At 60.8% G+C, this 113,558-nt stretch carries 105 protein-coding genes and 3 tRNA genes (1 of these 108 cut by a window edge); 61 read left to right on the top strand and 47 right to left on the bottom strand.

Going from position 1 to position 113,558, the window contains the following annotated elements:
- The 6 genes in view from ACO07C_RS07500 to ACO07C_RS07475 are tightly spaced (each overlapping or abutting the next) and all read right to left on the bottom strand, a layout consistent with a single transcriptional unit that may run on beyond the window.
- A protein-coding gene (locus ACO07C_RS07500; RefSeq protein ID WP_421913552.1) for an RDD family protein crosses the window boundary here: on the bottom strand, positions 1 to 277 show its start. 605 nt of this gene lie to the left of the window's left edge; 277 of the gene's 882 nt are visible here — the first part of the coding sequence; it begins with the start codon at positions 275 to 277; its stop codon lies beyond the left edge, outside the window.
- The gene (locus ACO07C_RS07495) at positions 264 to 1,280 is read right to left on the bottom strand and encodes a stage II sporulation protein M (protein ID WP_421913551.1); all 1,017 of its coding nucleotides are present in this window, start codon (positions 1,278 to 1,280) and stop codon (positions 264 to 266) included. The genes ACO07C_RS07500 and ACO07C_RS07495 overlap by 14 nt, the downstream gene beginning before the upstream one ends.
- Positions 1,277 to 2,584: a DUF58 domain-containing protein gene (locus ACO07C_RS07490; RefSeq protein WP_421913550.1), complete on the bottom strand. Its 1,308-nt coding sequence runs from the start codon at positions 2,582 to 2,584 to the stop codon at positions 1,277 to 1,279. Before ACO07C_RS07490 ends, ACO07C_RS07495 begins: the two co-directional genes overlap by 4 nt.
- A complete protein-coding gene (locus ACO07C_RS07485; protein ID WP_421913549.1) occupies positions 2,581 to 3,537 on the bottom strand; it encodes an AAA family ATPase in 957 nt (318 codons plus the stop codon). The genes ACO07C_RS07490 and ACO07C_RS07485 overlap by 4 nt, the downstream gene beginning before the upstream one ends.
- Positions 3,524 to 4,726 (bottom strand): DUF4350 domain-containing protein, encoded by a 1,203-nt coding sequence (locus tag ACO07C_RS07480; protein ID WP_421913548.1) that lies wholly within the window; start codon positions 4,724 to 4,726, stop codon positions 3,524 to 3,526. The genes ACO07C_RS07485 and ACO07C_RS07480 overlap by 14 nt, the downstream gene beginning before the upstream one ends.
- Positions 4,723 to 5,346, bottom strand: coding sequence for a DUF4129 domain-containing protein (locus tag ACO07C_RS07475; RefSeq protein WP_421913547.1), 624 nt, complete (start codon positions 5,344 to 5,346; stop codon positions 4,723 to 4,725). The genes ACO07C_RS07480 and ACO07C_RS07475 overlap by 4 nt, the downstream gene beginning before the upstream one ends.
- A gap of 46 nt (positions 5,347 to 5,392) precedes the next feature.
- On the opposite strand from ACO07C_RS07475, the gene ACO07C_RS07470 reads away from it, so the two are divergent.
- Entirely contained in the window at positions 5,393 to 6,283 is an 891-nt protein-coding gene (locus tag ACO07C_RS07470) for a hypothetical protein (protein ID WP_421913546.1), read from the top strand.
- A gap of 141 nt (positions 6,284 to 6,424) precedes the next feature.
- Here ACO07C_RS07470 and ACO07C_RS07465 read toward each other — a convergent pair whose 3' ends face one another.
- The 4 genes from ACO07C_RS07465 to ACO07C_RS07450 are packed head-to-tail and all read right to left on the bottom strand — an operon-like array spanning position 6,425 to position 10,093.
- Positions 6,425 to 7,192, bottom strand: coding sequence for an N-formylglutamate amidohydrolase (locus tag ACO07C_RS07465; protein ID WP_421913545.1), 768 nt, complete (start codon positions 7,190 to 7,192; stop codon positions 6,425 to 6,427).
- Positions 7,192 to 8,514 (bottom strand): glutamine synthetase, encoded by a 1,323-nt coding sequence (locus ACO07C_RS07460; RefSeq protein ID WP_421913544.1) that lies wholly within the window; start codon positions 8,512 to 8,514, stop codon positions 7,192 to 7,194. Before ACO07C_RS07460 ends, ACO07C_RS07465 begins: the two co-directional genes overlap by 1 nt.
- Positions 8,511 to 9,158 (bottom strand): cysteine hydrolase family protein, encoded by a 648-nt coding sequence (locus tag ACO07C_RS07455; RefSeq protein WP_421913543.1) that lies wholly within the window; start codon positions 9,156 to 9,158, stop codon positions 8,511 to 8,513. Before ACO07C_RS07455 ends, ACO07C_RS07460 begins: the two co-directional genes overlap by 4 nt.
- Positions 9,155 to 10,093: a MurR/RpiR family transcriptional regulator gene (locus ACO07C_RS07450; RefSeq protein WP_421913542.1), complete on the bottom strand. Its 939-nt coding sequence runs from the start codon at positions 10,091 to 10,093 to the stop codon at positions 9,155 to 9,157. Before ACO07C_RS07450 ends, ACO07C_RS07455 begins: the two co-directional genes overlap by 4 nt.
- A 146-nt stretch (positions 10,094 to 10,239) precedes the next feature.
- Here ACO07C_RS07450 and ACO07C_RS07445 point away from each other — a divergent pair, with 146 nt between their 5' ends.
- Positions 10,240 to 10,479 carry an FAD-dependent oxidoreductase gene (locus tag ACO07C_RS07445; protein ID WP_421913541.1) on the top strand — a complete coding sequence of 80 codons (240 nt, stop codon included), beginning with the start codon at positions 10,240 to 10,242 and terminating at the stop codon, positions 10,477 to 10,479.
- 9 nt (positions 10,480 to 10,488) lie between these two features.
- Here ACO07C_RS07445 and ACO07C_RS07440 read toward each other — a convergent pair whose 3' ends face one another.
- The 5 genes from ACO07C_RS07440 to ACO07C_RS07420 all read right to left on the bottom strand — a co-directional run bounded on the left by ACO07C_RS07440 (position 10,489) and on the right by ACO07C_RS07420 (position 14,732).
- Positions 10,489 to 11,223, bottom strand: a complete 735-nt coding sequence (locus ACO07C_RS07440) for a hypothetical protein (protein ID WP_421913540.1) — start codon at positions 11,221 to 11,223, stop codon at positions 10,489 to 10,491.
- Between the two features lie 206 nt (positions 11,224 to 11,429).
- Positions 11,430 to 13,115 carry a hypothetical protein gene (locus tag ACO07C_RS07435; protein ID WP_421913539.1) on the bottom strand — a complete coding sequence of 562 codons (1,686 nt, stop codon included), beginning with the start codon at positions 13,113 to 13,115 and terminating at the stop codon, positions 11,430 to 11,432.
- A gap of 189 nt (positions 13,116 to 13,304) precedes the next feature.
- Positions 13,305 to 13,378 (bottom strand) — tRNA-Cys (locus tag ACO07C_RS07430).
- 101 nt (positions 13,379 to 13,479) lie between these two features.
- Positions 13,480 to 14,112 (bottom strand): hypothetical protein, encoded by a 633-nt coding sequence (locus ACO07C_RS07425; RefSeq protein ID WP_421913538.1) that lies wholly within the window; start codon positions 14,110 to 14,112, stop codon positions 13,480 to 13,482.
- A 125-nt stretch (positions 14,113 to 14,237) separates the two neighbouring features.
- Complete coding sequence (locus ACO07C_RS07420) at positions 14,238 to 14,732, bottom strand: hypothetical protein (protein WP_421913537.1); 495 nt, start codon at positions 14,730 to 14,732, stop codon at positions 14,238 to 14,240.
- Between the two features lie 607 nt (positions 14,733 to 15,339).
- On the opposite strand from ACO07C_RS07420, the gene ACO07C_RS07415 reads away from it, so the two are divergent.
- Complete coding sequence (locus ACO07C_RS07415; protein WP_421913536.1) at positions 15,340 to 17,706, top strand: hypothetical protein; 2,367 nt, start codon at positions 15,340 to 15,342, stop codon at positions 17,704 to 17,706.
- Between the two features lie 221 nt (positions 17,707 to 17,927).
- The gene (locus ACO07C_RS07410; protein ID WP_421913535.1) at positions 17,928 to 18,083 is read left to right on the top strand and encodes a hypothetical protein; all 156 of its coding nucleotides are present in this window, start codon (positions 17,928 to 17,930) and stop codon (positions 18,081 to 18,083) included.
- A gap of 21 nt (positions 18,084 to 18,104) precedes the next feature.
- Here ACO07C_RS07410 and ACO07C_RS07405 read toward each other — a convergent pair whose 3' ends face one another.
- Positions 18,105 to 19,043 carry a GIY-YIG nuclease family protein gene (locus tag ACO07C_RS07405; RefSeq protein WP_421913534.1) on the bottom strand — a complete coding sequence of 313 codons (939 nt, stop codon included), beginning with the start codon at positions 19,041 to 19,043 and terminating at the stop codon, positions 18,105 to 18,107.
- A gap of 125 nt (positions 19,044 to 19,168) precedes the next feature.
- Between ACO07C_RS07405 and ACO07C_RS07400 the strand changes: the two genes are divergently transcribed.
- The 6 genes from ACO07C_RS07400 to ACO07C_RS07375 are packed head-to-tail and all read left to right on the top strand — an operon-like array spanning position 19,169 to position 27,723.
- Positions 19,169 to 19,372 carry a type II toxin-antitoxin system Phd/YefM family antitoxin gene (locus ACO07C_RS07400; protein WP_421913533.1) on the top strand — a complete coding sequence of 68 codons (204 nt, stop codon included), beginning with the start codon at positions 19,169 to 19,171 and terminating at the stop codon, positions 19,370 to 19,372.
- 45 nt (positions 19,373 to 19,417) lie between these two features.
- Entirely contained in the window at positions 19,418 to 21,421 is a 2,004-nt protein-coding gene (locus ACO07C_RS07395) for a type I restriction-modification system subunit M (protein WP_421913532.1), read from the top strand.
- Positions 21,418 to 22,716 (top strand): restriction endonuclease subunit S, encoded by a 1,299-nt coding sequence (locus tag ACO07C_RS07390; RefSeq protein WP_421913531.1) that lies wholly within the window; start codon positions 21,418 to 21,420, stop codon positions 22,714 to 22,716. Before ACO07C_RS07395 ends, ACO07C_RS07390 begins: the two co-directional genes overlap by 4 nt.
- A complete protein-coding gene (locus tag ACO07C_RS07385; protein WP_421913530.1) occupies positions 22,713 to 24,032 on the top strand; it encodes an AAA family ATPase in 1,320 nt (439 codons plus the stop codon). The genes ACO07C_RS07390 and ACO07C_RS07385 overlap by 4 nt, the downstream gene beginning before the upstream one ends.
- 2 nt (positions 24,033 to 24,034) lie before the next feature.
- Positions 24,035 to 24,658 (top strand): retron system putative HNH endonuclease, encoded by a 624-nt coding sequence (locus ACO07C_RS07380; RefSeq protein WP_421913529.1) that lies wholly within the window; start codon positions 24,035 to 24,037, stop codon positions 24,656 to 24,658.
- The gene (locus ACO07C_RS07375; protein WP_421913528.1) at positions 24,655 to 27,723 is read left to right on the top strand and encodes a type I restriction endonuclease subunit R; all 3,069 of its coding nucleotides are present in this window, start codon (positions 24,655 to 24,657) and stop codon (positions 27,721 to 27,723) included. The genes ACO07C_RS07380 and ACO07C_RS07375 overlap by 4 nt, the downstream gene beginning before the upstream one ends.
- 322 nt (positions 27,724 to 28,045) lie before the next feature.
- Here the strand turns inward: ACO07C_RS07375 and ACO07C_RS07370 are convergent, their stop codons facing one another.
- Both ACO07C_RS07370 and ACO07C_RS07365 read right to left on the bottom strand, forming a co-directional pair.
- Positions 28,046 to 28,333, bottom strand: a complete 288-nt coding sequence (locus tag ACO07C_RS07370) for a conjugal transfer protein TraD (protein WP_421913527.1) — start codon at positions 28,331 to 28,333, stop codon at positions 28,046 to 28,048.
- Between the two features lies 1 nt (position 28,334).
- On the bottom strand, positions 28,335 to 28,661 hold the full coding sequence (locus ACO07C_RS07365; RefSeq protein WP_023711029.1) for a conjugal transfer protein TraD: 327 nt from the start codon (positions 28,659 to 28,661) through the stop codon (positions 28,335 to 28,337).
- Positions 28,662 to 28,834: 173 nt separating this feature from the next.
- On the opposite strand from ACO07C_RS07365, the gene traA reads away from it, so the two are divergent.
- The 6 genes from traA to ACO07C_RS07335 all read left to right on the top strand — a co-directional run bounded on the left by traA (position 28,835) and on the right by ACO07C_RS07335 (position 40,455).
- Entirely contained in the window at positions 28,835 to 31,882 is a 3,048-nt protein-coding gene (traA, locus tag ACO07C_RS07360; RefSeq protein ID WP_421913526.1) for a Ti-type conjugative transfer relaxase TraA, read from the top strand.
- 127 nt (positions 31,883 to 32,009) lie between these two features.
- The gene (locus tag ACO07C_RS07355; RefSeq protein ID WP_421913525.1) at positions 32,010 to 32,219 is read left to right on the top strand and encodes a helix-turn-helix transcriptional regulator; all 210 of its coding nucleotides are present in this window, start codon (positions 32,010 to 32,012) and stop codon (positions 32,217 to 32,219) included.
- Between the two features lie 333 nt (positions 32,220 to 32,552).
- Positions 32,553 to 33,989, top strand: a complete 1,437-nt coding sequence (locus ACO07C_RS07350) for an SIR2 family protein (protein WP_421913524.1) — start codon at positions 32,553 to 32,555, stop codon at positions 33,987 to 33,989.
- Positions 33,986 to 36,196 carry an ATP-binding protein gene (locus ACO07C_RS07345; protein ID WP_421913523.1) on the top strand — a complete coding sequence of 737 codons (2,211 nt, stop codon included), beginning with the start codon at positions 33,986 to 33,988 and terminating at the stop codon, positions 36,194 to 36,196. The genes ACO07C_RS07350 and ACO07C_RS07345 overlap by 4 nt, the downstream gene beginning before the upstream one ends.
- Before the next feature lie 378 nt (positions 36,197 to 36,574).
- Positions 36,575 to 39,751 carry a hypothetical protein gene (locus ACO07C_RS07340; protein ID WP_421913522.1) on the top strand — a complete coding sequence of 1,059 codons (3,177 nt, stop codon included), beginning with the start codon at positions 36,575 to 36,577 and terminating at the stop codon, positions 39,749 to 39,751.
- Positions 39,752 to 39,768: 17 nt separating this feature from the next.
- Positions 39,769 to 40,455 (top strand): hypothetical protein, encoded by a 687-nt coding sequence (locus ACO07C_RS07335; protein WP_421913521.1) that lies wholly within the window; start codon positions 39,769 to 39,771, stop codon positions 40,453 to 40,455.
- Positions 40,456 to 40,543: 88 nt separating this feature from the next.
- Here ACO07C_RS07335 and ACO07C_RS07330 read toward each other — a convergent pair whose 3' ends face one another.
- Complete coding sequence (locus ACO07C_RS07330) at positions 40,544 to 40,795, bottom strand: helix-turn-helix domain-containing protein (protein WP_421917454.1); 252 nt, start codon at positions 40,793 to 40,795, stop codon at positions 40,544 to 40,546.
- A 118-nt stretch (positions 40,796 to 40,913) separates the two neighbouring features.
- On the opposite strand from ACO07C_RS07330, the gene ACO07C_RS07325 reads away from it, so the two are divergent.
- From ACO07C_RS07325 to ACO07C_RS07315, 3 genes are all read left to right on the top strand, one after another.
- Entirely contained in the window at positions 40,914 to 41,558 is a 645-nt protein-coding gene (locus tag ACO07C_RS07325; RefSeq protein ID WP_421913520.1) for a hypothetical protein, read from the top strand.
- Positions 41,559 to 41,636: 78 nt separating this feature from the next.
- Positions 41,637 to 42,161: a helix-turn-helix domain-containing protein gene (locus ACO07C_RS07320; protein WP_421913519.1), complete on the top strand. Its 525-nt coding sequence runs from the start codon at positions 41,637 to 41,639 to the stop codon at positions 42,159 to 42,161.
- Between the two features lie 571 nt (positions 42,162 to 42,732).
- Complete coding sequence (locus ACO07C_RS07315; RefSeq protein WP_421913518.1) at positions 42,733 to 44,331, top strand: recombinase family protein; 1,599 nt, start codon at positions 42,733 to 42,735, stop codon at positions 44,329 to 44,331.
- Here the strand turns inward: ACO07C_RS07315 and ACO07C_RS07310 are convergent.
- Positions 44,299 to 44,372 (bottom strand) — tRNA-Gln (locus ACO07C_RS07310). The two genes, ACO07C_RS07315 and ACO07C_RS07310, sit on opposite strands and share 33 nt — an antisense overlap.
- 133 nt (positions 44,373 to 44,505) lie before the next feature.
- Complete coding sequence (locus tag ACO07C_RS07305; protein ID WP_421913517.1) at positions 44,506 to 45,438, bottom strand: lysylphosphatidylglycerol synthase domain-containing protein; 933 nt, start codon at positions 45,436 to 45,438, stop codon at positions 44,506 to 44,508.
- A 341-nt stretch (positions 45,439 to 45,779) separates the two neighbouring features.
- Here ACO07C_RS07305 and ACO07C_RS07300 point away from each other — a divergent pair, with 341 nt between their 5' ends.
- Together ACO07C_RS07300 and ACO07C_RS07295 are read left to right on the top strand one after the other, a co-directional pair.
- The gene (locus ACO07C_RS07300) at positions 45,780 to 47,159 is read left to right on the top strand and encodes a Ppx/GppA phosphatase family protein (protein WP_421913516.1); all 1,380 of its coding nucleotides are present in this window, start codon (positions 45,780 to 45,782) and stop codon (positions 47,157 to 47,159) included.
- 79 nt (positions 47,160 to 47,238) lie between these two features.
- A complete protein-coding gene (locus tag ACO07C_RS07295) occupies positions 47,239 to 48,036 on the top strand; it encodes an RlmE family RNA methyltransferase (protein WP_421913515.1) in 798 nt (265 codons plus the stop codon).
- Positions 48,037 to 48,382: 346 nt separating this feature from the next.
- Here the strand turns inward: ACO07C_RS07295 and ACO07C_RS07290 are convergent, their stop codons facing one another.
- Entirely contained in the window at positions 48,383 to 49,804 is a 1,422-nt protein-coding gene (locus ACO07C_RS07290) for a DHA2 family efflux MFS transporter permease subunit (protein ID WP_421913514.1), read from the bottom strand.
- Positions 49,805 to 50,087: 283 nt separating this feature from the next.
- Between ACO07C_RS07290 and guaB the strand changes: the two genes are divergently transcribed.
- The 3 genes from guaB to ACO07C_RS07275 are packed head-to-tail and all read left to right on the top strand — an operon-like array spanning position 50,088 to position 52,617.
- Complete coding sequence (guaB, locus tag ACO07C_RS07285; RefSeq protein ID WP_421913513.1) at positions 50,088 to 51,590, top strand: IMP dehydrogenase; 1,503 nt, start codon at positions 50,088 to 50,090, stop codon at positions 51,588 to 51,590.
- Entirely contained in the window at positions 51,514 to 52,167 is a 654-nt protein-coding gene (locus ACO07C_RS07280; protein WP_421913512.1) for a hypothetical protein, read from the top strand. Before guaB ends, ACO07C_RS07280 begins: the two co-directional genes overlap by 77 nt.
- A gap of 30 nt (positions 52,168 to 52,197) precedes the next feature.
- Entirely contained in the window at positions 52,198 to 52,617 is a 420-nt protein-coding gene (locus tag ACO07C_RS07275) for an MAPEG family protein (protein ID WP_421913511.1), read from the top strand.
- Between the two features lie 54 nt (positions 52,618 to 52,671).
- On the opposite strand, the gene rnd is transcribed toward ACO07C_RS07275, so the two are convergent.
- Positions 52,672 to 53,823: a ribonuclease D gene (gene rnd / locus ACO07C_RS07270; protein WP_421913510.1), complete on the bottom strand. Its 1,152-nt coding sequence runs from the start codon at positions 53,821 to 53,823 to the stop codon at positions 52,672 to 52,674.
- A 442-nt stretch (positions 53,824 to 54,265) separates the two neighbouring features.
- On the opposite strand from rnd, the gene aspS reads away from it, so the two are divergent.
- Positions 54,266 to 56,056, top strand: a complete 1,791-nt coding sequence (gene aspS, locus ACO07C_RS07265) for an aspartate--tRNA ligase (RefSeq protein WP_421917453.1) — start codon at positions 54,266 to 54,268, stop codon at positions 56,054 to 56,056.
- A 118-nt stretch (positions 56,057 to 56,174) separates the two neighbouring features.
- Here aspS and ACO07C_RS07260 read toward each other — a convergent pair whose 3' ends face one another.
- Positions 56,175 to 57,365: a hypothetical protein gene (locus ACO07C_RS07260; RefSeq protein ID WP_421913509.1), complete on the bottom strand. Its 1,191-nt coding sequence runs from the start codon at positions 57,363 to 57,365 to the stop codon at positions 56,175 to 56,177.
- A 334-nt stretch (positions 57,366 to 57,699) separates the two neighbouring features.
- On the opposite strand from ACO07C_RS07260, the gene parC reads away from it, so the two are divergent.
- Positions 57,700 to 59,952 carry a DNA topoisomerase IV subunit A gene (parC, locus tag ACO07C_RS07255; protein WP_421913508.1) on the top strand — a complete coding sequence of 751 codons (2,253 nt, stop codon included), beginning with the start codon at positions 57,700 to 57,702 and terminating at the stop codon, positions 59,950 to 59,952.
- 275 nt (positions 59,953 to 60,227) lie between these two features.
- Positions 60,228 to 61,433, top strand: a complete 1,206-nt coding sequence (locus ACO07C_RS07250; protein ID WP_421913507.1) for an AI-2E family transporter — start codon at positions 60,228 to 60,230, stop codon at positions 61,431 to 61,433.
- 84 nt (positions 61,434 to 61,517) lie between these two features.
- Here the strand turns inward: ACO07C_RS07250 and ACO07C_RS07245 are convergent, their stop codons facing one another.
- The 3 genes from ACO07C_RS07245 to ACO07C_RS07235 form a co-directional block, all read right to left on the bottom strand.
- Positions 61,518 to 62,414, bottom strand: coding sequence for a DMT family transporter (locus ACO07C_RS07245; RefSeq protein WP_421913506.1), 897 nt, complete (start codon positions 62,412 to 62,414; stop codon positions 61,518 to 61,520).
- A 130-nt stretch (positions 62,415 to 62,544) separates the two neighbouring features.
- On the bottom strand, positions 62,545 to 63,309 hold the full coding sequence (locus ACO07C_RS07240; RefSeq protein WP_421913505.1) for an arginyltransferase: 765 nt from the start codon (positions 63,307 to 63,309) through the stop codon (positions 62,545 to 62,547).
- A gap of 140 nt (positions 63,310 to 63,449) precedes the next feature.
- Positions 63,450 to 63,920, bottom strand: coding sequence for an RDD family protein (locus tag ACO07C_RS07235; protein ID WP_421913504.1), 471 nt, complete (start codon positions 63,918 to 63,920; stop codon positions 63,450 to 63,452).
- Between the two features lie 210 nt (positions 63,921 to 64,130).
- On the opposite strand from ACO07C_RS07235, the gene sthA reads away from it, so the two are divergent.
- Positions 64,131 to 65,519 (top strand): Si-specific NAD(P)(+) transhydrogenase, encoded by a 1,389-nt coding sequence (sthA, locus tag ACO07C_RS07230; RefSeq protein ID WP_421913503.1) that lies wholly within the window; start codon positions 64,131 to 64,133, stop codon positions 65,517 to 65,519.
- A gap of 273 nt (positions 65,520 to 65,792) precedes the next feature.
- Here sthA and ACO07C_RS07225 read toward each other — a convergent pair whose 3' ends face one another.
- On the bottom strand, positions 65,793 to 66,458 hold the full coding sequence (locus ACO07C_RS07225) for an alpha/beta hydrolase (RefSeq protein WP_421913502.1): 666 nt from the start codon (positions 66,456 to 66,458) through the stop codon (positions 65,793 to 65,795).
- A gap of 205 nt (positions 66,459 to 66,663) precedes the next feature.
- Between ACO07C_RS07225 and ACO07C_RS07220 the strand changes: the two genes are divergently transcribed.
- Complete coding sequence (locus tag ACO07C_RS07220) at positions 66,664 to 67,836, top strand: OpgC family protein (RefSeq protein ID WP_421913501.1); 1,173 nt, start codon at positions 66,664 to 66,666, stop codon at positions 67,834 to 67,836.
- Positions 67,837 to 67,851: 15 nt separating this feature from the next.
- Here the strand turns inward: ACO07C_RS07220 and ACO07C_RS07215 are convergent, their stop codons facing one another.
- The 3 genes from ACO07C_RS07215 to ACO07C_RS07205 all read right to left on the bottom strand — a co-directional run bounded on the left by ACO07C_RS07215 (position 67,852) and on the right by ACO07C_RS07205 (position 70,982).
- Positions 67,852 to 68,928, bottom strand: a complete 1,077-nt coding sequence (locus ACO07C_RS07215; protein WP_421913500.1) for a LacI family DNA-binding transcriptional regulator — start codon at positions 68,926 to 68,928, stop codon at positions 67,852 to 67,854.
- Positions 68,929 to 69,314: 386 nt separating this feature from the next.
- On the bottom strand, positions 69,315 to 69,689 hold the full coding sequence (locus ACO07C_RS07210) for a DUF423 domain-containing protein (RefSeq protein WP_421913499.1): 375 nt from the start codon (positions 69,687 to 69,689) through the stop codon (positions 69,315 to 69,317).
- Positions 69,690 to 69,725: 36 nt separating this feature from the next.
- Positions 69,726 to 70,982: a multidrug efflux MFS transporter gene (locus tag ACO07C_RS07205; protein WP_421913498.1), complete on the bottom strand. Its 1,257-nt coding sequence runs from the start codon at positions 70,980 to 70,982 to the stop codon at positions 69,726 to 69,728.
- 163 nt (positions 70,983 to 71,145) lie between these two features.
- On the opposite strand from ACO07C_RS07205, the gene ACO07C_RS07200 reads away from it, so the two are divergent.
- Together ACO07C_RS07200 and ACO07C_RS07195 are read left to right on the top strand one after the other, a co-directional pair.
- A complete protein-coding gene (locus ACO07C_RS07200; RefSeq protein WP_421913497.1) occupies positions 71,146 to 71,811 on the top strand; it encodes a GntR family transcriptional regulator in 666 nt (221 codons plus the stop codon).
- A 104-nt stretch (positions 71,812 to 71,915) separates the two neighbouring features.
- Positions 71,916 to 72,176, top strand: a complete 261-nt coding sequence (locus ACO07C_RS07195; protein ID WP_227348026.1) for a DUF982 domain-containing protein — start codon at positions 71,916 to 71,918, stop codon at positions 72,174 to 72,176.
- A gap of 46 nt (positions 72,177 to 72,222) precedes the next feature.
- Here ACO07C_RS07195 and ACO07C_RS07190 read toward each other — a convergent pair whose 3' ends face one another.
- Positions 72,223 to 72,375, bottom strand: coding sequence for a hypothetical protein (locus ACO07C_RS07190; RefSeq protein ID WP_421913496.1), 153 nt, complete (start codon positions 72,373 to 72,375; stop codon positions 72,223 to 72,225).
- Positions 72,376 to 72,573: 198 nt separating this feature from the next.
- Here ACO07C_RS07190 and ACO07C_RS07185 point away from each other — a divergent pair, with 198 nt between their 5' ends.
- Positions 72,574 to 73,545 (top strand): glycosyl transferase family 90, encoded by a 972-nt coding sequence (locus ACO07C_RS07185; protein ID WP_421913495.1) that lies wholly within the window; start codon positions 72,574 to 72,576, stop codon positions 73,543 to 73,545.
- Positions 73,546 to 73,573: 28 nt separating this feature from the next.
- On the opposite strand, the gene ACO07C_RS07180 is transcribed toward ACO07C_RS07185, so the two are convergent.
- Positions 73,574 to 74,617: an aldo/keto reductase gene (locus ACO07C_RS07180; protein WP_421913494.1), complete on the bottom strand. Its 1,044-nt coding sequence runs from the start codon at positions 74,615 to 74,617 to the stop codon at positions 73,574 to 73,576.
- A 252-nt stretch (positions 74,618 to 74,869) separates the two neighbouring features.
- On the opposite strand from ACO07C_RS07180, the gene ppk2 reads away from it, so the two are divergent.
- Positions 74,870 to 75,790, top strand: coding sequence for a polyphosphate kinase 2 (gene ppk2 / locus ACO07C_RS07175; RefSeq protein ID WP_421913493.1), 921 nt, complete (start codon positions 74,870 to 74,872; stop codon positions 75,788 to 75,790).
- Positions 75,791 to 75,851: 61 nt separating this feature from the next.
- Here the strand turns inward: ppk2 and ACO07C_RS07170 are convergent, their stop codons facing one another.
- The 3 genes from ACO07C_RS07170 to ACO07C_RS07160 all read right to left on the bottom strand — a co-directional run bounded on the left by ACO07C_RS07170 (position 75,852) and on the right by ACO07C_RS07160 (position 78,598).
- Complete coding sequence (locus ACO07C_RS07170; RefSeq protein ID WP_421913492.1) at positions 75,852 to 76,394, bottom strand: glyoxalase superfamily protein; 543 nt, start codon at positions 76,392 to 76,394, stop codon at positions 75,852 to 75,854.
- Positions 76,395 to 76,630: 236 nt separating this feature from the next.
- Complete coding sequence (gene hemB, locus ACO07C_RS07165; protein WP_421913491.1) at positions 76,631 to 77,662, bottom strand: porphobilinogen synthase; 1,032 nt, start codon at positions 77,660 to 77,662, stop codon at positions 76,631 to 76,633.
- A 108-nt stretch (positions 77,663 to 77,770) separates the two neighbouring features.
- Positions 77,771 to 78,598, bottom strand: coding sequence for a DUF2066 domain-containing protein (locus ACO07C_RS07160; protein WP_421913490.1), 828 nt, complete (start codon positions 78,596 to 78,598; stop codon positions 77,771 to 77,773).
- 178 nt (positions 78,599 to 78,776) lie between these two features.
- Between ACO07C_RS07160 and ACO07C_RS07155 the strand changes: the two genes are divergently transcribed.
- From ACO07C_RS07155 to ldtR, 3 genes are all read left to right on the top strand, one after another.
- Positions 78,777 to 79,820 carry an enoyl-CoA hydratase/isomerase family protein gene (locus tag ACO07C_RS07155; RefSeq protein WP_421913489.1) on the top strand — a complete coding sequence of 348 codons (1,044 nt, stop codon included), beginning with the start codon at positions 78,777 to 78,779 and terminating at the stop codon, positions 79,818 to 79,820.
- Positions 79,817 to 80,239, top strand: a complete 423-nt coding sequence (locus ACO07C_RS07150; protein ID WP_421913488.1) for a DUF6163 family protein — start codon at positions 79,817 to 79,819, stop codon at positions 80,237 to 80,239. The genes ACO07C_RS07155 and ACO07C_RS07150 overlap by 4 nt, the downstream gene beginning before the upstream one ends.
- Positions 80,240 to 80,466: 227 nt before the next feature.
- Positions 80,467 to 80,982: a transcriptional regulator LdtR gene (ldtR, locus tag ACO07C_RS07145; protein WP_008875359.1), complete on the top strand. Its 516-nt coding sequence runs from the start codon at positions 80,467 to 80,469 to the stop codon at positions 80,980 to 80,982.
- 17 nt (positions 80,983 to 80,999) lie between these two features.
- Here the strand turns inward: ldtR and ACO07C_RS07140 are convergent, their stop codons facing one another.
- Positions 81,000 to 81,179 (bottom strand): hypothetical protein, encoded by a 180-nt coding sequence (locus ACO07C_RS07140; RefSeq protein ID WP_421913487.1) that lies wholly within the window; start codon positions 81,177 to 81,179, stop codon positions 81,000 to 81,002.
- Positions 81,180 to 81,326: 147 nt separating this feature from the next.
- Here ACO07C_RS07140 and ACO07C_RS07135 point away from each other — a divergent pair, with 147 nt between their 5' ends.
- From ACO07C_RS07135 to ACO07C_RS07060, 16 genes are all read left to right on the top strand, one after another.
- A complete protein-coding gene (locus tag ACO07C_RS07135) occupies positions 81,327 to 82,580 on the top strand; it encodes a L,D-transpeptidase family protein (protein ID WP_421913486.1) in 1,254 nt (417 codons plus the stop codon).
- A 111-nt stretch (positions 82,581 to 82,691) separates the two neighbouring features.
- Positions 82,692 to 84,338 (top strand): Na+/H+ antiporter, encoded by a 1,647-nt coding sequence (locus ACO07C_RS07130; RefSeq protein ID WP_421913485.1) that lies wholly within the window; start codon positions 82,692 to 82,694, stop codon positions 84,336 to 84,338.
- 202 nt (positions 84,339 to 84,540) lie between these two features.
- A complete protein-coding gene (gene glyA, locus ACO07C_RS07125; RefSeq protein ID WP_421913484.1) occupies positions 84,541 to 85,854 on the top strand; it encodes a serine hydroxymethyltransferase in 1,314 nt (437 codons plus the stop codon).
- 106 nt (positions 85,855 to 85,960) lie between these two features.
- A complete protein-coding gene (locus ACO07C_RS07120) occupies positions 85,961 to 86,527 on the top strand; it encodes a hypothetical protein (protein WP_421913483.1) in 567 nt (188 codons plus the stop codon).
- 52 nt (positions 86,528 to 86,579) lie between these two features.
- Positions 86,580 to 86,909: a GlpM family protein gene (locus ACO07C_RS07115; protein WP_421913482.1), complete on the top strand. Its 330-nt coding sequence runs from the start codon at positions 86,580 to 86,582 to the stop codon at positions 86,907 to 86,909.
- A 90-nt stretch (positions 86,910 to 86,999) separates the two neighbouring features.
- The gene (gene nrdR, locus ACO07C_RS07110; protein WP_421913481.1) at positions 87,000 to 87,479 is read left to right on the top strand and encodes a transcriptional regulator NrdR; all 480 of its coding nucleotides are present in this window, start codon (positions 87,000 to 87,002) and stop codon (positions 87,477 to 87,479) included.
- A gap of 2 nt (positions 87,480 to 87,481) precedes the next feature.
- Positions 87,482 to 88,612 (top strand): bifunctional diaminohydroxyphosphoribosylaminopyrimidine deaminase/5-amino-6-(5-phosphoribosylamino)uracil reductase RibD, encoded by a 1,131-nt coding sequence (gene ribD / locus ACO07C_RS07105; RefSeq protein ID WP_421913480.1) that lies wholly within the window; start codon positions 87,482 to 87,484, stop codon positions 88,610 to 88,612.
- A gap of 5 nt (positions 88,613 to 88,617) precedes the next feature.
- Positions 88,618 to 89,235: a riboflavin synthase gene (locus ACO07C_RS07100; protein WP_421913479.1), complete on the top strand. Its 618-nt coding sequence runs from the start codon at positions 88,618 to 88,620 to the stop codon at positions 89,233 to 89,235.
- A 100-nt stretch (positions 89,236 to 89,335) separates the two neighbouring features.
- Complete coding sequence (locus ACO07C_RS07095) at positions 89,336 to 89,791, top strand: 6,7-dimethyl-8-ribityllumazine synthase (RefSeq protein ID WP_421913478.1); 456 nt, start codon at positions 89,336 to 89,338, stop codon at positions 89,789 to 89,791.
- A gap of 2 nt (positions 89,792 to 89,793) precedes the next feature.
- Entirely contained in the window at positions 89,794 to 90,294 is a 501-nt protein-coding gene (gene nusB, locus ACO07C_RS07090; protein ID WP_421913477.1) for a transcription antitermination factor NusB, read from the top strand.
- On the top strand, positions 90,291 to 91,505 hold the full coding sequence (locus tag ACO07C_RS07085; RefSeq protein ID WP_421913476.1) for an MFS transporter: 1,215 nt from the start codon (positions 90,291 to 90,293) through the stop codon (positions 91,503 to 91,505). The genes nusB and ACO07C_RS07085 overlap by 4 nt, the downstream gene beginning before the upstream one ends.
- A gap of 220 nt (positions 91,506 to 91,725) precedes the next feature.
- A complete protein-coding gene (gene osmF / locus ACO07C_RS07080; RefSeq protein ID WP_421913475.1) occupies positions 91,726 to 92,637 on the top strand; it encodes a glycine betaine ABC transporter substrate-binding protein OsmF in 912 nt (303 codons plus the stop codon).
- 55 nt (positions 92,638 to 92,692) lie between these two features.
- Positions 92,693 to 93,856: an ABC transporter permease gene (locus tag ACO07C_RS07075; RefSeq protein WP_421913474.1), complete on the top strand. Its 1,164-nt coding sequence runs from the start codon at positions 92,693 to 92,695 to the stop codon at positions 93,854 to 93,856.
- Positions 93,853 to 94,791 (top strand): ABC transporter ATP-binding protein, encoded by a 939-nt coding sequence (locus ACO07C_RS07070; RefSeq protein ID WP_421913473.1) that lies wholly within the window; start codon positions 93,853 to 93,855, stop codon positions 94,789 to 94,791. The genes ACO07C_RS07075 and ACO07C_RS07070 overlap by 4 nt, the downstream gene beginning before the upstream one ends.
- The gene (locus ACO07C_RS07065; protein ID WP_421913472.1) at positions 94,788 to 95,537 is read left to right on the top strand and encodes an ABC transporter permease; all 750 of its coding nucleotides are present in this window, start codon (positions 94,788 to 94,790) and stop codon (positions 95,535 to 95,537) included. Before ACO07C_RS07070 ends, ACO07C_RS07065 begins: the two co-directional genes overlap by 4 nt.
- Before the next feature lie 311 nt (positions 95,538 to 95,848).
- On the top strand, positions 95,849 to 97,993 hold the full coding sequence (locus ACO07C_RS07060; RefSeq protein ID WP_421913471.1) for a sodium-translocating pyrophosphatase: 2,145 nt from the start codon (positions 95,849 to 95,851) through the stop codon (positions 97,991 to 97,993).
- A gap of 111 nt (positions 97,994 to 98,104) precedes the next feature.
- On the opposite strand, the gene ACO07C_RS07055 is transcribed toward ACO07C_RS07060, so the two are convergent.
- From ACO07C_RS07055 to ACO07C_RS07045, 3 genes are all read right to left on the bottom strand, one after another.
- Complete coding sequence (locus tag ACO07C_RS07055) at positions 98,105 to 99,055, bottom strand: glycosyltransferase family 2 protein (protein ID WP_421913470.1); 951 nt, start codon at positions 99,053 to 99,055, stop codon at positions 98,105 to 98,107.
- Positions 99,056 to 99,106: 51 nt separating this feature from the next.
- A complete protein-coding gene (locus tag ACO07C_RS07050; RefSeq protein ID WP_421913469.1) occupies positions 99,107 to 99,652 on the bottom strand; it encodes a dTDP-4-dehydrorhamnose 3,5-epimerase in 546 nt (181 codons plus the stop codon).
- Positions 99,653 to 99,816: 164 nt separating this feature from the next.
- Positions 99,817 to 100,344 carry an outer membrane protein assembly factor BamE gene (locus tag ACO07C_RS07045; protein WP_421917452.1) on the bottom strand — a complete coding sequence of 176 codons (528 nt, stop codon included), beginning with the start codon at positions 100,342 to 100,344 and terminating at the stop codon, positions 99,817 to 99,819.
- A gap of 113 nt (positions 100,345 to 100,457) precedes the next feature.
- On the opposite strand from ACO07C_RS07045, the gene ACO07C_RS07040 reads away from it, so the two are divergent.
- From ACO07C_RS07040 to ACO07C_RS07010, 7 genes are all read left to right on the top strand, one after another.
- Positions 100,458 to 101,000 carry a ubiquinol-cytochrome C chaperone family protein gene (locus ACO07C_RS07040; RefSeq protein ID WP_421913468.1) on the top strand — a complete coding sequence of 181 codons (543 nt, stop codon included), beginning with the start codon at positions 100,458 to 100,460 and terminating at the stop codon, positions 100,998 to 101,000.
- A gap of 11 nt (positions 101,001 to 101,011) precedes the next feature.
- Entirely contained in the window at positions 101,012 to 101,560 is a 549-nt protein-coding gene (locus ACO07C_RS07035; protein WP_421913467.1) for a YceD family protein, read from the top strand.
- 101 nt (positions 101,561 to 101,661) lie between these two features.
- The gene (plsX, locus tag ACO07C_RS07030; protein ID WP_421913466.1) at positions 101,662 to 102,732 is read left to right on the top strand and encodes a phosphate acyltransferase PlsX; all 1,071 of its coding nucleotides are present in this window, start codon (positions 101,662 to 101,664) and stop codon (positions 102,730 to 102,732) included.
- 9 nt (positions 102,733 to 102,741) lie between these two features.
- A complete protein-coding gene (locus tag ACO07C_RS07025; protein WP_421913465.1) occupies positions 102,742 to 103,713 on the top strand; it encodes a beta-ketoacyl-ACP synthase III in 972 nt (323 codons plus the stop codon).
- 101 nt (positions 103,714 to 103,814) lie between these two features.
- Complete coding sequence (locus tag ACO07C_RS07020) at positions 103,815 to 104,138, top strand: integration host factor subunit alpha (protein WP_227347996.1); 324 nt, start codon at positions 103,815 to 103,817, stop codon at positions 104,136 to 104,138.
- A gap of 126 nt (positions 104,139 to 104,264) precedes the next feature.
- Positions 104,265 to 104,807 carry a MerR family transcriptional regulator gene (locus ACO07C_RS07015; RefSeq protein ID WP_421913464.1) on the top strand — a complete coding sequence of 181 codons (543 nt, stop codon included), beginning with the start codon at positions 104,265 to 104,267 and terminating at the stop codon, positions 104,805 to 104,807.
- Between the two features lie 103 nt (positions 104,808 to 104,910).
- Positions 104,911 to 105,213, top strand: coding sequence for a hypothetical protein (locus ACO07C_RS07010; RefSeq protein WP_421913463.1), 303 nt, complete (start codon positions 104,911 to 104,913; stop codon positions 105,211 to 105,213).
- A gap of 65 nt (positions 105,214 to 105,278) precedes the next feature.
- Here ACO07C_RS07010 and ACO07C_RS07005 read toward each other — a convergent pair whose 3' ends face one another.
- Complete coding sequence (locus ACO07C_RS07005; RefSeq protein ID WP_421913462.1) at positions 105,279 to 106,253, bottom strand: ATP-grasp fold amidoligase family protein; 975 nt, start codon at positions 106,251 to 106,253, stop codon at positions 105,279 to 105,281.
- 289 nt (positions 106,254 to 106,542) lie between these two features.
- On the bottom strand, positions 106,543 to 106,728 hold the full coding sequence (locus tag ACO07C_RS07000) for a hypothetical protein (protein WP_421913461.1): 186 nt from the start codon (positions 106,726 to 106,728) through the stop codon (positions 106,543 to 106,545).
- 444 nt (positions 106,729 to 107,172) lie between these two features.
- Here ACO07C_RS07000 and ACO07C_RS06995 point away from each other — a divergent pair, with 444 nt between their 5' ends.
- On the top strand, positions 107,173 to 107,349 hold the full coding sequence (locus ACO07C_RS06995; protein ID WP_421913460.1) for a DUF3311 domain-containing protein: 177 nt from the start codon (positions 107,173 to 107,175) through the stop codon (positions 107,347 to 107,349).
- Positions 107,346 to 108,860 (top strand): monocarboxylate uptake permease MctP, encoded by a 1,515-nt coding sequence (gene mctP, locus ACO07C_RS06990; RefSeq protein WP_421913459.1) that lies wholly within the window; start codon positions 107,346 to 107,348, stop codon positions 108,858 to 108,860. Before ACO07C_RS06995 ends, mctP begins: the two co-directional genes overlap by 4 nt.
- A 35-nt stretch (positions 108,861 to 108,895) precedes the next feature.
- On the opposite strand, the gene ACO07C_RS06985 is transcribed toward mctP, so the two are convergent.
- The 5 genes from ACO07C_RS06985 to ACO07C_RS06965 form a co-directional block, all read right to left on the bottom strand.
- The gene (locus tag ACO07C_RS06985) at positions 108,896 to 109,570 is read right to left on the bottom strand and encodes a DUF2161 domain-containing phosphodiesterase (RefSeq protein ID WP_421917451.1); all 675 of its coding nucleotides are present in this window, start codon (positions 109,568 to 109,570) and stop codon (positions 108,896 to 108,898) included.
- A gap of 109 nt (positions 109,571 to 109,679) precedes the next feature.
- Positions 109,680 to 110,291 carry a hypothetical protein gene (locus tag ACO07C_RS06980; RefSeq protein WP_421917450.1) on the bottom strand — a complete coding sequence of 204 codons (612 nt, stop codon included), beginning with the start codon at positions 110,289 to 110,291 and terminating at the stop codon, positions 109,680 to 109,682.
- A 205-nt stretch (positions 110,292 to 110,496) separates the two neighbouring features.
- A tRNA-Pro gene (locus ACO07C_RS06975) sits at positions 110,497 to 110,573 on the bottom strand.
- A 149-nt stretch (positions 110,574 to 110,722) separates the two neighbouring features.
- Positions 110,723 to 112,000: an O-antigen ligase family protein gene (locus tag ACO07C_RS06970; RefSeq protein WP_421913458.1), complete on the bottom strand. Its 1,278-nt coding sequence runs from the start codon at positions 111,998 to 112,000 to the stop codon at positions 110,723 to 110,725.
- Entirely contained in the window at positions 111,997 to 113,532 is a 1,536-nt protein-coding gene (locus tag ACO07C_RS06965; protein WP_421913456.1) for an undecaprenyl-phosphate glucose phosphotransferase, read from the bottom strand. Before ACO07C_RS06965 ends, ACO07C_RS06970 begins: the two co-directional genes overlap by 4 nt.
- Between the last annotated feature and the right edge of the window lie 26 nt (positions 113,533 to 113,558).

The raw sequence follows: 113,558 nt of genomic DNA, 5'->3' as shown, positions 1-113,558 counted from the left end.
CGAGGAAATAGGCGTTGCGAAGCAGGAAGACCAGGATGATCCAGACGACGAACAATGGCTGCAACTGATCGCGGCCGAGGCCTCTCAGCCCGAAGATGGCGACGATGGTGATGATGATGCCGGCCGTGGACAGGAACACGACATCGAGCAGGAACGCGGAAGCCCGGGTCCCCGCGTCGGCCAGCTTCACCCGCAGATCAACGCCCTCGGGAGTGATCAGCGGCCGGATCCTGGCGGTTTCCGTCTCACGGATCCTGGCGCGTTTAGCTGTCGCCATGCCGCACCATCCGGAACAGATAGAAATAGGCGATCCACAAGCTCAGCATGGCACCGCCTATGGCATATCGCGCTGTATCACTGGTGATTGTCTGCCTGCCGATGCCTTCGAGCAGGCCGGCAAACAGCAGCATCACCACCACGCCGACCATGGCGGTCGCCGCGATCCGCCCGGCATGGGCCGCAGCCGCCATGCGGGGCAGTTCACCGGGAAAGGCGATGCTGGTGCCGATGCGCATGCCCGCGGCTCCAGCCAGTATGATCGCGAAGATTTCCGTGGTGCCGTGGATGGCGAGCCACCCGCCCAACTCGAAACCGAGCCCCTTGGCCGCATAGATCTGGAACATGGCGCCCAGCACACAACCGTTCATCAGGATCAGCAACACGCTGGGCAGCGCGAAGGCAAAGCCAAGCGCGAATGCGAGGATGGCGACCTGGACATTGTGGGTGAAAAGGTAGGCGGCGAAGCCCGACAGGAAATGGTTGCCGCCACCGTAGAGCACGCTGCGCAGCATCTCCGCCGAGGCATCCGGGTTGCGGCCGCCCGCCAGGCTTGCGGGAATGATGGCGTCGTACCAGCCCTTGTCGGCGGCCACCAGCCAGAAGCCGGCAAGTGTCCCGACTGCCGTCAGGCCAACCGACACCCATGTCTCGCGCCACAGATCACGAATGGCATGCGGCCAGTCATGCAGGAAGAAATCTCCGATGCGCTGCCTCAGGCCGCGGCGCGCGCCGTAGAGGTAGAAGTAGCCGCGCAGGCAAAGCGCTTCGAGATAAGCAACAAGCGCATTGTCGAGCGACGTCGCTCGTGCGACCGACAACGAGGACAGCGCTGACCGGTAAAGCAGCGGCAGAGAGAGCAGCTCATCTTCCGAAAGCAAGTGCGGTGGCCGTTTTTCCGCGCGTGTCAGAAGCGTCTCGAAATTCGTCCAATCAGCCTCCCGCTCCAGCCGGAAACTGGCCAGCGACTGGCGCACCACATCGTTGCCGGCCGAAACGCTCATAGCAGGTCCTGCTGCTTGAGTTCGAGATAGCGCTCGACAAGCGCCGGGCCGAGGCGGTGATGGTCGGCCTCGATGACATGTGCGCCGAGCAGGCGTAGCCGGCCAATGACGATCTGCCTTTCGCGCAACAGACCGCCGGCGGTGACGGCGCGAGCGACATCCTCGCCCGAGAGCGGCTGCATGTCGGTCAGCGTCTCCAGTTCGACATCCTTCATCATCATGAACAGCACCAGATGCCGCTCCGTGAGACGGCCTACCGTACGCAGCATCAGCTCGGCGCTGATCGGGTCGACGAAATCCGTGAAGATGATTACCAGCGAGCGTCGGTCAAGCCGCGCCGCGAGCGTGATCAGGGCGAGGGTGAAATTGGTCTCTTCGTTGGAATAGTCGATCTCGGCCGCCCGCTTCTGGATCATGGCGAAGCTGGCGGAGCCGCGCACCGCACCACTCGAAACGCGCGGCTTGGCATCGAAACCGAACAGGCTGACCAGGTCGCCGCCCTTCAGGGCGATGAATGCCGTCAACAGGGCTGCCGTGACCGCCCGATCCACCTTCGGCACGCCATCGACCGGCTCGCACATCAGCCGCCCGCTATCGATAGCCAGTACGATGTTGTTGTTCTCTTCGATACGGAACTCGCGCGCCAGAAGCTTGCCGTGGCGGGCGCTGCGCTTCCAGTCGATCATCCGCCGGCCCATGCCCGGCTGGTAGTCCTTGAGCGCCTCGAACTCCCGGCCCTGGCCGGCCCGGCGTTGCGCGTGGCCGTCCGGCAATGCGGCGCGCTGCAGCAGCGTGATCGCTTCATCGCGCGCGCGGCTGACGTCGGGCAGCACCGCCACCTTGCTCTCCATTGGCAAGCTGACCTGGTTCCAGACCAGTCCGAAAGGGCCTCGCCAACGCACCCACAGGCGGTCCAACCGGGCCACGCCACGCCTCAAAGCCTGAAATCGCAGGTCCAGTGATCCGCCGCCCGCGGAGGGAACCAGTTGACCTCCGGCACGATCCACCGGCACCACGCGGGCGTCATGACCCACCCGCGCTTCCAAAGCGCGCGGGCCGGCAAAGCGGGCGTTGACATGGACGGTGAATTCTCCGCCAACGCCGACCTGGGCAGGCGCCTGCACGCTCGCGGTCAGCGATGCACGCCCACGCCCCGCCGCGGCATCCACCGCCAGGAAGGAAAGCAGAACGCAGATCCACAGCAGTCCCAGATACCAGAAGGAGGGCAGGGCGAGCGCGACCAGAAAGGCCGGGACCGCGCCCGCCGCCGCTGCCCATACTGCTCGGCCGCTCGGATAGATCAACGCGGCACTTCCGTCTGGTCGACGAGGTCTGAAACGATCTGCTCCACCAGGCGTCCGTCGATCTGCGCGGCTGGGGAAAGGATGACACGATGGCGCAGCGCCGGCACCGCCAGAGCCTTCACGTCGTCGGGTATGACATAGGCGCGGCCGTCCAGCGCAGCGCGCGCCCGTGCCGCCCTTGCCAGCATGGCGCCGGCGCGCGGACTTGCCCCGACTTCGAGCTCGGCGCTTTCGCGGGTCGCGCGCACCAGGGCCGCGATATAATTGACGACGTCGTCGACAAGCGTGACCGAGCCGACAGTCGCAAGCGCCTCTTCAAGGGTCTTGCGATCCGTCTGCGCCTTGATGCCGTATTGCGCGATGTCATGCGAGGCGGTGCCGCCGCCATGATGGATGATGATGGCGCGTTCTTCTTCCAGGCCGGGATAGCTGACCCGGTGCTTGAACAGAAAGCGGTCGAGCTGCGCTTCCGGCAGCGGATAGACGCCCTGATGCTCGATCGGGTTCTGTGTGGCGACCACCATGAAGTTCTCACTCAGCGTGTGCGTCGTGCCGTCAAAGGTGACGGCATGTTCCTGCATCGCTTCCAGAAGCGCGGCCTGCGTCTTGGGCGGGGTGCGGTTGATCTCGTCCGCCAGCAGCACATCACAGAAGATCGGGCCGCGAGTCAGGGTGAACTGGCCGGTCTGGAAATTGTAGATGTTCGAGCCGACAATGTCGCCGGGCATCAGGTCCGGCGTGAACTGGATGCGCCCGTAGGCGACGCCCAGGGCCTGTGCGAAGCAGCGCGCCGTCATTGTCTTGGCCGTCCCCGGAGGACCTTCCAGCAGGATGTGGCCTCCGGCGAACAATGCTGTAAGCATCAGGTCGACCGTATCATGCTGCCCGGTAATGGCCTTGGCCACTTCTTCCCTGATCCGTGTCGCCAGGGCCTTCACATCATCGACGTTCACCGAGCCTCCTTGCTGTCCAGTCGTGCAGCCGTTCGGCCGCCTCATGCATTTCCGACAGATTTTTCGCCTCGCCCGCGGCCTGCGCCCGCGAGGTGAATGCGTTGCGTTCTTTCTTGTCTCGGGAATCAAGCCAGCGGTCGAGTGCTTCGCCCTGCAGTCCCGTGGGAGCACCAAGCAGCGCGCCGGCGCGCTGCCGCGCCAGTGCCGCGTAGCGTCCACCCAACTCGTCCAGCCTGCCGGCGCGCCGCAACAGCATGGCCGTCGTGTCGACCAGCGCACGCTTGCCGAAGGGGATGGCACGCTCCTCGGCGCGCGGCGGACCAAAACGGCCCAACCCGTGCAGGAATGCGAGTGCCGCCGTGGCGAGGACCGACAGCGTCAGCGCCAGGAACGGCGGCTCCACCAGCAGTTTGGCGAGATCATATTTTCGTCCGGCGCCATGCAGGGTCAGATCGAACATCACCGGGCCCTCGTCGGGTTGCAGGAATTCGATCAGCCTCAGCACCGCTGCCGCCTTGTCGGGGTCCCTTAGTCCGGCATTGTTAATCAGGTCGGGGTCGGTCAGGATGTAGATCGGCCTGTCTTTGATCTCGGTCAGTACGGCCTTGCCATCGCCGGCGGCAACGAGCGGGGCGTCGTCGGTCACCCACTGCAACTGATCAGGAATGCCGACCGTCTGGCCCGCGATGTCGAGCTGCTTTGCCATAATCTCGCCGACACCGATCTTCGCGTTTGCGATCTTGCCGAGCCAGTCATTGACCACGGACGAAGGCAGTCGCCCGAACTTGATCTCCCATCCCTCGTGGTCCGGTTGCGAATAGGTCTGCCATTTCGGCAGGACAAAAAGCGTGTCGAGATTCTCGCGAACCTTGAGGATGTGCTCCAGTGCCTGCGGATCGCTATCGGGCGAGATGGTCACGATCAACAGCATGTCGGTTTCCAGGTCCCGCTCGGTTCGCGCCATCAGCGGCGTCTCGCCGTTCAGCCGCAACCACTCCGCAAGGCCAGCATAGCCAGAGCCGCCTTTCGACATCGGCGTCGCGCCTTCGCCGGACAGGCGGAAGTCGGGCGCATAGGTCGACAGGAGGAAGAACCCAGCCGCCGCGAACAGGCTCGCGAAAATACCCCAGAACAGCGTCTTGCGGCTGAACGGTTCCTGCGCAGTGGAATCGACAGGTACAGCACTCACGCCCAGGCATCCCGGAACGCGAACTGCTCGTAGGCAGCGCGCGCCTCGCGCCAGCCTTCGGCGCCGACCGGCCGGCGTGCGAACAGCGCGGCCTCGACGATGCGCGCGATCTGGGTGAATGCGTTGCGCGCGCGGGTCGGGATCGAAGGCGCACCGGCAATGTCGCGCGCTGTTAGTGACGGGCGCAGGAAGTCGGGCAGCCGCCCGGCGATGTCTGCCACGCTGCGGCGAAGCAGCAAGTGCACGGCTTCGTCATAGTCGCCTCGGGCCGCCAGTGCATCGGCTTCCGACAACAGGATTTGCGCGGTGGCGATGTCAGGGCGCCATTTCTCTTCCGCCTCGGCCTCGCCAGGTTTGCCCCGCCAGGGCAGGCGCCAAGCGATGCCGCTCGTTTCGAGGAAGACCATGACTAGGATGACGAGTGCGCCGGCGATGACAGCGCCCCAGAAAAGGTAGATCATGTAGGGGCCCAGCCACGACATCACATCGACCAGCCAATCCGGTGGCTTGGGTGGCACATAGCTTGGCAGGTCGAACTGGATGGAACTGTCTCCAAGCAGTTGCTTGTGAAGTTGCGCCAGCTGCTCGGCCCCCGCTGTTTCCGGCTGTGCCGCTGCCACTCCGCTCGCTCCCCATGCAACCTATGGTCCTGGGCCGACACTGGCAATGCATCAAGAAAATTGCAAGTGGGCTGGACGCTGGTCGTCAATATTGGCAGACTTGGATTGTCGTCAGGTCAAGCTGATCAGTGATGGGGCAGGGGGAGGACACGCTTTGACTTCGATGGCGATGGAACGGCCCGAAAAATTTCAAATCGGCAGGGTGTTCAACAACTGCTTTGCAGTCATCGGTCGCAATATTGGCCTGTTCCTTGGGCTTGCGCTGCTGTTTTCAGGCTTGCCGGCGCTTATTTTTCGACTTTGGTCAGAATCGCGCATAGCCGCGATGTTGAAGGTTGATCCCAAAGCTCTGACTGACGGCAGCATGGTGTTTCGCAATTCCACCTTCTCAATTGTTGCGGTATTGGTAATCGTAGTCTTGGCATTTTTGCTTCAATCGTCCCTTGTACGGGCAACGATCGAGGACATGAACGGCAAGCGGCCGTCCTTTGGCGACTGCATCCAGATAGCCATCCGCTATCTGCTGCCGACTGTAGGTGTCGGCCTGCTTGTAGCGCTCGGCGCTGGTATCGCTTCAATAGCGCTGCTGGTGCCTGGCATCATCCTTTGGCTTGGCTGGTCGGTGGCCGTGCCCGTCCTGATCCAGGAGCGGCTCGGCGTTTTCGGTTCCATGTCGCGCAGCCGCGCCCTCACCAAGGGCAGCCGCTGGTCGCTGTTCGGGCTGTTCGTGATACTGTTTATCGTCGCGATCGCCATACAATCCGCCATGACACTGATAGTTTTCCTGTTCCACGGAATTGTTGCCGGTATCGTCGCATCCCTGGTGCAGACGGTGGTGTCGATGGTTGTGTCGGTAGCCACGGCAGTCAGTTACGTCGAACTGCGTCAAGTCAAGGAAGGCACCGGCGTCAGCGAACTCGCTGAAATCTTCTCGTAGAGACGGCAAGGCGGGGCGAACATGGTGTCGGCGCCGCTGCTGGAGCGGGTTGACCGATTCCGAATCGGCCGGGTGTTGGAGGACAGCCTCGCGGTTATTCGCCGATGGTCGCGGCATCGCGCTCGCGCAGGCTGAGATTGCTCACGAGACAGTCGCCGTTTGCCGTGCGGGAATTGCTCCCGCCAGCCGGTTCGCCCACTCCTCGATGCCGGAGCGGTTCGACAGCAGGTCCTGCCTGATCTCGATGAGAACAGCCTGTATGCCGCGATCGTCGCCATGGACGGGCACGGCATAATCGGCGTCGCGGCTGATCACATAGGGCACGTTGGCCGCGACGTGGAGCGTCGTGTCGACGCGCAGACCCGAGAGAATCGCTTCAGCGAGATCGTTCGCACGGCCATGAAGCACGCCGGCATGCCAAGGCCGCGCAACACCGAGGAAGACCGGCGTGAAGGAATGGATCGTCACGATTCGCGTTGGCGTGCCATTTCTCTCCCGCCGATCGAGATGCGCGGCCACCCTGTCATGAAACGGCGTGAACATGATTTCGGCGCGTCGGTTTCGTTCAGCCGCACCGAGCCCGACATTGCCGGGGATGCCGGTATCCTCCGACAAAACGGGAATGCTGCCCTGTGTGCCCAGTGGCCGGTTGAGGTCGATTAGCAGTCGCGAATAGCCGCTCAGGAAGGCTGGCGCATCGAGCCGTGCCGACAGCAGGCGGGTCACCTCGGCGGCGCCGATATCCCACGCGATGTGGCGTTGCAGATGAGCGGCATCGAGGCCCAGGCTGCCATATTCGGCCGGCATGTGGTTGGATGCGTGTTCGCACAACAGGACGATATCGGAATGCCCGTGCTCGTTGAGGACCTCGACGGCTTCGGGCCAATCGTTTTCAGGCTTCGCGATCATCAATAAAGCGTCCGATACAGATCGCAGATCGAAGCCGGATCGAGACCAGCAAGGCGCTCGGCCTCGTGTCGCTTGAGCCCGACGAAGGTTTCGATGAAGACTGGCGCGAACCATCCTGTGACGGTGCTGTCGGCCAAAAGCGCGTCCAGTGCAGCCGGCAGGGTTTCCGGCAAGCGCACGAGGCCGAGCTTTGCCCGTTCCGCTTCGCTCATCAGCGTCGGGTCGCCGGTGACCAGCGGCGGCGACGGCAGCCTTGCCTTCAGTCCTTCCAGCCCGGCGCGTATGATGGCCGCCAGTGACAGATAGGGGTTGCCGGTGGCGTCGGCGGCCCGGTATTCGACATTGTATTGCCGAGCCGGGTCGCGTCCGCCGATCGTCACGGTCGGACAGATGCGCAAGGACGCTTCGCGGTCGCGATCCGCCAGCCAGGTATAGGACGAACTCCAGCTATGCGGCTTCAGCCGGTAGAAGGAAGACACGCTCGACGCCGTCATGGCGGTAATCGCCGGCAGGTGACGCAGCACGCCGGCGCAGAAGGCCCCGGCTTGAGCCGAGAGCCCGCCAGCTTGTCCTGAATCGAAAGTCACCGGCTTGCCGGCCCCATCGACGAAACTGAAATGGATGTGAACGCCGTTGCCAACCGCATCCGGCGCGATCTTGGGCGCGAAGCTCGCGCGCCAGCCCGCATTGCGCGCCAGTTCACGCGTGATTTCGCGGATCGCGACGGCACGGTCCGCGGCTGTCAGCGCATCAGCCGGCTCGTTCGTCACCTCGAACTGTTCGCTGCCGAATTCGGCGATGACCACCTCGGGTCCGATGCCCGCTTCCTCCAGCGCCGCCATCAGATTGGGGGCGAACGGGTCGGCGCGGCGCAGCGCGGCGAAAGACATCGAATGCGCTGGGGCGAAGCCGGCATCGGCGATGTGGAACTCGTGCTCGAAAGCGGCGACGACGGAAAGACCGGTGGCCGCCTTGAGATCCGCCAGCGCGTCCTTCAGCATGGTCCGTGTGCAGCCAAGCCACGGGCTCCCGTCGAGTTCGACGATGTTGCCAGCGACCATGTCGAACGGTGTCGTCGATCCGGTTCGCGTCGTTCGAAACCGCGCGCCGAGATCGGGTATCAGCCGCAGGTCGCCCGACGAACCCCAGGGATTGGGGTCGACGATGGAATTGAACGGCGTCATCGACAGATTGGCCTGCAACCAGCCGACACCGGTCGCGGCGGTCTTCTGCAATTTGCTTTCGGCGATGAAGCGGCCCCGCGTCACAGCGGAGAGATCCGTGGTGACGACGGCAACAAGAGATTCGACAGTCGACGTCATGCGACTTTACCCAGGCCTTCGAAACGGGTGACGACGGTGTCGGTATCGGTGACCCAGCAATAACCGCCAAAAGCCTTGAGCGCGATGTCGTGACGCTCCTGCGTGATGGTGGCGCAGGCGTCTGACACGCAGGTCACGAGATAGCCACGGTCGGCTCCGTCGCGCACCGTCATGTCGACGCATTGGTCGGTGAGCACGCCGACGACGACGAGATAGCGAATGCCGAGGTTCTTCAGCAAATAGTCGACGTTGGTCGAATTGAAGATGCCGGACGACGTCTTCGGCAGCATGATCTCGTCGCCGACCGGCGCCAGCGACGGCACTGGCAGGCCTTCGGGAAGGCTGGGCGCGACATGGATCGGCGTCAGCTTGTGATCGAGCGAGCGGTCGCGGCCGTCTTCGGTCAGGCTCTGGATGATGGTGTGGATGACCTCGACGCCGTTGGCCCGCGCGGCCGCCAGCAGGCGTTCCTGATTGGGGATCGTCCGCGACGATGTCTGCCGGTAGAAATAGTGGTCCGGCCCGCGCTCGGGATGCGACGGATCTGCGCCCGGCTCCAGCCAGATGCGCTGCATGTCGACCAGCAGCAGCGCCGTTTCGCCGGGACGGAAGGCTTCGTTTCGTTCAGGCAATGATTTGGTCATGCTTTGTCGTCCTGTTTTGGCAATTTGGATCGGGCCGGTTTGGGGCCAGGTATCTTGCGCGCACTGCTTTCCTCGGGGCCTTCGCTGTCCAGCGTCACGGCATTGGCATGCCGCACTTTCTCCAGCCGCTCGATGCGGGCGCGGGCGTCGTCATCCAGCGTCGAGACAATGTGGGCGGTCAGGGCTTCCATCTGCGCGATCGCCGGCGCCAGCGTATCATAGGGGGAGGCAACCTCGAGCGGGCTGACGATCGTGACTTCCGCGAGATCGGCGATCGGCGACAGCCACTGGTCGGTGAAAAGCAGAATGCGCACTTCGAGCGCCGCGGCCTGCTTCGCATAGGCCACCACGTCGAGCTGGTAACGGCGATAGTCGAAGACTACAAGCACGTCGCGGCGGTCGAGGTCGGCCAACGTGTCGAAGCTTTGCGGAGAGAGCACGCCGAGATCGCGGACCCCCGGGCGAAACTGCACCAGGTATCCAGCCAACATTCCCGCGATGTGACGGCTGAAGCGGCCGCCAACCAGCACAATCTCGCCCTTCGCCTCCATCAACAGGCGCGCGGCGCGCTCATAGGTCTGGACCGGTGTCGCGGCAGTGGCCTTCTGCAGGGCCTCGCTTACGGAGTCGAGATAGGCAAGCACGGCGCTGTCGTTGGAACTGCCTTGGCGTTTCGCCTCCATCATCAGCAGAGGCGAATGCAGCCTGGCCTCGACTTCAGCCAGGAGCTTCGCCTGGAAGTCCGGAAAGCCTTCGTAGCCGAGCTTGACCACCAGCCTGACAACTGTCGGATCGCTGACTCCGGCGCGCCGCGCCAGTGAAGAGGCGGTCCCCAGGCCGGAGGTCGGATAGTCCGTCAAAAGCAGCCGGACGATCTTCTCTTCCGATGGCGTCAGAGCCAGGTCTCCGCGCATCAGAACATCGCGTATCGCCATTGGCCTCCCCGAAATCCGTGTTCTTTTCTTGTGTTGAGTTTATTACAGAGATTTAAATATCGGTCAACAATGAAGAGATATTGACATTCCGAGATCGCTGGCCTTACCCTGACCGAAAGCAGCCAAAGAGACTGTGGGGAACAATCATGCGAAACGGACGCGACGTCATCGTCGTTGGTGCGGGAACTGTCGGTTCGAGCGCTGCCTATCATCTGGCCAAGTCCGGCGTGAATGTCACGCTGGTCGAGCAGACCCATCCCGCCGGCGGCCTGTCCGGCAAATCATCAGCGCTGCTCCATGCCTTCTACCTGATGCCGGAACTGTCACAACTCTCGAATCGTGGCCTGCTCAGGGCAGCGGTGCGAGCAAATGCAGCTGGCGAGTGACGCTCCTGCTTATTTCTTCAGATTCTTCTGGCGAAACTGCTTGGCTTTTTTATCGAAGATATAGTCCGTCGCATATCCCGCGCCGCCATTGCGGAAATTCACCGAGATGACGTCCGAACCTTTCTTCGAGAACGTCTGAACATTCAGGTAGATGGGCGTCATCAGCATGCCAGCGTTGCAATCACCCTTGTCGAAAGTTATCTCCTGATCAACCTTCTTGCTGGTCTTGTTGATGATCTGCATTTTCGCCATGCACATGCCCGAGCCTGTCTTGGTATAGATTCCTGAAAACATGCTGGTGGCCGTCTGCGCCCAGAAGGGAATGGCGAAAGCTCCGTCGATCTTGCCGTCGCCGGTATCGTCCAGGGTCGCGACCTTCTTGAGCGTAACCGGATATTTCGTTGCGTGCTGGCTCCAGGTTCCCGTCGCCCCGCTTTCGTTGAGGTCGATGGAAAACGAGCATCCGGTGCTGCCGATGGGGGTCTTGGTTCCTACTATTATGACCCGATTGAATTCGTTGTTGTCGGCAATCTCGCAAAGCACGAGCTTGGTGCCATTGGCCTTGCCATACAGTGCGATGGGACTTTGCTTGGCATCGTAGAAGTAACTCCCCTCGACCGTTATTCCGCTGCCGAAGCCTTTGTAGGTCTGTATGGAAAGGTGGATGGGAAATGGCCCGAGGGACCCTTCGTAGTTTTCTACATGATACCAGCCTGCCGCGGCTTTTTGGACCAGCAGCAACAAGCAGACAACCGTGAGGCCAAAACGCGCTCTCATCCCGATGTGCCCCGAGAAGACAATTTGTCACCTCCGCCCGCAAGACAGCTGTCCCCATTCCGGCAGCCGTCAACTCGCAATCAAGGACAGCATCATAATTCATCTTTCGCTAAATTGCGCAGCGGTTTTGATACAATTTGCGAGCAAAGCGAGCCTTCCGGCGATGGCGGATATCAATGACAGCAGCTGTGGACCGGTCCCGCGTTGGTCCGGCACAGGCACGAAGAACTGATCGGCACGTCCGCCTTGGCCAACGCCGCGGTGAGCCTAGTCTGCAGTGCGGACAATTCTTCGGTGTCGCCGCGCAGTTTCAAGCATTCCACCAGACCATGCAGAGCCCACACATTGTTCGGGTGCTGGGCACAGCGCTGTACCCGGCCGCTCAGGCCCAGATCGTCGCGATAGACCTGTTCGGCCTCCTGCGCATGACCCTGGTCGAGAAGCAGCGCGGCCAGCGCGTGGCGCGGCGGGTGCATCCACGCCCACGGCTCCGTGTAGGACAGATTGTCATCAAGCTCGACCGCCTGCCGCAACTGGGCGTAGGCTTCTTCATGCCGGCCTTGGTGATAGGCAAGTTCACCATCGAGCAGGGCAGCACCCACGCCAAGCGATGCGCGCGTCGGGTTGCTGAGAAAACGCCGCTCCGGCGGGATGCCAGCGATGTGCCGGTGGAAACGTTCGCGATCCTGTTCAGCCGCATCGAAGTTCCTCAACGTCGCATGCGCGACGCCCTTGGCGTAGTGTTGCATGGCTGCCGTCAGCACGTAGAGGTCGGGCTCTTCGACAACCGGTTCGTCGATGATCTCCTGCCAGCGGCCGAAGCGCACATGCACATGCGATTTCATGGCGTGGTAGCCTTCCACCGTCTGGGTGAGTTTGGGCCGGTCGGCAAGGCTGACCACATCGCGCGTCACCAGGCTGCGCACCCTGTCGGCGGCCCACAGCGCCGGCTTGTACTGGCCGAGGAACATGCAGGTGAACATCATCAAGTGCAGGTCATGGCAGCAGCCAAGCAGATAGTAGGTCGGCTCTTCCGCATAGGCGAGATAGAGGTCGTTGGCCCGAACCGCCTTTTCGCTGGCAAGCCTTGCCTTCTCATATTCGCCGCACAGCACATAGATATGGCCGGGCATGTGGTTCATGTGGCCGGCATCCGGGCACATTTCGCCGAGCAGGTCCGCCGAGCGCAGGCCACGTTCGGGCATGACAGACATTTCCAGCAGGTGGATGTGCAGATGGACGATCGCCGGGTGTTGCGCGATGCCGGCCGCGTCGGCGAGCCGGATTGACCGTTCGCACACCTCCAGGGCCTCGACGACATCGGAATTGGGGGCCGGCTCGCCGGTCTTGAGGTTCCACAGGCGCCGCACGGTGCGCATCATCAACGCCTCGACCAGCAGCGCCATCACGTCATGATCGTCCGGAAAGGTCTGATAGACGCCTCGCATCGTGGCGGCGTAGGCATCGTCCCACCGCTCGAATTCCTGCGGGCTCACCCGATACGGCTTCTGGAAACGACAGGCCAATGCCTCGATCAATCGCCTTTCGACGTCGCTGGCGCGAGCGGCGTTGGCGCGTGCAAGCCGGACATGCTCGAAACAACGCTTGGTCGCGATGTTGGCCTCGGCCTCGCCATGTTCCTTCCAGGTCAGATTGTAGAAGGGACCGGCGGCATAGGCGATGCCCCAGTGCGCCATGGCACAGGCTGGATCGGTCTCCAGCGCCTTCTCGAAGCACTTGATGCCTTCCTCATGGTTGAAGCCGTAGCACCAGTTCAGGCCAATATCGAACCAGCGCTGGGTTTCAACTGATTGGGTAGAGATGGGGCGGCGGTAGGTGCCGAGGTTGAAGTGGTCCATGGTGTCTCATGCAATGTCTTGTCAGCCGCGAGCGAAGCTTCAGCCAGATTCCTCGCCATCAATCTGAGCTGAAATCTGTGGGCATGGCAAACGCCAAGAGTGCCGACATCACTGTTGAGAGGGCAAAGGCTGGTGTCGCCTCGAAAGCAAAGCCGCCCCGCTTATTCAAGCACGGGCGGCTCTTGAAAATGGAGGTCTGAATGGGAATTGAACCCATTATGTCGGTTTTGCAGACTGATGCGTCACCGTCCCGCCCTCGGACCGCGGGGCTCTCATGCCGTCAGGCCGATGCTGGTCAACCTCGCCCTCGGAAGCCTCTTTTCATTGATCAGATGAGTTTCCTTCGGCTTGGCTGCTCTTTTTTTCAGCGAGTCCCCCGGACCGGCGCCTCATTCTGCCAGCCTGCCAACTCTGGCAGGTCGTCGAGCCAGCTTTTCTCGGTCCTGAGGGCATCGTCGGCCTGCGGTGCAGCCTCGGCGGAGTTTTGAATGAGCCAGTCGATCCACTTCCGATAGGCGGCCGGGTCCAGTTGGGGCGGCAGCACCTTGGCCTTGGCCAGCATGCGTTTGCGGAAACTGACTTGCCTGCGGAGTTTGGTCGTCGTGAATTTGATGACCTTGCCCTGGTATTCGACCTTCCAGCGCCCGTCCCCGTGTCTGAAGAGCCGGTCGATGGAGAAACCGGTATCGACCGGTCTATCTCGCCACGGAAGCTCAACGGCGTTCCTCCTCAGGTCGATAACCCATCGCCTGTAGCTAGCCCCGGCAAGCTGGGGTGGCAACACACCAGCCTCTTCGAGCATCTTCCTGCGGAAAGCGGGCTGCCTCTTGAGCTGGCCTGTCGTCAACTCGATGCGGTGCCCATGGAACTCGACATGCCATCGGATCCTCCCATTGCCGAAATACTTCACCAGCCTGTCGATGACGAACTCGCCATCTGAAAGCACCACGCAGCCTTGGCTGATGCTTTCGAGAATGTACTGGCTATCGGTTGGCATGATGCGGCCTCGGTCGGGAATCCTCTTCAGGAAGCTTAGCCAGTGGCACCCATCAACGGCCACCGATCTTTTTGGCTCGGGTTTTCTCACGCGCGCGCCACCGCTTGCGCAACGCGGGCGAGGGATTACGGCTGACATCCAATCGGATTGTTCGGTGTGAGGCACGGTTCCGGACGGCCAACGTCGAATGGCCCGTCAACAGGCATGATTCCCAACCCTTGCTTCCGCTTTAATCGCCCATGATCGTATGGATCCGGAAAGATTGTGCCGTCTGGCATTTGTTGAACGGTTTCGATCCACTGCCTGCCTTGTTCGGGCAGGCTGGTGACCCAAAGGTAGGAGCCAATTACAGTGCCAAGAACAAGCGTCACGCCGACTACAAAGCCGGTTAGCTTGCGACTCTCCCAGGCGCTGTAAAGGAAATGCCCGCCAAAGACGAGATTTCCTCCGATGCCGATCATCTTAAGCCAGGTGCTGTTATCCGTAATTTCAAGATGGTGTCCTGCGAACCACTCATAGGCTCGCAGCAACCCTTCAGCGACCACGTAGAAGGCGAATATAGCGCCGATCGTGATAAAGGGTTCCTTGGCGGTCTCTTGGGCTCCTGCCTCGGTGTTCATCTCGATACACCCTTATTTTTCGCGATCGGGCCAGGATGCTGCATCGCCTTGCTCATGGCAATGACACAGCAGGGTGTCTCGATCGCGCCCGATGGCGGTTTTCGGGTACCGGCGGTCCCGGTTTGCGCACATGGCAACCAATCTGAACATGGGGGGGTAAAATGCCCGGAGACCGTATGACTGGCGGCCCGATGTGCAACGACGGCGTAGCGTGACATGGTGCAAAGGCTGCCATGGCCAAAAAGTGTTCCGGCCACAGGCTTTGAGTTTCGCTTAACTTGCTGTTTTGTTACGAGAAAGAAACTTGGCTGGGGTTCTTGGAAGCTTTTCGAACTTTCTGCCGTACTGCACCAACCGAATTGCGCGAGCTCGCAAGCGAGGCCGGAGCATGAAAAGCTGCCGCGACGGGTTCTGATCCTTCCACTGCGGGTTTGAGTCGGAAGTGGGTCCGGCGTGGCGCCCTTTAGCTCCAGCTTGTGCTCATATAACGCTTTTGCGACATTTCTGTCAGATACATGCGCTTTGGTCCTCCCAAGCGACAAGAATCGCGTATGTGCGCGCGCACTCCTCCACTCACCGTCGCTGACGAACCCCATCGCTTGCTCACATGACTGAAACTTCGCATACCAGACTGCTCTCCCGCAAAATCTCTGATTTTTGCCGTATCCGTCTCGACCCACTGTTTCCCCCTCAAGAAAGTGCCCGCATCAGAGCGTTTCTGCTCAACCTGATCTCCTGTGCTAAAACACCGCCGCGAAAACTGCGCGGCTATGATTGGCAAGAAATCGGCATTTGTTGCGACCTCGACAGTGAAACGCTGCGATCTGCCCGGACCGCAATCGAACCAGCATTGGATGCAATTGCTCGAAATACGAAGGCTGCGCCGAAGCGGGCGACCATCGCCGGCCGTCGCAACACGAAACCGCAGCGTCATGAGCGGGAACGCCCGCAACCGCCGGCAGGGAAGGCGCCAGTTCCAAGTCGTCAAAAAAAGCTCGAGCGGTCAGAGCGGGAGCCCGCAGTAGCGGTCGACCGGCAAAAGTCCGGCATGAAACCGCGCGCTATCGAGGAGTTCCCACCACCACTTTTCGAGGAAGCGTCCGATCACCCGAGCTTCCAGGCGGCGCTGGAGTTCCAGATGCGCCGCCATGGCGACAGCTATTGGCATCTTCATCGTGCCGTCGTGCGAGACGACGAAAGTCTAGACCGCTCGACAATTCGTCACTGGCTCCAGGGATTAAAATCGCCGCGCAGCGTGGCGAGCATGGAAGTGCTAGCGCGGATCGAGCGTCGTTATCGTCTTTCAGCAGGGTATTTTAAAGCGAGACTCCCGCTTCAGACGCGCTCCGCCTCCGGCCACATTCTCGATGATATCGGCCCAGCTGAACGCCGTCGGCTTGCGTGGCACCTGCCTGACGACTTCAACACGCGTCGTTCCGAGGAGCAGGAAGAGATTTTGGAATGGGTTCGGCGCGTAATTATCAGCGGATCAACTGACTACCGGAAATTCCAGGCGGCTGCGTTGAAACAGCGTTACGCCATCCGTTTCCCGGGTATCACCTATGGCCAGTCGGATGTTGCAAATGACGGCTATCGAGTTCAGCGCGAGCAACAGGACGATCATGGCGCCCAATTCACGGACCCGGACCTGATGTCCGGCGTCATCGACGCTCCACCTGCGCTTGCCATGGAAATGGCGGATCTGATCCGCTTCAAGACTGCGACACTTACTGCGTTCGGTCTGCAGCGCAACGGTGTTTGGGGCGAGGAGACGGCATCGCAGAAGGTTGAGCATCTCGGTTTGATGTTCGGTGCCTTGGCCGCGCATCCGCGCGGACCAGTACGCGGCTATGGCATGCCGACGCAACATTTGACATTTGGCCTGCTCGTCTTCCCCTCGGTCTGGGATTGGTATGTCCAATGGCGCGAGAGGCGGCGCGGGTTCTACACTGCGTGGGAGGTGGACATGCTGCGAATTTCTCTTGCGCTCACCCGCAAAGACACGGGCTGGCTCAGGCAGCAACCTCATCTGGCGTCGCGGATCCGTCCCATCAATGGACTGGTTTCACAGACCGACATTGATCGCGCGAGCGGGGACTGGGGCGACGCCTGCGATGTCTACTTTAAGCACGCCACCTCTCGCGTGAAGGAAATTCAGCGTGTCGCGCGTGTGCATCGTGATCCCTTTGAACCAATCATGCCTGTGCTGGAGGCCGATAGCCCAGTCGGCGAGTATCGAAAGATCACTGAAGAGGTTCTTCGGCTCATGCCTGATGAGCGCTTCCATCGCCGTCCTGCCGCCGAAGCAGTGCGCTCGTTCCTGATGCTTCGGTTCGGGCTGCATCTTGGGTTGCGACAGAAGAACCTGCGTCAACTGATGGTCAGTGAACGTGGGAGACTGCCGAGATCTGAGCGCCAGCTTGCCGACATGAAGCGCGGTGAACTCCGCTGGACCGAACGTGAAAATGGCTGGGAGGTGCTTATTCCTTCAGTCGCGTTCAAGAACGCGAACTCATCCTTTTTCGGGAGCAAACCATTTCGGCTCGTCCTGCCAAACCTGGGTGGCTTATACGAGCACATCGAAGCGTATATCGAACGGCACCGCCGAGTGCTGCTTGGAGGAACGGAAGACCCCGGCACCTTCTTTATCAAAACGGTGAAGGCGACCAGCAAGGACGCCTCATACGATCGAAATACATTTTATGAGGCGTGGCGCCTGACCATCCAGCGATATGGCATTTACAATCCATATACTCAACGCGGCGCAATCTCCGGTCTTCTCCCTCATGGCCCGCACAATGTTCGTGACGTGCTGGCGACGCACATCCTGAAACAGACCGGCTCATATGAACAGGCAAGTTACGCGATCCAGGACACGCCCGACATGGTGGCGCACCACTACGGTCGCTTTTTGCCGCAGGACAAAGCTGCACTTGCTGCGCGGATATTGAATCAAGTCTGGCAGGCAGCTTAAGAGGGGTTAGGCGAAAGACTTATTCACACTGACGAGTTCGAAGGACTTTTGACACCTCGCTTCGCTTTGGTAGCTTTGCGCCCCCAAGTCAGACATACAGTTGAAAGTGATGAATTCCCAAAAGCTGCCATATTGTAGTTGTCAAACAGGCGGCTTTCCTGTTCATCTCAAGGCGCGTGCCGCCGGGACCAGCTTTCGAATATAGGAGTGGATGCTCGGAGGTGCTTTCGCGACGGCAGCTTCTGGGCCAGCGGTCGTTGCGCGCGGTGTGGCTTTACGACCGTGCCTTCCATGCACGACCTGCCGATGAAATCAAACGCCTGCCGCCCCGCGCGGCGCCGGAACGGGCGATGCTGGACACCTGGCTGCGCGATTAGGAGCGCGCATATCCAAAATAGTTACGCCGAAACTTGCGCTGCTTCGGCCGCTTGGGCCTTGTCTTCCTGCCACTGATGGTAGGTCTGTTTTGATCCGACCACCTTCCACTCCAAGCGACCGTTCGAATTACGGTCAAGGACCACCGCTGCGGCTGCCGATGGACTCTTGAATGCATAGGGTCGACTGAACCGGTAAAACTTATCGTCAGCAGACGCACCGAGCACGCCCTGCGCTATCAATTCCTGCTTTAGCTCGCCGTAGGAGTTTGCGCCCTGATACCCTGCATCTTTGAGTGCTTCGCTGCCTTCGAGTACGATAAATTCCCCTTCCTCCTCCACGCCTGTTGCCTTGACCCCGCTCTTGTGACGGATCTCGAAACGCAATTGACCGATGTCCGACACGTTTCCAGCTGGCTTGGTTGCTGCAACCGGACGCGGCTTCAGTAGGTCGAGGCCTACGACTGGCAGCACCACTTTCAAGTTTGCGAGAAAAGCCTCCATGTTTGCGCGATCGGCTTCTGGCATTCTCCGCTTGTCCGCGCTCGGTGCTTGGCCGTTATCGAGACTCACTCGACCGGCACCGGTCGCCATTTCGATCAAGCGTGCTTCAAGGTAGCGAACATGACCCTTCGTTAGAGCTTCATCGCTGGTCGTGATCACGACTGCGGTCTCCCAGAAACCGCGACTTGCTGCACTTTGTGCGATCCGCTCACGTACGCTGTCCGCTTCTCCGATATAGGCTCGCATCGACAGTGCATCCGAGGGGTCCGGACCGAATAGGATATATATGCCGGTCCGGTCGACCTCGGGTCGGGCGAGGAGTTTGGCAAAGGTTGATTGCGCAGCAACCAGAACGGACCCGGTCCAGCCGTGGATCGACGCGATCGCGAGTCCGTTCGGCGTCCCGTCAACCAAGAAGAGCTGGATGGTTCGGCCAAAAGCCTCAACGGGTTCTGCCACGAGCTGCCTCTTTCGGTCACGGATGGCGGATGTGCCAACTTTCGACAGGCTATCGCCAAATCTCCCATTGATAAATGGGCCAAAATGGCCAAAAAGTGAATTTCGATTTGGTTAGGGGCCGCGACATGCACAGCCTGTCAGCGAAAGACGCCAAGTATGGTTTTGGACGCCTGATCGATCTTGCTCGATCGGAGCCCGTGGTTGTGGAGAAGCACGGGCGGCCAGTGGTGGTGGTAATGGCGGTCGAAGAATACGAACGCCTTCTAGGTCTAGCAAAAGAACAGCGCTCCACGGCAGCGTCCGCAAAGGGCAAAGGGCCGAAGATGTGATGACGACGAATAGAGTAGCGGCAACAACCCGGAAGGCAGCATAGCATGGCCAGCCATTCCGACCTAGCGAACCTGATCTGGCAGATTGCCGACCTGCTGCGCGGGCCCTACCGGCCGCCTCAATATGAGCGCGTAATGTTACCGCTGGTCGTTCTGCGCCGCTTCGATTGCGTGCTCGCCGACACCAAGCCGAAAGTGTTGGCGGAATTCGAGCGCCGCAAGGGTGGCAAGCTCGAGGACGATGCGCTCGACCGCATCTTGAACAGGGCTTCAGGTCACCGTTTCCACAACTGCTCGCCGCTCGACTTTCAGCGGCTAAAGGGCGATCCCGACAACATCCACAGCCATTTGACGAGCTACATCAACGGGTTTTCTCCCAACGTGCGCCGAATCTTCGATTACTTTGAGTTCGGCAACGAAATCGAGCGGATGCGCGAAGCTAACATCCTCTATCTCGTCATCAAGGAATTCTGCGATGTCGATCTGCACCCGAAGGTGGTGCCGAATGAACAGATGGGCCTCGTTTTCGAGAACCTGATCCGACGGTTCAATGAGTTGGCCAACGAGACAGCTGGTGATCACTTCACGCCGCGTGAAGTCATTACATTGATGATCGATCTGCTTTTTCTCGATGCAGACGATCTTCTCAGCAAGCCGGGTATTGCGATGCGGATGCTTGATCCAGCCTGCGGCACAGGCGGAATGCTCGCCGGCGCGCAGAAGTACATGCGCGATCATCACGCTGATGCAAATCTCTATGTTTATGGGCAGGACTATAACAAGCGGGCCTTCGCCACTGCTGCGTCAGACATGCTCATGAAGGAGGTCGACCACAACGGCGGCGGTGAAAACGTCCAATTCGGGGATAGTTTTCTAGACGACAAATTTGAAGGGCAGGCTTTCGACTATTTCATCGCAAACCCTCCCTTCGGCGTTGATTGGAAAAAGCAGCAGAAGGAAATCGTCCGCCGACACGAGAAAGCCCCAAAGGAGAACCCTTGGAGTGCCGGGTTGCCGAGGGTCAACGATGGATCGCTGCTCTTCCTGCAGCACATGATGTCGAAGTTTGAAAGGGTCGCTCCGAAAGAGCTGAAGTTCGGCTCGCGCGCTGCGATTGTTTTTTCGGGTTCGCCGCTCTTCACCGGCGGCGCGGGTGGCGGCGAGAGCGAAATCCGTCGCTGGATTATCGAACGCGACAGGCTTGAAGCCATCGTCGCCTTGCCGGAGCAGATGTTCTACAACACCGGCATCGGCACCTATATCTGGATCGTCACCAACCGGAAGGCGGCCGAGCGCAAGGGCAGAATCCAGCTCGTCGATGCGCGCGACACCTTCATTCCCATGCGCCGCAGCCAGGGCGACAAGCGCCGCAAGATCGGCGAAGGCAAGGCCGAGCCGGGTGATGACCGCGCCGACGAGCCCGACCAGATCGCCGATATCGTCCGGCTCTATGGCCGGTTCGAAGCGAATGAGAAATCGAAGGTATTTGACAATGCTGACTTCGGCTATACCCGCGTCACCGTCGAGCGGCCCCTGAAGCTGCGTTACCAGATGACGCTGGAGGACAAGGCGCGCTTCCTCGATACCGCCCCGCACCTGCTGGACCACATTCAGGCCATCGACAAGACGCTTGGCCGCGAGCCGCAACTCGACTGGAACGCCGCCTGGGCGAGCATCGAAAAGCTACTGAAGAAGGCAGGCTCGCGCTGGAAGTCGCCGGAGGAAAAGCTGTTCCGCATGGTCTTCACCGTGAAGGACGCGAAGGGCGCGGCTGTGAAGAAAGGCTCAGGCTTCGAGGCCGATGCAGACCTGCGCGATTTCGAGAACGTACCACTGAAGGAGGATATCGACGCCTATTTCAAGCGCGAGGTGATGCCCCATGTGCCCGATGCCTGGATGGACCGCAGCAAGGACAAGGTCGGCTACGAGATCAACTTCAACCGCCACTTCTACAAGTTCACACCGCCGCGCAAGCTGGCCGAGATCGATGCGGACCTCAAGAAGGCGGAAGACGAAATCCTCCGGCTGCTGCGGGAGGTGACGGAATGAGCGGCATTGATGGTTGGCAAACAGCGATCCCTCGGAGTTGGACTGTTCGTCCGCTTCGATCGGTTGCTGAGTATGCCGTCAGCAACGTCGACAAGATTCCATCGGATGACGAATTGCCGGTTCGTCTCTGCAACTACACAGACGTCTATAACAACGAGACGATCCACCTCGGCATGGAGTTCATGGCGGGCACCGCAACACAAGCGGAGATCGACAAGTTTCACCTGCTCACTGACGATGTCGTAATCACGAAGGACTCCGAGTCTTGGGACGACATCGCCATTCCCGCTTTGGTGACTGAGACCGCAGATGACTTTGTGTGCGGCTACCATCTGGCCATGATTCGACCCGATCCTGAAAAGCTGGTTGGCGCGTTCCTTTTTCGGTGCCTGCAATCAAAGACATTGCGAATTCAGTTGGAACTAGCCGCCAACGGTATCACGCGATTTGGCATACCAAAGAATGCCATCGGTTCGATGGCGCTTCCCGTGCCGCCGACACCCATTCAACGTGCAATTGCTCGCTTCCTCGACCGAGAAACCGCCGACATCGATGCCCTGATCGCTGCCAAGCAGCTTCTGCTCGAACTGTTGGCCGAAAAGCGACGGGCGATTGTCGCCGAGGCTGTCATGCGCGGTCTCAACCCCGCCGCCCGCCTGCGCCCCTCCGGCATCGAATGGCTCGGCGACATCCCCGTGCATTGGGAAATGAAGCGGAGCAAATGGCTATTTCATGAGCGCGACGAGCGGAGCACAGATGGCTCTGAGGTTCTGCTTTCGCTCCGCATGGAACGAGGTTTGGTGCCGCACAACGATGTGTCTGATAAACTAACTCGCCCTGAGGAACTGATCGGCTACAAGAAAACGTCAGTCGGACAATTGGTTGTAAACCGCATGCGGGCTGCCACCGGGCTAATTGCGATTACGACCCAAGATGGCCTTGTCAGCCCGGACTATGCTGTATTCTGGCCATCTCTTGAAATCTCCGCAGACTACTACGTTCATATGTTCAAGACACCGTTGTTGCAGGCCGTTTTCCGTTCGGAATCGACTGGGCTTGGCACCGGTTCACAGGGCTTCCTGAGGCTTTATTCGGAAAATTTCCTGGCGCTCTGGTTCCCTTACCCGCCACTCGACGAACAACGCAGGATCGTCCGCCATATCGCAACCGAAACAGCCAAGATCGACCGCCTTCGCGCCACCACCGAGCATTCCATCTCGCTGCTAAAGGAACGCCGCGGCGCGCTTATAGCTGCCGCTGTCACTGGCGAGATCGATATTCCGGAGGCGGCATGAAGGTCACGCGGCTATCGCTCGACAATGTGCGGGCCTTTGACGAGGCCGAGTTCAGCTTCAATCCCGGCTTCAATCTGATCATCGGCATCAATGGCGCCGGCAAGAGCACGGCACTGGACGCTATCCGCTTTTGCGGTTCGCATCTCCTGTCCGTCCTTCAGAAAATGCCTTTCAAACCCCTTGGCTTTGGCATCGACGACATTCATGGCAACGCGCTTTTTGCCGAAGCCGCGTTGCATCTCAGTTTCGGTGATGAGGCAGAGGCGTTTGTCCGCCTGCGCGAATGGCGGGAAAAGGTCGCCGCTGAAACAACAGAGAACGTTGAGCGCCTGCGTCGTGAAATCCTCGAAACAGCACGCCCCAGGGATCGCCTGCGCAACCAGCTACGCGATTTACAGGAAACGGTGTCGCCTGCAGAACCCGTATTCTTCTACCCCTCAAAGAACGACCTGAAGGCTCGGGCGAGCAGAGAGCCCAGCGCCCCTTTGATTATTCACTACTCCACCGCCCGGTCGATCATGAACGAACAGGCGGAACGGAAATCTGCCGCCGGCACCAGCCAGCTCGCCTATGTGAACGCGCTCCAATCCAACGCCCTCAGCCTTCGCCAGTTCGCCGACTGGATGCGTGCCCAAATCGAACTCGCGTCAGAGCGCCTTGCCTCGCGGCATTTGGTCGATGGGATCAGCACCGCGCTTGAACGCTTCCTGCCTGGCTATTCGAACTTGCGGCCATCTGCGGAAAGCGCTTCAAGAGTCGAGATCGACATCAACGGCACGACCCTTGATGTGCGCCAGCTGTCGGACGGCGAGCGCAGCGTCCTGGCACTTATATTGGATATCGCGAAACGTCTCGCGCAGGCCAATCCACGCCTGGATGATCCTTTGACGAGCGCCCACGCCGTAATTCTCATCGACGAGATCGACCTGCATCTTCATCCGCGATGGCAGCGGAAGATCGCGGGAAATCTCGAAACGACCTTTCCGAGCTGCCAGTTCATCGCCACCACCCATTCTCCGCAGATCGTCGGAGAAGTGCCTCACGAAAAAATCCAGATGATCAAGAACGGGCGAATCTATTCGCCTAGTAGGTCTTTCGGGATCGACTCGAGCCGCGTGCTTGAAGAGGTGATGGAAACGGACTCACGGAACCCGACAGTCGAGAAAGCAATCAGCCGTATCGGTAGGCTCATTAGTGACAGGAGGATCGACGAAGCCAAGGCGGCGATCAAGATGTTGTCCAAGAAGATCGGAGAGGACGACCCCGAGATCACCCGTGCGCGAACGCTCCTCGACTTCATGGAGGGGGATGCGTGAGGATGATCACCAAAGGCGCCGAGCCGAACAGTCTCACGCAGCACCGGGCACAAGCGCACAGCAACTACGACAACTATGCGCACAAGGATGCGCTGCGCACTGCCCTCGTTGGCGAGCAGAGGGGCATATGCTGTTACTGCACCGGACGTATTGGGGCGGTGTCGACCGAGATGAAGATCGAGCATTGGCAATGCCAGGCGAACTATCCTCAGCAGCAACTTGCCTATGGAAATCTGCTAGGTGCGTGCCTGGGCGGCGAGGGGAAATCACCGGCCGAGCAACATTGCGACACCAGAAAGGCCAACCGCGATCTGAATTGGAACCCGGCAACCCCTGCCCATGTCATCGAAAGCAGACTGCGCTATCGCGCCGATGGCACAGTTGAAAGCGCCGATGGCGATTTTAATACGCAGCTGAACGACGTTCTGGGTTTGAATCTAAATTATCTGAAGAACAGCCGAAAAGCGGTTTTGGACTCCGTGCTGAACTGGTGGCGCTCGACACCGAATGCGCGCCAAAGAGTTCAGCAACAGATCGATCACCGCATGAACGCGGCGGAGCATCAGCCATTCAGTCCAGTGGCGGTCTGGTTCCTCAGGCAAAAGCTAGGAGGCGCAGCGGCATGAACCACGCCCGGCATTCGGAAGGCGCTTTCGAAACCCTCATTGAATCGACAATGCTGGCCAATGGCGCCGTGCCGGAACCTGCGACAGGTTTTGACCGTGACCGAGCGATCTATCCGGAGACGGTGCTTGCATTCATCCGCGCCACCCAGCCCAAGGAATGGAGGGCGCTGGAAGCGCTGCACGGCGAAAAGACCGGCGCACTGATACTGACCGACCTCACCAAATGGATGGATCGAGAAGGCTCGCTCGCCACCCTACGCCACGGCTTCAAATGCTACGGCAAGACGCTGCGCGTCGCCTTCTTCAAGGCAGCGCATGGGCTCAATCCCGAGCTTGAGGCGCGCTACGCGGCCAACCGCGTCGGCATAACCCGGCAGCTGCGGTTCTCGAAGGTGTCGGCGAAGTCGCTGGATGTGGCGCTCAGCATCAACGGCATTCCGGTCGCCTCGGTCGAACTCAAGAATCCTATGACCGGACAGACCGTCCAGCATGCCTTGCACCAATATCGCAACGATCGCGATCCACGTGAGCCGATCTTCGAGTTCAAGCGGCGCATGCTGGTCCACTTCGCGGCCGATCCCGACACTGTGTTCATGACCACGCGGCTTGCGGGATCAGCCACCCATTTCCTGCCCTTTAACAAGGGTAACAACGGCGGTGCTGGCAATGCACCCGACCCGAACGGGCGCAGCTATCGCACGGCCTATCTCTGGGAAGAGGTGTTGCAGCGGGACAGCCTGCTCGATCTGCTCGCACGTTTCATCCATCTGCAAATCGAGGAAAAGCGCGACGATCAGGGCCGGAAGGTCAAGAAAGAAACGATGATCTTTCCGCGCTACCACCAGCTTGAGGCGGTTCGTGCGCTGGTTGAGCAGGCCCAGCGCGAGGGTGTCGGCCATAACTATTTGATCGAACACTCGGCCGGCAGCGGCAAGAGCAACACTATCGGCTGGCTCACACACCGGTTGGCGTCGCTGCATGACGACAAGAACAACCGCATTTTTGACAGCGTGATCGTGATTACCGATCGGGTAGTGCTGGACAAGCAGCTCCAGGACACGATCTACCAGTTCGAGCACAAGCATGGCGTCGTGCAGAAGATCGACGAGAGTTCACGCCAGCTAGCCGAAGCGCTCGAAAGCGCCGTGCCGATCATCATCACCACCTTGCAGAAGTTCCCCTTCGTCTCGCGCCAGCTCGCCAAGATAGCGGAAGAGCGCGGGGAGGCGGATGGCGGCACGCTGAAGTCGCGGCACTGCGCTGTGATCATTGACGAGGCCCACAGTTCGCAGGGCGGCGAAACAGCGACCGACCTCAAGGAGGTTCTCGGCGGCCAGGGCCTTCGCGAGGAAGCCGCGAAATACATGGCGGAAAATGACGAAGAGGATGTCGAAGAACTCTACCGCTCGATGGCGAAGCGCGGACGGCAGGCGAATTTGAGCTTCTTCGCCTTCACCGCGACGCCGAAGCACAAGACCTTCAAGGTGTTCGGACGCGACGATAAGCCCGCCCACCGGTACACGATGCGGCAGGCGATCGAGGAAGGTTTCATCCTCGACGTGTTGAAGCATTACACGACCTACGCCACCTATTTCCGACTTCTCAAGGCGAGCGAGGGTGATCCTAACGTCGAGCGAAAAAAGGCAGCACGGGCGCTTGCGCGGTTCCTCAAGCTGCATCCACACAATATCGGCCAAAAGACCGAGGTGATGATCGAGCATTTCCACGCCGCGACCCAGCATAAGATCGGCGGCCGGGCCAAGGCGATGGTGATCACGGGCTCCCGCCTCGAAGCGGTGCGCTACAAGCAGAGCTTTGACCGCTACATCAAGGAGAAGAGTTACGCAATCAAGTCGCTGGTGGCCTTCTCGGGCGTCGTCACGGACGACAAGCTGAAGGATGTCATCTACACCGAGGAAGGCATGAATCTCGGCGTCCGTGAAAAGGAATTGCCGGAAGTCTTCGCCACCCAGGAATATCAGGTACTGCTCGTCGCCGAAAAATACCAGACGGGTTTCGATCAACCCTTGCTGCACACGATGTATGTCGACCGGCGGCTTGCGGGAATCCAAGCTGTTCAAACCCTATCACGCTTGAACCGCATCCACCCTTTGAAGGAAGACACCTTCGTCCTGGATTTCGTCAACGAGCGAGATGAAATCCGAGAGGCGTTCAAGACCTATTTCGAAGGCGCGGAGATCGGCGAGGAAGTCGACCCGGCCCGAATGTACGAAATCAAGAGCGAACTCGATGCCGACGGAATCTATGTGACTGCCGACGTTGAACGCTTCAGCGCCGTTTATTTCAAGCCACGCCAGCGCCAGAGCCCGAACGATCATCAGTTGATGAATGCTGCGCTTGACCCGTGTGTGGCGCGCTTCAAAGAGCTTCAGCATGAAGAGCCCGACGAGGCCGAGCTGTGGCGGGGCAAGCTGATGGCCTTCTGCAGCCTCTATGGCTTCCTAAGCCAAATCATCCCCTACCAGGATACAGACCTCGAACGCCTATATGTTTTCCTGCGGCACCTCGCGACCAAGCTGCCGAAGCGCGGAGCGGGGCCGTCCTACCAGTTCGATGACGAAGTGCGGCTCGAATACTACCGCTTGCAGAAGATCAGCGAAGGCTCCATCAGCCTGAGCGATGGCCAAGCCAACCGGCTCGATGGCCCGTCCGAAGTTGGAACCGGCGTCCTTCATGAGGAGGCGGTTCCGCTTTCGCGGCTCATCGATGTCGTGAACGACCGCTTCGGCACTGACTTCAATCAGGCCGATCAGCTGTTCTTCGATCAGATCGTGGAGGCAGCAATCTCCGACATGGCGCTGAAGCAGGCGGCAGCCGTCAATCCAGGCGACAAGTTCGAACTGGTATTCAAGAACTTGCTTGAGGCGCTGTTTGTCGAACGCATGGACCAGAACGAGGAGATTTTCGCGCGGTTCATGAACGATAAGTCGTTCCAGAAAGTCGTAACCGGCTGGCTTTCTTCGGAGGCATACCAAAAGCTCCGCAACACCCCTGGCGACGGCCCCCCAGCAAACCCAAGGGCTGATACCCAGGAAGAATCATAATTGGTCAGTTCGGCATCGGACGGCCGGGTCAGGGGACGTCGCGACGGCGTCTGAATGGCCCAAGACTGACACAAGCAAAGCCTCGCGGGCAAGTACAAGCCGGGCTTTGCATAGCTGTTGAACTGGCTGTGGTATCTGGATTACGGGGACAGGGTTGGAACCTGTGACCTTAAGTTATGAGACCTGATCGGCGGAAACTGCCGTCGATTCTGAGAAACCCGACAGTCTGCTCCCGGCCCAAACGGCCTCAAAACAGCCAACGCGAACCTGACATCAGTGTAAATTCCGATTTCACACTGGCATGTTTGTTGGCCGGGTTTGACTAAACGGGCGGCTTTGCATCGGCCGCTCGCCGACCACCGCTGTTTGGCTGGCTCTTTTGGTCTTTATGCCATTCCGCAGCAAACGCCAACTTCCCCTTCGCCTTCCACAGGTCGCGCGCATGCTCACCTTCATTGCTCTGCAGTTTGGCGGCGATCCAGAGCAGTGCGCCGTAGATCGCAGCGCGATCGTCATTGGTGAGCTCGACGATGCCTGCCTTGACGACGAGACCGCCAAGTTCGATGAGCTCCCGTGTGCGCTTGCGACGCTCGACCTGCCAGGTGCGCATGTCACTGCGAGCCTGTGCCGCCTGCCGGCGATTGTGGGCTGCCCGGTTGTGCTGGAGCGCCGCGAGGGTTGCGCTGAGATGCCGGAGCAATTCGCCGGGACCTGTTTTCGAAAAACATCACCCCACGCTTGGCCCACGCCTCACGCCTTGAGGTGTCTTTCGTCTCGGCAATTGCGACCAGTGCGCCGGCCAGTTCGTCGCTGCTGAGTTGATCGGCGCCGGTGGCGATGACCAGGTCGCCAAGCTGCTGCACCTTACGGGTTTTCAGTTCTTTGGCTTTGTCCTCCAGCGCCTTTAGTTCCGCGTCAAAGTCCCGTGGTTTGCGCATGTGCTTTCTCCATCGGTTGTCGATCGGATGATCATAGGGGAGCGTCCGCCGGAAGGCTTCAGGGTTGCCGAGACAGCCCGGGACGGGCTGGTCCATCCCGAGAATTTTTCGAGGGAGGGCGCGCTTATACGTCGTGCCGACGTGCGCTTTGATGTGCAAATGATTTCGTCGCGATGGCGATCTATCATCTTCACGTCAAGGTCATTGGCCGCAAGGCTGGGAGCAGTGCTGTTGCGTCGGCCGCCTACCGCTCGGCCTCGCGGTTGCGCGACGAGCGCATCGAACGCAGCCATGATTTTTCAGCCAAACGCGGTGTCGTCCATTCCGAGGTGATGCTGCCTGAGGATGCTCCGGAGGCTTGGCGCGACCGCGAACGACTGTGGAACGATGTCGAGGCGTTCGAGGTACGCAGGGATGCGCAGCTTGCCCGCGAGGTCGAGTTTGCGCTCCCGCGTGAACTCAGCGAGGCGCAAGGCATCGAACTGGCGCGCGACTTTGTACAAGTCGAGTTTGTCAGCAAGGGCATGATCGCTGATCTCAATGTGCACTGGGACCGGGCGGAGGATGGCAGTCCCAAGCCGCATGCTCATGTCATGCTGACCATGCGGTCGGTGGGCGAGAGCGGCTTTGGCGCGAAGGTCCGAGACTGGAATGCTACCCAACTGGTCGAGCGCTGGCGCGAGCGGTGGGCGGAGCTTGCCAATGAACGCCTGGCCGAACTCGACATCGATGCCCGCATCGACCATCGCAGTCTGGAAGCGCAGGGCATTGCCCTGGAGCCGCAGACGCAGATTGGTGCACCGGCTCAACGCATTGAGGTCGGTGGCCTGGACGCTGGCGGCATTGAAGCAGATCGCGCCGAACTGCATCGCGAGATCGCGCGCAACAATGGTGCGCGCATCATTGCCGATCCTCACCTGGCGCTCGATGCCATCACCCATCAGCAATCGACATTCACCCGAAAGGACATTGCGAAGTTTGCGCATCGCCACAGCGACGGAATGGAGCAGTTCAACGAGGTGGTGGCAGCCGTCAGCAATGCACCTGATCTGGTCGAACTCGGCAAGGACGGACGCGGCGAAGACCGTTTAACCACCCGGCAGATGATCGAGACCGAACAGCGCCTTCACCACGCTGCAGAGCGTATCGATTTGGACGGGCGCCTCGCGGTGAGTGACGCGCATCGCGAGGCAGCGCTGGCGCGGGCTGCGCATCGCGGACTTGTCCTGTCAGGCGAGCAAACCGATGCGCTTGCGCATATCACCGAAGGCCGCGGTCTTGGTGTCGTTGTCGGCTTTGCCGGAACGGGCAAGAGCGCCATGCTGGGCGTTGCGCGCCAGGCATGGGCAGCGGCGGGCTACGAGGTTCGAGGCGCGGCACTTTCCGGCATAGCCGCCGAGAGTCTGGAAGGCGGATCAGGCATCCCGTCACGCACCATCGCCAGTATGGAGCACAGCTGGGGACAGGGCCGGAATCTGCTCACCACGCGTGATGTCCTGGTGATCGATGAGGCCGGCATGGTCGGCACGCGCCAGTTGGAGCGCGTGCTTTCCCATGCGGCGGATGTTGGCGCAAAAGTCGTCCTCGTCGGCGATCCGCAGCAGTTGCAGGCAATCGAAGCGGGTGCTGCATTCCGCTCGATTCATGAGCGACATGGCGGCGTCGAAATCGGCCAGGTGCGTCGGCAGCGCGAGGACTGGCAGCGCGATGCCACGCGCGATCTGGCAACCGGCAGGATCGGTGCCGCAATCAGCGCTTACGACGCGAGAGGCATGGTGCATCAGGCTGCAACGCGCGATGAAGCGCGAGGTGAACTCGTCGAGCGCTGGGATCGCGACAGACAGGCGCATCCAGAGGCGAGCCGGATCATCCTCACCCATACAAACGACGAGGTGCGCGCGCTGAACCAGGCAGCGCGCGAGCGCATGCGCGCTGCTGGAGAACTCAGCGACGATGTCCAGGTGAATGTGGAGCGCGGTGCAAGAGAGTTCGCCAGCGGCGACCGTGTCATGTTCCTGCGCAACGAGCGCGGGCTCGGCGTCAAGAATGGAACGCTTGGGATTGTGGAGGAGCTCAGCAAACAAAGCATGACCGTGCGCACCGATGACGACAGATTGGTTCGCTTCGACCTGAAAGACTATGCCCACATTGACCACGGCTATGCCGCGACCGTTCACAAGGCGCAGGGCATGACCGTCGACCGGACCCATGTACTCGCCACGCTGGGCATGGATGCGCATGGCAGCTACGTCGCACTGTCGCGGCATCGAGACGGGATGGACCTGCATTACGGCAGCGATGACTTCGCGACCCGCGAACGGCTGGAGCGCACGCTGTCACGGGACCGCGCCAAGGACATGGCGTCGGATTACGAGCAGGTCGACCCGGCGCGGAGCTATGCCGAGCAGCGAGGTATCACCTTCCGCGAGCGCCTGGTCGAGATCGTGCGCCGGATCGTTCCTGAGAAGCTGCGCGACGGGATCGGTGGGCTGGTCGACGGATTGCGCTCGCTCGGAGACAGCGAGCTCATGCAGGAACGTGGCCGAAGACCGGAAAGGGAAGATGTTGGGGCGCAGATCGGAGATGTTGGCCCGACGCCCGGCAGAGGAAATCTAGCCACCGGAGTGCCTCGCGACACAAATGTGCCGGTGGACGCGGAAGCGGCGTTGCGCGGCGCTCGCACGAAGGCGCTTGTGCGTCACGCGCGTGCGCTCGACGCGATCCTCAGGACTGGAAATCCGGACGGGCAGGGCAGTCCCGAGCAGATGCGCGAACTGAGGGACGCCCGTAGCGCTTTCGAGAAGGTGCGACCGCATGGCTGGCGCGATGCCGAAGCGGCCTATGTGAAAAACCCCGAGCTGGTTCGTGAAGCGAGCGCCGGCCGCGTCAGCCGCATCGTGCTTGCTCTCCAGCTTGAGACGGAAATCCGCACCGGACTGGACATCGATGCCGGCCGCCGTGCCGACCGGTTCGTGGAACGCTGGCAAAAGCTCGATCGGACAGGACGGGAGCAATATCAGGCCGGCGACATGTCCGGCTACAAGTCAACGCGCTCGGCGATGTCCGATATGGCCAAGAGCCTCCAACGCGATCCTCAACTTGAATCGCTGCTTGCCAATCATAAGAAGGCGCTTGGCATCCAGGTCGAATCCGGCCGCCGCCTGGGTGTCGAAATCGCGTTCAACCACGGCATCGGTAAGGGGCGGGGCCTTGGGCTCTGACACCCCTCCGATTTGCCGCCGTTTTCACGCCGCAGACGGCGGAGGCGACAAACTTGATTGCCTCCGGCATGGGTTGGTCCTCTCTGTCCCAGCAGAATCAGCAAGAACCAGTGAGGTGCAGGCAGTTATGTCCGAGCCGGATCGTATCATACGCCTCAAAACCGTCCTTGCCCGGACCAGCCTGTCCCGTTCAACAGTCTATCGCAAGATCGCCGAAGGCACATTCCCGGCTCAGATTAAGATTAGCGTCAATGGTGCCGGCTGGCGCGAATCCGATATCAATCGGTGGATCGCAGACCCTATCTCGTGGTGCCCAAGAGCGGGGGCGGAAGGATAGCGACTAGCGGCAATCGGTCGGGAGGCACATCGCGGCCATCGATAAAGGTTCACCGATTCAGACCGAGTAGGAGCCGATTGCTGACATTCCGGTATCGGCTGAGTGATTCGAGAAGCGGCTATTCTTGCAACCGAACCTCTCAGATTTTCTGAGGTCATTGACACGGCCTCGAAGGCCGCTGTTAAGCGCGCGATCGTTCGGCGTGAGCCAGAGGCCAAGTTAGGTCCCCCAAATGCCAACAACTCACCCCAATGGAAGTACGAGGAGCTTGCGATAGCGGCAATTAAGCAGAATAATTGCCGACCTTATTCCTTTCGCCGACAGGTAACAAAAATGACTGAAGGAAATAATCCTGTCACCGGCGCACCTCCTTCGGCGACTAAAAACAGTTTTAGGTTCCTGCAGGGCAAAGAGAACATAATTCCCCCGGCGGAGCGAAATTTAGGCACTGCCGGCGACGCTCCTCAGACTGACCCTGAGGCCGAGTGGCAGCGGCAGGCTGGTTTTGCACGTGGAAAGTTGGCGCAAGCCCTAAATGGCCGGAACATCGCGTTTCTATTCGGATCGGGAACTTCGTCTTTCTCCGTAAAAAAGTCCGCCGAAGATGGTTGGGTCGAGCACGGCATCCCGACGATGAAATATCTCGCCGAAGAATTCATGGAATTGGCCGCCGAGGATGGGGCGACAACGGAGCAGCGCCAGAAATTGGTCGCGGCGTTCGGATTGGATATCGCTGACGCTGCCTATGCTGGCAACCTTGAACGCCTAATGGAGAAGCTGATTGCACTCCAATTCGGTTTCGCAAAACCAGTATCAGCAAGTCAGCAAGAAAATGAGCCAAGCCCTAATCTGGCAGCAAGTCCTGGAGCCATCGCGCCGGTCGGAAACGCTCTCGCCGCGACAGATGAAGTCGAAAGCGTAATCCTGAAACTTCGCAACTTCCTGGTAAAAAAGATGTCGACCGGTCTGTTTTCCGAAGGCGACACAAAGGTTCGCGATACGTATGAGCGCTTTTATCGCCGCCTCGTTTTTCGTGAGCGCAGCCTTCCACGCCCTTGGATTTTCACAACCAACTATGACCTTTTCAGTGAACAGTCGCTCGACCGAATGGGCGTCTCTTATTCGAATGGATTTAGCGGAACTATAGATCGGCGCTTCAATCCCGCCGTCTACCGATATGCCCTCGCAGAGGAAATTGATGTCGGCGCAAGAAAATGGTCCGCCGTCGATGGCTACCTTTATCTCTGCAAGCTGCACGGTTCGATCAACTGGGTTGCTGCAAAGGACGGTCTGTATCCGGTAAGGGAGTTGCCTGGCCCGCCAAAGGCTGGCGAGGGCGATCCGATCATAATCTATCCAACTCCGGCGAAGCAGGGCTTCACACTTGGGACGCCGTACGCTGAGTTGTTCCGGCAGTTTCAAGAGCGCGTGGTTCGCGAGCAAAGCGTGCTTTTCGTAATTGGCTACAGCTTCAGCGATGATCACGTAAATAACATCATTTATCAGGCCCTCTCCATCCCAACTTTCCGTCTGGTCATATTTTCCGACCCCGACACGGACGGTGAGATTGGCAGGCTGAGAGACCTCGACGATCCCCGTATTTGGATTGTGGGCGGCAAGCGACCTGATGGTCAGCAGGCACATTACTTCGCGCCGATGGTCGACGACCTTCTGCCTTACCTTCCAAGCGACCGTATTGATGTCGCCTTAGAAAAAGTTCTCGCCATGGTCGGCCGTCAACCGCGTCAAGGACAGGGTGAGACTGAGTGATCAGCGACGAGCGCGCCCGCACCATTGGAAAGGTTGTTTCTGTCACCTCCGATCGCTTTGTCGTGGAGATGCAAGGACGCACGGACAATTTTACCGTCGTCGGCTTTGATGGCATCCACTACGTCGCGCGCATTGGGAGCTTCGTAATCATCCCTGTCCAATCCGAAAAAGTGGTGGCCGAAGTTGTTGGGTTGAGAGAGCGGGACCCAGGAGCATCCGACCACGCGGGAGAATTGGATAAGGCCGCATCGGCAAAGTTTCTGGATCTCACGCCGGTCGGCAACATTGTTGAGAAAAAATCAGACGAAACCCGAAACGGTCTGGTTCAGCGGCAGTTTGAGTTCCGGTTCGGCGTGACAACCTTCCCCTCACTATACGCGGATGCGCTATATGCTCTGCCCAGCGAACTCGATCTGGTATTCGATACGGCGGACACGGTCGTCGCCGACGAGCCAGGGAGCTCAGCTACAGAAGCAGAAGGGCCAACTGCCGGCTCTGATGGTCAAATCACTTCGCCGATAGCCGTAGCAGGGACGAGGTTAGAAGCGCTCAAAATTGGCAAGTCCAGCGTATTTCAGGACTATGACGTAAAGGTTCGCATCGACGCCTTTTTTGGCGGCCACGTCGCAATCCTTGGAAATACCGGGAGCGGAAAATCCTGTACGGTCGCTTCGGTTATGCAGTCGCTGTTTGAGCGACCGGATGAGCATCACGCACGCGGGGCGACGTTTGTGGTGTTTGATGTGAATGGTGAGTACGAAGCGGCATTGGGTGCACTACCGCACGGGATTCAGACGACCGTTCTCACTCTCGATGGGTCTGCGGACGAGGGCAAACTAACCCTTCCGCACTGGATGCTCGATTTCAGTGAATGGGAGCTACTGCTAAAGGCCAGCGAACGGGCGCAGCTGCCGGTCTTGCGGAATGCTCTGGGGATTGCAACGTTCATGGCACCTGCAGCAACCGGAGCCGACGCGATAAAATTGCGCCGCCACATCATCGCGTCTGCCGCGAAGGGAGCATTTCAGAATGATGTAGGGGGAGGCGCTGGTGGGAAAGGCCAGCTTATTTACGGCGTGCTTGAGCGATTTGCAGATAGTCAACTGAATACCGACTTGCTTACAAGCAATAACTTCAACTCGCAATATGGGACATTCAATCCATCAGGTGCTGCTAGCGCGGCTCAAAATCAAAAGAATTTTCTGGACGCCATCGACCGGTTTATTTTGCCCGACGCGAAAATGCCGACCTACAAAAATGTGCCTTTTGAATTCCCGGAGCTAGAAACCGCTTTCGAACTTGCGATCCTTTATGCAGAGGCGCACGGCAATCGCCAAATCCGCGACTACTGCTCATCGATGCTAACGCGTCATTCAGCTCTAAGCGACCGGGCGGACTATCGATTCATGCGGGCTCCTTTGCTGGGCGGCCAAACGGCGCGGAGCCGTGTTTCGGATTACTATAAGAATCTGCTTGGCCTTGAATCGAACAACGGCAGTTTCATCAAAAAAGCCAACGTCATTGTTATTGACCTCAGCCAGGTCGATGACGAAATCGTTGAGCTCGTCACCTCGTTTGTAGGACGCACGCTTTTCAAGCTGCTTCGCGCGTCAAAAAACCGGAACAAGTTTCCGATCCATCTCGTGCTGGAGGAGGCACATCGGTATATTTCGGAGAAACCCTCGCGCTTTGCCGTCGATGCGGGTGTGGTTTTTGAACGCATCGCCAAGGAAGGTCGGAAATATGGCCTTCTACTCATCCTGGCGTCGCAACGGCCCAGTGAGTTGTCCAAAACCGTGCTTTCTCAGTGTGCCAATTTCTTGGTGCATCGGATTCAAAATCCAGATGATCTGCTGCAAATTAGACAGATGACGCCTTCAATATCGGATGCCATTTTGAAGCGGCTGCCCACTCTGCCAAAGCAGCACGCGTTGGCATTCGGGAGCGCAGTAGCACTACCGGCGACGTTTCGGGTTCGAACGGCGCATCCGCGTCCTGACAGTCACGACGCTGAGATTTCAAAATTGTGGTATCGAGGCGCCACCAATCCGCTGAAGATCGATCTGTCGTCGATTATAGCAGCGGATGATCCACCCGCGCCTGGTGACGCGAGCTCTAGCCCATATCCTGCCCCAAGTCCCGGCTCGCCAACTGCCCCAACTACCATCACAACGGCAGAGATGCTTGACGACGAAATCCCGTTTTGATTTCGGTTTTCGGCGCGACCAAGACCGCGTTGAGGAAAACTGGTGAACAAGCAACTGCCTGAAAATGGCGAGCGCAGTGAGATAGCCGCCATGAACTTCAATGCTGGGCGAGGCCCTGGCGGCTCCGCCTCAGCGTTGCTAGCGACGACTCGATGCTACGTAGTGCTTCCCTCTGTAGATATGCTCCCAAATGCCAAAACCAATAGAATCGCGAACATAGGCGGGGCGTCGGACAGCTGATAAAATTAACTTAAAGTTCCCACGTTCCCTGCGGGATGGTCGTCGGATTTCTTTGAAGTTGACAGAAAGCATGGGCCTCGATGAGGAAGTACCATCCGCCGCTAGACAAAAATTGCTTCTTCGCTAACGATCAACCTCATGACGATGTCTAAAGATTCTCACCATAGCATCTCCGCGCCGATACTTACGCAGTTGGACAGCCGGGACATCGCGCTGTGGTTAGCCGGCAGTGACGATGCTTTGGAGGCAGGTGCCGCCATCGGCATGTGTCAGCTGCCCTGGAGTGTCGTGCTCTCGGAGCGCTCAGACGAGGCCTTCGTGCGGGGGCTTGAGGCAGCCGAGCCGGTCGACCACCCGTTAGTCCGTCGCCGCGGCCTCATACACGTCGTGGATACGGATCCTGCCGATGTGCTAATGCCGCCGCGCCATCTGGCGGTTCTCCTGCTGAACGGAAGGGGTACCCAGCGCCGCACAGGCCTCGCAGCGCTGACGCGGCGTCTAACGATGTTGCAGGAATTGCGTACGCGATCGGTCCGGCAGCTGATCGTTGCAGTGGCGGGCACCTTTGCCGTGCCGGATGAACTGGGCGAGCTGTGGGACGATGGCTTCCGCACAGTACTGACCTTTGTTTCCGACCACCCTAGTGCGGACGAGGCACTCAGACTTTGGCGGAATGAACGATCCGCGCCCTTCGTCACTCTAATCCGAGCAGCGCCGTCAAGCTTCGCAGAGGCACTGAGGACAGAGTTTCTGCGCGGGCGCGATGGCTCGCGCGTCGTCCGCATTAGGGACGACAGGGGAGGGACGCGAAACGTTGACGCGGCCCACATCGACGATCCTCAACGGCCTGTATTAGCCGGATACGAACTAATCGGTGTTGAAGAGCTCACGCCCATACAGCCAACAGACCTCACCGCGTCGGAGGTCGACGGCTTCTTCTCTGATCCTGCGACTTCCTGGCGGCCCTACGCCGCTGGCTTGGCATGGCAACGTGAAGCGGCCGCCTGGGAGACCCTCCGTTCCCGGTTGCGGTTGCTCGATAGAAATGGGGTGGAAGCTAATCGCATTCTCTATGTCACCGCCGAATCTGGGGCTGGCGCAACTACCTTCCTGCGTGACTTGGCTTGGCAGGCTGCGTCGGCGGGTTATCCAACGCTGGTCGCAAAGCGTGGCCCGTCGTCGGCTACGGGTCTTGAGCTGTCTGGTCTGCTCACAAGGTTAATAGGCGCGGACAGGGACCATAATGGCGGCGGTCGGCTGTATGAGGCGCCATGCGTCCTGATCTTCGACCAGAGCCACTGGTACGCAAGGCACGGCGAGTTGCTGAATTTTGCTCGCGAGATCGCACGTAGCGGGCGTCGCGTGTGCATCGTAATGGCGACTGGTCCGATCGTCGGGCTGGAGGTCCTGGGCGATTCAAGATTCGTCCCGCTCGCAAGCTTGTCGCACCGGGTCAAGGCAAGCGACGCGCTGCTCTTGGGGAGACACCTGAATCGGTTTCTGGCTCCGCACAACACCGCTCGGACTGACGCCGAGTGGCGCGCTTTCTTTGATTCCACGGCAGTTGGGGCTTCTCGGGGCGTTACCGCTTTCTGGATCGTGCTCGCCTTCTGGCTGCAGCGACAGGTCGACCTTGGCGAGACGGTGCAGTCGCGAGTGTATCGAGCCTTTCGTGATCAAGTTGCCGATGGCGAGATAAGGGTGGCATTGCTGAGAGTCGCTGCATTCAGCACAGAACGCGAGCCGCTTCCCGATGCGCTGCTTCCCGAGACAACCGGCTGGCCTCTCGCGGAGCGTATAGAGGATGCGCGTAAGGAACTTGGGATTCTCGGGCTCACAAGGGTGCATGGTGAGACCGAGCGCTATTGGTCGCTAGCCCATAATCTTCTTGGGCGCTACCTGCTAGGCGGGCTGTTTAATGACTACAGCGCACGGGAGGCGCTTGGCTACGTCGAGGCAAGGAATCCCGAGCATCTTCGCTTCCTGCTGCTTAGGCAGATTTCTTCGCTACCTGTCCTCCAGCAGTCTCACCTTAGAGAGGTTGCCGACGCCTTCGCGATATCGATCTTTAAGATCGATCCAGATCATGGCCATGCCGCTTTCGTTCCGTTTTGGCGCGAGGTTCTGGCGGCTCTTGACGAAATGCCGCGGTCGCTGCGTGCCACGAGCAGGACGTTCCTTCACCACTGTTCAATTTCCCGGCGTCGCATCGCCTCCGACCCTGACGGCTTCATGGTCTCGGATCTCGAGCGCGTTGAACTGCTGAGCCGGGCGGCTGCGGATTTGGAGGTAGCTCTTCGCCTCGATCCCACAACCGGGGGAGAGTCGGACATCAACCTGTACAATTCGCTGGCTCATGCGCTTCACGATCTTGCAGAGGCGCAAGTTTCTGCGGGCTGTAGTGACACGGTTGTTCAGGCTTCCCGAGCGGCTGCCCAGGAGGCAACGCGTCGGGCCTATTCGCTCAATCCAGACAACTCATTCGTGGTGGAAACCTACGGCCGCGCACTTCTTGCCGAAGGGGCGGCAGACGAGCACGTCGCGGCCGGCCGGGCGCTGGAGGTGCTCGCGCTCGTATATGGCTTGATGGATCGTCCTGGGTCTGAGGCGCGCCGAAACGCGCTCGGGCGGCTCGCAGAGCGCGCCTTTGCGCTCCTGATGAACAGCAGCGGTACGGACAAGGCCGATCCAGAGACGGAGCTTGGAGCAGTCGCGATCGCCCTCGCCCAATTGGGCGCGGGCGTAGTACGCCTCCAAGGAGCGTCGCTTGCTGACTTGCCACCCACCAACCGTGCCTCGGCTGCCGCTGTTCTCGCCCAGCCGGTGCTGTCAGGTAACGTCCAAGCTGTTAAACTCCGCTACCTCTTGCTCTCGATTGATCGCCCACTCGACTTTGCAGTGCAGCTCGAACTCCTGCAATCACTGAATGGGAGCGGCCCCGCGTTCACGCCCCAGATGCAGCTGGAAATGGCCTTGCTGATGTTCCAGCAGAATCGGGCGCACGAAGGCAATATCCAGTTTCGGCGTCTCAGGTCGATGTGGCGGCGTGGTGAGCACTTCGTGGAGGTACCGGCGAGACTGCATTGGCTGCTGGACACATCTGGCTCAGAACGACGCCAAGTTAGAGCGCGGGTGGTTTCCAACGACGACGGTCGAGCATTTGCGAAGATCGAAGTGTTCGGAGGTGTCGAGGTACCCTTCCGACCTGCCGAGTTTGGCCAGGTTAGGCTTGCCCCGGGCTCTGAATTGGCAGGCTACATTTCCTTTGGGCACAATGGGCCTCTCCTGAGGCCCCTAACGGCGGCGTGGCGGTGACTGGGGTTGTCGAGCAGATGGCAGCTCAGATGGGCTGGAACTTGGCGCGCAATAACGTGATCGTGGAAGGAACGTCCGACGTCGCCTATTTCACCCGTGCCTCAGACCTCCATGCGATTGAACACGGCCGGCCCTTGCTAGATGCCGATTTGGCAGTTGTCGCGGCCGGTCGTAGTGATGACGGGGGCGTCGATGGTGTGAATCGTCGCCTCAGCTTCTTCCGACAACTTGCCGAAAATGACGCGGAGGCAGCGGGCGTGGTGCTGCACCGCTTCGTCGGTCTTTTTGACAACGACATGGCTGGCAGAGGCGCTTTTGTTGTCGCTTCCCGCTTCGATCGTCGGGTCGAGCCCTATGTGGATGTTTTTCTGCTGCATCCGGTGATGCCTATGTTTCCTCCAGCGTTGGACCGCGCGATGGAGGTTGCTCGAGTGAACCGGCCGTTCGGACGTATTGATTGGGAGATCGAGGACCTTTGTTCCGAGCGCGTCCTGTCAATTCTCAAAGCGCAGCACCCGAGCGGCGTTTTGGCTGAGGTCGAGCGTGGCGGGCGGACGCACCGCGAAATCCATCCCCAAGCAAAGCCCAGATTGAAGCAAATCTTCGTGGAGCAAGCTAAACTTGGTGACGCTGCTGGTTTCGTCGAACTTCTCAGGATGCTGAGAATTTACTTGAATCTTGATCACGATTTCATTAAATCGTAAGAATATCCAGTCGCTGCGACAGGTTATTCCCTCAGGATAATCATCTCAGAGTGTTTCAGTCAGCGCTAGATGTACTCCCGGGTTCTGGTCATTTCCCATCCACTCGACGGGCAAGCCGAACACCGGGTCCGCCTCCATTCTGTGAAATGAATTCGATTCCTGCGGCCTCAAGTGCCTTGGCCAACGCTTCAAGCGTTGTTTGTCTGGGGGCAGTTTGAGAACTCTCGATTCTGGCAAGCGTCCGAACTGTCAAACCGGATGCGTTTGCCAAGTCGTCTCTTGTCCAATCGATCAATGCCCGTGCTGCGCGAATCTGCTGGGGCAATATGTCCTTTTTCATGACATTCAACTTGCTAAAAGTCACAAAAAGTGACATTAATAATTACAGGACACGGCCGCACAGGTGCTGGTAACACCGGTGCGGCCTGACCACGCCTAAGCTTCTGGGAGCTCGGATCATGGCTGATTCCGACAATAACACGACTTTGCCTTTCGTCACGCGCAGGAAGGTGCTTGCGGGAACAGCAATCGCAATGGCGGCAACGCAGGCTACATCGTTTGCTCGCAGCGAATTGGAGGGTGATGACGCCATTGATCCAGCGGTGGTGGTGTGGAAACGATGGCAGGCGGCTTGGGAAGAGACTGAACGGCTTTGCAATCAGCAGCAGCAGTTGGAGAGGGTACTTATCGAGACCGTCGGTTTCCCTTGTACGACAGTGAAGTTTTCCGACGGCGAGAGCGTGACCGTTCACTCTCTTGAAGCCCTCCAAGAATTGCTCGATGTTCGTTCGGCGAACACAGCGGCTGTCACTCAGGCCGAAGCCGAAATCGTAGCCCATCAGGCGCGCTGGGATGCGGCCGACAGAGCGATTGGTTACTCAACGGGCTTGCTTGCGGAGCGCGAAGCTGCCGAGAAAGTGCGGGAATTGCTGGAAGCCTTTTCCCAAGTCCCTGCTACGTCGCTTGCTGGTATAGCCGCTAAGCTGGATGCAGTGCTTAGGGAAGGGGAGTATTCGCTGCACGACAGTGAACCACCATGGCCACAAATCCGCTCGGCCTTAGACGATATAGCTCGGATTAGAGAGCAGAAAGTCTCGAGCTGATGATCGCGATTTCGGTACCAGGTTTGGTGATTTTCGCGGGGGCTTACCGAGACAAACTCTCTACACATGGAGCGACTGATGCAGTTCCGAAAAGCATTTGCGGAGCCAGGGCGCCGCAGCGTCTTCAACGCACCGGTAAGCCGTGGAATCGAGAGTGGCCCGCACCCTGCTGATCAATATGTCGGCAGGCAGATCGCTGCGGTTCGCGTGCAGTCGGACGTATCGCAGGCCCAGCTTGCCCGATCTATAGGGATCAGTTTTCAGCAGCTGCAAAAATATGAGAACGCTAGAAACCGCGTGAGCGCCTCCATGCTCTTCGAGATCGGCAGTTCATTGGCCGTCCCAGTCAGCCGTTTTTTCGAAGGCCTGCCGGGCAATGAGACTGACCGTGACGTTCCTACGCTACCGGTAGACGAGCGCATCGATTTTATTGCCAGCGCGGAAGGACGACGCCTGATTGAAGGGCTGGTGCAACTTCATCCACGGGTGCGCGGCCGTGTGTCGGCCTTGATCTCCGCATTGGGGGAGGAACTGGCGGCCGTCGACAAGGAGAGCGGAACGTCCGCCGAACCCATTTCGGTCGCGGGCAGGTTGCTTAGGTGATTCCTGTCGGAAGCTCGCGAGTGCTCCTTACACCACGCTCCTCATTGATTGACAGGCGCTGGGAATTCCAGAGCCCGGAATGACTATCGGAAGCGAAGCGGAGTAGAAAAGGCAACGGTAGCGTACATAACGGGCATGCGAGATTACGCAGATTTCAACGATCCTTGCTCTGACCGCGCAATCGCGCGTTCGAAACCGGGCAAGTGCGATGAAGGCAACACGCAGAGATGCCAGTCGGCAGGTCGAGGCCGTCCCATATTCTCGGCCGCGCGCTGTCGACGACGCCTTGCTGGAACGAACGGTTCAACTCTTCGAGGCACGCACCGGTCGTTCGCTTTCCAAGGAAGAAGCGCGCCAGATCGTAGAGAATGTCAGCGGGTTCTTTCGGATCCTTGCCGAGTGGCACAAGATCGATTGAGTCGGACCCACCTGATATCGCGTTATGGCTCTTGGCCGCCTCAGATGGCACGAGGAAAGACGGTTCCGCCGACTGCAGGTCCGCACGTTGTGCCAGTCCTGACCGCCGACATGTTAATCACATGTGCGGTTTCGTGACCGCGAAGGAGCTGAGATGAAGCCGATTGACAAACGGGAAGCACCGAAGGCGAAGCCCGGCAGCTTCGTGAAAGCACTGCTTTATGCGCGCGTGTCCTCGAAAGAGCAGGAGAAAGAAGGCTTTTCGATCCCGGCGCAATGCAAGCTGTTGAGAGAATATGCTCTTCAGCGGCAGTTTGGCATTGTCGAGGAATATGTTGATGTCGAGACCGCCAAGAACACCGGGCGGACCAACTTCGGCGAGATGGTCAAATATCTGCGCAAGCATCCTGGCGTACGCGTCATCCTGGTCGAGAAGACCGATCGCCTCTACCGCAACCTCAAGGATTGGGTGACGCTCGACGAACTCGATGTCGAAATCCACCTCGCCAAGGAAGGCGTGGTGTTGTCGCGAGACTCGCGATCCTCGGAAAAGTTCATGCATGGCATCAAGGTGCTGATGGCCAAAAACTACATCGACAACCTTTCTGAGGAAGCTCGGAAAGGGCAGATGGAAAAGGCGGAACAGGGGATTTGGCCGTCCAAGGCGCCGCTCGGCTATCTCAATGTCACGGCCAAGGACGGTAAGAAGGTCATCGAGCCGGACCCTGTGGTAGCGTCGGTTATCACCAAGCTATTCGAGCGCTACGCGACCGGCCAGTATTCACTCAAGGCACTCACGAAGGCCGCGCATTCCCACGGCCTCATCCATCCAAAGAGCGGCAATCCGGTACCGGTCAGTACCGTGCACACGATTTTGCGCAATCGGCTCTACACGGGCCTGTTTCAATGGAATGGCAGGCTGCACCACGGCAAGCACGAGCCGCTGGTATCGATCGACCTCTGGGAACGGGTCCAGGGCGTCCTGGCAGGCCGGCACGCGACCCCTATCCATTCCTATGGTTATGAGTTCGCCTTCTCGGGCCTCATGACCTGCGCTGAGTGCGGCTGTGCGGTCGTGGCGGAGGTCAAGAAGGGGAAATACATCTACTACCACTGCACGGGACATGCCGACAAAGGCCGGGGCGGCTATGCGGACTGTCGCCGCAAATATGTTCGCGAGGAGGTGCTGGATAAGACCTTTGCCGGCCTCCTGGACCAACTTCATTTCGATGAGGAGGTTCTGGAATGGGTACGCGACGCGCTGAAGGCGAGCCATGCAGATGAGCGGCGGGAGCAGGAACAGGCGATTGAGCGGTGTCAGACTCAGTACAAGCGTCTCGAAGACCGCCTCAACGCCATGTACCTGGACAAGCTCGACGGTCGCATCGACAATGCCTTCTACGACCGCATGTCGGCGCAATGGCGCGTCGAACAAACGCGCCTGCTGCGTGAGATAGAGCGCCATGGCGAGGCGCAAGAATCATACATGGACGATGGAATCCAACTGCTTGAGCTAGCCCGCAACGCCAGCCAAATGTTCACTCGTCAGGCCCCAAATGAGAAAAAACGACTTTTGAATCTGGTGCTGTCGAACTGCGAATGGAGTGGCGGAGAGGTCCGCGCCGTTTTCAGGCAACCGTTTGATTTACTTGCGGAAGCGGCCGCGTCTGCCGCAGCTGAACAAGCTCGTGGGGATGTGTCGTTGACGAGGCATCCAATTTGGCTGGGGAACCTGGATTCGAACCAGGACTAACGGAGTCAGAGTCCGTGGGTCTACCGTTAACCTATTCCCCAGCAGGCGTGGTCATGAACCGCGCGGGCTGAGCGGCCGAGCCGCTGTGAGCGCTGCCTTGTAGCCGCCAGCGGAAAATAGTCAAGCCTGCTTTATCTTTCAAATCACAACGTTCCGCGATTTGACGCGCGGCGCCTACTTGCCGGGCCGGCTGAACTGCGAGCGCTCGAAAAACAGCACAACGCCCAGTCCAATGATCAGCGGGATGATCAGGTAGAACAGCCGGAATACCAGCAACGCAGCCAGCACGCTGACCGGGTCCATGTCCGACAGCCCAGCCAGGAACACCACTTCGAACACGCCAAGCCCACCCGGCGCGTGCGAGATCTGCGCTACCGAGAACGAAATGAGGAAGACGCCGAGCACAACGAAGTAACCGGGATTGTTTGCCTCGGGCAGGGCAAAGAAGATGATCGCCGCCGCCGCCAGAAGTTCGATCGGGCCGACGATCAACTGCCGGGCGACGATCGGCAGCGCCGGATAGTGCAACTGGAAGCTGGCGATCTTGAGCGGGCGCAGATGCAACCAACTGCCGAACACATAGGCGGCGACGATCAGCAGCATGGCGATCCCCGCCGCCTCCGAGAGGCCGTGATGGGCAATGCCGGAGAATCGGTCGAGGATCTGCGGCTCGAACACCAGCACCAGGCCGCAGGCTAGAATCGTCGACAGCACGAAGGTGATCCAGCAGATCGCCACGAGCACGCCGACCTCCTGTCCAGTCAGCCCCCTTGTGCCATAGGCGCGGTAGCGGATCACGGCGCCGGAAAACACCGAACCGCCGATGTTGTGCGACAGCGCATAGGTGGTGAAGGAGCAGAGCGTGACGAACAGCCATGAAACGCGCTTGCCTATGTGCAGGAGCGCGATGTGGTCGTAACCGGCAAGCGACGCATAGGCGATGACCGAACTGACAGCGGCGAGGATCCAGCCGCGGGCGGGAATGGCGGATATGCCGTCCCAGACATCATCGAGGGAGACGCCGCGCAGTTCGTGCCAGAGCAGGAAGAGCGAAAAGACAACCGCCGCAATGCCGACAACCGGCCAGAAGTAGCGTTTCCAGTTCATTGCTTGCCTGCCATGCGTTCGGGCCTGTTCCTCTTTCTGGTTCGCGGTGGCGGATCGACGACGATTCCCGATCCTTCAGCCCCATATTGAGAAATGCCTCATCAAAGCCGGCTATTCAACCAGTATGACGTTACCCACACATTACGTGACTGGAGTTGCGTGCTCATTCCATCTGTCACGAATGGGGCCTCGCCATGTGCCCGCATTCGTCCCGCCCGGCAAAATTTCGGCATGCGCTCTTGGTGATCCGGCCGGGCGCTGTTAGTCTTGCGACAACTTGAAACATGGAAAGCGCCTGCTGCGTCCGTTCAACGGTTCGCGCGGCGCCGGAAGGAACGACAGTGGAAGACCGCGACACCGGCGCAGGCGCGCCGGAGGTAGGCGCGTCCAGCGCTTCCCCACCGCAAGGCTCGGGAAGGCCATCCACCGGTCGGCAACATCGCCGTCCGGGGGAGCATCGGTCAGCCAGCAGGCATGCGGGCGCCGGGCAGGTTGATGACGCGAACCAGAATCAGAAGGGCAAGCCCAAGAAGCGGCGCAAGCGTCGGCGTGGGCGCAAGGTTTTTGCTCGCGACGAAGCCAAGGCCTCGGTGAATGGATCGCCGGCGCCTCGCGACCACGCGGCTCCGGCAGCCCCATCGCGTGGCGAACCGGCCGCGGTCCTGGCCACGATCGCGGCCATACGCTCGGATCCGGCCGTGCGCAGGCCGCCCATGCCGGAACTCCCGGTATTTGCCGCGCTCGATCTCGGCACCAACAATTGCCGGCTGCTGGTCGCTGTGCCCACGCGTCACGGCCAGTTCCGTGTTATCGACGCATTCTCACGCATCGTCAGGCTGGGCGAGGGGCTCACCGCCAATGGTCGGCTTGGGCAGCCCGCCATGGACCGCGCGGTCGAGGCGTTGAAGATCTGTGGCGACAAATTGCGCAACCGCAAGATCCGAAAAGCCCGTCTGATTGCGACGGAAGCCTGCCGCACGGCTGAAAACGGCGTGGAATTCCTCGATCGCGTGGAGCGCGAAGCGGGGCTGAAGCTTGAAATCATCGATCGCCAGACCGAGGCGCGGCTGGCGGTTTCGGGCTGCGGATCGCTTGTCGAGCGCGAAACAGAGGGCGTCGTGCTGTTCGATATTGGCGGCGGCTCGTCGGAGATAGCGTTGATCGATCTCGCCGGCCGTCGGTCGCCACGGCTCGCCAACCATATTGTCTCCTGGACATCATTGCCCGTCGGCGTGGTGTCGCTGGCCGAGCGTTTCGGTGGCCGCACCGTGACGCGCGAGATTTTCGCTGCCATGGTCGATGATGTCGCGGGCCGGCTGGCCTGCTTCGACGGACGCGACCGGCTGAATCATCTCAGGGCCAGTCCGAATTTTCATCTGCTCGGCACGTCGGGGACGGTGACGACTTTGGCCGGCGTCCATCTCGATCTGGAGCGCTACGATCGCCGCTGTGTCGATGGATTGTGGATGGACCGTGATAGCGTTGACCGCATGATCGAGAAACTGGTTGGGTGGGATTTCCAGCAGCGCGTCGCCAACCCCTGCATTGGCGCCGACCGTGCCGACCTTGTGCTGGCCGGCTGTGCCATCCTTGAGGCGATCCGCGCCGTCTGGCCTTCGGAGCGGCTTCGTGTCGCCGATCGCGGCCTGCGCGAGGGCATATTGAGCGAATTGATGGCCGACGATGGCGTCTGGCGCAACAATGGGCGTGGCAGAGCATGATCCAGAAAAGTGGCGCCCGGTTTTCGCGGACAAACGGTTCCGTTTGTCCAGAAATCATGCTGAAACAAGAAGTCAAGCAATGACGAAGAAACCCGAAAAGCCAGGCTCCGCCAGCATTCGCGTGCTGAAGACGCGGATCAAGAAGAAGAGCGGCCTCAAGGAATCGTCGCGCCGGTGGCTGCAGCGCCACATCAACGACCCCTATGTCCAGCGCTCGAAGGCTGACGGCTATCGCTCCCGCGCGGCCTACAAGCTGATCGAGATCGACGACAAGCATCATCTGCTCAAGCCAGGCATGAAGGTCATCGACCTCGGTGCGGCCCCCGGTGGCTGGTGCCAGGTCGCCGCTCAGCGGACGAAGTCGACCGCGGAAAAGCCGCATGTCATCGGCATCGATTACCTTGAAATGGACGCGGTTCCCGGCGCTCCGGTGCTGCTGATGGATTTCCTCGACCCGCAGGCACCGGAAAAACTCGCCGAGGCCTTGGGCGGCGATCCCGATATCGTGCTGTCCGACATGGCGGCGCCGACGACCGGGCATAAAAGGACCGACCACATCCGAACCATGCATCTGTGCGAGGTCGCGGCCGATTTCGCCTTGTCGGTTCTGAGGCCCGGCGGCCATTTCCTGGCCAAGACGTTCCAGGGCGGCGCGGAAAACGAACTGCTTGCCCTGCTCAAGAAGAATTTTCGCTCCGTCCATCACGTCAAGCCGCCGGCGTCGCGCGATGAATCTGTCGAACTCTACCTGCTGGCAAAAGACTTCAAGGGGCGAGAAGCCGGTCCGCCCTTGGGCGGATCGGAACGTCCAGTGGACGTTCCGAAGGCTTCGAGCGCCCGTAGCGACAGCGAAGGGCAGGGGGACGCCGAGGACTGATCGACCCGCCGACCGCCGGTCCGCCCTTGGGCGGATCGGAATGTCCAGTGGACGTTCCGAAGGCTTCGAGCGCCCGTAGCGACAGCGAAGGGCAGGGGGAAGCCGAGGACTGATCGACCCGCCGACCGCCGGTCCGCCCTTGGGCGGATCGGAACGTCCAATGGACGTTCCGAAGGCTTCGAGCGCCCGTAGCGACAGCGAAGGGCAGGGGGACGCCGAGGACTGATCGACCCGCCGACCGCCGGTCCGCCCTTGGGCGGATCGGAACGTCCAGTGGACGTTCCGAAGGCTTGAGTGACCGTAGCGACAGCGAAGGGCGGAGCCCGCGGACGTTGAGCCGCCCTGCTTAGGATCCCGGCGGGATCACCGGTTCAAGCGTCTTGGGCGCTGTCAGCCGACCATGGCCGGAGACCGCGTTGCCTGCGTCAGGCGCCAGCCGGATGAAGGATAGCGCTGCCGCCGCGGAAATCGCGGCGACGATGAAAAACGCTTTGTGGAAATCCGTGAGCGTCAGCGGGCCGCCATGAACGCTCGTCGACACTTCCAATATGCCGCCGGCAACCGCGACGCCGAGCGCGATCGACAGTTGCTGGAAAACAGCCGTGATCGGCGTCGCCTTGCTGGTGTCCTCCGTCGAAACTTCGGCGTAGGAGAGCGCATTGACACCTGTGAAGAACATCGAGCGGATGAAGCCGCCGATCAAAAGCGCTGCCAACATTACCAGATAAGGTGTGTCAGGCGTAAACAGGCCATTGATGCCGATGGACGCCGCCGCGACAAGCGAGCCGATGATCAGCACGCGGCGGAACCCGGCGACGCGAAAGATCAGCGCGGTGACGAATTTCATGCCGATCGCGCCGATCGCGGAGACGAAGGTGATCATGCCGGACTGAAAGGGCGTCAGGCCGAAACCGATCTGGAACATCAGTGGCAGCAGGAATGGCACTGCGCCGATGCCGATGCGAAACAGCGAGCCGCCAAGCACGGACGAGCGGAACACCTGGTTTCGGAACAATTCGAGCGCTAGCAGCGGATTTTTTGCACGGCGCGCGTGAGCCAGGTAGAGCGCGCCCGAGACCAGACCGACCATCACCGTCATGAAACCGGCCATTGGCGGCAAGGCTGGCAAGGAGACTACAGACAGGCCGAACACCACGCCCGATGCCGCCAGTCCGCTCAGCACGAAGCCGACGACGTCGAGCGGCGGGTTCTCCATCGGTTCGGTTTCAGGCAGGAACCGCGTCGCCAGCCAGATACCGATCAGGCCGATTGGCACGTTGATCAGGAAGATCCAGTGCCAGGTGAAGTAGGTGGTGATGAAGCCGCCGATGGGCGGCCCGACCAATGGCCCGACCAGTGCGGGGACGGTAAGCCAGGACATGGCGGAGACAAGTTCGCTCTTGGGGGTGGCGCGCACCAGCACGAGGCGCCCGACCGGCGTCATCATGGCGCCCCCAATGCCCTGCAGGAAGCGCGAAATCACGAAGGCCAGCAGCGAATCGGAGATAGCGCAGGCGATCGAACCGGCCACGAACACCGCGATCGCCGCGCGGAAGATGTTCTTGGCGCCGAAACGGTCCGCCATCCAGCCGCTGATGGGAATGAAGATGGCGAGCGAGACGAGATACGCCGTCAGCGCCAGCTTGAGTGCGATCGGGCTCGTCTGGATGTCGACCGCGATCGCCGGCAGCGACGTCGCGATGACAGTCGAATCCATGTTCTCCATGAAAAGTGCGACCGCCAGGATGAGCGGAATAGTGCGATTCACGAGCGTGCCCGTTTTCAGTTTCCTTTTGCGGCTGGGGGCGAGCCGATATTTGGGGCGGTTATCATGGCTGGCCATCGATGTCGTGTTAATTTGCTGTCACTTTTGTGCGACCGCAACCATTGGTGGCGGCCCAGGCCGTTCGATGAAGCTTTTGTGCAATGCAACGATCTGCTTTTCATCCGCGACGGGACGTGTTACCAGCCAGCGCCAATCCTGAAAGGGAAGAACGAGTCGGCGCTGTCCATACGGGTCCAGCGCCTTTCATGCATTCTAAGGGCTGGCCATGGCAAAAATCATTGAAACGTCCACCGGCGCGCTGGCGCTGACCTTTGACGACGTGCTGTTGCAGCCCGGTCATTCCGAGGTCATGCCTGGCGAAACCGACATCCGCACCCGCATCGCCGGTGACATCGACCTCAACGTGCCGATCATGTCCGCGGCCATGGATACGGTCACCGAAGCACGCCTCGCCATCGCCATGGCGCAGGCCGGCGGCATCGGCGTCATCCACCGCAATTTCTCACCCGCCGAACAGGCCGAGCAGGTGCGCCAGGTGAAGAAGTTCGAATCCGGGATGGTTGTGAACCCGGTCACCATTGGGCCGGACGCCACCCTTGCCGATGCGCTGTCGCTGATGCGCACCTACTCGATCTCGGGCATTCCGGTGGTCGAAAATGGCGGTGCTGGCGGCCACACGGTCGGAAGGCTGGTTGGCATCCTGACCAACCGCGACGTGCGCTTTGCCTCCGACCCATCGCAAAAAGTCTACGAATTGATGACCCGTGAGAACCTCATCACGGTCAAGGAGAATGTCGATCAGGACGAGGCCAAGCGTCTCCTGCACCAGCACCGCATCGAAAAGCTGGTGGTGGTCGACAAGCGGGGCAATTGCGTCGGGCTGATCACCGTCAAGGATATCGAGAAGTCGCAACTCAACCCGCACGCCACCAAGGACGCCCAGGGGCGCCTGCGCGCTGCCGCCGCAACCAGCGTCGGTGACGATGGCTTCGAGCGCGCCGAGCGCCTCATCGACGCCGGCGTCGATCTTCTGGTCATCGATACGGCGCACGGCCATTCCCAGCGCGTGCTAGACGCGGTGACGCGGGCGAAGAAACTGTCCAACTCGGTTCGCATCCTGGCGGGCAACGTCGCCACCGCGGAGGGCACGCAGGCCCTCATCGATGCTGGCGCGGACGCCGTCAAGGTCGGCATCGGTCCAGGCTCGATCTGCACCACCCGTATCGTCGCGGGCGTTGGCGTGCCGCAGCTTTCGGCGATCATGTCGGCCGTGGAGACCGCGCACAAATCGGGTGCCTCGGTCATTGCCGATGGTGGTATCAAATATTCCGGCGATCTCGCCAAGGCGCTGGCCGCGGGTGCGAGTGCTGCCATGATCGGCTCGCTGCTGGCCGGAACCGACGAGAGCCCGGGCGAGGTCTATCTGCACCAGGGCCGCTCCTTCAAGGCCTATCGCGGCATGGGCTCGGTCGGCGCCATGGCGCGCGGCTCCGCCGACCGCTACTTCCAGGCCGAGGTTCGCGACACGCTGAAACTGGTGCCGGAAGGCATTGAGGGGCAGGTTCCCTACAAAGGACCTGTGTCTGGCGTGCTTCACCAGCTTGCGGGCGGCCTGAAAGCCGCTATGGGTTATGTGGGTGGTCGCGATCTCACTGATTTTCGCGAACGTGCCACCTTCGTGCGCATATCCAATGCCGGACTTCGTGAAAGCCACGCCCATGACGTCACGATTACCCGCGAAAGCCCGAACTATCCCGGCGGAGCCTGATCGGCCCGAGCAATACGCATACCGGGGTCTGCCGGTGACGATCCTACGGCTGTCGCGTCATGCCGCGGCATTGTGTTTCGTGTCGGTAGCGGTCTTCCTCGCCATGACGGCGCTGGAATTCCTTTATTTCCGACAGTTGAGCGGCGGCCTGCCGTCGCTTGATGTCCGCGTCACCGGTTTCACGCCGGACGAAGGCATGGCGTGGCTGACGGCGCTCGGGCGTCGCGGCAGCGAAATCATTCTTGTGTGGCACTATTTGACGTTCGATCTTTTGTTCCCGGCGCTGTTGTCGGTGACTCTGGTCAGCGTTATCGTGGCCCTGGCGCGGCGCATGAGCACTTTTCGCGCGCTGCCGGCGCAGGTGCAGGCTGTGTTCGCGCTCGTGCTCGTTCTGCCCTACACATTTGCCGATTACGCACAAAACTTGGCGGTGGCGCGCCTGCTTTCAGACTTCCTCTCGGCCAATCCCGATTCGCTGTCGCTCGCCTCGACGCTGACCGTCTTCAAATTCGCCCTCTTGGCGGTGCCGTTGATCGTCATCGCGGTGCTTGCCATGGTGGGGCAGACGCAGCGTTAAGCCGAAAGGCAAGAAGGGTAGGGATATTCCATGAACCAGACCACGATCTTCTGGCCCATGCTCGCGCATGTGCTGCTCATCTACATCGTGTATGTCGTAATGGGCAGGCGCAGATATGCGGCGGTCAAATCGGGCGAAGCCAAGGTTGGTCAATACAAGGTGCGCACGACCGAACCGGCCTCTTGCGTCACCGTCGCCAACAATCTCATCAACCAGTTCGAACTGCCGGTGCTGTTCTACGTCCTGTGCCTGACGCTTCATACGACCAATGGCGTCAACTACCTGACACTGGCCCTGATGTGGATATTCGTGGCGTCGCGCTACTTCCACGCGTGGGTCCACCTGACCAGCAACAACCTTCTGCTGCGCAGCCGCGCCTTCTTCCTTGGGGCGGTAGTGCTGGCGCTGACCTGGATCTGGTTCGCGCTCCATCTGCTCGGAGTCGTCTGAGGCCGAGCAGCGAATCGGTAGAGCCCATCCCATTGAATTGGGATGGAGCGGGCGCTAGAGTTCGAACACAGCGATCTTGCGCTTGTCGAATTTGATGGCGAGCTCGCCGCGCACCAATTTGAGCGCTGCTTCGCCGAAAACGGCGCGCCGCCAGCCCTGCAATGCGGGCACATCGGCGGCTTCGCCTTCGCCGGCGATCCGGTCGATATCGTCGCTGGACGCCAGCACCTTCGAGGCAACCCCTTCTTTTTCGGCGATGATGCGCAAAAGCACTTTCAGCAGTTCCGCAGCGGCGCTCGCGCCCTCGGGTGGCTGGAAGTTCTTCGGCAGTTTCGGCAAGTCTTCCTTGGGCAAAGCGAGCGCGCTGTTGACGGCGCCGAGCAGCGCGGTTGCGGTCGACGACCGCTCCCACCCCTTTGGCGTGGTGCGCAGCTTGCCAAGCGCCGTCACGTCACGCGGCGCCTGCTGCGCGATCTCGTAGATCGCGTCATCCTTGAGCACGCGACCGCGGGGCACGTCGCGCTCGCGCGCCTCACGCTCTCGCCAAGCCGCCACGGCTTGCACGATCGCCAGCTCCTGCGGTTTGCGCAAACGCATCTTGAGCCGCTTCCACGCATCCTCGGGATGTGGATCGTAAGTCTCGCGGGATGTGAGGACCTCCATTTCCTCGTTCAGCCAGTGGGCGCGGTTCTCCCGTACCAGCTCGGCGCTGAGATGCTGGTAGACCTCGATCAGATGGGTGACATCGGCAAGCGCATAGTCGAGCTGCTTGTCGGAAAGCGGCCGATGGCGCCAGTCGGTGAAGCGCGACGACTTGTCGAGCCGCGCCCCCGTGACCCTTTGAACAAGCTGGTCATAGGAAACGCTGTCGCCGAAGCCGCATACCATCGCCGCCACCTGGGTGTCGAACACGGGGTGTGGAACCAGATCACCGAGATGAACGATGATTTCGATGTCTTGCCGGGCTGCGTGGAAAACCTTCACCACCGACTCATTGGCCATCAGCCTGAAGAACGGCGTCAGGTCGATGCCGGGCGACAAGGGATCGATCAGTGCGGTCACGCCGGGCGCGGCCATCTGGATCAGGCAGAGGATCGGCCAGAAAGTCGTCTCTCGGATAAATTCCGTATCGACGGTGACGAAATCCGACTTTTCGAAAGCGGCGAGAACGGTCTCGAGCTCTTTTTGGGTGGTGATGACGTGCATCAAATCGCTTTTGTCAAAGTAAGGTCTCTTTCAATTTCAGCCGCGCGTGCTTTCGTCAAGCCGCAGTGCAGTCATCTATGCTTCCGTTGGGCCATCGGGCTCCCCATTGCGCCTTATGAGGCGGGCAAAAACCGTCTATATGTGCGATTGTGCCCTGAGGCGGCTGCCATGGCTTGCCTACGGACGAGGTCCAGAATCTTTCCCTCGTAGCGCGGGCGGACACGAATGTGAGTCCGGCAGTTGATGGGATCAGCGAAAATGTCCTGAAGCTACCAACCCTCCGCGGAACCGAGCCACAGGATGATTGAAGTTCAACCCGCAGGCCCATGCTCGGCCCGCTTACCTTGACAAAACCCGTCTCTCATGCGCTTTTCGCGCGAATTTCGGGTCTGGCTGTCATGCTTTGGCCCGCAACCCAGCATCCTGGACTTTACCAATGACAATGCATCGTTATCGCAGCCACACCTGCGCCCAGTTGAGGAAGAGCGACGTCGGCTCGAGCGTTCGTTTGTCAGGCTGGGTCCATCGCGTCCGCGACCACGGCGGCCTGCTCTTCATCGACCTGCGCGACCACTATGGGCTGACCCAGATTGTCGCTGATCCGGACTCGCCGGCCTTCAAGATTGCCGAAACCGTACGTGGCGAATGGGTCATCCGCGTCGACGGCGAGGTGAAGGCCCGCTTGCCTGACACCACGAACGCCAACCTGCCGACCGGCGAGATCGAGGTTTTCGCCCGCGAGATCGAGGTGCTTTCCGCTGCCAAGGAACTGCCGCTGCCGGTGTTTGGCGAGCCGGACTATCCGGAGGATATCCGTCTCAAATACCGCTTCCTCGATCTGCGCCGCGAAACGCTGCACAGGAACATCGTGGCGCGCACGAAAATCATCGCTGAGATGCGAAAGCGCATGAACGACGTCGGCTTCACCGAATTCTCGACGCCGATCCTGACTGCGTCGTCTCCGGAAGGCGCGCGCGACTTCCTGGTGCCGTCGCGTATCCATCCGGGTACTTTCTACGCGCTGCCGCAGGCGCCGCAACAGTACAAGCAGTTGATCATGGTGTCGGGCTTCGACCGCTATTTCCAGATCGCGCCGTGTTTCCGCGACGAGGATCCGCGCGCTGATCGCTTGCCGGGCGAATTCTATCAACTCGACCTGGAGATGAGCTTCGTCGAGCAGGACGACGTGCTGTCGACAATGGAACCGGTCATGCGTGGCGTGTTCGAGACGTTCGCCAACGGCAAGCCCGTCACGCAAAAATTCCAGCGCATCGCCTACGACGTTGCCATGCGAAAATATGGCTCCGATAAGCCGGACCTGCGCAACCCGATCGAGATGCAGGCTGTCTCCGACCATTTCCGCGATTCCGGCTTCAAGGTGTTCGCCAACATCCTGGCCAACGACCCGAAGGCCGAAGTATGGGGCATTCCCGCCAAGACCGGCGGCAGCCGTGCCTTCTGCGATCGCATGAATTCCTGGGCGCAGAGCGAGGGCCAGCCGGGCCTTGGCTACATCTTCTGGCGCAAGGAAGGCGACAAGATAGAGGGGGCGGGCCCACTCGCCAAGAACATTGGCGAAGAACGCACCGAGGCCATCCGCCAGCAGCTTGGCCTTGCCGATGGCGATGCCGCCTTCTTCGTGGCCGGCGACCCGAAGAAATTCGTGTCGTTCGCGGGCGCGGCGCGCACACGCGCCGGCGAGGAGTTGAACCTCGTCGATCGCGACCGCTTCGAACTATGCTGGATTGTCGACTTCCCGTTCTTCGAATGGAACGAGGACGAGAAGAAGATCGACTTCGCCCACAATCCGTTCTCCATGCCGCAGGGTGGCATCGACGCGCTGAACGGCGAGGATTTGCTGGGCATCAAAGCATTCCAGTACGACATGGTCTGCAACGGCTTCGAGATCGCCTCGGGCGGCATCCGCAACCACCTGCCGGAAACCATGGTCAAGGCGTTCGAGACGGTAGGGCTGGACCGCGCGACGGTCGAGGAGCGCTTCGGTGGTCTCTACCGCGCTTTCCAGTATGGCGCGCCGCCGCATGGCGGCATGGCCGCCGGCGTCGATCGTGTCGTCATGCTGCTGGTTGGTGCGAAGAACCTGCGCGAAATCACGATGTTCCCGATGAACCAGCAGGCCTACGATTTGCTGATGAATGCGCCGTCGGAAGCGACCCCGCAGCAGCTTCGCGAATTGTCGCTACGCGTCGCGGTGACGAAAAAGGACGGCTGACCGCTTCGGGCGAGGCTTCCGAAAACAAGCCGAACCGATTCATTAGACTCGGCAATTCCATGAAAAAGCCCGGCATTTTCAGCGATGCCGGGCTTTTTGTTTCACTGGATCTGAAAGCTCAGTCTTCGTTCGCCTTGACAGTGACGCCGAGCGTCTTCGGCAAGTCGAGCGGGTTGGACATGGCGCCTGCCATGATCAACGCGAACGGCACTGCCGCCGGCGGCTCGGCCGAGATTTCGAGGCTCTTCGGTTCGTCGAGGAATTTGCCAACCGCGGTCGTCACCTGCGCGGTCAGTTCCGGATTGTTGAGCTGCGACATGCCGAACGGCACGATCGCCTTGGCCTGGTTTGCGATGTCCTTGGCCGACATGCCCTGCTGCTTGCCCACGTATTCCAGGACCTTGTTGGTCAGCGAGTCGTCGTCGAAGCGGATCGACGCGCTGTTCAGCGACAGTTGCTGCAACAGGCCGAGCATCGCCATGCCCTGTGCCGACTTGTCGGCGCCTTCAGGCTGCGCTGCCATCTGCTTCTGCACCGCCTGCAGCGACTTGATGAAATCCATCGTGTAGCCGCCAAGGTCGAAGGTCATGCCGAGCGTGCCGGCATTGTCGACGGAGATATCGTATTTCGACAGCTCCATCTTGCCGTCCGTGGGTTGCCAGGTGCCGGCGATTTCGAAATTGCCCGAAATGTTCTGATAGCCCAGCGCATCGATGACTTCCTTGGACTTCGGATCGTCGACCAGGGTGAGGTCGGCATGGTATTTTTCTGTCGTGCCGGAAAACTCCATCGCCTTGCCGTCGGCGGGCGGCGTGATGGTAATGGCAAGGCCGTCCATCGAGAACGCCGTCTTGTCATCCTTCTTGACTGTCAGGTTCGCCAGTTCCGCGGACTTGTATATCATCAGCGAACCCAGCGGGCCGGTGGCGCCCTCGGCTGGAACCGTCATGTCGTGGATCACGAACGGGGTTGTCGTGAGTGTGACGCCGTCCTTGCTGTGCGAGAACGCGGCAGTCGATACGGTTGCGATGTCATAGCCGCCGTTCGCGGCGGTAACGCCTTCAAGCTTGACGTCGCCGATCGCGAGCGATTCCTTTTCGGCCGCGGGCTTGATGGCCACGCCCTGCAACACCATGCTGGAATCATCGCCGGTGACGCCAGTCCAGGAGATGTCGAAGCCTTGGGCTGCGAGAACTGCCTTCAATCGATCGGCAACCGCCGCATCCTGTGCGAGGGCCGCGTTGAGAGGAAGCGTCAACAAGAAGGTCGAGAAAGCGAGTTTTTGGAGAGTTGAGCGTTTGATTGTCATCGCGGGTTCCCTGAGAGTGTCCTGAAATTGTTTTTCAATTCGACGCACCATCACCATTCCGTGACGAACTGGACGGGAAAAAGGCGTATCCCCGAACAATGGTCGAAATTCACGGCGAAAGGCAAACCGAAGCGTGTGTCTTTGCGTATATCGGTGAATTTGCCATGAAGATCGGGTAGCCGCACATCGTCGTGCTCCGCCTTAGAGGGCCGATGTAACAGGTTGATGTTGGGTGGTGCGCCGCATCTTGCTGTTTGCGTGTTGCCGACCGGGCCGATTTGACCAGGCGCCATGCGCCCTTGCCGCGAATCACCCACTCAGCTAGTTCCAGCCCATGGGAAAAAGGCTTTTGCCGCCTCAAGATGGCGGCGGCGATCATATCGAACCGGTCGATCTCAAGAAGGCGCTTGAAGAGCGCTATCTCGCCTATGCGCTGTCGACCATCATGCACCGGGCACTGCCCGATGTTCGCGACGGACTTAAGCCGGTCCATCGCCGCATCATGCACGCCATGCGCCTTCTTCGGCTCAATCCCGAGCAGGGCTTCGCCAAATGCGCACGCATCGTCGGCGAGGTGATGGGTAAGTTCCACCCGCATGGCGACCAGTCGATCTACGACGCGCTGGTGCGGTTGGCGCAGGATTTCTCGATGCGCTACCCGTTGGTCGACGGGCAAGGCAATTTCGGCAACATCGACGGCGATAACGCGGCCGCCATGCGTTACACCGAAGCACGCATGACCGAGGTGTCGACGCTGCTTCTGGAAGGCATCACCGAGGACGCGGTCGACTTCCGCCCGACCTACAATGAAGAGGATGAGGAGCCGGTCGTGCTGCCCGGCGCCTTCCCGAACCTGCTTGCCAATGGTTCGTCCGGCATCGCCGTCGGCATGGCGACCTCCATTCCGCCGCACAATGCCGCCGAGCTTTGCGACGCCGCCCTGCATCTGATCGATCATCCGGATGCGTCGGTGACGAAGCTGATGGATTTCGTCCAGGGGCCGGATTTCCCGACCGGTGGCATCATCGTCGACAGCCGCGCTTCTATTCTCGATGCCTATGAAAGCGGGCGCGGCGGATTTCGCGTCCGGGCGAAGTGGAGCCAGGAAGACCAGGGCAGGGGCACCTGGAGCATCGTCGTCACAGAAATCCCTTATGGCGTGCAGAAGGCCCGGCTGATCGAGAAGATCGCCGAGCTGTTGATGGCGCGCAAGCTGCCGTTGCTTGAGGACATCCGGGACGAAAGCGCCGAGGATATCCGCGTCGTGCTGGTGCCGAAGAGTCGTTCGGTCGATCCCGGCATCCTGATGGAATCGCTGTTCAAGCTCACCGAGCTTGAAAGCCGTTTCCCGCTCAACATGAACGTGCTGTCGCGCGGCAAGGTACCGAACGTCCTGTCGCTGAAGGGCGTGCTCAAGGAATGGCTTGAGCACCGCCGCGACGTGCTGGTCCGCCGCTCGAAGCATCGCCTCGGCGAGATCGAGAGACGGCTGGAGATCCTTGCCGGCTATCTCATCGCGTACCTCAATATCGATGAGGTGATCCGCATTATCCGCGAGGAGGATGAGCCCAAGCAAGTCATGATGGCTCGCTGGTCGCTCACCGATACCCAGGCCGAAGCCATCCTCAACATGAGGTTGAGAGCCCTGCGCAAGCTCGAGGAATTCGAGATCCGCACGGAATTCGACGGCTTGAGCGCCGAGAAGAAGCAGATCGAGGCTCTGCTTGCCTCGAACGAGAAGCAGTGGGCGACGATCAAGTGGGAAGTCGCCAACGTTCGCGAAAAGTACGGGCCGGAGACGGAGATCGGCAAGCGCCGCACCCAGTTCGCCGACGCGCCCGAGCATGACCTGACCGATATCGCCCATGCCATGATCGAGCGCGAGCCGGTCACCGTGGTCGTTTCGGAAAAGGGTTGGCTGCGCGCGATGAAGGGCCATCTGACCGACTATTCCACGCTCACTTTCAAGGAAGGCGACAGCCTCAAGCTCGCCTTCCACGCGCAGACGACCGACAAGGTCCTGGTGTTCACCACCGGCGGCAAGTTCTACACGATCGGCGCCGACCGGCTGCCGGGCGGACGTGGCCATGGCGAGCCGATCCGCATCATCGTCGACATGGACAATGACCAGGACATCGTCACCGCCTTCGTCCACGATCCGAAGCGCAAGCTTCTTCTGGTATCGCACGATGCCAACGGTTTCATCGTCCTGGAGGAAGAAGTCGTCGCCAACACCCGCAAGGGAAAACAGGTGATGAACGTCAAGTCGCCAGACGAAGCCAAGCGATGCGTGCCGGTGACCGGCGATCACCTCGCCATCGTCGGCGAGAACCGCAAGATGCTGGTCTTCGCGCTCTCCGAGATTCCGGAGATGGGTCGCGGCAAGGGCGTTCGCCTGCAGAAGTACAAGGATGGCGGCGTCCTCGACCTGAAGCCCTTCACCCTGGAGACCGGCTTGTCATGGCAGGATTCGGCCGATCGCACCTTCGTCAAGTCCAAGGATGAATTGGCGGAATGGATTGGCGCCCGCGCCTCGGCCGGACGCATGGTGCCGAAAGGATTTCCTCGCACCGGCAAATTTGGCTAGCGGCGGGATACGTCGGTTTCCTCGCCGATAGGAAGGGAACCGGCGGGGCCAAGGTTCCCGGCTAGAGCATGATCCCGAAAGGTGGAATCCGGCTTTCGGAAAAGATCATGCTAAAACAAACAGATCGAGCCCCAGCCCGATTATGTTGGGATCGAACGGGCTCTAGTCTCATTGCTGTTTCGCATTTTCGTCGCCATTTGGATTGTCGTCACGATTGCTGCACTATGATCGTCTATCAGCGGTGCACGTGATATCCGGGCAGGGAGTGGTGGTGTTTGAAGGAAACTGAGATCCAGAAGCCAGAGCGGCACCAGCGCCTGTTCGGCCTGTCCACGCCACTCAGGTCGGCGGTCATCCCGCCGATCTCCGCGGCGCGCTGGCTGCTGGTGCTGATCGTCGCGGCGGGCGTCTATTTCTTTCACGGCTTCCTCTTTCCGGTGCTGGCCGCCCTCGTCATCGCCTTCGCCAGTTGGCCGCTCTACAGGCGGCTGCTCGTGGCCGTCGGCGGCAACCGGACGATTGGCGCGACACTGGCGATCGTTTTCATCCTGACTTTCCTCGTGGTGCCGATCGCGCTCGCCGGGACCTACGCCATCAATGAAGTTCGCGAATGGGTCGGCTGGGCCATCGAGACCAACCGGCATGGCGCGCCAACGCCACACTGGATTGCCACGATGCCGGCAATCGGCGATTGGCTGAACGACCAATGGACGACCAACCTTGGCCATCCCGGCGGCATCGGCGAACTGATCCAGCTGACCAGCGGCGCCAACATCGGCAGTATCTATCGCGGCGTTCTCGCCGCCGGCGGCAGCGCCTTCGGATTGATCCTGACCCTGCTGTTCATGATGATCGCGCTGTTCTTCGCCTATCGCGACGGCGAGCATTTCGCTGGCCAGATCGATCGTCTTGGCGAACGCATCCTGCCGACGAGGTGGGAACGGATTTCGCGCGTGGTGCCGGCAACGATCTCCTCGACGGTGACAGGCATGACCGTGATCGCGATCGGCGAGGGCCTGGTACTCGGCATCGCCTATTGGCTGGCCGGCGTGCCCTCGCCGGTGACGCTCGGCGCGTTGACCGGAGTCATGGCGCTTATTCCTGGTGGCGCGCCGTTGTCATTTACGCTGGTGTCGATCTACCTCGCCGCAAGCGGCTCGATGATGGCCGGCGTGGCGCTGTTCATCTGGGGAACGGTCGAACTGTTCATCGTCGACAAGACGCTGCGCCCCAAGCTGGTTGGTGGGCCTATTAAGCTGCCCTTCCTGCCGACCTTTTTCGGCCTGATCGGCGGCGTCAAGACCATGGGCTTTCTCGGCCTGTTCATCGGGCCGGTGCTGATGGCGCTGCTTGTCGCGATCTGGCGCGAGTGGCTGCGCGAGGTCGAGATGGCCGATGAGCCTGAACTGGCGGATACAGTCGTGCTCGGCGGCGCTCCACCTCGGATCGAAGTCGTCGCCGAGGAGAAGACCCACGCCTGATCGCAGGCCAAAGCCCACCTGTGATATCTGATGCTTGTCGCCCAAAAGCGTGCGGGGTTTGGGGACCCAAAGCACGATTTGCGTTTAAGCGGGATGGCTCACGGCAAGCGTTGCACGGCGCTTGCGTCCATCATGCAATTGCCACAGCGAGTGGGCCACCAGCGTGACGATGAGGATCGAGCCGCCGATCAGGCTGTTGCGTGTTGGTGTTTCCGAAAAGATCAGCCACACCCATACCGGCGCCAGCACCGTTTCAAGCAGGTAGAACATCGCCACCTCCGGTCCGGATATATACTTCGGGCCGTTGGCGAGGCAGAAGAACGAGATCGGCATGATGACAGCGCCGTTGAAGATGATCCACCACGGCGCGTGCACCTGAAAGCCGACCTTGGAGACCATGAAAACAGCCAGGGCGAATGGCAGGATGACGCCGATCAGAGCCGTAAATCCCATGTCCTTGCCGCTGGCGCGCGAGATGGTGATGGCCGAAGCGATCAGCAAGGATGCGCACAGCGCCATGAAGTCGCCGAACACATGCCCTGAACCCACGGAACCACCCACTATGATGACGATGCCGACGAGCATGAGCGCCATTGCGCCCAGCGTCAGCGGTCTCGGCCTTTCGTCGAGGAAGAGCCATGACAGCAAGGCCGAAAACATGGTGGTGAAGGCCAGGATGAACACAAGGTTGGCGGTCGAGGTGTTGTAGACGCCGGTGACGAAGGCAATCGAACCAAGCCCGTAGAGCACGGCGACGACGAACCCGGACCTGCCGGGGATCAGTTGCGGCGCCCTGTTGCTAAGCGAACGCCAGACGGCCCACATGATCAGCCCCGCGACGAAGGTGGTGCCGGTGCGCAACAGCAGGATCGTCCATGCCTCGCCCTGGGCAAGCCGGATCAGCGGAATGTCGACGGTTAGCGTCAACCCGCCGATGGCGGTCAGCAAAAGCCCTTTGGTGTGTGCATTGTGGGAAGGCATGCTCAACTTTCGCAGTGATTTTGCGGGCAGGGGGGGCGGTCGACGCGATAGCACACTCTCCGGTCAATCGGCGGAAAGACCAGCATCCTATCCATTGAAACTGTTTAAGTTTGGGCTTGGAAAAACCCGGTCAGCGCGTAACCGCTTCACTGTGGTAGCGTTCCCAACCTTTGGGGCCGAGATGCTCCTGCGGCATGAAACGCATCTTATAGTTCATCTTGCGCGAGCCGTTGACCCAGTAGCCGAGATAGACATGGGGCAATCCCATCGCCCTGGCTCTGGCGATATGGTCGAGGATCATGAAAGTGCCGAGCGAACGGTCTTCGAACTCGGGATTGAAGTAGGAATAGACCATCGACAGGCCGTCGGCCATCTTGTCGGTGAGGGCGACCGCGATCAGTTCGCCCTGGCCCTTGCCGGTGATGAAAGTGTCGGGGCCCCGCCGCCTGTATTCGATGACCTTGGTGTCGACATGGGTATCCTCGACCATCATCGCGTAGTCGAGCACGGTCATGTCGGACATGCCGCCGCGGCGATGGCGCGCGTCGAGATAGCTGCGGAACAGCGAATACTGCTCGGTGGATGGCTGGGCGTCGTGCATGGCGCCGATAAGGTCCGAATTGTGCTGGAGCACGCGTTTCATATTGCGGCTGGCGGAGAATTCCTGCGCTAGAATTCGGACGGATACACACGCACGGCAGGTTTCGCAGGCCGGCCTGTAGGCGATGTTCTGCGAGCGCCGAAAACCGCCTTGCGTCAAGAGGTCGTTCATCTCCGACGCCTTGTCGCCGACCAAGTGCGTGAACACCTTGCGCTCGAACTGGCCTTCGAGATACGGGCACGGTGACGGCGCGGTCAGGAAGAACTGCGGCGACTGGGTCGGATGCTGCGTCATCGAGTCTTGGAAACACTCCTTCGAATCGCTCTACCTTTGGCGCGGACGGCGAAAAATTCAACAGGATTGTGAAGGCGTGGTTGACTCTCCGCCTTCACATTTCCTGATAACTGGCTGTGGTGACTCCTGAAAGGGCTGTTTCAGCGATCTGTGCGGCTGACGACCGTGCCGAGCAGCAGGTCGTGCAGCGCGCGCTTGCGATCCGAAAACAGCGTCACCAGAAGGACGAACGGCGACAGGATGACGTTACCTGCCCAGAACAGTACCGAATGCACGACAGCGGTCATTCCGTCGATCGGCCTGCCGTCCAGGCGGTCGAGGCGGATTCCCATCATCTTCATGCCGGTGGTGGCCTGATCGGCGCTGCCCAGCGTGTTCCAGATGTAGAGAAGGGCGACAGCTGGCACGAGAACGCCATACAGCATCCAGCCCAGGCCGAGAGTTAAGAACCCGAGGAAGAAGACCACTATTGCGAACGCAATGGTAAGCAGCGCGATGACAATATAGTCGATCAAGAAGGCTAGGATGCGCCGTGTGCGCACGCCTTCATAGGCCCTGGTGTCGTCGAGCCTGCCGGTGATGATTTCGCCGTCGAGAACGCGCGCGTTCATGTCATTTCCTCGTTATCAGGCCCGGCATAGGGTGCGGGCCGCTGTGGAGAGAAATGGTGAACGGTTGCGGCGGAATCAAGATCGATCCTCTCGCCGCACCAAAAGACCGAAGAGCACGAAGCGCAGGCCGGTTGAATTCGCGCGGCGGATAGCATTAGCTTGCTGCGGCGCAACAAAGCATTTGCGGCAGAGGCGAGGGGACGGGGCAATATGGATTACGACATGCTGGTCATAGGCAGTGGGCCTTCAGGGCGCCGCGCCGCGGTACAGTCGGCCAAGCTGGGGAAATCCGTGCTGGTTGTGGACCGGGGCCGGCGCCTGGGCGGCGTCTCCGTGCATACCGGCACCATTCCGTCAAAGACGCTGCGCGAGACGGTGCTGAACCTCTCGGGCTGGCGCGAGCGCGGCTTCTATGGCCGGGGGTATCGGGTCAAGCAGGACATTTCGGTCGGCGACTTGGTCGAGCGCCTGCACAAGACCCTCGACCATGAGGTCGAGGTGCTGCAGCACCAGTTCATGCGCAACACGGTGAAGAGCGCGCGCGCCGCGGTCAAATTCCTCGGCTCCAACAAGGTCAGCCTGACCACGGACACTGGCGACTACAGCGAGGTCGGCTTTGCGCACGCTCTGATCGCGGTGGGCACAAGGCCGCATCGACCGCACGATGTACCTTTTGACAAGACCCGTGTCTTCGACAGCGATGAGATGCTGGAACTCGCCCGTCTGCCGCGCACGCTGACCGTCATCGGCGGTGGCGTCATTGGTGTCGAATACGCCACGATCTTTTCGGCGCTCGACGTACCGGTGACGCTGGTCGAACCGCGCAACTCCATCCTTGATTTCGTCGATCGCGAGATCGTCGACGATTTCATCCACCAGATGCGAGATCGCGGCATGACCATCCGGCTTGGCAGCGCCGTGAAGGAAATCCGGTCCAAGCCCGAAACCGCCGAGGTGGAACTGGCGGACGGGCGCACCATTCGTTCGGAGGTCGTGCTCTATGCCGCCGGCCGCACCGGCAATGTCGGCAGTCTTGGCCTCGACGTGGTGGGCATCGAGGCCGACTCCAGGGGCCGCATCAAGGTCGATCCGCAAACCTTCCAGACAACCGCGCCCAACATCTATGCCGCCGGCGATGTCATCGGTTTTCCGAGCCTCGCCTCAACCTCGATGGAACAGGGCAGGGTCGCGGCTTGCCACGCCTTTGGCGTGCCATTGCCGCCACCGCCGGAAACCTTTCCCTACGGCATCTATGCCGTGCCAGAGATTTCGACCGTGGGCCAGTCGGAGGAACAGGTCCGCGAGAGCGGAGCCGCCTATGAGGTTGGCGTCGCGCGTTTCCGCGAAACCTCGCGCGGTCACATCATGGGAGTCGACAGCGGCTTCCTGAAGCTGCTGTTCTCGATCGAAACGCGCCGGCTGCTCGGAGCCCACATTGTCGGCGAGGGCGCCACCGAGCTGATCCACATAGGTCAGGCGGTGATCAATCTCGGCGGCACGGTCGATTTCTTCGTCAACAACACATTCAACTATCCAACACTCGCCGAAGCCTACAAGATCGCCGGGCTGGACGCTTGGAACCGCATGGGGCGAGGGTAGGTTTAAGCAGCCGCGTTTGCCGTGTTGCTGTGCTGTCTGATGGTGACGATCAGGGGCAGCAAAAGCAGATAGGGTGCGGCGCCCTAACCGGTGTGCCCGAAGGGTCGGGCAGGGAACTGCCCTGGACGCGGGCGCCGAACCTTTTCCGGTGCCGCGATTGGCGCTGGCCCATGACCGGATCGGCGGTCACGAGGCACAGTTCCAAAGCGGTCTTGCTCCGCTGATCGCCGGAACCGAGCCAGGATGACCGGACCCCAGTGACCGGCGGACAGCTTAGCCGATTCCCGGCGCGGACGTTCGCTCTGCGAGCCACTGCTTGACGATCGCCGAGTCTGGAGCCCCGAATTCATGACCTGAAGGAACGGTCCGGGCCTCGACCTTGGCGCCGTGCCGGCCAAGCAGTGCCTCGAGCGCCGGCGCGAAAGGGGCGTAAGTCAGGTCGGCTCTTCCGGTTATGATCAGCACGCGAGTGGTCGACAAATCAGTTGGCGGAACGACATCCAGCACCGGCATCGCGCGCAAAAGTGCTGCCCGTTCGACGAGGCCCGGATGCAGCAGCATCAGGCTGGAAATTAGGTTGGCGCCGTTGGAATAGCCGAGAAATGTCGTATGCGTGCGATCGAGCTTGTGACGTGCCGCCACCTCGGCGGCGAAACCCGCGAACGCGCGCGCTTCGGTCCGGATGCTCTCCTGCTCGAAACGCGTCGGCGTGATCCGGGTGAACCAGCGGAAACCATCGTCCTGCGCGATGCGGCCGCGAACCGCAACCAGCCTGGCGCGTGGGGCGATCTGCCTGCCCAGCGGCACCAGCGTGGTCTCGTCGACACCGGATCCATGCAGCAGGAACAGGGTTTCCTCGCTGAGGCCGTCCGGAAGGAAAAGGCGGTAGGAAAAGTCCAATTCAGACCTCAGTTCACCGTCTTCCCGCAGTTCGTCCATGGCGGTCACATCCTTTTGATTGCGCGGCGTTTCCGGCTGTTTCGCCGGCTTGCGAACGTCATATTTCCCCGCTCCGCGAAAGTTGATTGAACCAGGCGCATTTCATTCCGTTTTGTCTGCCGATATCGTTCCTGCGGGAGGAATCGAAGCGGTGCGCCGGGGGTCGCATTGCCCGGCATGACAACCAGCTTTGAGGGCCCTATCGATGACAACCCCTGTTTCGCCGGAACGCGACACACGCATCGACGTGTTCCGCGCTCTCGCTCTTCTCACGATATATGTCGATCATGTTCCAGGCACAGCCTATGAACACGTGACCTACAAGAATTTCGGCTTTTCGGACGCGGCGGAAGCCTTCGTGCTGATTTCTGGCGTATCCGTCGCGCTGGCCTATGGCGCGAAGTTCCAGCCGGGCAACCGGCTGCTTGCGACACTGAAGCTATGGCGGCGCGCGGGCGTCCTCTATGTCGCCCATATCGTCGCGACGATGATGGTGATCGCCATATTCTGCATGGCGTCAGTGTTGGCCAGTCGGCCGGAACTGCTGACATTCATCAACATCGAGCCGTTGATCAAGAATACGCCGGAGGTCCTGATCGGCATCGTGACGCTCGGCCACCAACTCGGCTATAACAATATATTGCCCGTTTACTCGGCGCTGTTGCTGATGGCGCCGGTATGGCTCTTGTTCATCAGCCATCGGCCCTGGCTGGCGCTCACCGCGTCCGGTGCCCTGTGGTTGGTCGCGGGCATATGCCAGATTGCTCCACCAAATTATCCGGAGCCCGGTTTCTGGTTCCTCAATCCGCTGTCTTGGCAGTTCCTGTTCAATATTGGCGTTGCCGGTATGCTGCATGTGCGGCGCGGCGGCGCCATTCCCGTCAACCGGTGGTTGGTCGGCGCGGCCTTGGCTTACACCGTCACCGCACTGGTGTGGGTGCATAGCCCTCTTTGGGGTCAGATCTCCTGGTTCGGCCTGCCACCCGTGCTGACCGGCTTCGACAAGACGTTTCTCTCTCTGCCCAGGTTGCTCCATATCCTGGCGATCAGCTATCTGGTCGTGGCCCTTCCGGCGTTCTCGAACCTGTTCCGCACCGCGCCTGATCATCCACTCGCCATCCTTGGCAAGCACTCACTGCCGGTCTTCATCGCCGGCACGCTGATCGCCATGGTGGCACAGGTGATGAAACAGATCAGTGCCGGCGGGTTTGCCTATGACAGCCTGCTGCTTACCAGCGGCATTGGGATGCAATTCGCGCTTGCCTTCTATCTCGAATGGCTATCCGGCATCGGTTGGTCCGGCAGGGCACCCCGGCCAGCCAGGGAGGCGACGCCTGGCCCAGCCTTTGGCCTGCAAGCCATGGCAAGAAGCCGCTAGACCCGAGGTGGGAGGTCAGGCCTTCGCCGGACCGGCGGAGGCCCTGATGACAAGCTCCACGCCTAGTGTTTCGCGCCGCACGGTCCCGTTGAAGTCGAGGATCGCCCTTGCGGCCCTGCGGCCGATCTCGGCAATCGGCTGAGCGATTGTGGTCAGCGGCGGGGTGCAGAATGCCGCGTCCGGCACGCCATCGAAGCCGACGATGGAGACGTCGCCGGGAACGGCGAGGCCTCGCTCTTTCAGCCAGTCGATCGCGAACATGGCAACCCTGTCCGACATGGCGAGGATGGCGGTGGGTGGTTCGTCACCGGCGAAAACACGTTCGAGGCCGGCCCGCGTCGTCAGCCTGTCGTTGCCGGTTTCGTAGATGGGCACCCTGGATGTATCGATGCCGAATGGTGAAAGCGCGTCGAAATAACCGATCAGGCGGTCACGTGTCGCCGTGTAGCGGGCAGCCTGTATCTGCGCCGGAGAGACTGGACCGGTGCTGTTGTCGACGAAGGGCAGGGCCAGTATCGCGAAGCGGCGATGCCCGAGCTCGGCCAAATGGCGCGCGGCGAGGCGCGCGCCCGCCACATTATCGACGCCAATCGCGGAAATGTCTTCATCCTCGAAGCCGAGTTCGAGCGCCACGAAAGGCAGTTTGCGTTCTCGTGTCAGGCCGACGAGACGCGAGCCGCCCTCGATGCAAAACAGGATGAAACCATCGACCAGCGCGCTCTGGATATTCCAGGCGAGCTTTTCTTCATTGACGGCCGATACCAGCGCTATGCCGGCGCCGGTGGCATCACACCCTTCTGAAATGCCGGCCATCATGGTGCGGGCAAACGGGTCGTCGAAGAAGTAGGACAGGGGTTCCGCCGTCGCCACGCCGATCGCGTTGACCTTGCCTGCACGCAGCAGCCGACCCTTGGGGTCGGGCCCGGCATAACCCATGGCCTCGGCGGCGGCCTTGACGCGCTCTCGAACCTCCTCGCGGACGATCTCGGGGTGGCTGAACACGTTGGAGGCGGTGCCGTGCGACACACCGGCCGCCTTGGCGATGTCCGCCAGTCGGATCGGCCTCGTCTTTCTCGCGGTCTGTGGCGCCATTTTTCTCTCCCGAACCAGACCTGATCTAGCACTCTCGTTGGATCGGTTCAAATTTTGCTTGATGCCAATTTAAGGAAGGCATAGGTTTTGAATCGATCCAATTGCTTCTTGCGTATTGCGATTGGATCGATTCAATATTTTTAGAGGAACCGAGCCCATGCATCCTGTCAGCTATCTGTTCGAGGATATCTACCGCAACTATTGGGGCATCACCCCGGCATTCGACCGACCGAAGCCAAGGCGCCTGGCAAGGCCGGCCCTGAGCATTCGGGAACTTCCGCTCCGGCCTGACCATCGGCAAGACTGAGCGCGGTTGCACGCAGGCAGCGCGCAGGCAGCGCCAAGACCGCAAGCCGACGTGTGAGCCGGCGAGGCTGGTTGCCGTGTCAGAGACGTTCTCGCACCAACGCGGAGGCTGCAATCACCAGCCACCCGCCGATCAGCAGGCTGCCGCCTATTGGCGCGGACATCGGGAACAGCCTGGAGCCAAAAAAGTCGCGGGCCAGCAGGTCGCCGCAGAACAGCAGAAGCCCGACCAGCAGGACGAAGCTTCCGATGCGCAGGATACGGTTTCCACCAAGCAGTCCGACGGCGAGGAAGACCGGCGCATGCATAAGCAGGAACGATGCCGCTGTCGCGACAAACGCACCGCCCAAATGCGCCGCTGCGGCAGACAGCGCCACGCCGGCAGCGCCACAAAGGCCGCCTGCGAAAACAAGAATGCCGTCGGTGCCGCCAGCAGGGTGATGGGATACGCTCATTGTACTTCCAGGATCAAATGCCAAGCCTGTCGTGTATCAGGACTTGCCCGCGTCCAATAGCATGTCGCGTTCGCGGCGCGATTGGACAAACCAGTTATATACCGCTCCGCCCGCCATAAGCATGGACGTTCCCAGAAACACCGCCCGCATGCCGAAATGGCCGCCGACGAAACCGCCGAGCAACGGGCCTGCGACCTGCCCGACATATTGGGCAGATATGGAAAGGCCCAGCACGTTGCCACCGACACCGTCCGGGACATTGTGCCTGATCACGCTGGTGATGCACGGCAAGAGACCGCCAAGTGCAAGCCCCATGAGGAAGCGCAGACCAACCAGTTGCCAGCCATTGGTGACGAAGGCTTGCGGGATCAGCAGCAGCGCCGAGACCGTCAGTGCGCCGATGATGACGTTCCAATGACCGATACGATCAGCGAGCTTGCCAAGACGCGAGGCCGATAGGATGGCGCCGAGCGCCGCCGCCGACATGACGACACCGGAAATCAACGTGACCCGGCTCTGGTCTTCGATCAGTTGCTGCACATAGACCGTGATGATCGGTTCGATCGACATGGTGGCGAAACTCAGCAGCATGCCGGTCGCCAGCATGGCGACAACCGGGCGCTTGTCGGGAATCTGCGCCCAGCCGCCTTTCGGCTTCTCCTTTGAGGTCGTGCCCGCGGCCGGCCGGGCGTTCTCCTTGATCAGAAACGTCGTTGCCAGGAATGCCAGGAAGATGACGCCGCCTGAAAGAAGGAAGGTCGTGCGCATGCCGATCAATGGCGGCAGGGCGCCGCCGAGCAACGGGCCGACCAGCGCGCCGGCGGTGATGCCCGCCGACAGCACGCCAAGCGCCCAGCCGGAACGATCCTTCGGCGTTTGCATGGCTACGAGAATGGTCGAGCCCGACGAATAGCCTCCGGCAAAGCCGATCAGCAGGCGCAGCAGCACCAGTTGCCAGACAGTTTCGACCATTCCGGTCAGCGACATGCATATGGCCATGCCGAAGCTGGCGCGCACCAGCATCACCTTGCGCCCATAGCGGTCGCCAAGCCGCCCCCACAGGGGTGCGACCAGCGCCGCCGCGAAGAATGTCGCGCCATAAGCAATGCCCGACCATTGCACGATCGCCGCGTGCCCCTCGGCTCCCAGTTGCTCGACATAGAGCGGAAGAAAGGGCAGCAGCAGCGTCATCGCGACCAGCGTGCTGAACGAACCGGCCACGCAGACAAACAGGTTTCGCCGCCAATGGATATTGTAGACGGCGTCCGCGGTCGGAGAGGGTTTCTGCGTCATCAAGATGTGTCCTGTCCGGGCAGCCCCGATCCGCATGTTGCCGCGGATACCATTTTGGGATACCAAACTGGTATGCTTCATGGAGGGCAAGCCGGTTGTTTGTCAATGCGGCCAACCGTCGATGCAGGCAGCATTGGAAACAGATCCGGAAAACGGAACCGCCATGTCGCAGTTGCAGAATGTCGAAAGACAACTTCGCGAAATGATTCTTGCCCTAGAGATCGGGCCCGGCGAACGCCTGACGGAGCGCTGGATCGAAAGCCGGTTTGGAGCCTCCCGAACTCCAGTGCGGGCGGCGCTGCTGCGGCTTGAAACCGAAGGACTGATCTGTCGCGATGGTCGCGGCTGGACGGTGTCCCCCATCAACCTTGGTGAACTCAAGCAGATCGCGGTCTACCGCGAGGCGGTGGAGGTCGCGGCGGTGCGGCTGACATGCGGGCTGGCGGAGCGGGGCGTCGTCGATGTCATCGAGGCGATGCTCGATTCCTGCGACGGCAACACACCGCGCGAGGAATGGCATCGCGTCGGCATGGATTTTCACATTGAATTGGCCAGGCTCTCCGGCAACGAATTTTTGTTCCGCGCCGTTCGCGATGCGATGACGCGCCTGTCGCGGGCCCGTTGGCTGGAGGTTCGCGATGAGGCTGCGCTTGGCCGCGCCTGGGCCGAACATCGCGCCATTCTGACGGCGGTGCGGGCTGGCGATGCCGATGACGCTGCAAACAGGCTTTCCGCTCACATCGTCGGCAGCCGCGAGAGGCTGGTGACGTCTCTGCACAATGACAGGCGTGGCCTGCGTGCCAGGGGTTTTGCGGTTGTCGCGGCCTGACGCTGCCGATGTAAGGGCGGGTGATTCAAGGCGCGACGGCTGATGTGCCGATCGACGAGCACTTTCGGTCTCGCTTCCTGAACGGCGATGGCGTAAGAGCGGCGATGGAAAACAACCGGTTTGAAACACCCATCACCGTCAAATCGGCGACGGCGGGAACCACCCAGCTCCTGCGTTCGGCGCGTGAGGCTTCGGATTATCTCCTCAACAGCTGGCCCGGCAAGCGCAGCCCCAAGCACCGCGCCGCGCTTCAGGCATGTCACGACGCGCTGGCCGGCGACAAGCCGGCCATGAACGCCAGGCGCGCCTTTATCGCGGCGGCGCGCGAGGTGGATGTGTTCGTCAGCGACAAGGCGCCGGTCTGAGCCACCGCAATCGCCGGGAAACCGGCCTATTAAGGGCGGAGCGGCGTTATTTCGCCGCTTCGGTCTCTGATCCTGCGTCGTCCTCGGGCTTCGACCGTTCCCTTGCCGAGACCTTGGCCGCAAGCTTTTCCGCCTTCTTGGCTGCCTTCTGCCGGTCGCGCTCCTTGCGCTCCTGATCGTAGTTTGGTGCTCGCGCCATATTACTTCCTTTTCATTGTGCTTGGCCCTGCCTAGGAGGATTGGGTCACAAACACAACACCGGAAGGGCCGAGCCGAGCCTTAAGCCAACGATCAGCGCGGTCCTGCGCGGTTTCCGGGCTTGCAAGATACGCGGCACAATGGTGTAGGAATGGGCGCGCTCGTATTTCCAGCCGAATTGTTTTGAATCAATTGACCGATGGCAACGATTCTAAGAAATTCCGTCAAGGTGTTTTACTACGCGCGCAACGCCTTGCGCGATGTGGCGCCGCAGGCAATGTTCCGCCACAGGTTGGGCGCGCGCCTTGCCCAAGCCATGCTCCCCGACGAAGCGATCCGCTCCCGCTTGCGGCTCTACAACAAGCTGGAGAATGCCTTCGTGCCGAGTTCCGACGCGGTGCCAGTCAGCCGGGTGCCGTTTTCGCCGAGCATGTACTACTACGATCTGAAGGAGTTTGCCCGGTACTTTGATCCGGGATTGCTGATCGACCTGGAGTTTGGTGACGTCAGAAATGTGCCGAAGGTGCCATCGGTCGTGAAGGACCGGCCGATCAAAGCTGACAACGGCAACGCCGTGATCATGAAGCTCGACAAATTTCGTCACTTCCATATGCCCGCGGACCGCCTTCCTTTTGTGGACAAGCGCGCTGCGGTGGTCTGGCGCGGCGATCTAAACAATCCCATACGGACCCGGTTTCTGGAAGCTGTTCGTGATCTGCCTTTTTGCGATGCCGGTTCGCCCAAGAGGACAGCGGCGGAAAAATACCGCAAGCCCTATCTGAGCATCGCGCAGCAAAAGCAGTACCGCTACATCGTTTCGCTCGAAGGCAACGATGTGGCGACCAATCTGAAATGGATCATGAGCTCGAATTCGCTTTGCCTGATGCCGCCTCCGACATACGAAACATGGTTCGCCGAAAGCAGGCTCGAGGCGAACGTCCACTACGCGTCGCTCGAACGGGATTTCTCCGACCTTCCCGAAAAGGTGCAGTACTTCGAACGGCATCCCGAGGAGGCGCAACGCATCATTTCCGCGGCAAACGCCTATTGCCGGACATTCGCCAACGAGCGGGCCGAGCAGGCGATTTCCCTGCTCGTCCTGTACAAATACTTCGTGCTCAGCGGCCAGATCGAGCCTGACCCCAACGTCTGGCGCTATATTTCAGGCTGACGTCCGGTCGCCTCGCAAAGAATCATTGTCAGACATCGCTGCGGTCAAGGACGAGATCGGCCGGGCCGAACCTGTCCTTGGCGGTCAATTGCTGGTGCCAATACGGATAGAGAACCGGCGGTCTGCTGACCGCGTCGAGTCGGCTGCGTTCTTCGTCGGAAAGCACCAGGCCTGCCGCGGCGATGTTGTCCTTGAACTGCGCCTCGGTTCTCCCACCGATCACCAGGGAACTGACAGCGGGCCGGCCCAGCAACCAAGCAAGCGCCACCTGGGCACCGGAGACGCCGCGTGCCTTGCCGATCTCGATCAGGACATCCACGATCCGCCACAGCCGGTCCTCGTCGCGGATCGGTGGCTCCGACCAGCCGCTGAGCTGGCGTGCGGTGGGACTGTCGCGATTGTATTTGCCTGACAGCAATCCGCCGGCCAACGGGCTCCACACCAATACGCCAAGCCCTTGGTCGACGGAGATCGGCAAAAGCTCATATTCGGCTTCGCGCGCTTCCAGCGTGTAGTGGATCTGCTGCGTGACGAAGCGCGGCTGGTTGTTGTGGTCGCTGATGCCCAGCGCCTTCATCACCTGCCAGCCGGAATAGTTGGAGCAGCCGATGTAGCGGATCTTGCCCTGGGCGACCAACGTGTCGAGCGCGGCCATCGTTTCCTCGACCGGTGTCGTGCCATCCCATTCGTGCAGGAAATAGATGTCTATGACGTCAGTCTTGAGACGCTTAAGGCTGCGCTCGCACTCGCGGACCAGATGGTAGCGCGACAGGCCTTCGTCATTCGGGCCTTTGCCGACCCGCATCCGCGCCTTGGAGGCGATCAGCACGTCGCCCTTGCGGTTGCCGCCGAGAGCTTCGCCGATGATCTCCTCCGACAGTCCGTTCGAATAGACATTGGCGGTATCGATGAGGTTGATGCCGGAATCGATGCAGAGATCGATCATACGCCGTGCCTCGTCGAGATCGGTCTTGCCGACCGCGGCGAACGCGCCGGCGCCGCCGAATGTCATCGTGCCCATGGTCAATGTCGAAACCTTCAGCCCGGAACGGCCGAGTGTGCGGTATTCCATTGCAGATCCTCGCGATTGCGTTGAGACAAGAGCCCGAACGGGCTTGGCCGATTTGTAGGACAATTCCTCCCGTTTGTCGCCTTGCGCAGGTAAAATCAGCGTGGCATGGCGCCGATATGGGCCATGGCCCGCAAAATCGCGGATGAAATAAAACCGTCACCGCCTGCATATATTCAAGTCGGCCGAGGGCGTAGCATCAGTGGCCGGCAGGCCGAGCTTGCCTAGGACGGAAGTTTACGCGGAGCAGCGCAGATGAACGATTCCCAACCAAAGTCCGGCGCAAGGGATTGGCTTGAGGCGGAACTCGCCGACACGCTTGACGAAGATTACGAGCTCGAAATGTCGGAGCCGGCCTTATCCCTCGAGATCGCCAAGATCTACAAGAATGCCCATCCGCCATCGATCGATCGCCTGCAGTATTTCCGTGACCTGATCTCGCTGCAGTCGGAACTGATCAAGCTGCAGTCCTGGGTCGCCTACCACAAAAAGAAGTTGGTGGTGATCTTCGAGGGCCGTGATTCCGCCGGCAAGGGCGGGGTCATCAAGCGCATCACCCAGCGCCTCAATCCACGCATCTGCCGTGTCGTCGCACTGCCGGCACCGAGCGAGCGCGAGAAGTCGCAATGGTATTTCCAGCGTTATGTGCCGCATCTGCCGGCGGGCGGCGAGATCGTGCTGTTCGATCGCTCCTGGTACAATCGTTCGGGCGTGGAGCGGGTGATGGGCTTTGCCGGACCTGACCAGGTCGAGGAATTTTTCCACGACGTGCCGGACTTCGAGCGCATGCTCGTCCGCTCCGGCATCACGCTCGTCAAATACTGGTTCTCGATCACCGACGAGGAACAGCAGATGCGCTTCCTGATGCGCATCCACGATCCGATGAAGCAATGGAAGCTCTCTCCCATGGACCTGCAGTCGCGCGTGCGCTGGGAACAGTACACCAAGGCCAAGGAAGAAACCTTCGCCCGCACCAACATTCCCGAAGCGCCCTGGTTCATCGTCGAAGGCAATGACAAGAAGCGCGCCAGGCTGAACTGCATCGACCACCTTCTGAAGCAAATGCCGTATGAAGAGGTACCGCACGAGGAGATCACGCTGCCGGAGCGTGTGTTCAATCCCGAATATGAGCGCCAGGTGCTGCCACGCGAGCTTTATGTGCCGGAGAAGTACTGACGCACCCATCGATCGATGCGGCAGCAAAGGATGGCGGCCGTCGAGACAGCCGCCATCGCCCTCATTCGCCGGTGAGTTCCATGAAACGGATGTGGTTGTTGAACGGGTCGATGACCTCGACAGTGAGCCGCCCGTCTTCGTTCTCCACGCCGGGCTTCATGTAGCGGTAGTTCTTGCCCGACAATTCCGCGTGAAACGCGCGAATGCCCTTCATGTACACGACCATGTTGCCGCCAGGCGTCGCGTCACCGGCATGTTCCGAAAGGTGCAGCACAAGGCTGCCACGCGAGACCTGCGTGTAGAGCGGAAAGTGGTCGCCATAGCGATGTTCCCAGTCCACGTCGAAACCAAGGAAGCCGAGGTAGAATTCGTGAGCCTTGGCCACGTCGAAGATACGCACGATCGGCGCCGTCCGTTCGAAGATGATCGTCTCCGTCCGCTCCGCCGTTGTTTCGATCTTGGCTGAGAGGATATTGCAGCTCGACAGTCCGAACTGGCGTGCGACGATCTCCAGGGCTTCGCTGTGGCTGATCGTCATGTCGCGGGAGGCAAGCGCCTCCCGCACGGCTTTCGCCATGGTCTTGGCATCTCGATAGGCAAGCATGTCCGTTCCTTTGGTCACGGCGAAGACTTGGTCAGTGCCCGCATTGCCGACGCCTTCGCCCGACGGTGAAACGGGTCAGGAAGCCATCCTCTGGAGGCGTTCGCCATGCCCTTGGCAGGGCGCGGGCTGCCGGCCGCCTCCGACCGTGCCGACACAATAGCCGGGAAAGACAGGTGTTGTCAGTGGAAAAATTGCGGGTCCAGGATCACCCTTCGGCGTCCTGAAACGGCGTGCCCTCAGCCCTTCAGCATCTCTGCTACCTCAGGCGCGAAGTATGTGAGGATACCGTCGCAGCCGGCGCGCTTGAAGGAGAGAAGCGATTCCAGCATTGCCTTCTCACCGTTGATCCAGCCATTGGCGGCCGCGGCCTTGATCATCGAATATTCGCCCGACACCTGGTAGGCGAATGTCGGCATCTGGAATTCGTCCTTCAGCCGGCGGATGATGTCGAGATAGGGCAGGCCAGGCTTGACCATCAGCATGTCGGCGCCCTCGGCGATATCCTGCTCGGCCTCGCGAACCGCCTCGTCGGAATTGGCGTGATCGATGTAGTAGGTTTTCTTGTCGCCCTTGAGCAGGCCGGCCGTTCCGACGGCTTCGCGGTAGGGACCGTAGAAGGCTGAAGCAAACTTGGTCGCGTAGGACATGATCGCCACGTCGGAAAAGCCGTTGGCGTCCAGCGCGTCGCGAATGGCGCCGATGCGCCCGTCCATCATGTCGGAAGGAGCGATGATGTCGGCGCCGGCCGCGGCCTGGATGACGGCGGCGGCCGTCACCTGTTCAACCGTTTCATCGTTGACGATGATGCCATCGCGCAGGATGCCGTCGTGGCCGTGGCTGGTGAAAGGGTCGAGCGCGGCATCGGTGATGATGCCGATATCAGGCACCGCATGCTTGATGGCGCGCGTGGCGCGGTTGATGATGTTCTCGGGATCGAGGATATGCGAGCCGGTCTGGTCACGCAGGCCAAGTTCCACATTGGGGAAGGTCGCGATCGCCGGAATGCCGAGCTTTGCGGCGCGCTCGGCTTCCTTCACGGCGAGATCGAGCGACAGCCGAAACACGCCCGGCATTGCGGCGATCGGCTCGCGAACATTCTTGCCATCGACAACGAAGATCGGCCAGATCAGGTCATCGACGCTCAGCCTGTTTTCCTGGACGAGGCGGCGCGACCAGTCGGCCTTGCGCATGCGGCGCAGACGGCGGCTGCCGGTAATTTCGTCGACGCTGCGGGCGCCGGCAGGCTTTGCGGGGGTGAATTTGTTCATCGCCATAACTCCAGATCGGTGGTTTTTACCACGCGACCTTGGCGCTGACCAATGCGACACAGTTGTGCCAGGCCTGGGTTGCCACTGCTCATGACCGGCAGCGGCCGGTCAGGGCTGGCCGTTGCCCGACAGGATCTGCGCGGCGCCGCGCATCGCTACGCGGAACGCGTCGTCAAAGCTGACGCCACGCACCTGCCAGCGGTAGGTCTTGCCGTCCCTGGCGAGCCGCCAGTTGGCGATCCAGCCCAGTTCCTTGTCGCTCCACACAAGTGTGCCGGCAAGCGCCTGGTCGGCGCCGCTCTGTTGCGCGACCTTGTCGAGCACCATTATGTCGGCGTCCCCCAGCGTCCTGTCGTCCAGTTTCGCGGACGGCAGCGTCGATGCTTTCGGAAACGCGATCCGCATCGCCAGCGGCGTGGCGGCGTTGGTGAAGGATTCGCGCATCAGTGCGCTGCGCTCGTCATCCGTGGAAAGCGCGAAATGCCTCGCGCCTTGCTCGGCGGCAAGAAAGACCACCAGTCGCGGCCGCTTCGTCAGCCATGGTTCGCTTCCGAGCGAGGCAAGCACTGGATTGATCGCTGCCGGATCATAGATGCAAGTGAGATCGTGCGGCCGGTCGTGCGTGCCCTGTTCGTCGTGGATAGGAATGCCCTCGAGCCGGTCGCGGTAACGGAAACTGGCGATGAAACCGCCGGCCTTATCGCGCAAGGCAGCCATTTCCGGTTTCTTGAGAAGCCGCTGGTCTCCCGACACCTTAAGCAGAACCGCGTCGAGGCACGTTCTGAAGCCCAACTGGCGGTTTGGTTCGCCCTGGCCGGTCACGACGGTCTGCGTCTGGTAGAGGTCGTCGATGCTTGCCGAAAATGCCGGGTGATCCGTTATGCATATGCCCATGATGCCGATCAGGGCAAAGACAAATCGTGAAAACCCAGGCATCATTCACCGTCCGGTTCGAAAGCCACCTGATCGACGCACCGTTTGCGTGGCGGCCAACTTCTAGCACCGGGCTTTGGCCATAGCCAAGGTCGCGTGAATTGGCCGTCGGCATTGACGCGCCCATGCGCCACCCTTTAGCACTTCAGACCCGACGGCGCGGGGAAGGGATTCTTAAACCATGGATTTTGGCGGAGGCGACGAAATCCGCTTCGAACGATTGGGTAGGGCCGGTGTTGTAACATTGACGCGGCCACAGGTGCTCAATGCGGTCACCCACGGCATGGTGAAGGCTCTGGACAAGGCCCTGCATGCCTGGGAGCGCGATCCCAACGTCAACGTTGTTGTGGTGAAGGCCGAAGGCCGGGCATTTTCCGCGGGTGGCGATATTCTCCATGTCTACGAGGCCGGGCGTGCCGGAAATCCGCCAGTCGATTTCTTCGCTGATGAATACCGTCTCAACGCCCACATCGCCCGGCTCAGGAAACCCTATGTCGCCCTGATCAATGGCATTGTCATGGGTGGCGGTGTCGGCATCTCGTTCCACGGTTCACACCGGGTGATGACCGAGAATGCCCAATTCGCGATGCCCGAAGTCGGCATCGGTTTTTTCCCGGATGTCGGCGCAAGTCATTTGCTACCGGATCTCGGCGGCAGCTTCGGTATCTATCTGGCCCTGACCGGCAATCGCATCCGGTATGGCGACGCGCTGCGGTCGGGGCTGGCGACGCACACGATCAAGGCGGAGGATCAGGCTGGGATTCTCGCGGCGCTGACCGAGACAGGTGATCCGGACTCCGTTCTGCGCGGCTATTTCGTTTCCGTAGAACGCGAGACCGAGAGGCGGACTCTGGATGCGATCGCCCGGCATTTTTCTCAAGCGTCTCTGAGTGACGTCATCGATAGCCTGGAGCGTGCGGCGGTCACTGACGAGTTCGCGGCAAGGACTTTGGCGACGATCAGGACCCGCTCGCCAACCAGCATCCGTGTCGCGTGGCGCCAGATCAGCGCCGGCCAGACGCTGTCGATGGACGAGTGCATGAAAATGGAATTCCGCATCCTCAACCGGATGCTGGCCGGTCACGATTTCTATGAGGGCATCCGCGCGGTGCTCATCGACAAGGGCTCGGTTCCGCAATGGCATCCGGCAAATCTCGAAGCTGTCGGTGACGCGGACGTCGATGCCTACTTTGCCCCGCTCGGCGAACGGGAGCTCGAACTGTGAGCGAGGTCGTATCGAGACGCATCATGCTCCAGCCGTCGACGGTCGAAGTCCTGTTCGCCTGGTTCCAGCGCATCATCGCCGGCTACTGCCTGCTGTTCGGCGTTCTCTACTGGATCAAGCTGATCGGCTTTTATCCGGGTCCGCTGTGGCGCTTCGACCTGATGCCGGTGCACTGGCAGGTGACGGCGGTGGTGCTGGCGGTTTTCTTCCCCTTCGCCGCGGCCGGCCTATGGATGCTGGCGTCCTGGGGGCCGGTGATCTGGTTCATCTGCGCGGTTACCGAGACCGTTATGTATGCCGGATTCCCCGATTTGTACGGGCACCGCACGCTCATCGTCGTCTCGCATGCGGCTGTCGCACTGCTCTATATCGCGTTCCGCACCATCATCTGGCTGCAGAAAAGGCCGGTTCGGCCGTAAGCCCTTGTGGATGCTGGTCATCCGGAATTGGCTCCGGAATCGTTGGCGAAATCTTTAGGTTAATTATCCTTGCTCGGGTGACCGTTCGTTAAGCGTCTTCCGAAACCTCTTACCGGTAAGCTCTTGTTAGCCCTAGCGTTTAAGTCGAATTTTATGAGTATTCGATAGTGTCGCGATCAAGGTGAAAAACAAAAAATCACCAAGGCGACAAACGAGAGGCAAAGACAATGATCAATTCGCGTCCGGCGGCGAAGACCGCAAACGTATCCGACGATCGCCGCGAGGCAATCCGTTCCCTGTACATGGAATCGCTGCAGCTTGTAGAGCGGCTGCACCGCCGTCTGCTTGACGTGATCAAGGACGAATTCGACCGCAATGGCCGCTCCGATATCAATGCCATCCAGGCGCTGCTTCTGTTCAACATCGGCAATTCGGAGCTGACCGCCGGCGAGTTGCGCTCGCGTGGCTACTATCTCGGCTCCAACGTCTCCTACAATCTGAAGAAGCTGGTCGATCTCGGCTTCATCAATCACCAGCGCTCGCGCATCGACCGTCGTTCGGTCCGCGTCTCGCTCACGCCCAAAGGCAATGAGGTGGCTGAAGTCGTCGCCGGTCTCTATGAGCGCCATGTCGGTTCGATCGAGCAGGTCGGCGGTATCAACACGGACGAGTTCAAGCAGATGAACCGCGCGCTGCAACGCCTCGACCGCTTCTGGAACGACACCATCGCCTATCGCATGTGAGGCGAGTGGGCTCGACTTCAATCGGAGCCGCCCTGCAGAAGCGCGGCCGAAAAACAGACCTCCAGTCGCTGGCCGGTGCCGAAAAGCACCGGCCCTTTCTTTTCCGCGCATGCCCCGACCCAAAATCGGCTTGAAGCCACGTTGCCGCCATATTCCAATGTGAGCGAGGATACGGGTGAAGTGGTGGCGAAGGTCACGAATTCATCTGGACCTTGCATCGCGCCTCGCGCGTTTCACGCCGAAGTGATACAGGTCATGGTTGGTTAATTCTTAACACAGCCAACTTTAGAGTGCGGGTGATGTCGTCCGCTGATCGAACCGCAGCAAGAATGTCTGGAACGTCCATGAGAACCAGCCGCCGTTTCTTCCTTTCCGGAGCCTCCGCGCTCGCAGCCGCCATGGTCGCTGGCACGGCAAGCGCCCAGGATGTGATCGGGGATATCCTGAAATCCTCGGCGCGCGGCAATTGGGATGATCAGTTTGACGCTCGCGCCAGCGAGGGCGGCAAGGTCGCGTCGACGCTGCCGATCTTCAGCCCGCAGACCGTTTCATTCACCGAACAGGCAATCACCCAGTACCAGAACATCGTGGCGCAGGGCGGGTGGCAGCCGGTTCCCGATACCAAGAAATTGCAGCTCGGCGTCGACGATCCTGATGTTGTGCCGTTGCGCAAGCGTTTGATGATCTCGGGCGACCTCTCGCAGAGTGCTGGTATTTCGACAGCCTTCGATTCCTACGTCGACTCTGCCGTGAAGCGCTTCCAGGCGCGTCATGGCCTGCCTTCCGATGGCGCCATGGGCAAGTACACCTATGCGGCGATGAATGTTTCGGCGCAGGTCCGGCTTGGCCAGTTGCAGACCAATCTGCAGCGGCTGCACGAAAAGGCCGGCACGCTGGGCAATCGCTATGTGCTCGTCGATATCCCGGCGGCCCAGGTCGAGGCGGTCGAAAACGACCGCGTGGTGCTTCGCCACACCGCGATCGTCGGCAAGATCGATCGCCAGACGCCGATCGTCAATTCGAAGATCAACGAGATCATCGTCAATCCGTACTGGAATGCCCCGGTCTCGATCGTGCGCAAGGACATCATTCCGCTGATGCGGAAGGATCCCAACTATCTCAAGGACAGCCATATCCGCCTGTTCGCGCCGGACGGCAGCGAGGTCGATCCGCTGAATGTCGACTGGTCGACCGACGATGCCGCAAAGTATCGCTTCCGCCAGGATCCCGGCGCAGGCAACGCCATGGCCTCCGTGAAGATCAACTTCCCGAGCCCGGATGGCGTCTATATGCACGACACGCCGCAGCAGAGCCTGTTCGGCAAGATGATGCGCTTCGATTCGTCGGGCTGCGTGCGGGTGCAGAACGTGCGCGATCTCGTCACCTGGATCCTGCGCGATACGCCCGGCTGGGATCGCCAGCATTTCGAGGCGGCGATCAAGACCGGCGAGAACACGCCGATCCAGGTTACCAACCCGGTGCCGGTTCACTTCCTTTATCTGTCGGCCTGGTCGACAGGCCCGGGTGTGGTGCAGTTCCGTGACGACGTCTACGCGCTCGACGGCGCCAACGAACTGCAGATCACGTCTTCGCTCTAAGCATCTGATCTTTTTGTAGAAAGGCCGCCGCCAAGGCGGCCTTTTTTGCTTTTTCTGGACGGATCCGCGCGATTTGCGCATGGTCTGGGAAAACGCCTTCGGAATCGCGTCATGCAAGTTGCCGTCTTCATCCTTGTGGTGCTGGTCTTCGTTGCGGTTTCCGGCGCGTTGGTCCGGCTTGTGCGAGTGCCTTTGCCGGTATTGCAGATTGCCATGGGCGCCGCGCTCGCGTGGCCGTCGCGCGGCCTGCATGTCGAAATCGATCCCGAAGTCTTCTTGCTGGTGTTCATTCCGCCGCTGCTGTTCAGTGATGCTTTTGGCGCTCCCAAGCGCGAACTGATGGCGCTGCGCGGACCGATCCTGGACCTGGCCGTAGGTCTGGTCTTCTTCACCATCGTCGGTTTCGGCTATGCCTTGCACTGGCTGGTGCCCAGCATTCCGCTGGTCGTCGCATTCGCACTTGCGGCAGTGCTGTCGCCGACAGATGCGGTGGCCGTCTCATCAATCGTCGACAAGAGCATCGTTCCCGCGCGGCTGATGCATATTCTGGAAGGCGAATCGCTGCTCAACGACGCCTCGGGCCTCGTCATGTTCCGCTTTGCCGTGGCGGCGGCATTGACCGGCAGCTTTTCCTTTGCCGGCGCCTCACTGAGTTTCCTTTACGCCGTGGCGGTCGGCATCCTGGCCGGCGTGGCGGCGCTCTTCATAGCTGCCAAGGCACTGCAACTGCTCAGCCGCATCGGCGGCGTCCCGGCCGAGGCGCAGGTGCTGATTACGATTCTGCTGCCCTTCATCGCCTATCTCGGCGCCGAGCATTTCGGAGCCTCGGGCATCTTGGCGGCGGTGACCGCCGGTCTGTTGACGGGAAGCACGGGCATCTTCCGCTTTCTTGGCGTTTCGGCGCGCATGCAGACCATCTCTTTGTGGACGACGTTTTCCTTCGTCTTCAACGGTGCGCTGTTCATCGTGCTAGGCCTGCAACTCCCTGAAATTATCCGCAAGGTGCCGCCGGAACTCACAGGCCATTATCCCGTGCTCCAGCCGGTGCTGACGGTGGTGGCTCTGACACTGTGCCTGATTGCGCTTCGCTTCGTGTGGATCTGGATTGGCGATATCGGCGCCGGCATCGCGGCGCGACTGGGAAAGGGCAAGGCGGAGCCGTTCGGGTTGCGCGTGCGGCTCGCTGGTTCCGTCGCCGGCGTACGCGGCGCGATCACGCTGGCCGGCATCTTGTCGCTACCATTCACACTGCAGGATGGCTCGCCATTTCCAGCGCGGGATCTGGTCATCTTCCTTGCAGCCGGCGTCATCATCTGCTCGCTGGTAATCGCCAGCCTTGCCTTGCCGGCGATCGCTCGCGGCCTCGTTGAACCTGGAGAGGATGCCGATGCCGCAGAGGAGCGTATGGCTCGTGTCGTCGCGGCCAAGGCCGCGATTGCTCACATCGAAAGCCTTTCGCAGGCCGATGAAGAGCATGAGGGCGAGGTGCCGGGCGCGAGGCTCGCCACCGCCAACGGCATTGTCGCGGCCTATCAGAGGCGCATCGCTGCGTCCGACGAGGCGGAGGAAGCGCGAGCCGAAGTGCGCGAAGCGGGGAGGCTGGAACTCGATTTGAGGCTCGCCGGCATCGGCGCTGAGCGCGAGGCCGTGCGCACCATGCTTCGCCGTCGCGAAATCAACGACCATACGGCGCGAGCGCTGTTTACCGAGATCACGCTCACCGAGGCTCTGTTGAAAGGCAGGCAGTCGCGCAAATAGAAGACTGAACCCTGGTTTGGCGGTTTTGCGGTTGCTGCCGCAAACCGGCCAGCAAATTTCGCGCCGCAAACGTGGCGAGGTGAAAACAACTGTGTTAATGGCGCGGCGAACCTAATGGATGTCGCCCAAAAGTGTGCAGCGGTTTTGGGTCAACGACATGCTCGAAACAAAACTGACCTCCGAACCCTAGGGATTTCAAGCGATGGCAACAGCAGCGGCAGTGTCGAACAAATTCGAGTCCTTTTTCGAAACCACGCTTGCCGATGCCGATCCGGAGATTTTCGGTGCGATCCGCAACGAACTCGGTCGCCAGCGTCACGAGATCGAACTGATCGCGTCGGAAAACATCGTCTCCCGTGCCGTGCTGGAAGCGCAGGGCTCGATCATGACCAACAAGTATGCCGAGGGCTATCCGGGCAAACGCTACTATGGCGGCTGCCAGTTTGTCGACGTGGCCGAGCAACTGGCTATCGAGCGCGCCAAGAAGCTCTTTGGCTGCAACTTCGCCAACGTGCAGCCGAATTCGGGCAGCCAGATGAACCAGGCCGTGTTCCTGGCGCTGTTGCAGCCCGGCGACACCTTCATGGGCCTCGACCTCAATTCGGGCGGTCACCTGACCCATGGTTCGCCGGTCAACATGAGCGGCAAGTGGTTCAAGGTCGTCTCCTATGGCGTGCGCAAGGAAGACCACCTGCTCGACATGGATGCGATCGAGAAGACCGCCCACGAGACGAAGCCGAAGCTGATCCTGGCCGGCGGCACCGCGTATTCCCGCATCTGGGACTGGAAGCGCTTCCGCGAGATCGCGGACGCTGTCGGCGCCTACCTGATGGTCGACATGGCCCACATTGCCGGACTGGTCGCTGGCGGTGTCCATCCGTCGCCGCTGCCGCATGCCCATGTCGTGACCACGACGACGCACAAGTCGCTGCGCGGCCCGCGCGGCGGCATGATCCTGTGCAATGACGAGGACATCGCCAAGAAGATGAACTCGGCGGTTTTCCCCGGCCTGCAGGGCGGCCCGCTGATGCATGTCATCGCAGCCAAGGCCGTCGCCTTTGGCGAAGCGCTGAAGCCAAGCTTCAAGGTCTATGCCGAGAGTGTCGCGGCCAACGCCAAGGCGCTGGCCGAAAGCCTGAAGGAAACCGGCCTCGACATCGTTTCCGGCGGCACCGACAACCATTTGATGCTGGTCGACCTGAGGCCCAAGAACGCTACCGGCAAGCGCGCCGAGGCCGCGCTCGGCCGTGCCAACATCACCTGCAACAAGAACGGAATTCCTTTTGATCCGGAAAAGCCCTTCGTCACTTCGGGCGTGCGCCTCGGCACACCGGCCGGCACCACGCGTGGCTTTGGCCAAGCCGAGTTCCGCGAAATCGGCAAGCTGATCGCCGAAGTCCTGGACGGACTGAAGGTCGCGAATTCCGACGAGGGCAATGCGGCGGTCGAAGCCGCCGTGAAGGCCAAGGTGGTGGCTCTGACCGATCGTTTCCCGCTCTACCCGTACCTGGGCTGAGCGATATCCCGGCTGCATGCTTCTGCTTCGGCGGCGCTTTTGCGCGCCGCCGCTTGCGTATTGGTTTTCCGTGCAGCACCCTCAGTGAAAAAGAGGAGATGACCGGATGAGCAATCCGTCGCGATCCGTGGCTTTGGCCGCCATGGCCGTCCTGGCGTGCTTTTACGCCAACGCATCCCGCGCCGACCCCAAGACCCAGACGTTCGGCAGATGGTCCGTCACCATCGATGAGATCAGCACCGGCCAGGACACACTAAAAACCTGCGCGGCGTCGACCGCCTTTGTCGATCCGCAAGGAAGTCCTGGAACCTTGACGTTGAGCATTTCGAATGGCGACGTGCTGCCGCCCAATGGCTATCCCGCCGTCATGCTGGCGGTTGACAACCACACCTTGCCGACAGGCGACAACGTCGCTGCCACCTTCAACGACGTCAACAACAAGGTCCCCGCGAAGTTTCGCGGGGTCGGCGGCGCTGGAGCGCATCGCCAATGGATGATGGATAACAACCCCAAGACCAGCCTTGCGCTTCTGCGGACGATGCGCAACGCACCGATGCTCGACGTCGTCTTTGGCAAGCAGCCGGTGGCGAGCATCGCCATGGACGGCTTCACCAAGGCATATCGCAGCCTTGGCACATCATGCGGCTTCCCCACGCGCGACGTTACGCCGTGATACCGCAGCGCGTCAGCGAAGTTTGAACGGCTTCTCCACTTGGGGACTGGCGATGGATATCCTGTGGAAAGGCGTCATCGGCGGACTGGTCACAGCCTTGATCGTCTGGGCATCGAAACGCGGCAATGTCCTGCCTGGCATACTGCCGCTGGCGCCGACGTTCGCGGTTATCGCGTTGCTCGCCGTTGGCGCCAAGGGCAATCCAGTTGGCTTCCGCGAGGCCTGCCTTGCTGGCTTCAAGACCATCCCCGCCTATCTCGCCTTCCTTGGCGCCTGCTGGTTGTTCATCGACAAGGTTGATTACCGTCTGGCGGTTTTGGGCGGCATCGCCGTCTGGCTGGTCGCTGCTCTCGCAATTTTCCTCGCGCCTCGCTATCTCTGAGGCGTGGGAGGCTGTTCCACCATGCTTTGCCATTGCGGCAAAAAGCTCTAAGCCTTTCGCTCCGTCAGATTCGCGAACCAAAGGCTCTCCATGCGCTGCCCCTATTGTCAGTCAGAAGATACGCAGGTGAAGGATTCGCGTCCCGCCGAGGATGGCGCGGCGATCCGCCGCCGGCGCGTCTGCCCCGATTGCGGCGGCCGTTTCACCACGTTCGAGCGCGTGCAGCTGCGCGACCTCGTGGTGGTGAAGAAATCCGGGCGAAAGGTGCCGTTTGACCGTGACAAGCTGCTGCGCTCGGTCGAGATTGCCGTGCGCAAGCGCAATGTCGATCCTGAGCGCATCGACCGCGCGGTCACCGGCATCGTGCGCCAACTCGAAAGCTCCGGCGAGACGGAGGTCGCCTCTGGCGAGGTTGGCCGCCTGGTCATGGACGCATTGAAGTCGCTAGACGACGTCGCCTATGTGCGCTTCGCCTCCGTCTATCGCAATTTCCGCGAGGCCAAGGATTTCCATGAATTGCTGGGCGAGTTGAAGGGCGATGAGGTCAAGGGCGAAGAGGACGTCGGCTGAGAATGGCAGGGCCGAGCAACGCCGAGCAGCAGGCTCTCGATCGCCGCTTCATGGCGGCAGCCCTCAGGCTATCGCGCAGGAATGCGGGCAGGACCTCGACCAACCCGTCGGTCGGCACGCTGATCGTGCGTGACGACGGAGCCGGTCCGATGATTGTCGGCACCGGCGTTACCGCTGTCGGCGGCCGCCCTCATGCCGAGACGGAAGCGCTGGCCGAGGCTGGTGAACTGGCCCGTGGCGCCACCGCCTATGTCACTCTTGAACCCTGTGCCCATCACGGCCGCACGCCGCCTTGCGCCAACGCATTGGTCAGTGCCGGCATTGGGCGCGTGGTCGGTGCCGCCAGCGATCCCGATCCGCGCGTGTCCGGCAAAGGTTATGCCATCCTGCGCGCCGCAGGCGTTGAAGTCGTCGAAAAAGTGCTGGCAGCCGAAGCCAGCGAGCAGATGGCCGGCTATCTCATTCGATCGCTGAAAAAGCGCCCGGAAGTGATTCTGAAGCTGGCGCTTTCCAGCAACGGCAAGATCGGCGTAAGAGGTGCGGGGCAGGTCGCCATCACCGGTGATGTTGCACGTCGCGAAGTCTATATGCTGCGGGCCGAAGTGGATGGCATACTGGTGGGCGTTGGCACGGCGCTGGAAGATGATCCCGCGCTGACGGTGCGGTTGCCGGGGCTGGAGAATCGCTCGCCAGCGCGCATCGTGCTCGACCGCCAGATCCGATTGCCGGTTGCCTCGAAGCTGGTTTCCGGCATCGACCGCGTTCCGCTCTATGTCGCGGCTTGCCTGGAAGCCGATCCGCAGCGGCGGGCGGAACTCGAACGCTCCGGGGTGCGGTTCATCGGCACGGAAACGCATGAAGGTGGTGTGGCGCTGCCGGAACTGCTCGAGGATCTCGCCGCGCTTGGTATGGCCAGCATACTCGTCGAGGGCGGCGCCAAGGTGGCCAAGGCTTTCCTTGCCGACGGGCTTGTCGACCGCATCATCCTGTTCCATGGACCCGAAGAGATCGGAGAAGACGGGATTGCGTCGCCCATCGATGCTGACCATATCCCGCCAGGCTTTCGCAAGCTTCGCGACATGCGCTTCGGCGAAGACAGCTACGCCGAGTGGATAAGAGATTTCCAGGATTGACGCACATGTTTACCGGAATTGTCACCGACGTTGGCACCGTCTCAGCCGTGAAACCGCTGAGGGAAGGGGTGGGTCTGCGCATCGACACCGCCTACGATCCTCAAGGGATTGCCATTGGCGCGTCGATTTCCTGTGGCGGCGTCTGCCTGACGGTCACGGCCTTGCCCGAGAGCGGCTCGAACGCGCGCTGGTTCGAGGTCGAGGCCTGGGAAGAAGCGCTCAGGCTGACGACAGCCATGGGCTGGAAATCAGGCACGCGGATCAATCTGGAGCGAGCGCTGAAGATCGGCGATGAACTCGGTGGCCACATTGTTTCGGGCCATGTCGACGGCACGGCCGAGATCATCGAGCGCAAGGAAGAGGGCGATGCCGTACGCTTCACGCTCGAGGCGCCGCGCGGACTGGCGAAATTCATCGCGCCCAAGGGTTCTGTCGCACTCGATGGCACGTCGCTTACTGTCAACAAGGTGGAGGGCACGCGCTTCGACGTGCTGCTGATCCACCATTCGCTGACTGTGACCACCTGGGGCGAGCGCCAGGCGGGCGACCGCGTGAACCTCGAGATCGACACCATGGCCCGCTACGCGGCGCGGCTGGCGGATGCCGCAAAAGAGGGCCTTTAGGGGACTCATCGAAATTAGGCTCGCACCGACCGTCGGACAAAGCTTGCGAACTGGGCGGCTTCGGCCTAAGTCACCCGCTCCTCCGGAGACGTGACCCAAAATGCCCAAGACCAAGAAACTCAAGCTGCTGATCGTCGAAGCGCGCTTCTATGATGATCTGGCGGATGCGCTGCTCGAAGGCGCCAAGGCCGCGCTCGACGAGGCGGGTGCCAAGTATGACATCGTCACCGTGCCCGGCGCCCTGGAAATTCCGGCGGTGATCTCCTTTGCGCTGGACGCCGCCGAAGGCGAAGGCGCTGAATATGATGGCTATGTCGCGCTTGGAACCGTGATCCGCGGCGAGACCCACCACTTCGATATCGTGGCGAATGAATCCGCGCGCGCCCTGATGGATCTGTCAGTCCAGGAAGCGATCTGTATCGGTAACGGCATCCTGACCACCGAGAACGATGAACAGGCCTGGGCGCGTGCACGGCGCACGGAAGGCGACAAGGGCGGTTTTGCCGCCAGGGCTGCCCTGACCATGATTGCCGTGCGAAAACAGCTCGGGGCCTGAACGTGACGCAATCCGGAGATAATGACCGACCACCGGTGCGCCAGGCCAACAAGCGTGGTGCGGCCCGTCTTGCGGCCGTGCAGGCTCTCTACCAGATGGACGTGGCCGGCAGCGGCGTCTTCGAGATCACCGCCGAGTACGAGGCGTTCAGGCTGGGCAAGGAAGTCGATGGCGCGCTTTACCGGGAGGCCGACGCTCAATGGTTTCGCGCCATCCTGGCAGGGGTCGTCGAGAACCAGAAGACCGTCGATCCGATCATCCGTCAGGCACTGACAGAGGACTGGCCACTGTCCAGGCTGGACTCGACACTGCGCGCCATCCTGCGTGCCGGCGTCTATGAACTGATGAAGCGTGACGATGTGCCGGTAGCGGTCATCGTCTCCGAATATGTCGATATAGCCAAGGCATTCTACGAGGAAGACGAGCCGAAGCTCGTCAACGCCGTGCTCGACCGCGTGTCGCGCCGGGTGCGCGGCGAGGGGCGCGGCAAGGACGCCACGTGACAGCTGTCGTTGCCCAAGCGGGCAGGGAAGCACGCCGCACCGCGATCATCCTTGCCGCTTCGCAGGCAATCATTGGTTCAGCCGCCCCCATCGCCATATCCATGGGGGCGCTCGCAGGCCACTATTTGCTCGGTCCCGACAAATCATTGGCGACTGCGCCGATCACCGGCTTCAATCTTGGTGTGGCACTCGGCGCGCTGCCGGCCGCCGCCATCATCCGCAAGCTCGGCCAGCGCAACGGCTTCATGACCGGCACAGTCGTCACCGCGCTCGGCGGGCTGGTCTCGACCGTGGCGCTTTTCCACGGCAGCTTCTGGCTGTTTGCCTTCGGCCTGGCGGTGATTGGCGTTGGTGGCGCCTTCGTGCAGCAGTTCCGCTTTGCCGCCGCCGACAATGCGCCGCCGGAGTTCAAGGCGCGCGCCATCTCCTTCGTGCTTGCCGGTGGCATCATCACCGCTGTTCTCGGGCCGCAGATCGTAATCTTTACCCGCGAGCTGTTTGCACCCGTCATGTTTGCCGGGTCGTTCGCATCCATCCTGGCGCTGGCCGCGGCCGGTGCCGTCATCCTGTCGTTTCTGAGACTGCCCGCCAAGGCGATGCGCAAGGTGGATGTTGCCACCAGCGACGCAAGGCCATTGGTGGAAATCGTCACTCAGCCGCGTTTCGTCGCGGCGCTGTTTTGCGCCGTCGGCAGCTATGCGCTGATGAGCTTCGTCATGACCGGCGCACCTCTGGCCATGGTCGGCTGCGGCCTGTCAGAGGACGCGGCGACGCTGGGCATCTCCTGGCATGTCATGGCGATGTTCGGGCCGAGCTTCTTCACCGGCTCGATGATCCATCGCTTTGGCGCCGAACGCATTGTTGCCACCGGCCTGATCCTGCTCATCGGCTGCGCCGTCGTTGCCTTGTCGGGTCTGGCGCTGTGGCAATTCTGGACGGCGCTGGTCCTGCTTGGCCTTGGTTGGAATTTCGGCTTCATCGGTGCCACCGCCATGGTCGCCGCCAGTTACAGGCCGTCGGAAAAGGGCAAGCTCCAGGGTTTTCACGATTTCGTCTTGTTCGGTTCTGTCGCCTGCGCGTCGCTTATGTCGGGCATGGTCTATAACGCCTGGGGTTGGACCATGCTGAACTGGATGATCTTTCCAGTAACCGCGCTTTGCTTCGTAGCGCTTGGCGCGCTCAGGGCGAACGGCGCGCGCCAACTCGGCTGAAAATCCCGAAGCCTGTGCACAATCAAGCAGCTGCGGCTTTTTTCCGCATCTCCTTTGCTGACATGGTGCTGACAGGAAAGCTTGGGCGGGAATCGCTTTCTTGGGACAAAATTATTGCGCTGGACCCACATCTTATGAAATCCTGTACCCCGACGGGGCGCTGAACCCGTGATCATATGCGCGCCCAGCCGGTCTTCGGTTCACAGCAAGGGATTTCACAATGCGTTCAATCAAACTCCTGGCCAGCGCTGCTCTCGCGCTTGGCTTCGCCGTTGCCTCGGCCAACGCGCAGGTTGTGGTTTCGTCAAAGATCGACACCGAGGGTGGTGTGCTTGGCAACATCATCCAACTGGTGCTTAACGCCAACAACATCAAGACGACCGATCGCATCCAGCTCGGTGGCACGCCGGTGGTGCGCAAGGCGATTACCGCCGGCGAGATCGACATCTATCCGGAATATACCGGCAACGCCGCCTTCTTCTTCCAGAAGGCGGACGATCCGGTTTGGAAGGACGCGGCCAAGGCCTATGAGACGGCCAAGAAGCTCGACTACGATGCCAACAAGATCGTCTGGCTGTCGCCGTCGCCGGCCAACAACACCTGGGCGATCGCGCTGCGCAAGGAAGTTGCGGAAACCAACAAGCTCGCCACGCTGTCTGACTTCGGCAAGTATGTATCGGGCGGCGGCAAGGTCGTCCTGGCGGCGTCCGCCGAGTTCGTCAATTCGGCGGCGGCCCTTCCAGCCTTCCAGACCACTTACGGCTTTGCGCTGAAGCCGGACCAGTTGATCACCCTCTCCGGCGGCGACACGGCCGCGACCATTGCCGCGGCCGCCAACCAGACCAGCGGCGCCAATGCGGCCATGGTCTACGGCACAGATGGCGGTATCGCCCCCTCTGGCCTCGTCGTGCTCGACGACGACAAGGGCGTGCAGCCGGTATACCAGCCTGCGCCGATCATCCGTGAGGCGGTGCTGAAGGACCATCCCGAAATCGAAACGCTGCTGAAGCCGGTTTTCGCCAAGCTCGACCTTGTCACCTTGCAGGATCTCAACGGCCGTGTGCAGGTCGGCGGTGAGCCGGTCAAGGGTGTCGCCGAGGACTTCCTGAAGAAGAACGGCTTCCTGAAGTAGAGCGATTCCGGCGCGTCGCATTCGTGGCGCGCCGGATCGATTGGCGGGGGATGGCTTGGGTATCCGGTTCGACAAGCTTGGCGTGGTCATTGCCGCGATAGCAGCCTACGCCGCCTTCGCGGCACCCTTTGCCACGTTTCGTGCCAATCGTATCGTACCAGGCGCGGCACGCTCGATTATCGAGGCGTTGCCGCCGACGGCAGGGCCGCTGCTGCTGACGGTCATCGTTGTCGCGGTACTCATCGCGCTGTTCAAGACGCCGCTCGTTCCGCGCCTTGCCGCCAGCATCGTGGTGCTTGCCGCGCTCGCGCTGCTGATCGGCGTTGCCGGGAAGTTCCTGACGCCGGCTGGCAATACATTCGCAAGGGTATCGCCTGCCTCGGGCTTCTGGCTGCTCATCTTTGCCTTTACGATTCTGCTGGCCGATGTCCTGACCCGCCTCAACCTCTCGCCCTTGGCCAGGGTTGGCGTGCTCCTCGTTGCCGCGGCGGCGATCGGTCTGCTGTTGGTGTCGGGAAGCTGGGACAGCCTGTCGATCCTCAAGGAATACTTCAACCGCGCCGACAGTTTCTGGGCGGAAGGTTCCAAGCACGTAACACTGGCGCTGGGCTCACTGGCAGCGGCTGTAATCGTAGGCTTGCCGCTTGGTATCCTGTGCCACCGTGTCGAAAAATTGCGGGCCGGCGTGCTCAACGTGCTCAACATCATCCAGACTGTTCCGTCCATCGCCCTCTTCGGCCTACTGATCGGGCCGCTCGGCTGGGTGGCCACGCACGTGCCGGGAGCCGCCGCGCTCGGCATTCGCGGCATTGGTACGGCGCCCGCCTTCGTCGCCTTGTTTCTCTATTCGCTGCTGCCGGTGGTGGCCAACACCGTGGTCGGCCTTGCCGGCGTGCCGCGCGCGGCCAACGACGCGGCGCGTGGCATGGGCATGACTGATCGGCAGCGCCTGTTCGGGGTCGAGTTTCCACTCGCCTTTCCGGTGATCCTGACCGGCATTCGCATCGTGCTGGTGCAGAACATCGGCCTCGCCACCATTGCAGCCCTGATCGGGGGCGGCGGTTTTGGTGTCTTCGTTTTCCAGGGCGTCGGCCAGACGGCGATGGATCTTGTGCTGCTGGGCGCCGTGCCGACGGTCGCCCTTGCCTTCACCGCCGCCATCATCCTCGACGCAGTGATCGAAATGACCGCCACCAAGCGCAGGGTCGAAACCGCATGATCGAGATCGAACACATCACCAAGCGCTACGATGCGACAACGGTGGTCGACGACGTCTCGATGGTGATCGAGCCGCGCACCATCGCCGTCATCGTCGGTACGTCCGGTTCGGGCAAGACGACGCTGCTGCGGATGATCAATCGTCTGGTCGAGCCGACATCGGGCGTCATAAAGCTGGACGGTGCCGACAATCGCTCTGTTCCGGCTTATGAACTGCGCCGGAGCATCGGCTACGCCATCCAGGGCCATGGCCTTTTTCCGCACCGCACCGTGGCGCAGAACATCGCCACCGTGCCCGTCCTGCTCGGCTGGGACAGGGACCGTATCAAGGCCCGCGTCGAAGAATTGATGACCCTCTACCAGCTCGATCCCCAAGAGTTCGGGCCACGTTATCCGCACGAATTGTCAGGCGGTCAGCAACAGCGCGTCGGCGTCGCCCGGGCTCTGGCTGCTGAACCAAATGTGCTTTTGATGGATGAGCCCTTCGGTGCTCTTGACCCGATCATCCGCACCAAGGCGCAGGAGGACCTCCTGGCGATTCAGAAGCGCTTCGGCACCACCATCATTCTCGTCACCCATGACATGGAAGAAGCCGTGCATATGGGCGACAAGATCGCCGTGATGGATGCCGGCAAGCTGGTGCAATACGCCAGTCCGGCGGAGATTCTGGCAAACCCGGCAAGCAGCTTCGTGGAAACGCTGGTTGGCGCCAGTGAGCGCCCGTTCAGGCTGCTGTCCCTGGGGCGCGTGCGTGACGCAGTGGAAAGTGGCCCCGCGGAAGGCGAAGCAATTCCCGGCGATGCCAGCCAGCGCGATGCCCTCGCTGAATTGCTGTGGTCCGGCCGTCCCGCCTTGCCGGTGAAAGGCGCTGATGGCCAGCCGCTTGGTCGCGTCACGGTCGACGGACTGGTAAAGCGCGCGGCGAGGCCGGCATGAAAGCCTGGGTGCCAGCGCTTCTCAGGCTTGTCCTGCTTGTGCTGCTTATTGCCTTCGTGACCAATCCGGGCTGGTTTGAACCGCTGTTAAAGCCGCTGACCGAGAACAATGCGCCGGCGATCTACAACCAGGGCAGTCTGCTGACGCTGACGCTGCTGCATCTGCGCACCGTTCTGATAGCCACCGTGGCGGCGACCATTGTCGCGGTGGCGCTTGCCATCCTGGTCACCAGACCGGCCGGCGCCGAATTCCTGCCGCTGTCGCGCAGTCTGGTCAATATCGGCCAGACCTTTCCGCCTGTGGCGGTGCTGGCACTTGCCGTGCCCGCCGTCGGTTTTGGCGAGACGCCGACGCTGATCGCCCTGTTTCTCTATGGCCTGCTGCCGATCTTCGAGAATGCGCTCACCGGACTGACGACGTTGCCGGCTAGTGTCATTGAAGCGGCTCGCGGCGCTGGCATGACCGGTTGGCAAAGGCTCATCAAGGTCGAACTGCCGCTCAGCGCGCCGATTATCCTCGGTGGCATCAGACTGTCGGTCGTCATCGGTCTTGCCACTGCCACCATCGGCTCGACCGTCGCGGCCAAGACGCTGGGTGAGGTCATCATCGCCGGGCTCTTGTCAAACAACCTCTCCTTCATTCTGCAAGGCGGTCTCATCGTCGCCGCCCTTGCCGTGCTGATCTATGACGGGCTGTCGGCAGTCGAGCGTTACGCGGCGCGGCGCATGGGGCAGGGGACGGAATGACGCGTCTTTTTCACGGATTCGAATCGGCGGGCAGTTAGCCCCTCAGCGGCCTCCGGGCAGCCAAACGCCGGCGTTTTTACGGCAGCGACACGCCGTTCCGGAACGAGCCTATCGCGTCCACCTGGATTCAATCGGTTTGCAAGAACGCATTGCGGCGAAAGCCGGGCAAAAACTGAACAATATCTTGACGGTCGCCAACCTGTTTCGCATACACCGATGCGATGGGTCGGATTCCGCCCGCGGAACCCGGTCTCTGTCTCAACGGCCCAGGGAGGGGTTCTTTTGGGTCATCAATCGAGGAAAATCCGGCAATGACAATTCTTTCCGCCGTCATCGCCTGCGGCCTGCTTTCTGTCCTTTACGCCATCTGGGCGACACGTTCGGTTCTCGCGTCCGATCAGGGCAACGCACGCATGCAGGAAATATCCGCGGCCATCCGCGAAGGAGCGCAAGCCTATCTGGCGCGTCAATACACCACCATCGCCATCGTTGGCGTGGTCGTGCTTCTGCTCGCCTGGTGGCTGCTTTCAATCACCGCCGCTATCGGCTTCCTGATTGGCGCCGTCCTGTCCGGCGCCGCCGGCTTCATCGGCATGCACGTTTCGGTGCGGGCCAATGTCCGCACGGCGCAGGCGGCCTCGAACAGCCTCGCCGCCGGCCTCGACATTGCCTTCAAATCGGGCGCCATCACCGGCATGCTGGTGGCCGGTCTCGCATTGCTCGGCGTCTCGATCTATTATCTGGTGCTCACGCATTTCATGGGCCTGCAGCCCAACGATCGCATCGTTATCGACTCTCTGGTTTCGCTTGGCTTTGGGGCTTCGCTGATCTCGATCTTCGCCCGTCTGGGCGGCGGTATCTTCACCAAGGGCGCGGACGTCGGTGGCGACCTTGTCGGCAAGGTCGAAGCCGGTATTCCTGAAGACGATCCGCGCAATCCGGCCACCATCGCAGACAATGTCGGCGACAATGTCGGCGACTGCGCCGGTATGGCCGCGGACCTGTTCGAGACCTACGCGGTGACCGTCGTCGCTACCATGGTTCTCGGCGCCATCTTCTTCGGTGGCACCGCCATTCTCGGTGCCGTGATGCTGTATCCGCTCGCTATCTGCGGCGCCTGCATCATCACCTCGATCATTGGCACTTTCTTCGTCAAGCTTGGCGCCAATGGCTCGATCATGGGCGCTCTCTACAAGGGCCTGATCGTCACGGGTCTGTTGTCCATCGTCGGCCTGGGTGTCGCCACCTCGGCCACCGTGGGCTGGGGCGAGATCGGCGTCGTCGCAGGCATGTCGATCACCGGCAAGAACCTGTTCATCTGCGGCCTGCTCGGCCTCGTGGTGACCGGTTTGATCGTCGTGATCACCGAATATTATACCGGCACCGGCAAGCGCCCGGTGAACTCCATCGCACAGGCGTCGGTGACCGGTCACGGCACCAACGTCATCCAGGGGCTGGCTGTCTCGCTGGAATCGACGGCACTGCCGGCGATCGTCATCGTCGGCGGCATCATCTCGACCTACCAACTCGCCGGTCTCTACGGAACGGCGATCGCGGTCACCACCATGCTTGGCCTCGCCGGCATGATCGTCGCGCTCGACGCCTTCGGTCCGGTCACGGACAATGCCGGCGGTATCGCCGAAATGGCCGGCTTGCCCAAGGAAGTGCGTCATTCGACCGACGCGCTCGACGCGGTCGGCAACACCACCAAGGCGGTGACCAAGGGCTATGCCATCGGTTCGGCCGGCCTCGGCGCGCTGGTGCTGTTCGCGGCCTATTCGAACGACCTGAAGTATTTTGCCGCCAATGGCGACAAATATCCCTATTTCCACGGCATGGGCGACGTCTCTTTCGACCTCTCCAACCCGTACGTTGTCGCCGGCCTGATCTTTGGCGGCCTGATCCCGTATCTGTTCGGCGGCATCGCCATGACTGCGGTCGGCCGCGCGGCGGGGGCCATCGTCGAAGAGGTGCGCAGGCAGTTCCGCGAGGATCCTGGCATCATGGCAGGCACGTCCAAGCCGAACTACGCGCGGGCTGTCGACCTGCTGACCAAGGCGGCGATCCGGGAAATGATCATCCCGTCGCTGCTGCCGGTGCTGGCGCCGCTCGTCGTCTATTTCGGCGTGTTGCTGATATCGGGCTCGAAAGCTTCCGCCTTCGCCGCGCTCGGTGCTTCGCTGCTCGGCGTCATCGTCAATGGCCTGTTCGTCGCCATTTCGATGACTTCCGGCGGCGGTGCCTGGGACAATGCCAAGAAGTCGTTCGAGGACGGCTTTGTGGACAAGGACGGCGTCAAGCATCTCAAGGGCTCGGAAGCGCACAAGGCTTCCGTGACCGGTGATACGGTCGGTGATCCCTACAAGGATACCGCTGGTCCGGCGGTCAACCCGGCGATCAAGATCACCAACATCGTGGCGCTCCTGCTTCTGGCCGTGCTCGCGCACGGCGCCTGATCCGACAAGGATTTCAATGACAAACCCGTGGGGAGCGATTCCCACGGGTTTTCCATTTCCAGGCAATCCGACGCTCCAGCCGCGGGGTCCGGACGCCGCGCGTGTCGTTTGTTACCCTGCAGGGTCTTTCCGTTCTCCGCGACTACGGTAGATCGCCAACAGACTGTCCACACCCGGATCCCGTTCAGGCATCGGAGGCAGGCCGCGTATCTCTCGCAGCCTGGGGACAAAGGCGCCACGTCCGTATTTGCGGCGAAACTCGATCGATCTTGGATGAATGCCGACCGCGGCCCAAAGCCTGCGCTTGAGATAGCTGGATCTCTTCAGCCGAGCGGGAACCTCGGCTGCGGCAAGAATTTTGACGCGCAGGTCGTCCGGCATCCGCATGCCGTCGATGAGCTCCTCCTGTTCCATTGCCGTGTCTTCGACATAGCTGCCACTGCGTTGGCCGGAGAAAATGCTGAGCACGCTCAGGTGCGGCATGGTCGCGATCACGGCTCCCTTTCGCCAGGCGCGGAAGAGCCAGTCCTGCGAACTTTCGCACGAGCATTCGCTGGCAGGGCGCCATGGGCCGAGCCGACCCAGCGATGCCCGCCTGACCATCTGTGCTGACCCGTATCCCGCCGTGACGACCGGATCGTACAAACCGTTCTTGCCCATTCCGTAGATCAGGGTCTTGAGCGGATCGCCTTTCATCCGCGTAGGCTGGATGATGGCACCGAGAGCGATGACGACATCGGCGCCGGTGGCATCGATCCAGCCGGTCATCGCGGCGAGATGGTCGGGGAACCAGAGATCGTCATGGTTGAGCAAAGCAACGAATCGGCCGCGCGCCCGGGCAAGTCCGATGTTGTTTGGTCCGGATTGTTCACCGAAATTCACGGGGAGATCGATATAGCCGATGCGATCATCGTTGAATTCAGAGATTACGGCGGCGGTGTCTGGCCGGCAGCAATCGCCGATGACCAGAACCTCCCAGTCCTGAAGGGTCTGGGCCACCACGCTTCTAAGAGCTTGCCGCAGGGCTGCGGGACGGTTGTGCGTGGCGATCACGACCGACACAAGCGGCTCGCCGGGATTGGCCTGAGCGACGTACCAGGGCCGCGTCAAGGCTTACACCAGTTTGTATGGAATGAGGTCCGTGTCCGGAGGCAGTCGCCAGTGATCCGGGTCTTCGAAAGCATAGGCCTTGTCGACCAGATTTAGCAGGAGGGCGGTCTCGGGCCCGAGCGCGGTGACGCCATGCCATACACCGGGCGGAATGACGACGATCGCCGGGCGTAGTGGGCCGACTATCTTGTGCCAGAGCGCACCAAAACTGGGCGAAGCCTTTCTTCCGTCGTAAAGCGATATGCGAACGCTGCCGGCGCAGCAGAAAAGCCTGTCCAGGGTCACCGCATGCGCGTGCCATCCGGTCACGGATCCCGGGTAGAGTGTGCGCTGGAACACTTGGCCAACCGGCAGAGTATCCAGCTCCCATTCCCCTCGAAAGATCTCCGTCAGATAGCCGGTGGAGGTTGCAACCGATCTGATCTCCTTGACCTGAACGCCGTCTATTTCCGGAGCGTCGATCGCCATCCAATCAGGCGTGACGGTCTGCCGGTCAGGCGTCCCAGTCGCCATCCATCCTTGCGGTTCCTTGCGGTTTTCGTGGCTCATTAGGGCTCCCCAGCCGTTGCGCGGCGTTGATACGAGTTTGCCCGTTGGCTGGCAAGTCAGGCACTGCGTCGGACATACGGGGCTGTTGGCAAAAACAAAAACCCGCGGGATTGCTCCCGCGGGTTCTTGTTTGCCTGAGATGTTAATGCCTCAGAGCCTAAAGATCAGCGAGGGCCGGCGTCGCCGCCGGCGCCAGGAATACCGGGCGCCAGCTTGCTGGCGCCGTTCATGATCTGGCTCAGGAAGTTCTGATCCTTGCCACCGGTCGGCGTCGTGCGTGAGATGAAGTCGAAGATCTTGCCGTCCTTCATGCCGTAATTGGCAATCTGGGTGACGCGACCGTCCGCGCCGAAATAGACCGCCAGAATATGCTGATCGATAAGGCGTGGCTTGTCGAACGCGACATAGCGTTTGCGTGTCTGGGAAATGTAATAGAAGGCTTCGTTGTCGAACGTCGCGCTTGTCGAGGGCGTGCCGAGGGCCAGAAGCACCTGCTCTCGGCTGGAGCCGACCGGCACCAGATCGATGGACTGCTGGTCTATCACGTACCCTTGGGTGAACGTCTCGCTCGGGCTCAGGTCGCCGACCATCTTGGACGAATTGCATGCGGACAACGCCGACACGGCAACCAGCAGCGAAATCACACCGACAGGACCGGACGAAAAGTTCGACTTGAATTTCAGCGCGCCCAACAACAACTCCCTCAAATCGCCGCAACTTGCGCTGGGCCGCAAAACCGGTAAACCAGCTTGCTCGCCGATGCAACAAGGCCACTTCAACAAACGGTCCCGGGAGACCATCCCCAATGTTCCAGCGCCTTTTTGGCCGCGAACGCAAAGCCAACCGCGCCATCACCGAGGCGCTCTACGCACAAATCGTGGCGGCGGCGCGGCAAACTGTGTTTTATTCCGACTGGAATGTGCCTGACACTCCGCTCGGCCGTTTCGAGATGCTTTCCCTGCATATGTTCCTCTTCCAGCACCGGCTGCGCGGCGAGGGCGGCGCCGCGGCGGAGGTGGCGCAAGTGCTGATCGATGAGTTCTTCCTGGATGTCGACCATTCGCTGAGGGAACTGGGGATTGGCGATGTCGGCGTGCCGAAGCGCATGAAAAAGCTGGCGAAAATGTTCTATGGCCGCACGACCGCCTATGACGACGCGCTTGAACGTGAAGACCGTGACGCGCTTGCCGCAGCCCTTGCGCGCAATGTCAGGCCCGATTCCGATGCCTGGCCTGAAGCATCCCGACTGGCAGGCTATGTTGTTGAAGCCAGCAAGGGACTGAGGGCCCAAAAGTCCGAATCGATTGTTTCAGGGACGGTGGCGTTTCCCGTGGCGAGCACGGGCTGAAAGGTGAATCGATGAAACATTCAGACCCGCGAAGCCCCGTCTCTTTCGTGGCAAATGTCGGCCGCCTGCCGCAAAAGGGGTTGCCGGTTGTCATCGAGACCGATGTCGCCCAACGCGCCGCGTTGGCTGAAGAGCACGAACTGCTTTCAGTCGAGAAGTATCGCGCCGATCTCCTTGTCGCTCCGTGGAAGCGCAATGGTGTGAAAGTCACTGGCCGTGTCGAAGCCGACATCACCCAGGCCTGCATCGTTACCCTCGACCCGGTTGAAGCGCATATCGACGAAGAGATCGAAGCCCTGTTCCTGCCGGAGGCGTCAAAGCTCGGGCGGCAGGGGTTTGAAGGCGGCGGCGAAATTCTTCTCGATGCCGACGGACCGGACAGCCCGGAGACTTTCTCAGGTGACACGATCGATGTCGGCGCTCTCGCCGAGCAGTTCTTTGGACTTGCGATCGACCCTTATCCGCGCAAGCAAGGCGCGTCGGTCGAAGCGAAAGACGAAGCCGGATCCGCGGAGAACGAATTTCAGCAAAAGCTCCGATCCCTGTTGGGAAAAACCTGAAACGCGACCCGAACAGAGAAAAGTCGGTTGTGTGAAAGCCCAAAACCGCTATTTTCGCCAAACCTTGGCGACCGCCCAGCAAACCGTGAGATGAATACCGCGTGATCAGGATTTCCATCGATGCCATGGGCGGCGATCACGGACCAGCCGTGGTCATCCCGGCGCTCATGACGGTTGCAACTCGCCGCCCCGACATCCGCTTCGTCATCTACGGTCGCGAGGAACAGGTTCGCCCGGAACTCGCCAAATATCCGAAGCTTGCTGAAATCAGCGAGTTCTTCCATTGCGAGATATCGGTCCGGATGGACGACAAGCCGAGCCAGGCGCTCCGCCATGGCCGCTGGAAGTCGTCGATGTGGAAGGCGATCGAGGCCGTGAAGTCGGGCACGGCGGATGCCTGCATCTCGGCCGGCAATACCGGCGCGCTGATGGCGATGTCGAAATTCTGCCTGCGCACCATGGCAACGATCGACCGCCCTGCCATCGCGGCGATCTGGCCGACCGTGCGCGGCGAGAGCGTGGTGCTGGATGTCGGCGCGACCATCGGCGCCGACGCGCATCAGCTTATCGACTTCGCCATCCTCGGCACTGGCATGGCGCGCTCGATTTTCGGCATCGAGAGGCCGACGGTCGGCCTGCTCAATGTCGGCGTCGAGGAAATCAAGGGCCAGGAGGAGGTCAAGGAAGCCGGGCGCATGCTGCGCGAGGCCAATATGGCCTCCATGCGTTATCACGGTTTCGTCGAGGGGGATGATATCGGCAAGGGAACCGTCGACGTTGTGGTGACGGAAGGCTTTGCCGGCAATATCGCGCTGAAGACGGCGGAAGGCACGGCGAGGCAGATCGCCGGCTACCTGCGCGCCGCGATGAGCCGCACGCTGATGGCCAAGATCGGTTATGTCTTCGCCAAGGGCGCCTTCGACCGGCTGCGCGAGAAAATGGATGTCGGCCGTTCCAACGGCGGCGTTTTCCTCGGGCTGAACGGCATCGTGGTGAAAAGCCACGGCGGAGCGGATTCTGACGGCTTTGCGGCGGCAATAGAACTTGGATACGACATGGTGCGCAACAATCTGCTTGATCGCATCGAGGCGGACCTCGATCTGTTCCATGCGCGCAATCCGCATGCCCAGACCAACAGGAAATCCGACGTCGACGACGACGCTAAGGAATAGGAAAGAGCTTTGATAAGATCAGTCGTGCGTGGCATCGGTGCCGCGCTGCCCCGCCGCATCATGAAGAATGCCGACTTTGAAGGCATGGTCGAGACCTCCGATGAGTGGATCGCCCAGCGCACCGGCATCCGCCAGCGCCACATCGCCGGAGATGACGAGACGACAGCTTCGCTGGGCGAGGCGGCGGCGCGCGCGGCACTGGACAATGCCGGCCTGACACCAGCCGACATCGACCTGATAGTGCTGGCGACCTCGACGCCCAACAACACCTTCCCGGCGACCGCCGTCGAAATCCAGAACCGGCTTGGCATGCATCATGGCTTTGCCTTCGACATGCAGGCGGTGTGTTCGGGGTTTGTCTATGCCGTGACGACCGCGGACCTCTATATCCGAGGCGGCTTGGCCAAACGGGTGCTGGTAATCGGCTCCGAGACGTTTTCGCGCATCCTCGACTGGAACGATCGCTCGACCTGCGTCCTCTTCGGCGACGGCGCCGGAGCGCTGGTGCTCGAGGCAGGCGAGGGGACCGGCAACATCGCCGACCATGGCGTCCTGGCGGCCAGCCTGCGGTCGGACGGAGCCCACAAGGACAAGCTGTTCGTTGATGGCGGCCCCTCCACGACCGGCACGGTCGGGCATCTGAGGATGGAAGGCCGGGAGGTTTTCAAGCATGCGGTCGGCATGATCACCGACGTCATTGAAGCGACATTCTCGGCTGCCGGGATCACCGCCGAGGATCTGGACTGGTTTGTGCCGCATCAGGCCAATAAACGAATTATTGACGCTTCGGCCAAGAAGCTCGGGATAGCCGAGCAAAAGGTCGTGGTGACCGTCGATTTGCACGGTAACACCTCGGCTGCTTCGGTGCCGCTGGCGCTTTCGGTGGCCGTCGCCGACGGTCGCATCAAGAAGGGCGATCTCGTGCTGCTTGAGGCAATGGGCGGCGGCTTTACCTGGGGCGCGGTTCTGGTTCGCTGGTAAGTGCCGAACGGTCCGGTTTCGGTCCTTGACCTTGCCGGATCAATTACTTAGGCTCTGCCGTTGTTGTGCCGATTTTGTGTTTGAGCTGATGGGACGGTCGCATGGGGGGAAAGACACTTACGCGCGCCGACCTTGCCGAGGCCGTGTACAGAAAGGTAGGCTTGTCGCGCACTGAATCGGCCGAACTCGTCGAGGCGGTTCTGGACGAAATCTGCGAGGCGATCGTTCGCGGCGAGACGGTGAAACTCTCATCTTTTGCGACGTTCCACGTCCGTTCCAAGAACGAGCGTATCGGACGCAATCCGAAGACTGGCGAGGAGGTGCCTATCCTGCCGCGCCGGGTGATGACCTTCAAGTCGTCGAATGTGTTGAAGAGCAGAATCCTGCGTTCCCATCAGAGCAGCAAGACCAAGGCTGGTAAATAGTCGTCTAATAGGCGTTGAAAACCGGCCCTGCCATGATGCCGGGCTTGAATATTGCTCCACAAACCGCTGAAATAACGCTCGATTCGGCATCGTGGCCGGATCGCCGTCCAGCGTGAGGATTCGCCCATGGACAAGAGCCCCGACGCCTTCCGCACCATCAGTGAGGTCGCCGAAGATCTCGATTTGCCGCAGCATGTGCTGCGTTTTTGGGAAACACGTTTCAACCAGATCAAGCCAATGAAGCGCGGCGGCGGCCGCCGCTATTACCGGCCGCAGGATGTCGAGCTGATCAAGGGCATCCGCCATATGCTTTACGATCAGGGATATACGATCAAGGGCGTGCAGAAGCTGCTGCGGGAGAACGGCAATCAGTTTCTGGTCGCGATAGGCAATGGTGACATGGCCGCCGTCGAGGCGATTTCGCAGCGGCGGCAAGCCGATGCCGTGCCGCTGACGCCGGCGGCACAACCGCGCGGAACCGACGATGAGATGCTGGTCGGACAACCCAAGGTAAAGCCCAGCCGCCGGTTTTTCGGCTTGGGCAAGACCGACGAGGACGGTCCGGTCATGCCGGGAGCATCGAAGCTTTCGCGCGACAACCGCGCCTTGCTGCAGGAAGCGCTGTTCGACCTGCTGGAATGCAAGCGGTTGCTCGACCAGGTGCGCTGACCGCCGCTAGGCGCTTTAAAGCCTAGAAACTGGAACCCGCCTAGGGGTGACGCGTTACGTTTCCTTCTGCAAGACATCGTTCAGCAAGACAAGGAAACGCATGATGGCATCATTCTCTACCCTTTCGGACATCGACCTCGAAAAACAGGTAGCGGCTCTCTCGAAAGAACTCGCGACGTTGCGCAAGGCAGTCTCGAAGCGGGGTGGCGCATATTACGAAGATGGTCGTGATGCCGCGCTCGACACCTATTCCGATCTTGCCGGGCGCCTGCGGGATGCCATGCCGGCAATCCGCAGGCAGGGCAGGGTGATCGAGAAATCAGCCCGCGACCATCCGACAGCCGCCGCTGCGGTTGGGCTCGTGGTGCTCGGTCTGGCCGCCAGCCTTCTGTTCAGCCGGCGCTGATCTGGGCAAAAAATCCAGGAAAGAAAATGGCGGCTCGCCCTTCGGGGCGTAGCCGCCATCAACATTTACATCAGCGGTTCCAACAGGCATTTGGTCCGGAGCGCCCTGGCATAAAGTCCTGCGGCGCCGCGATGGTTTCGGCGCATGTAGTGGGAGCGTTCGATGCGCCAGCGCCGTCCGAGTTCCAGCGCAATGTCGGGGTTGGACCAGCTGCCGTAGCCCGATCCAGAGTAAACGACGATCTCACCTGCAAAGAGGCAATGGTCAGTGACGAGGAAGTCCACGCGAATATAATCGAGATCCCCCGCGAGACGTGGCGCTGTGGCAATCGCCTCGCGGACGTAGTCTATAAGCCGCGCACTGACAGGCATCGATTGATCTTCGCGCGGGTAATCCGAATCGCGGCCTGGCAGAGGATTCGCATTCCGGTCGAATAGATGCGAACGCCCGGCCACCTTGTCTTCGACCCACGCATGGCAGACGACGCCGCCGCAAATATAGACCTTGATGTCGGTGGCGATCGTTCCGCCGCTCAGAGGTAGCTTTTCCTCCACCAGAATCGTCGGCCTGATAGGCCAATAAGCCCACTCGCCATCGCGTCGCCCGTACGTCTTGCCGAGCCAGCGCCTCGTCTTGCGCAGTATCGTAGCGCGATCAGGTTCGCCGCCTGACACGAAGATGTTCATGGCGCAGCCATGATTGACCTTGATTATCACGTCGTCACTGAAGAGAGCCGAGGGAATATCGGCGGGGTCGTGGCCGCTCCAGAGCGTAGCCGGGAGCTTCAGATCCGGACAGACTTCCTGGATGTGGGCCTTGGCCGCCAGCTTGTCGGTGAGGGTCACGAACAGCGGGTTGTGGTCTATGATTTTTCGCCACAGCATTCGTTCGTGATAGGTTTCAGGCGCGGCCGGATTGGGCCAATAGCCCACGCGTTTGACGAAACGCAACATCAGCATTGGATGTCGGATAGTCAGCCATATGCGCGCGACAACCAGGACAGCGCGGTTCGTCCACGAAATATCGGCCTTGGCCGTCATCAGAGATACCTTGGGCTTACGGGCTCCGCTTGATCCGGGGCGGGACCGGTCAGCGATATCTCTTTCGCCGTATAGATATTTGCCTTGGCCCAGAAGGCCCTGTGACAGATACCCATGGCTCCAGGCAAGGTCGGCGCTTGCGCCTAGTACGATATAAGCTCTAACTCACGATGAGCGGAAGCTACCGTGGCCCATTTTTGACATACCGCGCTTGCGCGACGGCAACCACAAGAAGACCGCCTTTAGCCAAAAAGACCAAAGTCAGTCTTCTTGTTGGCGAGCGGTAGGCTTAGGCCTTCTTCATCATCATCTTCTTGTGGTGATGATGATGGTAGTGATGGTGATGGTGGTGATGACGGTGGTGATGACGATGATGCTTATGCATAGGAGCCGCATCGGCGCTGGTTGCGCCGACAACCGGCACCAGGGCGATTGCAGCAGCGAGCCCGAGGGCAGAGATGAGAGACTTTTTCATGGATCGTTTCCTTTTTCGCAGGCCGTTTTTGAAGCAGGTCGGTGACCTGACCGCCGCGAAAATCATTATCGCCCTCGAATTTTTCGACAGTGTTTCCCGACTGTAGAATTTTGTTTCTGGATTATGTCTGGGGCGGCTGAACCGGCGTCGCGCTCGCGAACGACCATCACGTCGCACAAATGTGATCGTTGATCACTTCCAAGCTCAGTAGCTCGAACAGTCCCGTCGAGCGTCTTTCGAAGCCTTCGTTTCATATCGCATCTCGACGGTGAGTGATCAACTGGAGATACAAAATCCTGCCCGTGGCTTTCATGAAGCATGCCATTGCGACGCCGTCCCTGAAATAACAATGACGTATACCGCACGAGAGCCGCTGCCGGAGTTGCCCGCGCATTGCTAATGGCTATGATCGAACAGCCGTGAGTCTGGGAGGAATGATCAGGCATGAAATACCTTTTGCTGATCATCCCTTGTGTGCTGAGCGTGTGGGTTCCGCTCTACAACAGCGTCGAGCCGACCCTGGCGGGAATTCCCTTCTTCTTCTGGTTTCTGCTGGCTCTGATTCCGGTATCGTCAATCTTCATTTGGGCGGCATCGAAGGTCGGAGGGGACGACGCATGATCGATCATCTCAACTGGACCGCGACGGCCGTCTTTGTCTTCTTCTTTGCCGTCGTGACGGTCATTGGCTTCGTTGCAGCTCGCTGGAAATCCGGCAATCTCGATGAACTGCATGAATGGGGTCTTGGCGGCCGGCGCTTCGGCGCGTGGATCACCTGGTTCCTGCTCGGCGGCGACCTCTATACAGCCTATACGGTCATCGCTGTGCCGGCGCTTGTCTATGCGATCGGCGCTTACGGCTTTTTTGCCGTGCCTTATACGATCCTGATCTATCCCTTCATCTTCCTGACGATGCCGCGCCTGTGGAACGTGGCCCGCGAGAAGGGTTACATCACCGGTGCTGATTTCGTCTTCGGACGGTATGGCAACAAGGGCCTGGAACTCGCGATCGCCTTCACCGGCATACTGGCGACCATGCCCTATATCGCCCTGCAACTCGTCGGTATGGAAAAGGTCATCCAGGCTCTGGGGTTCCAGGGCGAGGGGGTGATGTCTCATCTTCCATTGACGATCGCGTTCGTCATCCTGGCGCTCTACACCTACAAGAGCGGTCTGCGCGCGCCTGCCATGATTGCCTTCGTCAAGGACATCATGATCTACGTCTTCGTCATCGCGGCGGTGGTGATCATCCCGGCGAAGCTCGGAGGCTACGGCGCGGTCTTCGACGCGGCCGCCAAGGCCTATGCGGGCAAACCCAATCAGGGGCTTACCTTGTCGCCGTCACAGGTGGGACCGTTCATAACGCTCGCCATCGGGTCGGCGATGGCGTTGTTCATGTATCCGCATTCGCTGACCGGCGTGCTTTCGGCGTCGGGCCCCAAGGCGATACGACGCAATGCCATGACACTGCCGGCCTATTCGCTGCTGCTCGGCCTTATCGCGCTGATGGGCTTGATGGCGCACGCTGCGGGCGTGGAAGTCGCCAACCCGCAGGATGCGATCCCTCAACTGCTGCTGAAGATGTTCCCGGACTGGTTCGCGGGCTTCTGCTTCGCGGCAATCGCCATCGGTGCCCTGGTGCCGGCCGCGGTGATGTCGATCGGCGCGGCCAATACGTTCACGCGCAATGTCTGGCGGCCGTTCGTCAACCCCGCAATGTCGCCTCTGCAGGAATCGCAACTCGCCAAGCTGATGTCGCTGATCGTCAAGGTCGGCGCCCTTGCGGTGATCATCTTCATGCCGACGAAGTTCGCGCTCGACCTGCAGCTACTCGGCGGCGTCTGGATGATCCAGATATTCCCGGCCGTGATCTTTGGCCTCTACACGCGCTGGTACAGCGGGGAGGCGCTGCTTGCTGGCTGGGTCGTCGGGTTCGGCCTGGGCTCTTATCTGTCGTGGGGCCCGACCGCGTGGGTGCCGACATCGACGATCCTTGGTTATGGCGCGTATAATGGTGTCATCGCCGTGATCGCCAACATCGCGGTTGCGACCGTGCTGTCATTCGTGTTGCGGCCCAAGGTCGAAGGCGACATCAGAAACGCTGATTTCCGGGATGCACGCGGCGCTGCCTGAGGTTCGGGAGCCACTCTCCGGACCGTGGCCCGCCATCACTCCGTTTTGGTTTCGGTCGATTGCGGCCACTGCAACAGTGCGGCGCGACCGCTGTCGGTGATGTCATACACGCCGTGTTCAGCGCGGACGAACCAGCCATAGACATTGCGGCGAAGGATCTTCACGACATTCGGCATGGTTGGCTTGAGGTCGCGCGGACGTCTTGGGCCCTCGGTCATCGCCGCCGCGCATGCCAGCGCCTCCTGGCGATACGCGGTCATGATCGGTTTGCGCGTGCTGCCCCCGGCGGCCGGGTCGCCGCGGCGCCGCTGGTGCTCGTCGACAAGGCGCGAGCGACGGCGCGGATCCTTGCGCGGCGGCAAGGCGGCCGGGCTGAGCAGCACCTCGACCTGGTCACGGCCGGTGACGCCCAGCAACCCGAATCCCAGGCGACGACAGAGATTGCGAAACCGCGCATCGTTCTCACGGCCCTTGCCGCGCGCCGACATGCGGGCGGCAAGCCATACCTCGTCGCTCGCGCCAGCGCGATCGACGCCCTGCAGCACGAGTTCGAGATTGAACTGCAGCTTCAGTTCGCAAATGACCACGACCGGCGGCTCGCCTTCGCGCAGCCCGACCATGTCGCAGCCGCCGATCTCGCCCTTCACGGCAAAGCCGAGATCCTCGAGGAAAAGTTTCACCGGAGCATAGAGCGAGGTTTCGTTCGTCACGACAGCTTGCTGGATCGCCTCAAAAATCCGAATCGGGTTTAGACCACGATACAGCAAGCCGGCCCAAAATTCGGCACCGGTCGTGGAATCCGAAGTGGCACCGGGTCGATTACATTGGCGGAACGATGCCGTTGTTGCCGACCACGACACGAGTGGAGGTCAACGTGCCGCCGCCGTCGCGCTCGGCGTTGACGAATATGACCGCGCCGGGCTTGAGGTCTTCCGGAGTTGCCGGCGCGAAGGTGACGATCGGTGTTGTCGGCGGAATCGCGATCTGCTTTTTCTGGCCGTTGTCGTAAGTCAGCGTTACGGACCGACCGTTGATGTCGGTGACATCAGCGACCGTGCCGTTGGTCATGCGGCTGTTGGGTTGCAGATCCCACGGACGGTCGCCTTCACCGGCCCCTTTCATCGCGGCCGGAAAGACCACGACTTCGAGCGCGCCGCTGCCGCCATCGGCCTTGGAAACCGATGCGATGCCGAGGAAATCGCCCTGCTTGATGTCCTGTGCCGATGCTTTGGCGACGCCAGATATTTTCCAGCCGCTCGCCATTTTCACCGTATCGGTCGTGCCTTCCCGGGTTTTGACCGTCAGTGTCGCGCCGTCGAAGCTGACGACGCTCCCGCGCAGGCGCACCGCATCCGCCGCCTGGGCCAGGCTGATCCCGGCAAGTGTCGCGCTTGTAACGACCGCGCCGAGCACGAATCTCTTGAAGTCCATTGCATTCATCCTTCGAAATGGCTGGCTCGGTTCGAGCTGAAACGCCAGCGACAGTCGCTTAACGAACGAGCGACGCAAACCGTCCGGCAAATCGGCGATGGGCCATTCAAAAGAACTTGATTGGCGTGTACCGCGAGCAACCGGTCGCCATGCAATGCAGATCTTATTTTTGAAATCGGACTTCGGGGGCAAGTCCTGTTTTAAATGGTCGGAGTGGCCGGATTCGAACCGACGACCCCTTGACCCCCAGTCAAGTGCGCTACCGGGCTGCGCTACACTCCGGACCGGTCGCGATGTATCGTGATAACCCTGTTCGGGTCAACCCGAATTCGGCAGCTGAATCATGATCCCGAGACGGGCAACATCTTTTCTGGAAAGATTGCAATCAAGCAAAAGGATGGAGGCCTGTTGCGATCACATCGGAAAGCGCATCAGGCTTGATGCACGGATGAGATTGCTCTTGCCGACTGGTGTTGCGGCGTCGGGCTCAACTCCCGCTGGTGGCGATACTCCAGCGCGATCGCGCCCCAGACGAGCCCGAGCAGCAGGTAGAGATGGCGCCAGTGGTCGATGTCGATGAAGGTGCCGAGCCCGATATTGCCGATGAACGCGACGTAGGCACACAGGAGGTAGGGTTGCCATGGCCTGTCGCGCAACAGGATGCGGAAGCCGGCCGCGATCGTCCACAGCGTCAGCGTCAGGAATGAGACGAAGCCGAGCCAGCCATAATCCATCAACGCCTTGAGCCAGATGTCGTGGGTGTCTTCGCCGAAGATCGTGCCGAAGACGAGCGGGCCGATGCCCAGCGGATGTTCCAGCGCCATCTGGAAGCCGATCGTATAGCGCGCAAAACGGCCGAGGCGGGCGGTGTCGTAGCTTTGCTCTAGATGGGCGCGATTGGAGAACATCTCCGACACGCCTGGCAGTTGCAGGATGACGATGATGGCGATGACCAGCAGCGACAGCGCCGCGATCGTCATCACCACGACCCGCAGCCGGAACATGCCGCTCGCGCTCTGCAGGAACAGGCAGCCGGTCAGCAGCACCGCCGACACCGCGAACATGCCCCACGCGCCGCGCGAGAACGAAAAGAAGATGCCGGCCGTGATGACCAGCAAAGGCATCGCCAGCAGGGGCATTCGCGAGATCGGGCCGGTCAGCAGCAGATAGAGCAGGTAGATACCGGGCAGCACCAGGAACGGGCCGAACACGTTCGGATCCTGGAAGGCGCCGGCGGCACGGTCGTATTTAGTGAACAGCTCGGCGCCTGGAAAGGCGTGGAAGTAGCCGGCAATGCCGAGCAGCGACGTGATCACCGCCGCGATCACGTAGGCACGGAAAATCAGTTGGTAGCGGCCGGGGTCAACCGCGCTCACCGAGGCGTAGAACACGGCCGTAAAGGCGAGAAACAGCGATACGCAAAGATAGAGAGGCGTATTCGCCAGGTCCGACATCTGTGTCATCGAGATCATGCCACCGATGTTCATCATCACCAGCAGCACCAGCATAGGCAGCACGGCGCGCGATATACGCAGGCCGAACAGAGCCCAGATGGCGATCAGGCCGGCCATGTAGAGTTCGTAGGGTGCCGGTTCGCGGATGACGAAACCCGACAGGAACACGCCGAAGAAAAGCGCGCCGGACGAGATCAGCGCAATCAGCTTGGCGTTGACCGCGGCTGGCGGCAACTCATGGGCAATCGCGCTCAATAGGCGTTTTCCGTGTTGAGCAGCCGGATCGGCGTCAGGAACAGAATCTTCAGATCGAACAGCAGCGACCAGTTTTCGATGTAATAGAGGTCGTACTCAGTCCGCATCCGGATTTTTTCGTTCGTGTCCATTTCGCCGCGCCAGCCATTGATCTGCGCCCAGCCGGTGACGCCGGGCTTGACCTTGTGGCGGGCGAAATAACCGTCGACCACCTCATTGTAGAGAAGATTGTGCGATTGCGCGGCGATGGCGTGCGGGCGTGGACCGACCAGCGACAGCGAGCCCAGCAGCGAATTGAAGAACTGCGGCAGTTCGTCGATCGAGGTCTTGCGGATGAAACGGCCGACGCGGGTGACGCGCGGATCGTTCTTGGTCACAGTCTGCTTGGCGGTCGGGTCGGCCTTGTCCGTGTACATCGAACGGAATTTGTAGACCTCGATGATCTCGTTGTTGAAGCCGTGCCGCTTCTGGCGGAACAGCACCGGCCCCTTGCTGTCGAGCTTGATGGCGATGGCCGTCGCCAGCATCACGGGCGAAAAGACGATGATGCCGACGATCGAGAAGACGATGTCGAAGGCGCGCTTGGCGACAGAATCCCAATCGTTGATAGGCTTGTCGAAAATGTCGAGCATCGGCACCGAACCGATGTAGGAATAGGCGCGCGGGCGGAATTGCAGCGCGTTGGAATGCGCCGACAACCGGATGTCGACCGGCAGCACCCACAGTTTCTTCAACAGCTGCAGGACGCGCGATTCGGCGGTCAGCGGCAGCGAGACGATCAGCATGTCGATACGCGCGATGCGGGCGAACTCGATGAGTTCGGAGATCGTGCCAAGCTTGGGATAACCTGCGACGATCGGCGGCGAGCGCTTGTCGCTACGATCGTCGAAGATGCCGCAGATGCGGATATCGTTGTAGGGCTGCTTCTCGACGGAGCGGATCAGCACTTCTGCCGCCTTGCCGCCGCCGACGATGACGGCGCGGCGCTCCATCCGGCCATCCCGCGCCCAGCGTCGTATCAGCTTCGACATCACCAGCCTGAGGCCGAAGACGAGGATGAAGCCGACGACGAACCAGGTGCCAAACAGCAGGCGCGAATAATCGCCGGACATCTTCATGGCGAAGGCCGTCAACGCCATCAGGGCGAATGTGCCGGCCCAGACCAGCAGAATGCGGCCGAAATTGGCGATCGGCCGCATCAGCGAAACGACCTGGTAGCAGTCTGTGACGTCAAGCAGCACGACGGCGAGGAAGGAAGCGGCGGCGATCGTCAGCGGATATTGCCAGGCGAGATAGTTGAAGAAGCCGACAAGGTAGAAGTAGACGCAGAGGCCCGAGAGAAACAGCAGCGCGAATTCAACCATGCGCAGCACGCCGCTGACCATGATCGGCGACATGGTGTCACGCCGGTATTGCGATGCAACCTGACGGGCGACATCGTTCATGCCGCCGGGCTTGTCTGCCTCGGGAGGGGCGTCGAATTTGCGCACCGCATCCAACGAGAAGCGGCGCGCGGGATCGATCTCGTTCATGGGGCTATCCGCGAGCTTCCCTCGGG

Origin of the sequence: Mesorhizobium sp., from assembly GCF_965229135.1 — a bacterium.
In the GTDB taxonomy this organism is placed as follows: Bacteria; Pseudomonadota; Alphaproteobacteria; order Rhizobiales; family Rhizobiaceae; genus Mesorhizobium.
The sequence above is the reverse complement of the archived record's forward strand: the minus strand, read 5'-3'. Positions and strand labels throughout refer to the sequence as shown.

Bases quoted from the DNA above. Each gene is read 5' to 3' on its own strand.
- ACO07C_RS07495 (WP_421913551.1), bottom strand. From the start codon at position 1,280: ATGAGCGTTTCGGCCGGCAACGATGTGGTGCGCCAGTCGCTGGCCAGT.
- ACO07C_RS07470 (WP_421913546.1), top strand. From the start codon at position 5,393: ATGCATCAAGAAAATTGCAAGTGGGCTGGACGCTGGTCGTCAATATTG.
- ACO07C_RS07465 (WP_421913545.1), bottom strand. From the start codon at position 7,192: ATGATCGCGAAGCCTGAAAACGATTGGCCCGAAGCCGTCGAGGTCCTC.
- ACO07C_RS07460 (WP_421913544.1), bottom strand. From the start codon at position 8,514: ATGACGTCGACTGTCGAATCTCTTGTTGCCGTCGTCACCACGGATCTC.
- ACO07C_RS07455 (WP_421913543.1), bottom strand. From the start codon at position 9,158: ATGACCAAATCATTGCCTGAACGAAACGAAGCCTTCCGTCCCGGCGAA.
- ACO07C_RS07450 (WP_421913542.1), bottom strand. From the start codon at position 10,093: ATGGCGATACGCGATGTTCTGATGCGCGGAGACCTGGCTCTGACGCCA.
- ACO07C_RS07445 (WP_421913541.1), top strand. From the start codon at position 10,240: ATGCGAAACGGACGCGACGTCATCGTCGTTGGTGCGGGAACTGTCGGT.
- ACO07C_RS07435 (WP_421913539.1), bottom strand. From the start codon at position 13,115: ATGGACCACTTCAACCTCGGCACCTACCGCCGCCCCATCTCTACCCAA.
- ACO07C_RS07425 (WP_421913538.1), bottom strand. From the start codon at position 14,112: ATGCCAACCGATAGCCAGTACATTCTCGAAAGCATCAGCCAAGGCTGC.
- ACO07C_RS07420 (WP_421913537.1), bottom strand. From the start codon at position 14,732: ATGAACACCGAGGCAGGAGCCCAAGAGACCGCCAAGGAACCCTTTATC.
- ACO07C_RS07415 (WP_421913536.1), top strand. From the start codon at position 15,340: ATGACTGAAACTTCGCATACCAGACTGCTCTCCCGCAAAATCTCTGAT.
- ACO07C_RS07400 (WP_421913533.1), top strand. From the start codon at position 19,169: ATGCACAGCCTGTCAGCGAAAGACGCCAAGTATGGTTTTGGACGCCTG.
- ACO07C_RS07395 (WP_421913532.1), top strand. From the start codon at position 19,418: ATGGCCAGCCATTCCGACCTAGCGAACCTGATCTGGCAGATTGCCGAC.
- ACO07C_RS07390 (WP_421913531.1), top strand. From the start codon at position 21,418: ATGAGCGGCATTGATGGTTGGCAAACAGCGATCCCTCGGAGTTGGACT.
- ACO07C_RS07385 (WP_421913530.1), top strand. From the start codon at position 22,713: ATGAAGGTCACGCGGCTATCGCTCGACAATGTGCGGGCCTTTGACGAG.
- ACO07C_RS07380 (WP_421913529.1), top strand. From the start codon at position 24,035: ATGATCACCAAAGGCGCCGAGCCGAACAGTCTCACGCAGCACCGGGCA.
- ACO07C_RS07375 (WP_421913528.1), top strand. From the start codon at position 24,655: ATGAACCACGCCCGGCATTCGGAAGGCGCTTTCGAAACCCTCATTGAA.
- ACO07C_RS07370 (WP_421913527.1), bottom strand. From the start codon at position 28,333: ATGCGCACCTGGCAGGTCGAGCGTCGCAAGCGCACACGGGAGCTCATC.
- ACO07C_RS07365 (WP_023711029.1), bottom strand. From the start codon at position 28,661: ATGCGCAAACCACGGGACTTTGACGCGGAACTAAAGGCGCTGGAGGAC.
- traA (WP_421913526.1), top strand. From the start codon at position 28,835: ATGGCGATCTATCATCTTCACGTCAAGGTCATTGGCCGCAAGGCTGGG.
- ACO07C_RS07355 (WP_421913525.1), top strand. From the start codon at position 32,010: ATGTCCGAGCCGGATCGTATCATACGCCTCAAAACCGTCCTTGCCCGG.
- ACO07C_RS07350 (WP_421913524.1), top strand. From the start codon at position 32,553: ATGACTGAAGGAAATAATCCTGTCACCGGCGCACCTCCTTCGGCGACT.
- ACO07C_RS07340 (WP_421913522.1), top strand. From the start codon at position 36,575: ATGACGATGTCTAAAGATTCTCACCATAGCATCTCCGCGCCGATACTT.
- ACO07C_RS07335 (WP_421913521.1), top strand. From the start codon at position 39,769: ATGGCAGCTCAGATGGGCTGGAACTTGGCGCGCAATAACGTGATCGTG.
- ACO07C_RS07330 (WP_421917454.1), bottom strand. From the start codon at position 40,795: ATGAAAAAGGACATATTGCCCCAGCAGATTCGCGCAGCACGGGCATTG.
- ACO07C_RS07325 (WP_421913520.1), top strand. From the start codon at position 40,914: ATGGCTGATTCCGACAATAACACGACTTTGCCTTTCGTCACGCGCAGG.
- ACO07C_RS07320 (WP_421913519.1), top strand. From the start codon at position 41,637: ATGCAGTTCCGAAAAGCATTTGCGGAGCCAGGGCGCCGCAGCGTCTTC.
- ACO07C_RS07315 (WP_421913518.1), top strand. From the start codon at position 42,733: ATGAAGCCGATTGACAAACGGGAAGCACCGAAGGCGAAGCCCGGCAGC.
- ACO07C_RS07305 (WP_421913517.1), bottom strand. From the start codon at position 45,438: ATGAACTGGAAACGCTACTTCTGGCCGGTTGTCGGCATTGCGGCGGTT.
- ACO07C_RS07295 (WP_421913515.1), top strand. From the start codon at position 47,239: ATGACGAAGAAACCCGAAAAGCCAGGCTCCGCCAGCATTCGCGTGCTG.
- guaB (WP_421913513.1), top strand. From the start codon at position 50,088: ATGGCAAAAATCATTGAAACGTCCACCGGCGCGCTGGCGCTGACCTTT.
- ACO07C_RS07280 (WP_421913512.1), top strand. From the start codon at position 51,514: ATGCCGGACTTCGTGAAAGCCACGCCCATGACGTCACGATTACCCGCG.
- ACO07C_RS07275 (WP_421913511.1), top strand. From the start codon at position 52,198: ATGAACCAGACCACGATCTTCTGGCCCATGCTCGCGCATGTGCTGCTC.
- rnd (WP_421913510.1), bottom strand. From the start codon at position 53,823: ATGCACGTCATCACCACCCAAAAAGAGCTCGAGACCGTTCTCGCCGCT.
- aspS (WP_421917453.1), top strand. From the start codon at position 54,266: ATGCATCGTTATCGCAGCCACACCTGCGCCCAGTTGAGGAAGAGCGAC.
- ACO07C_RS07260 (WP_421913509.1), bottom strand. From the start codon at position 57,365: ATGACAATCAAACGCTCAACTCTCCAAAAACTCGCTTTCTCGACCTTC.
- parC (WP_421913508.1), top strand. From the start codon at position 57,700: ATGGGAAAAAGGCTTTTGCCGCCTCAAGATGGCGGCGGCGATCATATC.
- ACO07C_RS07245 (WP_421913506.1), bottom strand. From the start codon at position 62,414: ATGCCTTCCCACAATGCACACACCAAAGGGCTTTTGCTGACCGCCATC.
- ACO07C_RS07240 (WP_421913505.1), bottom strand. From the start codon at position 63,309: ATGACGCAGCATCCGACCCAGTCGCCGCAGTTCTTCCTGACCGCGCCG.
- ACO07C_RS07235 (WP_421913504.1), bottom strand. From the start codon at position 63,920: ATGAACGCGCGCGTTCTCGACGGCGAAATCATCACCGGCAGGCTCGAC.
- sthA (WP_421913503.1), top strand. From the start codon at position 64,131: ATGGATTACGACATGCTGGTCATAGGCAGTGGGCCTTCAGGGCGCCGC.
- ACO07C_RS07225 (WP_421913502.1), bottom strand. From the start codon at position 66,458: ATGGACGAACTGCGGGAAGACGGTGAACTGAGGTCTGAATTGGACTTT.
- ACO07C_RS07220 (WP_421913501.1), top strand. From the start codon at position 66,664: ATGACAACCCCTGTTTCGCCGGAACGCGACACACGCATCGACGTGTTC.
- ACO07C_RS07215 (WP_421913500.1), bottom strand. From the start codon at position 68,928: ATGGCGCCACAGACCGCGAGAAAGACGAGGCCGATCCGACTGGCGGAC.
- ACO07C_RS07210 (WP_421913499.1), bottom strand. From the start codon at position 69,689: ATGAGCGTATCCCATCACCCTGCTGGCGGCACCGACGGCATTCTTGTT.
- ACO07C_RS07205 (WP_421913498.1), bottom strand. From the start codon at position 70,982: ATGACGCAGAAACCCTCTCCGACCGCGGACGCCGTCTACAATATCCAT.
- ACO07C_RS07200 (WP_421913497.1), top strand. From the start codon at position 71,146: ATGTCGCAGTTGCAGAATGTCGAAAGACAACTTCGCGAAATGATTCTT.
- ACO07C_RS07195 (WP_227348026.1), top strand. From the start codon at position 71,916: ATGGAAAACAACCGGTTTGAAACACCCATCACCGTCAAATCGGCGACG.
- ACO07C_RS07190 (WP_421913496.1), bottom strand. From the start codon at position 72,375: ATGGCGCGAGCACCAAACTACGATCAGGAGCGCAAGGAGCGCGACCGG.
- ACO07C_RS07185 (WP_421913495.1), top strand. From the start codon at position 72,574: ATGGCAACGATTCTAAGAAATTCCGTCAAGGTGTTTTACTACGCGCGC.
- ACO07C_RS07180 (WP_421913494.1), bottom strand. From the start codon at position 74,617: ATGGAATACCGCACACTCGGCCGTTCCGGGCTGAAGGTTTCGACATTG.
- ppk2 (WP_421913493.1), top strand. From the start codon at position 74,870: ATGAACGATTCCCAACCAAAGTCCGGCGCAAGGGATTGGCTTGAGGCG.
- ACO07C_RS07170 (WP_421913492.1), bottom strand. From the start codon at position 76,394: ATGCTTGCCTATCGAGATGCCAAGACCATGGCGAAAGCCGTGCGGGAG.
- hemB (WP_421913491.1), bottom strand. From the start codon at position 77,662: ATGAACAAATTCACCCCCGCAAAGCCTGCCGGCGCCCGCAGCGTCGAC.
- ACO07C_RS07160 (WP_421913490.1), bottom strand. From the start codon at position 78,598: ATGCCTGGGTTTTCACGATTTGTCTTTGCCCTGATCGGCATCATGGGC.
- ACO07C_RS07155 (WP_421913489.1), top strand. From the start codon at position 78,777: ATGGATTTTGGCGGAGGCGACGAAATCCGCTTCGAACGATTGGGTAGG.
- ldtR (WP_008875359.1), top strand. From the start codon at position 80,467: ATGATCAATTCGCGTCCGGCGGCGAAGACCGCAAACGTATCCGACGAT.
- ACO07C_RS07135 (WP_421913486.1), top strand. From the start codon at position 81,327: ATGAGAACCAGCCGCCGTTTCTTCCTTTCCGGAGCCTCCGCGCTCGCA.
- ACO07C_RS07130 (WP_421913485.1), top strand. From the start codon at position 82,692: ATGCAAGTTGCCGTCTTCATCCTTGTGGTGCTGGTCTTCGTTGCGGTT.
- glyA (WP_421913484.1), top strand. From the start codon at position 84,541: ATGGCAACAGCAGCGGCAGTGTCGAACAAATTCGAGTCCTTTTTCGAA.
- ACO07C_RS07120 (WP_421913483.1), top strand. From the start codon at position 85,961: ATGAGCAATCCGTCGCGATCCGTGGCTTTGGCCGCCATGGCCGTCCTG.
- ACO07C_RS07115 (WP_421913482.1), top strand. From the start codon at position 86,580: ATGGATATCCTGTGGAAAGGCGTCATCGGCGGACTGGTCACAGCCTTG.
- nrdR (WP_421913481.1), top strand. From the start codon at position 87,000: ATGCGCTGCCCCTATTGTCAGTCAGAAGATACGCAGGTGAAGGATTCG.
- ribD (WP_421913480.1), top strand. From the start codon at position 87,482: ATGGCAGGGCCGAGCAACGCCGAGCAGCAGGCTCTCGATCGCCGCTTC.
- ACO07C_RS07100 (WP_421913479.1), top strand. From the start codon at position 88,618: ATGTTTACCGGAATTGTCACCGACGTTGGCACCGTCTCAGCCGTGAAA.
- ACO07C_RS07095 (WP_421913478.1), top strand. From the start codon at position 89,336: ATGCCCAAGACCAAGAAACTCAAGCTGCTGATCGTCGAAGCGCGCTTC.
- osmF (WP_421913475.1), top strand. From the start codon at position 91,726: ATGCGTTCAATCAAACTCCTGGCCAGCGCTGCTCTCGCGCTTGGCTTC.
- ACO07C_RS07070 (WP_421913473.1), top strand. From the start codon at position 93,853: ATGATCGAGATCGAACACATCACCAAGCGCTACGATGCGACAACGGTG.
- ACO07C_RS07065 (WP_421913472.1), top strand. From the start codon at position 94,788: ATGAAAGCCTGGGTGCCAGCGCTTCTCAGGCTTGTCCTGCTTGTGCTG.
- ACO07C_RS07060 (WP_421913471.1), top strand. From the start codon at position 95,849: ATGACAATTCTTTCCGCCGTCATCGCCTGCGGCCTGCTTTCTGTCCTT.
- ACO07C_RS07050 (WP_421913469.1), bottom strand. From the start codon at position 99,652: ATGAGCCACGAAAACCGCAAGGAACCGCAAGGATGGATGGCGACTGGG.
- ACO07C_RS07040 (WP_421913468.1), top strand. From the start codon at position 100,458: ATGTTCCAGCGCCTTTTTGGCCGCGAACGCAAAGCCAACCGCGCCATC.
- ACO07C_RS07035 (WP_421913467.1), top strand. From the start codon at position 101,012: ATGAAACATTCAGACCCGCGAAGCCCCGTCTCTTTCGTGGCAAATGTC.
- ACO07C_RS07020 (WP_227347996.1), top strand. From the start codon at position 103,815: ATGGGGGGAAAGACACTTACGCGCGCCGACCTTGCCGAGGCCGTGTAC.
- ACO07C_RS07015 (WP_421913464.1), top strand. From the start codon at position 104,265: ATGGACAAGAGCCCCGACGCCTTCCGCACCATCAGTGAGGTCGCCGAA.
- ACO07C_RS07010 (WP_421913463.1), top strand. From the start codon at position 104,911: ATGGCATCATTCTCTACCCTTTCGGACATCGACCTCGAAAAACAGGTA.
- ACO07C_RS07005 (WP_421913462.1), bottom strand. From the start codon at position 106,253: ATGACGGCCAAGGCCGATATTTCGTGGACGAACCGCGCTGTCCTGGTT.
- ACO07C_RS07000 (WP_421913461.1), bottom strand. From the start codon at position 106,728: ATGAAAAAGTCTCTCATCTCTGCCCTCGGGCTCGCTGCTGCAATCGCC.
- ACO07C_RS06995 (WP_421913460.1), top strand. From the start codon at position 107,173: ATGAAATACCTTTTGCTGATCATCCCTTGTGTGCTGAGCGTGTGGGTT.
- mctP (WP_421913459.1), top strand. From the start codon at position 107,346: ATGATCGATCATCTCAACTGGACCGCGACGGCCGTCTTTGTCTTCTTC.
- ACO07C_RS06980 (WP_421917450.1), bottom strand. From the start codon at position 110,291: ATGGACTTCAAGAGATTCGTGCTCGGCGCGGTCGTTACAAGCGCGACA.
- ACO07C_RS06965 (WP_421913456.1), bottom strand. From the start codon at position 113,532: ATGAACGAGATCGATCCCGCGCGCCGCTTCTCGTTGGATGCGGTGCGC.